101 protein-coding genes, 2 tRNA genes, 1 other RNA gene and 2 riboswitches (2 of these 106 only partly in view) are annotated in these 112,150 nt (G+C 69.6%); of the genes, 53 read left to right on the top strand and 51 right to left on the bottom strand.

Going from position 1 to position 112,150, the window contains the following annotated elements:
* Positions 1–757, bottom strand: partial view of a type IV pilus assembly protein FimV gene (locus tag KAK06_RS07370; protein WP_210801284.1) — the 5' end (the start) only. It extends 1,103 nt beyond the left edge of the window; only the first 757 of its 1,860 coding nucleotides appear in the window; it begins with the start codon at positions 755–757; its stop codon lies off the left edge, out of view.
* Between the two features lie 138 nt (positions 758–895).
* Between KAK06_RS07370 and KAK06_RS07365 the strand changes: the two genes are divergently transcribed.
* The 4 genes from KAK06_RS07365 (at position 896) to KAK06_RS07350 (ending at position 4,848) form a co-directional block, all read left to right on the top strand.
* Positions 896–1,675: an oxepin-CoA hydrolase, alternative type gene (locus tag KAK06_RS07365; RefSeq protein WP_210801283.1), complete on the top strand. Its 780-nt coding sequence runs from the start codon at positions 896–898 to the stop codon at positions 1,673–1,675.
* A gap of 73 nt (positions 1,676–1,748) precedes the next feature.
* Positions 1,749–2,453, top strand: a complete 705-nt coding sequence (locus KAK06_RS07360; protein ID WP_210801282.1) for a Crp/Fnr family transcriptional regulator — start codon at positions 1,749–1,751, stop codon at positions 2,451–2,453.
* Between the two features lie 46 nt (positions 2,454–2,499).
* Positions 2,500–3,588, top strand: coding sequence for a phosphotransferase (locus KAK06_RS07355; protein ID WP_375140880.1), 1,089 nt, complete (start codon positions 2,500–2,502; stop codon positions 3,586–3,588).
* Between the two features lie 39 nt (positions 3,589–3,627).
* The gene (locus KAK06_RS07350; protein ID WP_210801281.1) at positions 3,628–4,848 is read left to right on the top strand and encodes an acyl-CoA dehydrogenase family protein; all 1,221 of its coding nucleotides are present in this window, start codon (positions 3,628–3,630) and stop codon (positions 4,846–4,848) included.
* A gap of 24 nt (positions 4,849–4,872) precedes the next feature.
* On the opposite strand, the gene KAK06_RS07345 is transcribed toward KAK06_RS07350, so the two are convergent.
* Positions 4,873–5,550 carry a hypothetical protein gene (locus tag KAK06_RS07345; protein WP_210801280.1) on the bottom strand — a complete coding sequence of 226 codons (678 nt, stop codon included), beginning with the start codon at positions 5,548–5,550 and terminating at the stop codon, positions 4,873–4,875.
* A gap of 41 nt (positions 5,551–5,591) precedes the next feature.
* Here KAK06_RS07345 and KAK06_RS07340 point away from each other — a divergent pair, with 41 nt between their 5' ends.
* The 3 genes from KAK06_RS07340 to KAK06_RS07330 all read left to right on the top strand — a co-directional run bounded on the left by KAK06_RS07340 (position 5,592) and on the right by KAK06_RS07330 (position 8,638).
* Entirely contained in the window at positions 5,592–6,287 is a 696-nt protein-coding gene (locus KAK06_RS07340) for a glutathione S-transferase N-terminal domain-containing protein (protein ID WP_210801279.1), read from the top strand.
* Positions 6,288–6,314: 27 nt separating this feature from the next.
* A tRNA-Arg gene (locus tag KAK06_RS07335) sits at positions 6,315–6,391 on the top strand.
* A 129-nt stretch (positions 6,392–6,520) separates the two neighbouring features.
* Complete coding sequence (locus KAK06_RS07330; RefSeq protein ID WP_210801278.1) at positions 6,521–8,638, top strand: methyl-accepting chemotaxis protein; 2,118 nt, start codon at positions 6,521–6,523, stop codon at positions 8,636–8,638.
* A gap of 25 nt (positions 8,639–8,663) precedes the next feature.
* Here the strand turns inward: KAK06_RS07330 and KAK06_RS07325 are convergent.
* From KAK06_RS07325 to KAK06_RS07315, 3 genes are all read right to left on the bottom strand, one after another.
* Positions 8,664–8,740 (bottom strand) — tRNA-Pro (locus tag KAK06_RS07325).
* A gap of 36 nt (positions 8,741–8,776) precedes the next feature.
* A complete protein-coding gene (gene rraA, locus KAK06_RS07320; RefSeq protein ID WP_210801277.1) occupies positions 8,777–9,277 on the bottom strand; it encodes a ribonuclease E activity regulator RraA in 501 nt (166 codons plus the stop codon).
* A 43-nt stretch (positions 9,278–9,320) separates the two neighbouring features.
* Positions 9,321–10,577 (bottom strand): MFS transporter, encoded by a 1,257-nt coding sequence (locus KAK06_RS07315; RefSeq protein ID WP_210801276.1) that lies wholly within the window; start codon positions 10,575–10,577, stop codon positions 9,321–9,323.
* Between the two features lie 142 nt (positions 10,578–10,719).
* On the opposite strand from KAK06_RS07315, the gene KAK06_RS07310 reads away from it, so the two are divergent.
* From KAK06_RS07310 to KAK06_RS07290, 5 genes are all read left to right on the top strand, one after another.
* Positions 10,720–11,349 carry a hypothetical protein gene (locus tag KAK06_RS07310; protein ID WP_210801275.1) on the top strand — a complete coding sequence of 210 codons (630 nt, stop codon included), beginning with the start codon at positions 10,720–10,722 and terminating at the stop codon, positions 11,347–11,349.
* A gap of 63 nt (positions 11,350–11,412) precedes the next feature.
* Entirely contained in the window at positions 11,413–12,525 is a 1,113-nt protein-coding gene (gene nadA / locus KAK06_RS07305; protein WP_210801274.1) for a quinolinate synthase NadA, read from the top strand.
* Complete coding sequence (nadC, locus tag KAK06_RS07300; RefSeq protein ID WP_210801273.1) at positions 12,525–13,400, top strand: carboxylating nicotinate-nucleotide diphosphorylase; 876 nt, start codon at positions 12,525–12,527, stop codon at positions 13,398–13,400. The genes nadA and nadC overlap by 1 nt, the downstream gene beginning before the upstream one ends.
* A 70-nt stretch (positions 13,401–13,470) precedes the next feature.
* The gene (locus tag KAK06_RS07295) at positions 13,471–14,529 is read left to right on the top strand and encodes a hypothetical protein (RefSeq protein ID WP_210801272.1); all 1,059 of its coding nucleotides are present in this window, start codon (positions 13,471–13,473) and stop codon (positions 14,527–14,529) included.
* Between the two features lie 103 nt (positions 14,530–14,632).
* Entirely contained in the window at positions 14,633–14,917 is a 285-nt protein-coding gene (locus KAK06_RS07290; protein ID WP_210801271.1) for a late competence development ComFB family protein, read from the top strand.
* Positions 14,918–14,935: 18 nt separating this feature from the next.
* Here KAK06_RS07290 and KAK06_RS07285 read toward each other — a convergent pair whose 3' ends face one another.
* From KAK06_RS07285 to KAK06_RS07265, 6 genes are all read right to left on the bottom strand, one after another.
* On the bottom strand, positions 14,936–16,093 hold the full coding sequence (locus KAK06_RS07285) for an HD-GYP domain-containing protein (RefSeq protein WP_210801270.1): 1,158 nt from the start codon (positions 16,091–16,093) through the stop codon (positions 14,936–14,938).
* Between the two features lie 61 nt (positions 16,094–16,154).
* The gene (gene nadB / locus KAK06_RS07280) at positions 16,155–17,813 is read right to left on the bottom strand and encodes an L-aspartate oxidase (RefSeq protein WP_210801269.1); all 1,659 of its coding nucleotides are present in this window, start codon (positions 17,811–17,813) and stop codon (positions 16,155–16,157) included.
* A gap of 67 nt (positions 17,814–17,880) precedes the next feature.
* On the bottom strand, positions 17,881–20,472 hold the full coding sequence (clpB, locus tag KAK06_RS07275; protein WP_210801268.1) for an ATP-dependent chaperone ClpB: 2,592 nt from the start codon (positions 20,470–20,472) through the stop codon (positions 17,881–17,883).
* A gap of 83 nt (positions 20,473–20,555) precedes the next feature.
* Positions 20,556–21,038 (bottom strand): flavin reductase family protein, encoded by a 483-nt coding sequence (locus tag KAK06_RS07270; RefSeq protein ID WP_210801267.1) that lies wholly within the window; start codon positions 21,036–21,038, stop codon positions 20,556–20,558.
* A gap of 49 nt (positions 21,039–21,087) precedes the next feature.
* Positions 21,088–21,222, bottom strand: a complete 135-nt coding sequence (locus tag KAK06_RS24395) for a hypothetical protein (protein WP_259373606.1) — start codon at positions 21,220–21,222, stop codon at positions 21,088–21,090.
* On the bottom strand, positions 21,219–22,004 hold the full coding sequence (locus tag KAK06_RS07265; RefSeq protein ID WP_210801266.1) for a hypothetical protein: 786 nt from the start codon (positions 22,002–22,004) through the stop codon (positions 21,219–21,221). The genes KAK06_RS24395 and KAK06_RS07265 overlap by 4 nt, the downstream gene beginning before the upstream one ends.
* Positions 22,005–22,134: 130 nt before the next feature.
* On the opposite strand from KAK06_RS07265, the gene KAK06_RS07260 reads away from it, so the two are divergent.
* Positions 22,135–24,639, top strand: a complete 2,505-nt coding sequence (locus KAK06_RS07260; RefSeq protein WP_210801265.1) for an ATP-binding protein — start codon at positions 22,135–22,137, stop codon at positions 24,637–24,639.
* Here the strand turns inward: KAK06_RS07260 and KAK06_RS07255 are convergent.
* From KAK06_RS07255 to KAK06_RS07220, 8 genes are read right to left on the bottom strand one after another with little or no spacing between them, the layout of a single operon-like run.
* Positions 24,631–25,020, bottom strand: a complete 390-nt coding sequence (locus tag KAK06_RS07255) for a CrcB family protein (protein WP_210801264.1) — start codon at positions 25,018–25,020, stop codon at positions 24,631–24,633. The genes KAK06_RS07260 and KAK06_RS07255 overlap by 9 nt on opposite strands.
* Positions 25,017–25,493, bottom strand: coding sequence for a molybdenum cofactor biosynthesis protein MoaE (locus tag KAK06_RS07250; RefSeq protein WP_210801263.1), 477 nt, complete (start codon positions 25,491–25,493; stop codon positions 25,017–25,019). Before KAK06_RS07250 ends, KAK06_RS07255 begins: the two co-directional genes overlap by 4 nt.
* 2 nt (positions 25,494–25,495) lie before the next feature.
* Positions 25,496–25,747, bottom strand: coding sequence for a MoaD/ThiS family protein (locus tag KAK06_RS07245; protein ID WP_210801262.1), 252 nt, complete (start codon positions 25,745–25,747; stop codon positions 25,496–25,498).
* A gap of 8 nt (positions 25,748–25,755) precedes the next feature.
* Positions 25,756–27,012 carry a molybdopterin molybdotransferase MoeA gene (locus tag KAK06_RS07240; protein ID WP_210801261.1) on the bottom strand — a complete coding sequence of 419 codons (1,257 nt, stop codon included), beginning with the start codon at positions 27,010–27,012 and terminating at the stop codon, positions 25,756–25,758.
* Entirely contained in the window at positions 27,005–27,538 is a 534-nt protein-coding gene (mobB, locus tag KAK06_RS07235; protein WP_210801260.1) for a molybdopterin-guanine dinucleotide biosynthesis protein B, read from the bottom strand. Before mobB ends, KAK06_RS07240 begins: the two co-directional genes overlap by 8 nt.
* 17 nt (positions 27,539–27,555) lie before the next feature.
* Positions 27,556–28,983 (bottom strand): threonine synthase, encoded by a 1,428-nt coding sequence (thrC, locus tag KAK06_RS07230; RefSeq protein WP_210801259.1) that lies wholly within the window; start codon positions 28,981–28,983, stop codon positions 27,556–27,558.
* The gene (locus KAK06_RS07225; protein WP_210801258.1) at positions 28,983–30,293 is read right to left on the bottom strand and encodes a homoserine dehydrogenase; all 1,311 of its coding nucleotides are present in this window, start codon (positions 30,291–30,293) and stop codon (positions 28,983–28,985) included. The genes thrC and KAK06_RS07225 overlap by 1 nt, the downstream gene beginning before the upstream one ends.
* 44 nt (positions 30,294–30,337) lie before the next feature.
* A complete protein-coding gene (locus tag KAK06_RS07220; protein WP_210801257.1) occupies positions 30,338–31,570 on the bottom strand; it encodes a pyridoxal phosphate-dependent aminotransferase in 1,233 nt (410 codons plus the stop codon).
* A 135-nt stretch (positions 31,571–31,705) separates the two neighbouring features.
* Between KAK06_RS07220 and KAK06_RS07215 the strand changes: the two genes are divergently transcribed.
* The 6 genes from KAK06_RS07215 (at position 31,706) to KAK06_RS07190 (ending at position 37,960) form a co-directional block, all read left to right on the top strand.
* The gene (locus tag KAK06_RS07215; RefSeq protein ID WP_210801256.1) at positions 31,706–32,083 is read left to right on the top strand and encodes an Mth938-like domain-containing protein; all 378 of its coding nucleotides are present in this window, start codon (positions 31,706–31,708) and stop codon (positions 32,081–32,083) included.
* Positions 32,084–32,177: 94 nt separating this feature from the next.
* The gene (locus KAK06_RS07210; RefSeq protein ID WP_210801255.1) at positions 32,178–32,654 is read left to right on the top strand and encodes a peroxiredoxin; all 477 of its coding nucleotides are present in this window, start codon (positions 32,178–32,180) and stop codon (positions 32,652–32,654) included.
* 130 nt (positions 32,655–32,784) lie between these two features.
* A complete protein-coding gene (locus KAK06_RS07205) occupies positions 32,785–34,434 on the top strand; it encodes a PhoH family protein (RefSeq protein ID WP_210801254.1) in 1,650 nt (549 codons plus the stop codon).
* Positions 34,435–34,555: 121 nt separating this feature from the next.
* Positions 34,556–35,176: a C40 family peptidase gene (locus tag KAK06_RS07200; protein ID WP_210801253.1), complete on the top strand. Its 621-nt coding sequence runs from the start codon at positions 34,556–34,558 to the stop codon at positions 35,174–35,176.
* Positions 35,177–35,244: 68 nt separating this feature from the next.
* On the top strand, positions 35,245–36,366 hold the full coding sequence (gene moaA / locus KAK06_RS07195; RefSeq protein ID WP_210801252.1) for a GTP 3',8-cyclase MoaA: 1,122 nt from the start codon (positions 35,245–35,247) through the stop codon (positions 36,364–36,366).
* Positions 36,367–36,478: 112 nt separating this feature from the next.
* Positions 36,479–37,960, top strand: coding sequence for a hypothetical protein (locus KAK06_RS07190; RefSeq protein WP_210801251.1), 1,482 nt, complete (start codon positions 36,479–36,481; stop codon positions 37,958–37,960).
* Positions 37,961–37,981: 21 nt separating this feature from the next.
* Here the strand turns inward: KAK06_RS07190 and rnhA are convergent, their stop codons facing one another.
* Positions 37,982–38,416 (bottom strand): ribonuclease HI, encoded by a 435-nt coding sequence (gene rnhA / locus KAK06_RS07185; protein WP_210801250.1) that lies wholly within the window; start codon positions 38,414–38,416, stop codon positions 37,982–37,984.
* Positions 38,409–39,266: a class I SAM-dependent methyltransferase gene (locus KAK06_RS07180; RefSeq protein ID WP_210801249.1), complete on the bottom strand. Its 858-nt coding sequence runs from the start codon at positions 39,264–39,266 to the stop codon at positions 38,409–38,411. The genes rnhA and KAK06_RS07180 overlap by 8 nt, the downstream gene beginning before the upstream one ends.
* A 2-nt stretch (positions 39,267–39,268) precedes the next feature.
* Between KAK06_RS07180 and gloB the strand changes: the two genes are divergently transcribed.
* Together gloB and KAK06_RS07170 are read left to right on the top strand one after the other, a co-directional pair.
* Positions 39,269–40,033, top strand: a complete 765-nt coding sequence (gene gloB / locus KAK06_RS07175) for a hydroxyacylglutathione hydrolase (RefSeq protein WP_210801248.1) — start codon at positions 39,269–39,271, stop codon at positions 40,031–40,033.
* Positions 40,034–40,137: 104 nt separating this feature from the next.
* On the top strand, positions 40,138–41,631 hold the full coding sequence (locus tag KAK06_RS07170; RefSeq protein WP_375140879.1) for a transglycosylase SLT domain-containing protein: 1,494 nt from the start codon (positions 40,138–40,140) through the stop codon (positions 41,629–41,631).
* A gap of 5 nt (positions 41,632–41,636) precedes the next feature.
* Here KAK06_RS07170 and recR read toward each other — a convergent pair whose 3' ends face one another.
* Genes recR through dnaX form a run of 3 tightly spaced genes read right to left on the bottom strand, consistent with a single transcriptional unit; the run spans position 41,637 to position 44,498 of the window.
* Positions 41,637–42,227, bottom strand: coding sequence for a recombination mediator RecR (gene recR, locus KAK06_RS07165; RefSeq protein WP_210801246.1), 591 nt, complete (start codon positions 42,225–42,227; stop codon positions 41,637–41,639).
* 4 nt (positions 42,228–42,231) lie between these two features.
* A complete protein-coding gene (locus tag KAK06_RS07160) occupies positions 42,232–42,558 on the bottom strand; it encodes a YbaB/EbfC family nucleoid-associated protein (protein ID WP_210801245.1) in 327 nt (108 codons plus the stop codon).
* A gap of 50 nt (positions 42,559–42,608) precedes the next feature.
* On the bottom strand, positions 42,609–44,498 hold the full coding sequence (gene dnaX / locus KAK06_RS07155; RefSeq protein ID WP_210801244.1) for a DNA polymerase III subunit gamma/tau: 1,890 nt from the start codon (positions 44,496–44,498) through the stop codon (positions 42,609–42,611).
* Between the two features lie 130 nt (positions 44,499–44,628).
* On the opposite strand from dnaX, the gene KAK06_RS07150 reads away from it, so the two are divergent.
* Genes KAK06_RS07150 through KAK06_RS07135 form a run of 4 tightly spaced genes read left to right on the top strand, consistent with a single transcriptional unit; the run spans position 44,629 to position 49,015 of the window.
* Positions 44,629–45,525: a hypothetical protein gene (locus KAK06_RS07150; protein WP_210801243.1), complete on the top strand. Its 897-nt coding sequence runs from the start codon at positions 44,629–44,631 to the stop codon at positions 45,523–45,525.
* 48 nt (positions 45,526–45,573) lie between these two features.
* Positions 45,574–46,701: an AIR synthase-related protein gene (locus KAK06_RS07145; protein ID WP_210801242.1), complete on the top strand. Its 1,128-nt coding sequence runs from the start codon at positions 45,574–45,576 to the stop codon at positions 46,699–46,701.
* Positions 46,702–46,759: 58 nt separating this feature from the next.
* Positions 46,760–47,509 (top strand): Crp/Fnr family transcriptional regulator, encoded by a 750-nt coding sequence (locus KAK06_RS07140; RefSeq protein ID WP_210801241.1) that lies wholly within the window; start codon positions 46,760–46,762, stop codon positions 47,507–47,509.
* Positions 47,510–47,536: 27 nt separating this feature from the next.
* Positions 47,537–49,015 (top strand): sensor histidine kinase, encoded by a 1,479-nt coding sequence (locus KAK06_RS07135; protein ID WP_210801240.1) that lies wholly within the window; start codon positions 47,537–47,539, stop codon positions 49,013–49,015.
* 9 nt (positions 49,016–49,024) lie between these two features.
* Here the strand turns inward: KAK06_RS07135 and KAK06_RS07130 are convergent, their stop codons facing one another.
* Entirely contained in the window at positions 49,025–49,705 is a 681-nt protein-coding gene (locus KAK06_RS07130; protein WP_210801239.1) for a response regulator transcription factor, read from the bottom strand.
* Between the two features lie 54 nt (positions 49,706–49,759).
* Between KAK06_RS07130 and ffs the strand changes: the two genes are divergently transcribed.
* Positions 49,760–49,857: signal recognition particle sRNA small type (gene ffs, locus KAK06_RS07125), an RNA gene on the top strand.
* A gap of 44 nt (positions 49,858–49,901) precedes the next feature.
* Here the strand turns inward: ffs and KAK06_RS07120 are convergent.
* Genes KAK06_RS07120 through KAK06_RS07110 form a run of 3 tightly spaced genes read right to left on the bottom strand, consistent with a single transcriptional unit; the run spans position 49,902 to position 53,196 of the window.
* Complete coding sequence (locus KAK06_RS07120) at positions 49,902–50,687, bottom strand: enoyl-CoA hydratase (RefSeq protein ID WP_210801238.1); 786 nt, start codon at positions 50,685–50,687, stop codon at positions 49,902–49,904.
* A 17-nt stretch (positions 50,688–50,704) separates the two neighbouring features.
* Positions 50,705–52,354 carry an acyl-CoA synthetase gene (locus KAK06_RS07115; RefSeq protein ID WP_210801237.1) on the bottom strand — a complete coding sequence of 550 codons (1,650 nt, stop codon included), beginning with the start codon at positions 52,352–52,354 and terminating at the stop codon, positions 50,705–50,707.
* Between the two features lie 50 nt (positions 52,355–52,404).
* A complete protein-coding gene (locus KAK06_RS07110) occupies positions 52,405–53,196 on the bottom strand; it encodes a nitroreductase family protein (protein WP_210801236.1) in 792 nt (263 codons plus the stop codon).
* A 62-nt stretch (positions 53,197–53,258) separates the two neighbouring features.
* A riboswitch (glycine riboswitch) is annotated at positions 53,259–53,346 on the top strand.
* A 13-nt stretch (positions 53,347–53,359) separates the two neighbouring features.
* Positions 53,360–53,471, top strand: a riboswitch (glycine riboswitch).
* Between the two features lie 45 nt (positions 53,472–53,516).
* Between KAK06_RS07110 and gcvT the strand changes: the two genes are divergently transcribed.
* The 6 genes from gcvT (at position 53,517) to KAK06_RS07080 (ending at position 61,382) form a co-directional block, all read left to right on the top strand.
* Entirely contained in the window at positions 53,517–54,662 is a 1,146-nt protein-coding gene (gene gcvT, locus KAK06_RS07105) for a glycine cleavage system aminomethyltransferase GcvT (protein WP_210801235.1), read from the top strand.
* Positions 54,663–54,691: 29 nt separating this feature from the next.
* Complete coding sequence (gene gcvH, locus KAK06_RS07100) at positions 54,692–55,066, top strand: glycine cleavage system protein GcvH (RefSeq protein ID WP_210801234.1); 375 nt, start codon at positions 54,692–54,694, stop codon at positions 55,064–55,066.
* A gap of 45 nt (positions 55,067–55,111) precedes the next feature.
* Complete coding sequence (gene gcvP / locus KAK06_RS07095; RefSeq protein WP_210801233.1) at positions 55,112–58,006, top strand: aminomethyl-transferring glycine dehydrogenase; 2,895 nt, start codon at positions 55,112–55,114, stop codon at positions 58,004–58,006.
* Between the two features lie 79 nt (positions 58,007–58,085).
* Positions 58,086–59,477 carry an L-serine ammonia-lyase gene (locus KAK06_RS07090; protein WP_210801232.1) on the top strand — a complete coding sequence of 464 codons (1,392 nt, stop codon included), beginning with the start codon at positions 58,086–58,088 and terminating at the stop codon, positions 59,475–59,477.
* A 96-nt stretch (positions 59,478–59,573) separates the two neighbouring features.
* Complete coding sequence (locus tag KAK06_RS07085; RefSeq protein WP_210801231.1) at positions 59,574–60,392, top strand: hypothetical protein; 819 nt, start codon at positions 59,574–59,576, stop codon at positions 60,390–60,392.
* Positions 60,393–61,382, top strand: a complete 990-nt coding sequence (locus KAK06_RS07080; protein ID WP_210801230.1) for a toll/interleukin-1 receptor domain-containing protein — start codon at positions 60,393–60,395, stop codon at positions 61,380–61,382.
* 4 nt (positions 61,383–61,386) lie between these two features.
* Here the strand turns inward: KAK06_RS07080 and KAK06_RS07075 are convergent, their stop codons facing one another.
* The 4 genes from KAK06_RS07075 to KAK06_RS07060 form a co-directional block, all read right to left on the bottom strand.
* Entirely contained in the window at positions 61,387–64,539 is a 3,153-nt protein-coding gene (locus KAK06_RS07075; protein WP_210801229.1) for an efflux RND transporter permease subunit, read from the bottom strand.
* Positions 64,540–64,570: 31 nt separating this feature from the next.
* Positions 64,571–65,719, bottom strand: a complete 1,149-nt coding sequence (locus KAK06_RS07070) for an efflux RND transporter periplasmic adaptor subunit (protein WP_247652706.1) — start codon at positions 65,717–65,719, stop codon at positions 64,571–64,573.
* Between the two features lie 167 nt (positions 65,720–65,886).
* Positions 65,887–68,196 (bottom strand): methyl-accepting chemotaxis protein, encoded by a 2,310-nt coding sequence (locus tag KAK06_RS07065; protein WP_210801228.1) that lies wholly within the window; start codon positions 68,194–68,196, stop codon positions 65,887–65,889.
* 10 nt (positions 68,197–68,206) lie between these two features.
* Positions 68,207–70,261 carry a methyl-accepting chemotaxis protein gene (locus tag KAK06_RS07060; protein WP_210801227.1) on the bottom strand — a complete coding sequence of 685 codons (2,055 nt, stop codon included), beginning with the start codon at positions 70,259–70,261 and terminating at the stop codon, positions 68,207–68,209.
* A 319-nt stretch (positions 70,262–70,580) separates the two neighbouring features.
* On the opposite strand from KAK06_RS07060, the gene KAK06_RS07055 reads away from it, so the two are divergent.
* From KAK06_RS07055 to KAK06_RS07000, 11 genes are read left to right on the top strand one after another with little or no spacing between them, the layout of a single operon-like run.
* The gene (locus tag KAK06_RS07055) at positions 70,581–71,681 is read left to right on the top strand and encodes a methyl-accepting chemotaxis protein (RefSeq protein ID WP_210801226.1); all 1,101 of its coding nucleotides are present in this window, start codon (positions 70,581–70,583) and stop codon (positions 71,679–71,681) included.
* Positions 71,682–71,696: 15 nt separating this feature from the next.
* Complete coding sequence (locus KAK06_RS07050; protein WP_210801225.1) at positions 71,697–72,062, top strand: response regulator; 366 nt, start codon at positions 71,697–71,699, stop codon at positions 72,060–72,062.
* A 43-nt stretch (positions 72,063–72,105) separates the two neighbouring features.
* A complete protein-coding gene (locus tag KAK06_RS07045) occupies positions 72,106–72,471 on the top strand; it encodes a response regulator (RefSeq protein WP_210801224.1) in 366 nt (121 codons plus the stop codon).
* Positions 72,472–72,487: 16 nt separating this feature from the next.
* Positions 72,488–72,796 carry an STAS domain-containing protein gene (locus KAK06_RS07040; RefSeq protein ID WP_210801223.1) on the top strand — a complete coding sequence of 103 codons (309 nt, stop codon included), beginning with the start codon at positions 72,488–72,490 and terminating at the stop codon, positions 72,794–72,796.
* Entirely contained in the window at positions 72,793–75,033 is a 2,241-nt protein-coding gene (locus KAK06_RS07035) for a chemotaxis protein CheA (RefSeq protein WP_210801222.1), read from the top strand. The genes KAK06_RS07040 and KAK06_RS07035 overlap by 4 nt, the downstream gene beginning before the upstream one ends.
* Positions 75,033–77,606: a methyl-accepting chemotaxis protein gene (locus tag KAK06_RS07030; RefSeq protein WP_210801221.1), complete on the top strand. Its 2,574-nt coding sequence runs from the start codon at positions 75,033–75,035 to the stop codon at positions 77,604–77,606. Before KAK06_RS07035 ends, KAK06_RS07030 begins: the two co-directional genes overlap by 1 nt.
* A gap of 26 nt (positions 77,607–77,632) precedes the next feature.
* Positions 77,633–79,789 carry a methyl-accepting chemotaxis protein gene (locus tag KAK06_RS07020; RefSeq protein WP_247652705.1) on the top strand — a complete coding sequence of 719 codons (2,157 nt, stop codon included), beginning with the start codon at positions 77,633–77,635 and terminating at the stop codon, positions 79,787–79,789.
* 12 nt (positions 79,790–79,801) lie between these two features.
* Positions 79,802–80,335, top strand: coding sequence for a chemotaxis protein CheW (locus KAK06_RS07015; RefSeq protein WP_210801220.1), 534 nt, complete (start codon positions 79,802–79,804; stop codon positions 80,333–80,335).
* Positions 80,336–80,337: 2 nt separating this feature from the next.
* Positions 80,338–81,135, top strand: coding sequence for a CheR family methyltransferase (locus KAK06_RS07010; RefSeq protein WP_210801219.1), 798 nt, complete (start codon positions 80,338–80,340; stop codon positions 81,133–81,135).
* A 25-nt stretch (positions 81,136–81,160) separates the two neighbouring features.
* Positions 81,161–81,646: a chemotaxis protein CheD gene (locus tag KAK06_RS07005; RefSeq protein ID WP_210801218.1), complete on the top strand. Its 486-nt coding sequence runs from the start codon at positions 81,161–81,163 to the stop codon at positions 81,644–81,646.
* On the top strand, positions 81,643–82,791 hold the full coding sequence (locus KAK06_RS07000) for a protein-glutamate methylesterase/protein-glutamine glutaminase (RefSeq protein WP_210801217.1): 1,149 nt from the start codon (positions 81,643–81,645) through the stop codon (positions 82,789–82,791). The genes KAK06_RS07005 and KAK06_RS07000 overlap by 4 nt, the downstream gene beginning before the upstream one ends.
* Here the strand turns inward: KAK06_RS07000 and aroC are convergent.
* The gene (gene aroC / locus KAK06_RS06995; protein WP_210801216.1) at positions 82,737–83,837 is read right to left on the bottom strand and encodes a chorismate synthase; all 1,101 of its coding nucleotides are present in this window, start codon (positions 83,835–83,837) and stop codon (positions 82,737–82,739) included. The two genes, KAK06_RS07000 and aroC, sit on opposite strands and share 55 nt — an antisense overlap.
* 181 nt (positions 83,838–84,018) lie before the next feature.
* Between aroC and KAK06_RS06990 the strand changes: the two genes are divergently transcribed.
* The gene (locus KAK06_RS06990; protein WP_210801215.1) at positions 84,019–86,289 is read left to right on the top strand and encodes a putative bifunctional diguanylate cyclase/phosphodiesterase; all 2,271 of its coding nucleotides are present in this window, start codon (positions 84,019–84,021) and stop codon (positions 86,287–86,289) included.
* Here KAK06_RS06990 and KAK06_RS06985 read toward each other — a convergent pair whose 3' ends face one another.
* On the bottom strand, positions 86,290–86,760 hold the full coding sequence (locus KAK06_RS06985; protein ID WP_210801214.1) for a CBS domain-containing protein: 471 nt from the start codon (positions 86,758–86,760) through the stop codon (positions 86,290–86,292).
* 141 nt (positions 86,761–86,901) lie between these two features.
* Here KAK06_RS06985 and KAK06_RS06980 point away from each other — a divergent pair, with 141 nt between their 5' ends.
* From KAK06_RS06980 to KAK06_RS06955, 6 genes are all read left to right on the top strand, one after another.
* Complete coding sequence (locus KAK06_RS06980; protein ID WP_210801213.1) at positions 86,902–88,215, top strand: O-acetylhomoserine aminocarboxypropyltransferase; 1,314 nt, start codon at positions 86,902–86,904, stop codon at positions 88,213–88,215.
* Between the two features lies 1 nt (position 88,216).
* Positions 88,217–89,020 carry an alpha/beta fold hydrolase gene (locus KAK06_RS06975; RefSeq protein ID WP_210801212.1) on the top strand — a complete coding sequence of 268 codons (804 nt, stop codon included), beginning with the start codon at positions 88,217–88,219 and terminating at the stop codon, positions 89,018–89,020.
* Between the two features lie 267 nt (positions 89,021–89,287).
* The gene (locus tag KAK06_RS06970) at positions 89,288–89,662 is read left to right on the top strand and encodes a hypothetical protein (protein WP_210801211.1); all 375 of its coding nucleotides are present in this window, start codon (positions 89,288–89,290) and stop codon (positions 89,660–89,662) included.
* Positions 89,663–89,728: 66 nt separating this feature from the next.
* Positions 89,729–91,093, top strand: coding sequence for a sensor histidine kinase (locus KAK06_RS06965; protein ID WP_210801210.1), 1,365 nt, complete (start codon positions 89,729–89,731; stop codon positions 91,091–91,093).
* A 16-nt stretch (positions 91,094–91,109) separates the two neighbouring features.
* Positions 91,110–92,507: a sigma-54-dependent transcriptional regulator gene (locus tag KAK06_RS06960; protein WP_210801209.1), complete on the top strand. Its 1,398-nt coding sequence runs from the start codon at positions 91,110–91,112 to the stop codon at positions 92,505–92,507.
* Between the two features lie 93 nt (positions 92,508–92,600).
* The gene (locus KAK06_RS06955) at positions 92,601–92,930 is read left to right on the top strand and encodes an Mpo1-like protein (RefSeq protein WP_210801208.1); all 330 of its coding nucleotides are present in this window, start codon (positions 92,601–92,603) and stop codon (positions 92,928–92,930) included.
* Here KAK06_RS06955 and KAK06_RS06950 read toward each other — a convergent pair whose 3' ends face one another.
* Both KAK06_RS06950 and kbl read right to left on the bottom strand, forming a co-directional pair.
* Positions 92,931–93,881: an NAD-dependent epimerase/dehydratase family protein gene (locus KAK06_RS06950; protein ID WP_210801207.1), complete on the bottom strand. Its 951-nt coding sequence runs from the start codon at positions 93,879–93,881 to the stop codon at positions 92,931–92,933.
* On the bottom strand, positions 93,878–95,080 hold the full coding sequence (kbl, locus tag KAK06_RS06945) for a glycine C-acetyltransferase (RefSeq protein WP_210801206.1): 1,203 nt from the start codon (positions 95,078–95,080) through the stop codon (positions 93,878–93,880). Before kbl ends, KAK06_RS06950 begins: the two co-directional genes overlap by 4 nt.
* Before the next feature lie 99 nt (positions 95,081–95,179).
* On the opposite strand from kbl, the gene KAK06_RS06940 reads away from it, so the two are divergent.
* Complete coding sequence (locus tag KAK06_RS06940) at positions 95,180–95,761, top strand: helix-turn-helix domain-containing protein (protein ID WP_210801205.1); 582 nt, start codon at positions 95,180–95,182, stop codon at positions 95,759–95,761.
* A 9-nt stretch (positions 95,762–95,770) separates the two neighbouring features.
* Here the strand turns inward: KAK06_RS06940 and KAK06_RS06935 are convergent, their stop codons facing one another.
* Positions 95,771–97,003 (bottom strand): YihY family inner membrane protein, encoded by a 1,233-nt coding sequence (locus KAK06_RS06935; RefSeq protein WP_210801204.1) that lies wholly within the window; start codon positions 97,001–97,003, stop codon positions 95,771–95,773.
* 21 nt (positions 97,004–97,024) lie between these two features.
* On the opposite strand from KAK06_RS06935, the gene KAK06_RS06930 reads away from it, so the two are divergent.
* Together KAK06_RS06930 and KAK06_RS06925 are read left to right on the top strand one after the other, a co-directional pair.
* Positions 97,025–97,423 carry a DUF2069 domain-containing protein gene (locus tag KAK06_RS06930; protein ID WP_210801203.1) on the top strand — a complete coding sequence of 133 codons (399 nt, stop codon included), beginning with the start codon at positions 97,025–97,027 and terminating at the stop codon, positions 97,421–97,423.
* Complete coding sequence (locus KAK06_RS06925) at positions 97,420–98,826, top strand: FAD-binding oxidoreductase (protein WP_210801202.1); 1,407 nt, start codon at positions 97,420–97,422, stop codon at positions 98,824–98,826. Before KAK06_RS06930 ends, KAK06_RS06925 begins: the two co-directional genes overlap by 4 nt.
* Positions 98,827–98,835: 9 nt before the next feature.
* On the opposite strand, the gene KAK06_RS06920 is transcribed toward KAK06_RS06925, so the two are convergent.
* The 14 genes in view from KAK06_RS06920 to KAK06_RS06855 are tightly spaced (at most 25 nt apart) and all read right to left on the bottom strand, a layout consistent with a single transcriptional unit that may run on beyond the window.
* Positions 98,836–99,303, bottom strand: coding sequence for a DUF1178 family protein (locus KAK06_RS06920; RefSeq protein ID WP_210801201.1), 468 nt, complete (start codon positions 99,301–99,303; stop codon positions 98,836–98,838).
* Positions 99,300–99,905, bottom strand: a complete 606-nt coding sequence (locus tag KAK06_RS06915; RefSeq protein WP_210801200.1) for an NUDIX domain-containing protein — start codon at positions 99,903–99,905, stop codon at positions 99,300–99,302. Before KAK06_RS06915 ends, KAK06_RS06920 begins: the two co-directional genes overlap by 4 nt.
* Complete coding sequence (locus KAK06_RS06910) at positions 99,898–100,215, bottom strand: DUF2818 family protein (protein ID WP_210801199.1); 318 nt, start codon at positions 100,213–100,215, stop codon at positions 99,898–99,900. The genes KAK06_RS06915 and KAK06_RS06910 overlap by 8 nt, the downstream gene beginning before the upstream one ends.
* Before the next feature lie 4 nt (positions 100,216–100,219).
* Complete coding sequence (gene nuoN, locus KAK06_RS06905; protein WP_210801198.1) at positions 100,220–101,725, bottom strand: NADH-quinone oxidoreductase subunit NuoN; 1,506 nt, start codon at positions 101,723–101,725, stop codon at positions 100,220–100,222.
* 16 nt (positions 101,726–101,741) lie between these two features.
* Positions 101,742–103,217 (bottom strand): NADH-quinone oxidoreductase subunit M, encoded by a 1,476-nt coding sequence (locus KAK06_RS06900; RefSeq protein WP_210801197.1) that lies wholly within the window; start codon positions 103,215–103,217, stop codon positions 101,742–101,744.
* A 21-nt stretch (positions 103,218–103,238) separates the two neighbouring features.
* Positions 103,239–105,260, bottom strand: coding sequence for an NADH-quinone oxidoreductase subunit L (gene nuoL / locus KAK06_RS06895; protein WP_210801196.1), 2,022 nt, complete (start codon positions 105,258–105,260; stop codon positions 103,239–103,241).
* A 24-nt stretch (positions 105,261–105,284) separates the two neighbouring features.
* On the bottom strand, positions 105,285–105,599 hold the full coding sequence (gene nuoK / locus KAK06_RS06890) for an NADH-quinone oxidoreductase subunit NuoK (protein WP_210801195.1): 315 nt from the start codon (positions 105,597–105,599) through the stop codon (positions 105,285–105,287).
* Positions 105,596–106,234: an NADH-quinone oxidoreductase subunit J gene (locus KAK06_RS06885; protein ID WP_210801194.1), complete on the bottom strand. Its 639-nt coding sequence runs from the start codon at positions 106,232–106,234 to the stop codon at positions 105,596–105,598. Before KAK06_RS06885 ends, nuoK begins: the two co-directional genes overlap by 4 nt.
* Before the next feature lie 25 nt (positions 106,235–106,259).
* Positions 106,260–106,757 carry an NADH-quinone oxidoreductase subunit NuoI gene (gene nuoI / locus KAK06_RS06880; protein WP_210801193.1) on the bottom strand — a complete coding sequence of 166 codons (498 nt, stop codon included), beginning with the start codon at positions 106,755–106,757 and terminating at the stop codon, positions 106,260–106,262.
* Positions 106,758–106,772: 15 nt separating this feature from the next.
* Positions 106,773–107,834, bottom strand: coding sequence for an NADH-quinone oxidoreductase subunit NuoH (gene nuoH, locus KAK06_RS06875; protein WP_210801192.1), 1,062 nt, complete (start codon positions 107,832–107,834; stop codon positions 106,773–106,775).
* 14 nt (positions 107,835–107,848) lie between these two features.
* Positions 107,849–110,164 (bottom strand): NADH-quinone oxidoreductase subunit NuoG, encoded by a 2,316-nt coding sequence (nuoG, locus tag KAK06_RS06870; protein WP_210801191.1) that lies wholly within the window; start codon positions 110,162–110,164, stop codon positions 107,849–107,851.
* A gap of 14 nt (positions 110,165–110,178) precedes the next feature.
* Positions 110,179–111,525 (bottom strand): NADH-quinone oxidoreductase subunit NuoF, encoded by a 1,347-nt coding sequence (nuoF, locus tag KAK06_RS06865; protein WP_210801190.1) that lies wholly within the window; start codon positions 111,523–111,525, stop codon positions 110,179–110,181.
* Between the two features lie 2 nt (positions 111,526–111,527).
* Positions 111,528–112,025: an NADH-quinone oxidoreductase subunit NuoE gene (gene nuoE, locus KAK06_RS06860; RefSeq protein ID WP_210801189.1), complete on the bottom strand. Its 498-nt coding sequence runs from the start codon at positions 112,023–112,025 to the stop codon at positions 111,528–111,530.
* Positions 112,022–112,150: the 3' end of an NADH-quinone oxidoreductase subunit D gene (locus KAK06_RS06855; protein WP_210801188.1), read on the bottom strand. 1,125 nt of this gene lie beyond the right edge of the window; only the last 129 of its 1,254 coding nucleotides appear in the window; the start codon falls outside the window, past its right edge; its stop codon occupies positions 112,022–112,024. The genes nuoE and KAK06_RS06855 overlap by 4 nt, the downstream gene beginning before the upstream one ends.

Below are 112,150 nucleotides of genomic sequence, written 5' to 3'. Positions count from 1 at the left end.
CGCTGTCCAGGCCGTCGCCCGCGCCGGAGGCTGCCGAGGCGCTGCCGGCCGGCATGAACACCGGGTCCTCGATGTCCATGCGCAAACGCGGACCGCTGCCGACATCCAGCAGCAGACGCGCCACCTGGCGCTCGCCGGCTTCGGCAGGGGCCCGTGGGGTCGCCGCTGCGGCAGCGGGTGCCACCTTGGCAGCCGACTTTGCCAGCGACTTGACCACCGGGGCCTCGGCACGGCGCACGGGCGAGGACGGACGGTCGCGGCGCACCACGGAATCCGGGCTGCGACCGCTGCGCGGACGCGGCGACACCAGGTCCGACCCGGCCGCCAACGGCCGATCAGACAGGCTGGACGACGGCAGGGTCGGCGACGACAGAGCCATCAGCGGGGGATCCAACAGCGCGGTGAAGCGGCGCATGAAGCGTCGTTCGCACCCCGCGCTGACCGCCACCTCAACCACCGGCTCCAACAGCGGCACCGTGGTGGTGATGCGGGCATTCCACTCGGCCGGATTGGCCGTGGGCGTGACGCTCACACGCACCTGGCTGGAGACCAGCAGGTTGTCGCCCGCGGTGACTTCTGCGTGGATGCACTCGGCGTAGAGCTGTTCGCCCTGGTCCAGTCGGATGGGCACCAGCAGCGACAGCGGCTGGCCCAGAACGCCGGCAGGCGTGACCCGCCCGAAACCGACCGCGTGGGCACCAAGAGGCGCCACCGAGGCCGCCAGTGCGATGACGAGCGTCGCGCGGGGGAGAGCCATGCCGTGTGTGGGGATCGCTGTAAGGGATTGTTCGGAGCACTCTAACACGAGTGGCTCGCTATCCGTGCCCCAAGCGTGGGGGTGTGGCACCGATGCAAGAATGGTGTGTCTCTTGCCTGCGACCACGCTCCCACTGCCATGACCGCCACCGTCCACACGCAGCAGGTTGACCGCTGCAGCGTCCTCACGCTCAGCGACCCGGGCAGCCGCAACGCGCTGTCTCCCGTCCTCTACGCCGCGCTGGTGGAGGCGCTGGACACCGCCGCTGGCAACCCCGAGGTGCGCAGCATCGTCTTGACGGGCGAAGGCGGCCATTTCTGCGCGGGCGGTCACCTGCAGCGCCTGGAGCGGGCCCGTCAGGGCAGCCGCGCCCAGCAGGCCGAGGCGATCAATGCCTTGCACGGCCTGATCGAGACGCTGCGCGCCGTGCCCAAGCCGGTGATCGCGGCGGTCGAGGGCGCGGCGGCCGGCGCCGGCTTCTCGCTGGCCCTGGCCTGTGACCTGATGGTGGCCGCACAGGACGCGCGCTTCCTGCTGGCCTATGGCCGGGTCGGTCTGACCCCGGACGGCGGCGCCACCTGGTTCCTGAGCCGCAGCGTGCCGGCCCAGCAGGTGCGCGAATGGGTCTGGCTGGCCGAGCCGATTGCGGCCCAGCGCCTGCAGCACCATGGACTGATCAACCGGCTCAGTGCGCCCGGCGCGGCACTCGGCGATGCACTCGCCCTGGCCGAACAACTCGCGCGCATGGCGCCCAACGCCGTGGCTGGCGCCAAGTCACTGCTGAGCTCGGCCGACGAGCGCCCACTGCGTGCCCAGCTCGATGCCGAGCGCGACGCCTTCCTGGACCAGTTGTTCCATGACAATGCGGGGGAAGGCATCGCGGCCTTTCTGCAACGCCGCCCTGCTGCATTCAAGTAAGCGACGGCCGGCGGCCGCCCCGCGTTTTCACTGATCCACTGCGCGACCCGTGTTGTCGCGCCCGGGACAAGCCATGAACACCCCCGTTCTTACAATCGACGAGCGTCACAACATCGAAGCAGGTGCATGGTTTTCGTCACTCTCGCACGCGCTGCGCTCGGCCATCCTGGCCCGTGCCCACGTGCGTCGATTGAACGATGGCGCCATGTTGGCGGCACGCGGCACGCCGGCCGAAGACTGGATCGGCGTGGCCAAGGGTGCGGTGCGGGTGAGCTCGGTCTCGCTGTCGGGCAAGCAGGTCACGCTGACCTATGCCGAGCCGGGCACCTGGATCGGCGATGCCGCACTGTTCGACGGCCTGCCGCGCACCCACGATGCCTCGGCCCATGGCCCCACCACGCTGCTGATCGTGCGCAAGCCCGACTTCAAGGAGCTGCTGGCGCAGCATGTCGAGCTCTACGATGCGCTGCTGCGCTTGAACTGCCGGCGCCTGCGCCTGATGTTCAACCTGATCGAAGACCTCAACACCCGCCCTCTGGCCGCGCGCCTGGCCAAGCAGCTGCTGATCCTGGCCAAGAGCTACGGCATCTCGCAGGGCGAGGAAATCCGCATCGGTCTGCAGCTGGCGCAGGAAGACCTGGCGCAGTTGCTGGGCGCCTCGCGCCAGCGCGTCAACCAGGAGCTCAAGGAGCTCGAGCGCGAGGGCGCGCTGCGTGTGGAGCCCACGCGCCTGGTGGTGCTCTCGCGCGACAAGCTGCTGGCCGCCGCCGACCGCTGAACCACCCGGGGCTGCGTCGCCGCTTCCCCGGCGGAGACTGACCCCGATGGACCATTTCACTGGCACCCGCCCGGTGGCCGAGCGCCACCGCTTCGACACCGACGCCCTGGCGCGCCACCTGCAGGCCCACCTGCCGGGCTTCGAGGGCCCGCTCAGCGTGGAGCAGTTCAAGGGCGGGCAGTCCAACCCCACCTACCTGCTGGTCACGCCGCAGCGGCGCTACGTGATGCGCTCCAAGCCGGGCCCGGTGGCCAAGCTGCTGCCCTCGGCGCACGCGATCGAGCGCGAGTTTCGCGTCATGAGTGCGCTGGCCGACACGCCGGTGCCAGTGGCCCGCATGCACCTGCTGTGCGAGGACGAGTCCATCATCGGCCGCGCCTTCTACGTGATGGAGTATGTGCAGGGCCGCGTGCTGTGGGACCAGACGCTGCCGGGCATGACCCCAGACCAGCGGGCCCCCATCTACGACGAGATGAACCGCGTCATCGCCGCGCTGCACACGGTGGACGTGGCCGCGGTGGGTCTGGCCGACTATGGCAAGCCCGGCAACTACTTCGAGCGCCAGATCGGCCGCTGGAGCAAGCAGTACCTGGCCTCGGTCACCGGACCGAACCCAGCCATGGACCGCCTGCTCGAGTGGTTGCCGGCCCACATCCCGGCCGGTGCCCGTGACGAGCGCGAGATCGCCATCGTCCACGGCGACTACCGTCTCGACAACCTGATCTTCCACCCCGACGAACCGCGGGTGATCGCCGTGCTCGACTGGGAGCTGTCCACCATCGGCCACCCGCTGGCTGATTTCAGCTACCACTGCATGGCCTGGCACATCCCGCCGGGCACCTTCCGCGGCATTGGCGATGTCGACCACGCCGCGCTGGGCATTCCGCTGGAGACCGACTACGTGCGCCGCTACTGCGAGCGCACGGGCCGGGCTGACCCGCAGGCGCTGATGGCCGACTGGGATTTCTACCTCGCCTACAACCTGTTCCGCATTGCCGCCATCGCCCAGGGCATTGCCAAGCGGCACCAGGACGGCACCGCCTCCAGCGCCCAGGCCCAGGCCTATGGCGACGCCGCGCCAGCCCTGGCCGATCTGGCCTGGGGCTTTGCCCAACGCGCCGACGGCGGCCGCTGACCCCCTTCCCACCCCGCTTTCCGTCCCACAGGAGACACCATGGACTTCGGCTATTCGCCGCGCACGCAGCAACTCCGCGAGGCCGTCTCGGCCTTCATGGACGAGCACGTCTTTCCCAACGAGGCCCGCTACTGGGACGAGCTGCAGGCCAACACCCAGGCCGGCAAGCGCTGGACGCCACTGCCGGTGATCGAGGAACTCAAGGTCAAGGCCCGCGCCGCCGGCCTGTGGAACCTGTTCCTGCCCGAGAGCGATCTGGGCGCCGGCCTGACCAACCAGGAGTACGCGCCACTGGCCGAGCTGATGGGCCGCGTGCTGTGGTCCAGCGAGGTCTTCAACTGCTCGGCCCCGGACACGGGCAACATGGAAGTGTTGGTGCGCTACGGCACGGCCGAGCACAAGGAGCGCTGGCTCAAGCCGTTGCTGGCCGGCGAGATCCGCTCGGGCTTTGCGATGACCGAGCCAGCGGTGGCCTCCAGCGATGCCACCAACATCGAGGCCCGCATCGAGCGTGACGGCGACGAGTACGTGATCAACGGCCGCAAGTGGTGGACCAGTGGCGCAGGTGATCCGCGCTGCAAGGTGCTGATTTTCATGGGCAAGACCGACCCCGAGGCGCCGCGCCACTCGCAGCAGTCGATGATCCTGGTGCCGATGGACGCGCCCGGCGTCACGCCGATCCGTCCGCTGACCGTGATGGGCTACGACGACGCCCCGCACGGCCACATGGAGATTGACTTCAAGAACGTGCGCGTACCGGCCAGCAACATCCTGCTGGGCGAGGGCCGCGGCTTCGAGATCGCCCAGGGCCGCCTGGGCCCGGGCCGCATTCACCACTGCATGCGCCTGATCGGCCTGGCTGAGCGCGCGCTGGGCCTGATGTGCCAGCGCTCGCTGCAGCGCGTGGCCTTTGGCAAGCCGATCGCCCAGCAGACGGTCACCCAGGAGCGCATCGCCGAGGCCCGCTGCATGATCGAGCAGGCCCGCCTGCTGACGCTCAAGGCGGCCTGGATGATGGATGTGGCGGGCAACAAGACCGCCAAGGCCGAGATCGCGATGATCAAGGTGGTGGCGCCCAACATGGCCTGCCAGGTCATCGACTGGGCGATCCAGGCCCACGGCGGCGCCGGCATGTGCCAGGACTTCCCGCTGGCCTTCTACTACGCCCAGGCCCGCACGCTGCGCTTTGCCGACGGCCCGGACGAGGTGCACCGCAACGCGATCGCCAAGATCGAGCTGGGCAAGCACGCGGCGCGCTGAGGCCGCCGGACCTGCGTCAGCGGGTCAGGATGGGTCGTCCGCGGGCGCGGGCGGCTCGTCAAAGCCGGCCAGGCTGCGCCGGGCATCGGCCAGCGCCTGCTCGAACAGGGCCACCAGTTCAGCCAGCACCACCGGCTCGGCCTGGGCCAGGCCGGCACGCAGCGTCAGCACCGACTGCTGCAAGGTCATCACCAGCGGCGTCAAGGGGTCGCGCTGCATGGCCTGCGCCAGGCGCTCGCCGGTGGGACTGGCCAGCCAGGCTTGCAGGAAGGCGTCGACATTGCCAGCGGCGCCCAGCACATCGCGCAGCGGCCCCAGCTCGGTGCTGCCCAGCCGCGTGGACACGGCCAGCCAGCGCACCTCTTCCGGCAGCGCCTCGTCCAGGTGGGTGCGCACGGAGTCGGTGAACGACTGGTACAGCTCGGCCTCCAGCGCGGCCTGCAAGGCGCGCGGCAGCACGACGGCATGCGCCTCGGGCTCGACGGCCAATGTGGCGCGCAAACGCATCTCCTGCGGCCCCAGGTAAAGCCGGTGCGATGGCCCCCACTCCAGGCGCCAGTCGGCGGATTCAATGACGAAGCCGTCCTGGGTGCGCGCGGGCTTGAACTGCCAGCCCCGCAGCTGTGCCCAGGCCTCCAGCGCCGCCGGATCGGTCGGGCCGCCAGCGGCGGCCGGGCGCCTGCGCTTGATCCAGTCGAACATCACTGGGTTAGAGTGCCGGGGACACTGCCAAGGAGCACAAGATGATCGAAGTGTATTCGTGGGCCACGCCCAACGGTCACAAGGTGCACATCATGCTCGAGGAATGCGGCCTGCCCTACCGCGTGCACGCGGTGGATATCGGCGCCGGTGAGCAGTTCGACCCGGCCTTCCTGGCCATCAGCCCGAACAACAAGATCCCGGCCATCGTCGACCCCGACGGTCCTGACGGCGCGCCGATCTCGCTGTTCGAGTCCGGCGCCATCCTGCTTTACCTGGCCGGCAAGACCGGCCGCTTCCTGCCGGCAAGCACGCACGGCAAGTACGACGTGCTGCAGTGGCTGATGTTCCAGATGGGTGGCGTTGGCCCGATGCTGGGCCAGGCGCACCACTTCCGCATCTACGCCCCGGAGAAGATCAACTACGCCGTCGAGCGCTACACCAACGAGGCACGGCGCCTGTACAAGGTCATGAACGCGCGCTTGGCGCGTTCCACCTACCTGGGCGGCCACGACTACAGCATTGCCGACATCGCGGTCTACCCCTGGCTGCGATCCTGGAAAAACCAGGGCATCGCCTGGTCCGACTATCCGCACCTGAAAGGTTGGTTCGACGAAATCGGCCAGCGACCTGCCGTCCAGCGCGGCTGCGAGGTCCTGGCCGATCGCCGCAAGCCGATCGCCAATGACGAGCGCGCCCGCGAGGTGCTGTTTGGCGACCGCCAGCGACAGCAGCGCTGAAGCACCCCACTAGAATCCCGGCGGTCACTGCCCGTAGCTCAACTGGATAGAGCAGCTGCCTTCTAAGCAGCAGGTCGGGGGTTCGAGTCCCTCCGGGCAGGCCAGCCCAGCCAATCCGGCCAACTGGACGGCAGGAGCCGTTCTGCTCGGCCGATTCCCTGCGCGCGGCCGGCGTCAGACTCGCTGTCCACATGGCCGCATGTTGCGGTCGCGTGCCTCGCGAGGACCCCAACGTGCAACAGGCTGCCCGGCTGACGATCGACCCTTCTGTTTCTTCGCTGCCCATGGCGGCACCGGCGGGCCTGCTGGCGCTGGGTGGTCGGCTTTTTCAGCCGCTGGGCTTCCGGTGGCGCGCCTTGCTGGTGGCGCTGCTGATCCTGGTGCCACTGCTGGGTTTGCTGGCCTGGCAGGCGCGCGGCGAATACCTGCTGGACCTGGCCGGGCGAGAGGCCGCCGTGTCCGACCATGTGCGTGCCGCCCGCGGCGTGCTGGCCTGGGCCCACGCCCAGGAGCAGGCGGGCACCCTCGACCGCGCCCAGGCACAGGCGCTGGCGCGCCAGATCGTGGCCGGCATGCGCTACGGCGACAACGACTACTTCTGGATCAACGACATGGACGCGGTGATGGTGATGCACCCCACCAAGCCCGAGCTCGACGGCAAGGACATGTCCAGCTTCAAGGACCCCAACGGCCTGGCGGTGTTCACCCGCTTCGTCGAGGTGGTCCGGCAGCAGCAGGCCGGCCTGGTGGCCTACCAGTGGCCCAAGCCCGGCGCCGCCGAACCGCAGGACAAGCTCTCCTATGTGGCCGGCTTCCAGCCCTGGGGCTGGGTGATTGGCACCGGCGTCTACGTCGACGACGTGCTGAGCGCGGCCCGGCAGCGCTGGCAGCGCATGGCCTGGATCGTCGGCGGCGTGCTGCTGCTGGCGCTCACGGCCTTCGGCAGCTTCTACCAGGCCACGGCCGGCGGCCTGAGGGCTGCCGTCGCCGCCGCCCAGGCCGTGGGTGCTGGACAACTGGACCAGCGCATTGCGCAGCTGCCCGGGACCAGCGAGGAGGCCCGATTGCTGCAGGCACTGCGCCAGATGCAGGGCGATCTGCGCGAGCGCATCGAGCGTGAATCGGCCGTTGCCGCCGACAACCTGCGGGTGCGCCAGGCACTGGACAGCAGCGCCACCGCCGCGCTGATTGCCGACGCCCGGCACCAGGTGGTCTACGCCAACCAGGCGATGCGCGCCCTGGCGGCCCGCCATGCCGGCGCCTGCGGCCACCACGCACCGACGCTGGCCACGCTGGCGCAGGGCCAGGGTGACCTGGCCAGCCTGCAAGGTCAGTTGTTGAGCGGCGGCAGGCTGGACGACCTGGTCCGCTCCAGCGACCGCCTGCTGGACTGGGATAGTGCCCAGTTGCACACCAAGACCAGCCCGATCATCGACGCCGCAGGCCGCCGTTGCGGCACCGTGGTGGAGTGGCTCGACCGCAGCGAAGAAGCGCGCGCCGAGCGCCGCCTGACCGAGGTGGTCGAGGCGGCCGCGGCGGGCGATGTCAGCGTGCGCCTGGACGGCGCCACGGGCGGTGGTTTCACAGCCACCCTCTCTGGCCTCTTCAACCGCCTGCTCGACACCGTGTCGAGCACCCTGTCCGAGGTGATCGACGCCTCGGCGCAGCTACAGCAGTCGTCCATGCAGGTGGCTTCGACCGCGCAGTCGCTGGCCCAGTCGGCCGCACAGCAGGCTGCCAGCCTGGAGCAGACCACGGCCTCGCTGCAGGAGATGACGCAATCGATCCGCGGCAACTCGGACCGTGCCGGCACTGCCGAGGACGTGGCCTCGCGCGCCGCCCAGGATGCCTCGATCGGCGGCGACGCTGCTGCCCGCACGGCGCAGGCCATGCGCGTGATCGCCGGCAAGGTGGCCATCATCGACGACATCGCCTACCAGACCAATCTGCTGGCGTTGAACGCGGCGATCGAGGCCGCCCGCGCGGGCGAGCTGGGCAAGGGCTTTGCCGTCGTGGCGGCCGAGGTGCGCAAGCTGGCCGAACGCAGCCAGTCCTCGGCGCAGGAAATCGGTCAGTTGGCCAAGGCCTCGGTCGATACCGCCGAGCAGGCCGGCAGCCTGCTGCAGCAGATGCAACCGACGATCGGCGCCACCACCGAGCAGGTCCACGCCATTGCCCAGGCCAGTGCCGACCAGGCCCAGGCCGTGGCGCAAATCACCGGCACGATGGACCACCTCAACCAGGTGACCCAGCACAACGCCGCGGCCGCGGAAGAGCTGTCGGCCACTTCGGAGCAGATGCTCTCCCAGGCTGAAGCGCTGCAGGCGCTGATGGCCCGCTTCACGGTCTGAGGTGTCAGGAACCCGCGCGGCGGGTTGGTCGGGGCGAGAGGATTCGAACCTCCGACCCTCTGCTCCCAAAGCAGATGCGCTACCAGACTGCGCTACGCCCCGACGAAGTGGCGCATTGTAGCCGCGCGGCGTGCCCGTTCAGGGGCGCGTCGGCAGCACCACGATGCCGTCTTCGTCGGCCACCAGATACTCGCCGGGTCGGATCAGCAGGCCATCGATCTGCACGGGCACGTCACGCAGGCCCTGGTCCTTGCGGTCGGTGGGCATGGGCGTCAGCGCCAGCGCGACCACACCCACCTGAGCGGCGGCCAGCTCGGCCTTGTCGCGCACGGCGCCCCAGACCACCACGCCAGCCCAGCCGTTCTTCGCTGCCGCTTCGGCCAGCAGGCCGCCCACCATCGAGCGGCGCACCGTGCCCCCGGCATCGACCAGCAGCACGCGGCCCTGGCCCGGCGTGTTGACCGCCTCCTTGACGCGCGAGTTGTCGTCCAGGCACTGCACGGTGCTGAGCGTGCCGGCAAAGCGCGTGCGCGCGCCATAGTGGTGGAACACGGGCGGCAGCACGCGCAGCGCGCCGCTGCTGTCGGACTTGTGTGCGTCACACAGGTCACAGGTGGAGGGGGTGGTGTCGGCGTTCATGGGCGCCGATTCTGCCGCGCCTGCCCGACGCCGGGCTTGCAGCTCAGGCCGCCAGGGCCGCGCGCCGCCGCGCCACGCCCGCGCCCACCAGCCAGGCCGATCCCACGCCGCACAGCAGCGCCAGACCCGCGCCCCAGAACACGGCTGACGGCTGCTGGTGGTCCATCAGCGCGCCAAAGGCCGGGGCGGCCAGGGCAAAGCCGATGTCCAGCCCCGAGTACACCGTGCCATAGACACGCCCGGTGGCGCCGGGCGGCGCCGCACGCTTGATCAGCATGTCGCGCGACGGTCCGGCCAGGCCGGTGCCCAGTCCGGCCGAGGCGGCCACGATCATGGCCAGCGGTCCGGGCAGCAGACCGCTGGCCACCAGCCACAGCACACCGGCCGAGGCCAGCAGGCACAGCGCAATCAGGCGCTCCAGCCGCTCGGCCCTGCCCACCAGGAAGCCGCCCATCACCATGCCCACCGCCCCGAACAGCATGAAGCCGGTGACGATGAACGAGGTCAGCTCGAGCGACAGGCCGTAGAGCTGCTGCAGCGCCGGGCTGGCAAAGCTCTGGATGGCGCTGAGCGCGCAGGTGGTCCAGAAGAAGAAGCTGAAACACAGCCACACCGAGGGCAGGCGCAGAAAGGCCAGCGGATGCTCGCCCGGCGCGGCCGCGACCGCCTGCTTGCTGGCCGAGGCCAGCCCCGCGGCGCGGTCGTCGATGGCCGCACGTTGCCACCACAGCACCGCCAGCACCAGCAGCGCCCAGACACTGGCGCTGGCCGTGGCCACGCGCCACGAGCCGCTCAGCGCCGTCAGGCCGGTCAGGAACACCGGCGCCGCGGCCCAGCCCAGGTTGCCGGTGATGCCATGCACCGAGAACGCGTGGCCCAGATTCTTCGCTGAGACCCGCTTGTTCAGGATGGTGAAGTCGGCCGGATGGAAGGGCGCGTTGCCCAGACCGGCCAGCATCGCTGCCAGCATCAGGCCGCCATAGCCCGGGGCCAGCGCCGCCGCCACGCCAGCCGAGGCAAAGCTCAGCATCGCCAGCATCAGCACCGGCCGCGCGCCAAAGCGGTCGACCACGAAGCCGGCCAGCGCCTGGCCCACGCCCGAGATGACAAAAAAGGTGGATACCAGCAGGCCCAGCTCCGCATAGCTCAGCCCGAAGTCCCGGATGAACAAAGGGAACAGCGGCGGCAGCAACAGATGAAAGAAGTGTGAGGTTCCGTGAGCCAGTCCCACCAGGCCGATGGTGGTGGCGTCGTCGCGCAGCCGGGCGGGCGGCGCGGTGCTTGTGAGGGAGTCGGACATCGTGCCGGCATCTTAGCGACCCCCACCGGCACACGGTGACACAACCAGAGACAGCCCAGCGCAGCCCATGGCCTATGGTGGCACCATGCCTTCAACCCGCCTTGCTGAACGCACCGAACGCCCTCCGTTGTCACTGCGCATCGTGCCTGACCTGCCCGTGCGCCACGCGGGCACACTGGAGCTGGTCGACAGCGAATTCATGGCCACCGCCCTGGACTCGCGCTGGCAATCAGCCGGCCCGCTGCCCGACGAACGCCAGGACCTGCTGCTGCTCGACCCCGCGCTGCGATGGGCCCCGGCCATCATGCAGGCGCTGGCCGAGACCACCGGCGCACCGCTGGCGCGGGTGCGCGTGCTGTCGCCGGTGGCGCTGCGGGAAGTGGCGGTGATCGACGAGATCCGCCTGCCGCGCGAGGATGGCTTGCCCTGCATCGTGCGCCACCTGCACACCCGGCGGCTGGAGCCCGATCGGCCGTCGCCGGCCATGACCCGGGTCTGGCGCCGCACCCGGCTGGCGGTGATGCTGGCCGATCCGCAACAGGACGCCGAGGCCACCCGCTGGGTGCTGATGGTGGCGGCCCAGGTGCGCCGGCTGGGCGAGGAAGGGCCGCCCTGGACCATCCTGGGGTCGCCGTCGGTGCGCGACGTGGCCAGCCACCTGGCCGACAGCCCGCTGTGGATGCAGCGGCTGCGCTTTGAGCCGCCGCCAGCCCGCCACGGCGTGTCCGAGGCCTGGAACGCGGTGTTCAAGGCCTGGCAGCAGACGCGTTAGGCGCCGCGGCGGTACCATGCGGGGCTGATTTCGCCGGGCGGCGCGGCGCGCCGCCGAAGCCCCATGTCTGACACCGTTTACGAGTACACCCGACAGGACGCTCAGGGCCAGAGCTGCACGCTCAGCGCCTGGGCCAAGGTGCCCGCCCCGCTGACGCCCAGCCAGCGCGATGCGCTCAAGGCCCGCGCCCGCGAGTTGCTGGCAGCCCGCAACGCGGTGCTGGTGGCGCACTACTACGTCGAAGGCGAGCTGCAGGACCTGGCCCTGGAGACCGGCGGCATCGTCGCCGATTCGCTGGAGATGGCCCGCTTCGGCCGCGATCACGCCAGCCAGACCCTGGTGGTGGCCGGCGTGCGTTTCATGGGCGAGAGCGCCAAGATCCTGTCGCCCGGCAAGACCGTGCTGATGCCCGACCTGGACGCCACCTGCTCGCTCGACCTGGGCTGCCCGGCCGACGACTTTGCGGCGTTCTGCGATGCCCACCCCGACCGCACCGTGGTGGTCTACGCCAACACCAGCGCGGCGGTGAAGGCCCGCGCCGACTGGATGGTGACCAGCTCCTGTGCGCTGGGCATCGTCAACCACCTGAAGGACCAGGGCCAGAAGATCCTCTGGGCGCCCGACCGCCACCTGGGCCGCTACATCCAGCGCGAGACCGGCGCCGACATGCTGCTGTGGCAGGGCGACTGCATCGTCCACAACGAGTTCAAGGGCGTGGAGCTGCAGCTGCTGAAGGCCCAGCACCCGAATGCGATGGTGCTGGTGCACCCCGAATCGCCCGAGAGCGTGGTGGCGCTGGCCGATGTGGTGGGATCCACCTCGCAGATGCTGAGCGCGGTGATCAACGGCAGCGCGCAGGAGTACATCGTCGCCACCGACAACCTGATCATGCACCGCATGCGCCAGCTGGCCCCCGGCAAGACGCTGATCGAGGCCCCCACCGCCGGCAACAGCGCCACCTGCAAGAGCTGCGCGCACTGCCCCTGGATGGCCATGAACGGCCTGCAAGGGGTGGTCGACTGCCTGGAGAGCGGCAGCGGCGAGATCCACGTCGATCCCGTGATCGGCCAGAAGGCCCACGGCTGCATCGACCGCATGCTGGCCTACGTGGCCGCCCACCCGGCGGCGCTGGCGCCCAAGGTCCAGGGCATGGTCAAGGGCATTGGAGCCGCCTGATGCACTTCGACCACAACGAAACCCTGGAAGAGGCCCGGGCGCGCAATGTGCGCGATGCGCTGTTCGAGGACATCGGCCGCTGCGACTGGACCGGGCAGCTGGTGCCCGACGGCCGGCGCGTGCGCGCCCGCGTGACAGTGCGCGAGAACGCCATCCTGTGCGGCCGCGACTGGTTCGACGCCTGTGTCACCACGCTGGACCCGCAGGCCCGCGTGCAGTGGCACTACGCCGAAGGTGCGCGCATGAGCGCCGCCACGCCGGTGTGCGAGATCGAGTCCGACGCCCGCGCCCTGCTGTCGGCCGAGCGCCCGGCGCTGAACTTCCTGCAACTGCTGTCCGGCACCGCCACGATCACCCGTCGCCACGCCGACGCCATCGAGGGCGCCAGCCCCAACCCGCGCGGCTGCGTGGTGCTCGATACCCGCAAGACCCTGCCCGGCCTGCGTCAGGCCCAGAAGTACGCGGTGCGCGTGGGTGGCGGCGCCAACCAGCGCCTGGCGCTGTGGCACGGCATCCTGATCAAGGAAAACCACATCGCCGCGGCCGGCGGCATCCCGCAGGTGCTGGCCCAGGCCCGCGCCTTGAACGCCGGCGTGGACGTGCAGATCGAGGTGGAAAGCCTGGCCCAGTTGCAACTCGCGCTGGCGCATGGCGCCACCAGCGTGCTGCTCGACAACTTCAGCACCGACCAGATGCGCGAGGCCGTGGCCCTGACCCAGGGCCGTGCGCTGCTTGAGGCCTCGGGCGGCATCACGCTCGACGGCCTGCGCGAGATCGCGTCGACCGGCGTCGACCGCATCTCGATCGGCAAGCTCACCAAGGACGTGATGGCCACCGATTACTCGATGCGCGTGCTAGATTCGCTGACGGCCTGAGCCCCTGCGCGCTGCGCGATCCAACACAGGGGCACGGCCAGTCACACCCCATGTTCCAGGGAGGAACGCGATGACCAAGACACTGTGCGCCGGCCTGCTGCCGTTGACCCTGCTGCTGAGTTCGTATTCGGCCTGTGCAGCGGGCCCCTATTACGCCCAAGCCCTGCAAGTGCGCCATGATGCTCGGGGCTTCACGCCATGGGCCCTGAACGCCAATGGCCAGATTGCGGGTGCGGCCTGGGGTGCATTGCGCCAACGTGCGATGGTCAGCGGCGCCAATGGCCAGGACATGCTGGCGGTCCGCACGCCCCTTGATGGCGACCACGATGCCTGGGCGACCGGGATCACCGACAGCGGACGCGCTGTGGGCTGGCTGCGCTCCCTGTGGTCGGGTGACCAAGGGTTCTACACCGACCCCAAAGGAAGGAAATGGACCCCGGTCCTGGCGCCCACCTGGGCCACCAGGGCTGTTTTTGCTGGCGTCAACGGCAACGGTCTGGCCACCGGGTATGCCTCGCTGAAGGCATCGGGCCAGGCGCACGCCATCCTGGGCCCACTCGAGCAGGTGGCGCCAATCGACCTGGGGACGCTGGGCGGATCAAGCTCCTGGGGTTACGCCGTCGACAGCAGCGGCCGCGTGGTGGGCGAATCAGACACTGGCAACAGCAATTCACCGCGCCAGGCCTTCATCACCGGCCCGGGGGGTGCCGCCATGCAAGCGCTGGAGTCGACCCCCTCCTACCGCAGTGCAGCGCGGGCGATCAGCGACACCGGTTGGGTCGCGGGCTGGCGCCAGGCAGACGCCGCCGCGGTCTCGATGGCCTTTGTCCAGCACCCATCGATCGGTCTGCGCGTGCTGAGCCTGCCCAACGGCGGCACCGGCGAGGCCCTGGGGGTGGATGCGCAAGGCCACGTGGTCGGCTGGACGCGCAACGCCCAAGGTGACTGGACGGCCTTCGTGACAGAGGCGGAGGGGGGCACTGTGGTGGACCTCAACGCCGTCACCGTGGGGCTGCCGCGCCGGTCCAGGCTGGGCTGGGGCTTTGCGATCAACGCCCGCGGCCAGATCGCGGCGGCCGACACGGACGGCAAGGCCTACCTCCTGTGCCCGACGCCGGGCTGCCTCTGAGCGTTCCCGACGGGGCTTCTCTGATGCCAGCGCTCGCAGTTTTGGCGGGTCTTTGCGCGCTTTTTCACGCCTGCGCCGGGCTCAGTCGCGCCACACTGGGCGGATGGACATCACCTCGATCCACAACTGGTACGAACGCGCCGTCTTCAATGAAGTCATGGCGCAGGCGCAGGCCTTCCCGCACCTGCTGGGCAATGACGATGTGCTGGCCGATGTGGCCTGCGTGGCATTGAACCGGCTGCCGCCGCGCTACATCCGGCATGACGTCGACCTGGCCTTCTTCCAGACCGAGCGCGAGCGCACCGACAGCGAACGCGCGGTGGTCGAGTCGGTGGAGTTTGCGCTGGGCTTCGTGCAGGCGCGCAACGCGATGCGGGCGCGCAGCTGAGGTCGTGAACCGGCCGGGTCAGGCCGGAATCAGCCCGTAGACCCGCTCGGCAGGCACCCGGGGCAGCCCCTTGCGGTCCAGCACCGGGCCCGTGATCGCGTAGGCGGCGTCCGCCGAATTGCGGGCCAAGGTGGCGGCCACCGGCTGGCCCTGCGTGTTGGTGATCGTGGCGACGAGCGGCGTCGTGGCATTCGGGCCGCGGTGGGTGACCACCGCAATCTCACCGCTCTTCAGCTGCACCAGGTCGCCCGGCGGGTACAGGCCCAGCTGCTTGATGATGCCGGTGGCCATCGGGCCGCCCTTCTCCTCCTGGAACAGCTGCTTCGCAGCCACCTGGATCGGCAGCGCCTGGCGGATCGCCCGGGCGCTGATCTTGGCGGTGAACACATCGGCGGTGCGCAGCGCGTGGGCAAGCTCGCAGACCTGGGTCAGGCCGGCCGGGTAGCCGCCGCCGTCAGGCCGCTCGTGGTGCTCGCGCACCGCCTGCAGCCAGGCCTCGTCGGTCACGCCGGCCTTGCGCAGCAGGGCCTCGGAGGCCAGCGGATGGGCCCGGATCAACTCACGCTGGCGGGTGGTGGGCGGGTCGGTCTGCACGGCCATCTGGGCCTGCAGCTCCAGCGTCGAGACATTCATCGTCATGGCCGCGGCCACCAGCCGTCGCGCGGTGGGGGCGTCCCAGCCCAGGTGGCGCGACAACAGCAGGGCGACCACCGCCGAATGCTGCGCATGCTGCAAGGCGTAGAGCGCAAAGCGCGGATCGGGCGGGCGCACCACCATGAACAGCGCCACGTCCACATGCCGGTCGACCCGCTCGATCAGGCGCTCGGCCAGCCACAGTAGCGCGGCCTCCTGACCGGGCTGGCCGGCCAGCACCTGGCGCAGCAAGCCATCGAGCTGCCAGATCATCTCTTCCCAACGGTCGAACAGGGTCGGGGCGCGACGGGGTGCGTCAGCGGCGGGCTGCGCCTTCTGGCGCTGGGCGCGCACGGCATCGGCCACGGCCCGGTCCACCCAGGCGCCGCGGGCGACCAGGGCCTCCAGCTGGGACTCGCTGACCACCACATGCCCCTCGGCCAGCAGACGGCGCTCGTGGGGATCGAGCACATGGAAGGGCAAGGCCATGCCCACCACCAGCAGGTCAAGCACCTCGCTCAGCGGCTGTCGGATCACGCTCATCCACGGTCCTCGGTCAGGCCAGACCGCTGGCCCCGCCTGCGACCGGAGAGCGCCAACCCGGTCATCGGGTGCGGCGGCTGCGCGCCTCGCGGTACAGCACGGTCGGGAAGCTCATTGGCAGCGGTTGCGGAAAGTCCCGAATGTAGTGCAGACCGCGGCTCTCGTGGCGCATCAGCGCCGAACGCACGATCAGCTCGGCGCAGACCAGCAGGTTGCGCAGCTCCAGCAGGTCGCGGTTGACGCGGAAGTTGGCGTAGTACTCGTCCACCTCCTCGCGCAGGTTGCGGATGCGGTGCTGGGCCCGCTCCAGCCGGCGCGTGGTGCGCACGATGCCCACATAGTTCCACATCAGCAGGCGCAACTCGTCCCAGTTGTGCGAGATCACCACCTGCTCGTCGGCGTTCTCGACCAGGCTCTCATCCCAGGCCGGGACCTCAACATGCTCGGCCTGTGGTGAGGCCTGGATGGCCTCGGCGCAGGTCTTGCCGATCACCACGCACTCCAGCAGCGAATTGCTGGCCAGCCGGTTGGCGCCGTGCAGGCCGGTGTAGGTGGATTCGCCCACGGCGTACAGGCCCGGCAGATCGGTGCGCCCGTCGGTGTCGGTGACGATGCCGCCGCAGCTGTAGTGCGCCGCCGGCACCACCGGGATGGGCTGGCGGGTGATGTCGATGCCCAGGCTCAGGCAGCGCGCGTGGATGGTGGGGAAATGCTCGCGCACAAACGCCTCGCCCTTCTCGGCCACGATGGGTGAGACATCCAGCCAGACATGGTCCAGGCCGTGCTTCTTCATCTCGAAATCAATGGCCCGCGCCACGATGTCGCGCGGCGCCAGCTCGGCCCGCGGGTCGTGGTGGGGCATGAAGCGGCCGCCGCCGGCCGAGGCCGGCAGCTTCAGCTGGGCGCCTTCGCCGCGCAGCGCCTCGGTCAGCAAGAAGGTGCGGTCCTGCGGGTGGTACAGGCAGGTCGGGTGGAACTGGATGAATTCCATGTTGGCCACCCGGCAGCCGGCGCGCCAGGCCATGGCCACGCCGTCACCGGTGGCGGTGTCGGGGTTGCTGGTGTAACGGTAGACCTTGCCCAGGCCGCCGGTGGCCAGCACCACGGCGCTCGCCGCCAGGGCATCCACATGGCCGCTGACAATGTCCAGCGCATAGACGCCATGCACCCGCCGTGCCCGCGGGTCGTCGAAACGGCCCAGGTGGTGGTGGGTGATCAGGTCGACCGCCATCACCTGCTCGCGCAGCGTCACCCTGGGGTGAGCCCGGGCAGCAGCCAGCAGCGCGTCATGGATGGCCTTGCCGGTGGCATCGGCGGCGTGGGCGATGCGGCGCACGGCGTGGCCGCCTTCGCGGGTCAGGTGCAGACCCAGCGGTCCGTCGGGGTCGGGCGAGAAGGGCACGCCCTGCGCCACCAGCCACTCGATCGCGGCAGCGCTGTGCTCGGCGATGAAGCGGGCCGTGTTCTCGTCGACCAGGCCGGCGCCGGCGTCCTGGGTGTCGTGGACATGGCTGGCGATGCTGTCATCGCTGCCCAGCACGCCGACGATGCCGCCCTGCGCCCAGGGCGTGGCGCCCTCGCCCACAGTGCGCTTGGCCAGCACCACCACGTTCTGGCCCTGCTGGGCCAGGTGCAGCGCCACGGTCAGGCCGGCCAGGCCCGCACCGATGATCACCACCGGCAGCGCCTGGCCCGGTGCTGCTTGTCCTTGTTGCTTCATGCGTGCGGCCGCCGGTGCACGGCGGCCCTGTGAGGTCAGGCCCCATTCTAGGAGCCTGACGCCAGGCTCAATGCACCGTGCGGCCGAAGCTGAACCGGTCGCCGTCCACCACCACCGGGATGGTGTCCTTCGGACCGAAGCGGCCCTCCAGGATCAGCCGCGCCACCGGGTTCTCGATGCGCTGCTGGATGGCGCGCTTGAGCGGCCGGGCCCCGAACACCGGGTCGAAGCCGACCTTGGCGATCTCGGCCAGCGCCTCGGGCGAGACGTCCAGCGCCATCTCCATCTTGGCCAGGCGCGCTTCCAGCGCCTTGAGTTGGATGCGCGCGATCGACTCGATGTGCTGCTGGTCCAGCGCATGGAAGACCACGGTCTCGTCGATGCGGTTGAGGAACTCCGGGCGGAAGTGCTGCTTGACCTCACCCCACACCGCGTCGCGGATGTCATCCACCGGCTGGCCGGCCATCGACATGATCAGGTGGCTGCCCAGGTTGCTGGTCATCACGATCACGGTGTTCTTGAAGTCCACGGTGCGGCCCTGGCCGTCGGTCAGGCGACCATCGTCCAGCACCTGCAGCAGCACGTTGAAGACGTCCGGGTGGGCCTTCTCCACCTCGTCGAGCAGCACCACGCTGTAGGGTTTGCGGCGCACCGCCTCGGTGAGGTAGCCGCCCTCGTCGTAGCCCACATAGCCCGGCGGCGCGCCGATCAGGCGACTGACCGTGTGCTTCTCCATGAACTCGCTCATGTCGATGCGGATCATGTGGTCCTCGCTGTCGAACAGGAAGCCCGCCAGCGCCTTGCACAGCTCGGTCTTGCCCACGCCGGTGGGGCCCAGGAACAGGAAGCTGCCCAGCGGCCGGTTGGGGTCGGACAGACCGGCGCGGCTGCGGCGGATGGCGTCGCTGACCGCCACGATGGCCTCGTCCTGGCCCACCACGCGCTCGTGCAGCTTGCCTTCCATCTGCAGCAGCTTGTCGCGCTCGCCCTGCATCAGCTTGCTGACCGGGATGCCTGTGGCACGGCTGACCACCTCGGCGATCTCCTCGGCGCCCACCATGGTGCGCAGCAGCTGCGGCCCCTGCCCGCCGGCCTTCTTGCCGGCCTCCTTGGCCTGGGCTTCCTTGAGGCGCTTGTCCAGCTCGGGCAGCTTGCCGTACTGCAGCTCGGCCACCTTGTCGAAGTTGCCCTTGCGCTTGAGCTCCTCGATCTGGAACTTGATGCGGTCGATCTCTTCCTTGACCTGGGCGCTGCCCTGGGCCTGGGCCTTCTCGGCCTTCCAGATCTCGTCCAGATCGGCGTACTCGCGCTCGAGCTTGCTGATCTCTTCCTCGATCAGGCCCAGGCGCTTCTGCGAGGCCTCATCGGTCTCCTTGCGCACCGCCTCGCGCTCGATCTTCAGCTGGATCAGGCGGCGATCGAGCTTGTCCATGGCCTCGGGCTTGGAGTCGATCTCGATCTTGATCTTGGCCGCCGCCTCGTCGATCAGGTCGATCGCCTTGTCGGGCAGGAAGCGGTCGGTGATGTAGCGGTGGCTCAGCTCGGCCGCGGCCACGATCGCCGGGTCGGTGATCTCCACGCCGTGGTGCACCTCGTACTTCTCCTGCAGGCCGCGCAGGATGGCGATGGTCGCCTCGACCGTGGGTTCGTCGACCAGCACCTTCTGGAAGCGGCGCTCCAGCGCGGCGTCCTTCTCAACGTACTTGCGGTACTCGTCCAGCGTGGTGGCGCCGATGCAGTGCAGCTCGCCCCGCGCCAGCGCCGGCTTGAGCATGTTGCCGGCGTCCAGCGCGCCCTCAGCCTTGCCGGCGCCCACCATGGTGTGCAGCTCGTCAATGAACAGGATGATGCGGCCCTCGTCCTGGGCCACTTCCTTGAGCACCGCCTTCAGGCGCTCCTCGAACTCGCCGCGGAACTTGGCGCCGGCCAGCAGGCCGGCCATGTCCAGCACCAGGACGCGCTTGTCCTTGAGGGTGTCGGGCACCTCGCCGGCCACGATGCGCTGCGCCAGGCCTTCGACGATCGCCGTCTTGCCCACGCCGGGCTCGCCGATCAGCACCGGGTTGTTCTTGCTGCGGCGCTGCAGCACCTGGATGGCGCGGCGGATCTCGTCGTCGCGGCCGATCACCGGGTCGAGCTTGCCGATGCGGGCGCGCTCGGTCAGGTCCAGCGTGTATTTCTTCAGCGCCTCGCGCTGGCCCTCGGCCTCGGCCGAGTCCACCGTCTGGCCGCCGCGCACCGCGCTGATCGCCGCTTCCAGCGCCTTGCGCGTCAGACCGTGGCCGCGGACCACGCCGCCGATGTCGTTCTTGGCCTCGGCCAGCGCCAGCAGGAACATCTCGCTGGCAATGAAGGCGTCGCCGCGCTGCATCGCCTCCTTGTCGGCCTGCTGCAACAGCTGCACCAGGTCACGACCGGCCTGGGTCTGGCCGCCGCCCTGGACGCTGGGCAGGCCGCCCATCGCCACCTCCATGGCCTGCTTCAGCGCGGCGGTGTTGGCGCCGGCCCGGTCGAGCAGAGCCTTGGGGCCGTCGGGCTGGGCCAGCATGGCGGCCAGCACGTGGCTGGGTTCGATGTACGGGTTGTCGCGGGCCACGGCCAGGCTCTGGGCTTCGGCCAGGGCCTGCTGGAACGCGGTGGTGAGCTTGTCGAGACGCATGGAAATAACCTCCGATTGCGCATGGACATGAGGCATCCACCGGGCTTTTCAAGGGCCGGGGCGATCACCGCCCCTGTGTCAGGTCACAGAGTGCGCCCGAGGTGATGGTAATGCCCGCCCTGGAACACCAGCGGCGCCAGCGCGGCCTGTGACAGCGCCAGCACGCGGCCGACGAAGAGCACATGGTCGCCCAGCGCCAGTTCGCGCTCGGTGGCGCATTCCAGGGTGGCGCAGCAGCCGGCCAGCACCGGCGCGCCGCCGTGACCTGTGAGCCATTCGCCCTCGGCGAACCGGTCATGGATGGGGCTGGCAAAGCGGCGCGACAGCTCCAGCTGTGCCTCGGACAACACGTTGACCGCAAAGTGGCTGGCCTGGCGGAAGGCCGGCAGCGCCGGGCTGGTTTCGCGCAGCGCCCAGGTCACCAGCGCGGGCTCCAGCGACAGCGCCCCGAAGGAATTGACCGTCAGGCCCACGGGCTGGCCATCGGCCGAGCGGCAGGTGGTGATCGTCACGCCGGTGGCGTAGCGCCCCAGCGCGCCCCGCAGGGCCTTGGCATCGAAAGACATCAGGCCGCCATGGTAGGGCATGCGCCCTGCCCCGGCGGGCTGTCCGGGCTCAGGAACAACAGCGCAGCGCCAACTGCAGCACCGCACAGCCCAGCACAACGCCCAGCAGCAGCGGTCGCAGGGCCTGCAGTGCCTGCGGCCAGGTCCAGCGCCAGCCGGGTCGCGAGCCGAGCCAGTCGCTCAACGCGGGCGCATCCATCCGCCCACTCCGCGACCCGGATAGGTATGGATCCAGGCCACCGAACCGTCGGCCGAGGGGTAGGCCATCAGGTAGCCGTCAATACCGTCGTTGACGCTGAGGACGGCCACCTGATCTGGCGTGGTCGGCGCACAGGCGCTGAGGGTGCGGTCCAGCGGCACTGCTGCGCTGGCGGTGGAATAGGCGGCCCAGTTCTGCATCGAGAAGACGCGGGTGTCAAAGCGCCACTGGGCCAGGCCCATGGCCGCCACGCCATCGGACTCGGCGCCGTAGCGCCCGATGTAGGCCTTGCCCGGCAGCAGGTCGCAGGCACCGTGCGGCAGCGCGTCCCAATTGGCAGCGGGGCGGGCCTCGCCGTTCATCGCGGTTTGCGGCATCTGGGCCAGCAACTGCACCGCGCCGCGCTCGCGCACGGCCAGCATGGCCAGGCCGTTGGACAGGTTCAGCTGCTGCGCCAGGCCCGACAGCTGGCGCGTGGCCAGGCAGCTGAAGCTGCCCTGCTCCTGACCGTGAGACAGCGGATCGCCGCCATTGTTCATCAGCGTGAAGCTGCCTGCAGTGCCACTGGCGTCAAACACCAGGCGGCCGAGGATGGACTTGCCCACGTCCGACAGGCCGTCGGCGCTGCGCACCTGGCCCTGCAGCAGGAACACGAAACGCTGGTTGGCATAAGCCTTGCAGCCACCGGCCTGGGCTGCCGGCGCCGAGGCGATCAGCAATGCAGCCGTTGCCAGGGCGGTACGAAATCGGGGGCTGGTGTGTCGCATCTGTCCTCCAAACAGGGGTCCGGTGCGGTAGACGGATTGACGGGCACCGGACTGCCTTTGCATGCTCCTGCCCGAGCGACGGCCGGTCCATTCGCCGCGCCCCAAATCGCCTGAAAACTCCTGAAACCTGATGTCGATCCCCCTGGTGCTGCGCTTTTCAGGCTTTGAGTGGCATGGCGCCGAGCAGCGACTAGCGCGCGAGGGGCAGCCGCTGGAGCTGGGCAGTCGGGCCTTCGAGCTGCTGGGGCTTTTGGCCAGCCGGGCGGGTCAGGTAGTCAGCAAGGAGGAGGCGTTCGCGCATGTCTGGCCCGGCCGAGTGGTCGAGGAGAACAACCTGCAGGTCCAGGTGTCCACGCTGCGACGCCTGCTGGGCCGGGATGCGATCGCCACGGTGCCCGGCCGGGGATACCGCTTCACCTGGTCCGTGACAACGGTGGCAGCTGGTGCGCCGGCTGCGCTGGCGCCGCCGCCCATCCGTGGAGCAAGCGCGCCAGGTGCGCCGCCGCTGCTGTTCGGTCGCGACGACGACCTGAGCCAGTTGCATGCTGCGCTGGGGCGCCACCGCCTGGTCACCCTGGTCGGCGAGGGCGGCATCGGCAAGACCCGGCTGGCGCTGGCCCTGCTAGCGCAGGCGCGCGAGCAAGGCCGCGCCAACTGGGTGGACTTGAGCGGTCTGGCCGAAGCTGGCGGCCTGCCCGGCGCCGTCGCGGCCGGGCTGGCGCTGCGGCTGCCGGCCGGCAGCAGTGCGGACGAGGCCCTGCTGGCCGAGTGGCCCAGCGGGCCCCAGCTGCTGGTGCTGGACAACTGCGAGCACCTGGCGCCTGCCGTGGGCGCGCTGCTGGTCCGTCTGCTGGCTCACGATCCGGACCTGCGCGTTCTGGCCACCAGCCAGGTGCGGCTGAACCTGGCGGCCGAGCACCTGCACCGCCTGGCGCCGCTGGCCTGTCCCGAGGCCAGCGGCCTGGCCGCCGCCGAGCGCTCGCCCGCGGTGCAGCTGCTGGTGCAGCGGGTGCGCGAGCACCAGGGCTCGTTCACGCTGGAGCCCGGCAATGCCGACGCCCTGGGCGCGCTGTGCCGGCAGCTGGATGGCCTGGCCCTGGCGATCGAGCTGGCGGCCTCGCAGGTGGCTCGGCTGGGCCTCCCCGCGGTTTGCCAGCGCCTGGGCCAGCGCCTGCGGCTGCTGACCGGCGGTCCGCTCGATCGCCCCGAGCGCCACCGTACCCTGAGCGCCACACTGGATTGGAGCCACGGCCTGCTGGGCGACACCGAGCGCGGCGTCTTTCGCCGCCTGGCGGTGTTCCAGGGCGGCTTTGACCTGGCCGCTTGCCTGGCGGTGGTGGGCGATGCGCAGATCGACGACTGGTGCGTGACCGAAGCCTTGGCGTCTCTGGTCGACCACTGCCTAGTGGCACTGGCGCCCGGCGCCGGCAGCGACGGCGGCCCGCGCTACCGCCTGCTGGAGTCCACCCGCGCCTACGCCGCGTCACTGTGCACCGCGGCCGGCGAGCGCGTGGCCGTGGGCCTGCGCCATGCGCAATGGATGCACGGGCGCTTCGAGCAGGCTTTCGAGGAGCTGGGCACGCGCAGCGACACCGGCTGGCGCGAGGCCTTCGGGCCCGACCTGGACAACCTGCGCGCGGCACTGCATTTCTGCCTGGTCGAGCGCCAGGCGCCCGAGCTGGGCATCGGCCTGGCGGGCTGGAGCGCCGACCTGTGGCCGCTGCTGTCGCTGCTGGACGAGGGTCGGCGGCTGCTGGCACTGGCCCAGGCCCAGCTGACGCCGCAGACCGAGCCTCGCGCCGCCGCCGCGCTGTGGGACGGCACCGGCTACCTGTGGCAGGACGCCGACCCGCGCCGCGCGCTGGAGGCTCGGCTGCAGGCCGAGGCGCTGTGGCGCCAGGCCGGCGACCGGCGCTGGGTGCGCTCGGTGCTGGGCCAAGCCTGGAACCGACTGTACCTGGACCAATTGGCCGCGTCGGAGCAGGCGCTGAACGACACCGCGCTGGCGGTGGAGGCCAGCCTGCACCTGAAGGCCCTGCACCGCACCACCTTGGGCGCGCTGCGCCAGCGCCAGGACCGCCACGCCGAGGCCCTGGCCGCCTATGAGGAAGCGCTGGCGCTGCGCCGCCGCCAGGGCGACGCCCGCCGCGTGCTGATCATGCTGCTGAACCTGGGCGACCTGGCCTGCTCCAGCGGCGACACCGAAGCCGCGGTGCGCTGGGGCCGCGAGGCCGAGGCCGAGGCCCTGCGCCAGGACGACCCGGCCCTGCTGGGGGTGATCCTGGGCAACCTGTGCACCGCCCTGCTCTTCGCGGGCCGCCCCGACGAGGCCGAGGACTGCGCCCGCCGCGCCGCGCCGCTGCTGCGCCACAGCGATGGTCTGATCTACTTTGTCGACAGCCTGGCCTGGCTCACTGCCCAGCGCGGCCGCCTGCCGCAGGCGGCCCATCTGCTGGGCTGCGCCGATGCCGGCCTGGCCGCGCGTGGCGTGGTGCGCCAGCCGGCCGAGCAGCGGGTGGTGGATATCTTGCTGACCACGCTGAGTGCCGGCGCCGAGACCACGTCCATCAGCGCCTGGCGCCAAGCCGGTGCGACCTGGTCCGATGCCGAGGTGCTGGCCTGCGCCCTACCCTAGGATCCAACGCGCCAGGGCCCAGCCCGCCGCCGCAGCAGCCAGCGCGCCCAGCACATGCACCAGCGAGTGCACCAGCGCCAGCGCCCAATGGCCTTTGATCAGCAGCGTCAGCGACTCGGCCGAGAAGGCCGAAAAGGTGGTCAGCCCGCCCAGCAGCCCAGTCACCAGGCCCAGGCGCAGCAGCTCATTCGGGTGGCGGCCGAACCAGACGATGGACGCGCCAATCAGCAGCCCCCCCACCAGGTTCACCGCCAGCGTGCCGGCGGCGATCGGCCAGCCCAGCGGCGCCAGCGCCAGCGTACTCAGCCAGCGCAGCACCGAGCCCAGCGCGCCCCCCAAACCGATGGCCAGGGCGGTGGTCAGCGGTGCCGCGGCGTTCATCCGGCGTTGCTCGCCTGGATGCCCCAGCGCGCCAGCGCGGCGTCGTCGGCGACGCGGGCGTCCACCCAGCGCGCCCCCTCGGGCGTGGTTTCCTTCTTCCAGAACGGGGCCTGGGTCTTCAGGTAGTCCATCAGGAACTCGCAGGCCTGGAAGCTCTCGCCGCGGTGGGCCGAGCTGACCACCACCAGCACGATCTGATCGCCCACGTCCAGCGGACCGACACGGTGGATCACGCGCGCAGCGCGGATGTCGAAGCGGCGGTGGGCCTCGTCGATCATTGCCTCAATGGCGCGCTCGGTCATGCCCGGGTAGTGCTCCAGCTCCATCGCGCTGACGGCGCTGCCGTCACTGCGGTCGCGCACCGTGCCGATGAAGCTGCACACCGCGCCGACGCCACCGTCACCGGCGCGCAGCGCGGCGACCTCGGCGCCCAGATCGAAGTCCGCGGTCTGGATGCTGACGCGCTCGCCCATGCTCAGCCTCCGGTCACCGGGGGGAAGAAGGCCAGCTCGTCGCCCGCCTTCAGTGCAGCGCTTTCGTCGCACAGCGCCTGGTTCAGCGCGGCGCGCACCGCACGCCCACGGGCCAGCGCCGCCGCAAAGGGCTCGCCGCGGGCGATCAGCGCGTCGCGGGCCTGGGCCACGCTGGCGCCCTCGGGCAGCTCCAGGCTGGCCTCGGGGCCCAGGGCCTCGCGCAGCGAGGCGAAGAAACGCAGTCGAATCAGCATGGTGGTGATCATGCCCCGATCAGCGTGGCCAGCGGCAGGAAGCGCACCACGTCGCCAGGGGCGATGGCCTGTCCGGCCGGGTTGTCGATCAGGCCATCGGCCCAGACCGCGGAGGTCATCACGCCGGAGCTCTGGTTCGGGAACAGCTCCAGCTCGCCCGCAGGGGTGAGCCGGGCGCGCATGAACTCGCGGCGCTGGCGGTCGGGGCGCGGCCAGGCGAAGGCGGCACGCAGCGGCAGCGCCACCGGCAGCGCGCCCGAACCCCCTTGCAGCACGCGCAGCACCGGCGCCACCGCCAGCAGGAAGGTGATGAAGCTGGACACCGGGTTGCCCGGCAGGCCCATCAGCAGCGCCTCGCCACCATCGGGGCGGTGGATCGCGCCAAAAGCCAGCGGCTTGCCGGGCTTGGCGGCCATCTGCCACAGCTCGATGCGGCCCTCGGCGCGGGCGGCCGGGCGCAGATGGTCTTCCTCGCCCACCGAGACGCCGCCGCTGGTCAGGATCAGGTCATTGCCCTGGGCCGCCTGGCGCAGCGCGGCGCGCGTGGCGTCCAGCGTGTCGGGCACGATGCCCAGGTCGCTGACCGCGCAGCCAGCGGCTTCCAGCAGGCCACGCAGCGTGTGGCGGTTGGAGTTGTAGATCGCGCCGGGCGGCAGCGGCTGGCCCGGCAGCACCAGTTCATCGCCGGTGGAAAACAGCGCCACGCGCGGCCGGCGCACCACCGCCACCTCGGCCAGACCCACCGTAGCCAGCATGCCCAGGTGGGCCGGTCCCAGGCGCTGGCCGGCATGCAGCACCACTTGACCGACACGCACGTCCTCGCCGCGCTGGCGGATCCACTGGCCGGCCTGGGGCACGGTGTTGACGCGCACCTGGCCGCCGTCCAGCGCCTCGCACTGCTCCTGCATCACGATGCAGTCGGCGCCGGCCGGCACCTGGGCGCCCGTGAAGATGCGCGCCGCGGTGCCGGCCTGCAGCGGCTGGCCGGGGTGGCCGGCCGGAATGCGCTGGCTGACCGGCAGCACCGTACCGGCTGCCGGCACGTCGGCGGCGCGCAGGGCGTAGCCGTCCATCGAGGAGTTGTCGGCCGGTGGCACGTCCAGCGTGGACAGGATGTCCTGCGCCAGCACGCGGCCCAGCGCAGCAGCGCTGGACAGTGATTCGGTCTCGGTGAGGCGTCGCTCGGCGGCGGTGGCCACCAGGCGGGCCAGCACCTCGTCGAGTGTCATCAGCGGCGAGCGGGTCGGGGCGGGAGTGTCAGCCATGGTGGCCCTGGGTGTACTGGTAGCGCTCGCCACTGGCCAGCAGGTGGTCCAGCAGCGCCGCGGGGGTGTCCAGCCGGAAGACCGGCAGGCCGGTGGGCTCGGGCAGCGCGGCCGGGTCGTCGGTGGCGATGCCCACGATGAAGGGGTCGTTCGGGTACATCGCCGGACGGCCCAGTTCAGCACGCCAGACCTCGATCTTGGGCAGGTCGCCGTGCTTGAAGCCTTCCACCAGCGCCCAGTCACACGGGGCCAGTTCGGCCAGCAGCGCGTGCGGCTCGATCTCCACCGGCTGCGGAAACTCGCGGATCAGCGCCATGCGCCGCGCATTGGCCACCACCACCTCCAGCGCGCCGGCCTGGCGGTGGCGCCAGCTGTCCTTGCCCGGGTGGTCGATGTCGAAGCTGTCCTTGTGCGCGTGCTTGACCACCGAGACGCGCTGACCGGCGGCCTTCAGGCCAGCGATCAGTTGCTCGATCAGCGTGGTCTTGCCGCTGCCCGAATAGCCGGCCAGGCCGATGACCTTCATGGCCGCGTGCTCCAGGTTCAGTCGGCGCAGTGCGCCTGGATGAAGGCCTTCACCGCCGCGGTGTCGGGCTTCATCACGGTGAAGCGCTTGGGCAGCGCCTCGATGCCGTCCAGGCCGGCCGGGCGGCCGGGCTCGCGGCCCACCGCCTCGCGGATGGTCTCGGCGAACTTGGCCGGCAGCGCGGTCTCCAGCACGATCATCGGCACGCCGGGCTCGACATGCTCGGCCGCCACCTTGACGCCGTCAGCGGTGTGGGTGTCGATCAGGTCGCCGAAGCGCTCATCGGTGCCGCGGATCGTGGCCAGGCGGTCCGCATGGGTGCTGCGGCCCGACTGGAAACCGTAGCCGGCAATCGCCGAAAACTCGGCCGGGCTGACCGTGAAGGCGCCCTCGCGCGCGATGGCATCGCCAAACAGCGCCTTGGTGCGTGCGCCGTCGCGGCCCACCAGGTCGAAGACGAAGCGCTCGAAGTTCGACGCCTTGGAGATGTCCATCGACGGGCTGGAGGTCTCGTGCGTCTCGGCGCTGCCCCGCACGCGGTAGGTGCCGGTGCGGAAGAACTCGTCGAGCACGTCGTTCTCGTTGGTGGCCACCACCAGGTGCTTGATCGGCAGGCCCATCATGCGCGCCACATGTCCGGCGCAGACGTTGCCGAAGTTGCCCGAGGGCACGGTGAAGCTGACCTGCTCTGGCGTGGCCTGGACGCGACCAGAGGTCGCTTGAAAGTACCCGGCAAAGTAATACACCACCTGGGCCAGCAGGCGCGCCCAGTTGATCGAATTGACGGTGCCGATCTTGTACTGGCGCTTGAAGGCCAGGTCGTTGGAGACGTCCTTGACGATGTCCTGCGCATCGTCGAACACGCCTTCGACGGCGATGTTGTGGATGTTGGCGTCCTGCAGGCTGAACATCTGGGCCTGCTGGAAGGCGCTCATGCGGCCGTGCGGGCTGAGCATGAAGACGCGCACGCCGTGCTTGCCGCGCATCGCGTACTCGGCCGCGCTGCCGGTGTCGCCGCTGGTGGCGCCCAGGATGTTGAGCTGCTCGCCGCGCCGGCCCAGCTCGTACTCGAACAGGTGGCCCAGCAGCTGCATCGCCATGTCCTTGAAGGCCAGCGTGGGGCCGTTGGACAGGGCTTCGATCAGCAGGCCGCTGTCGCCCAGGCGGCGCACCGGCACGATGGCCTCGGTGCCAAAGACCGCCGGCGTGTAGGTCCTGGCGACCAGCGCCTTCAGGTCGGCGGCGGGGATGTCGTCGATGTAGAGCGACAGGATCTCGAAGGCCAGGTCGGCATAGGCCAGGCCGCGCCAGCGCGCCAGCGTAGCGGTATCCACCTGCGGGTAGGCCACCGGCAGGTACAGGCCGCCATCGGGCGCCAGGCCTTCCAGCAGGATCTCGCAGAAGCGGCGTTCGGTCTGGTCGCCGCGGGTGCTGACATAGCGCATCAGGCCAGCTCCTCCTTGCGCAGGCTGACGATCGGCGCCAGCACGCTGGACAGCGCCTGCATCGAGGCCAGCGCGGCGCGCATGCGGCCTTCCACGGTCTCGTGCGTCAGGATGATCAGGTCGGTCTGCTTCTCGCCCTCGGCCGACTCGCGCTGCAGCACGGCGTCGATCGAGATGTCGTTCTCGGCCAGGATGGTGGTGATGCGCGACAGCACGCCGGCCTCGTCGGCCACGCGCAGGCGCAGGTAAAAGGCAGTCTGGACCTGCTCGATCGGCAGGATCGGCGTGTCGGCCAGCGCGTCGGGCTGGAAGGCCAGGTGCGGCACGCGGTGGTCGGGGTCGGCGGTGGCCAGGCGGGTGATGTCCACCAGGTCGGCCACCACGGCCGAGGCGGTGGGCTCGGAGCCGGCGCCCTTGCCGTAGTACAGCGTGGTGCCCACGGCGTCGCCCTGCACGACCACGGCGTTCATCGCGCCCTCGACATTGGCGATCAGGCGCTTGGCCGGGATCAGCGTGGGGTGCACGCGCAGCTCGATGCCGCCCTCGCGCCGCTTGGTGATGCCCAGCAGCTTGATGCGGTAGCCCAGTTGCTCGGCGTAGCGGATGTCGGTGGCCGAGAGTTTGGTGATGCCTTCGACATGGGCCTTGTCGAACTGCACCGGAATGCCAAAGGCCAGCGCGCTCATCAGCGTGGCCTTGTGGGCGGCGTCAACACCTTCGATGTCAAAGGTGGGATCCGCTTCGGCGTAGCCCAGGCGTTGCGCTTCCTTGAGCACCACGTCGAAGTCCAGGCCCTTGTCGCGCATCTCGGACAGGATGAAGTTGGTGGTGCCGTTGATGATGCCGGCGATCCACTCGATGCGGTTGGCGGTCAGGCCCTCGCGCAGCGCCTTGATGATCGGGATGCCACCGGCCACCGCGGCCTCGAAGGCCACGGTCACGCCCTTGGCGCGGGCGGCGGCGAAGATCTCGCTGCCATGCACAGCCAGCAGCGCCTTGTTGGCGGTGACCACATGCTTGCCGGCCGCGATGGCTTCCAGCACCAGGGCCTTGGCGATGCCGTAGCCGCCGATCAGCTCAACGACGATGTCGATCGCCGGGTTGGCGATCACCTGGCGGGCGTCATTCACCACCTGAACGCCCTCGCCGACGATGCTGCGGGCGCGTTCCACATCGAGGTCAGCCACCATGGTGATCTCGATGCCGCGGCCCGCCCGGCGCAGGATCTCCTGCTGGTTGCGTTGCAGCACCTTGAAGGTGCCGGAGCCGACGGTGCCGATGCCCAGAAGGCCGACCTGGATGGGGTTCATGCGATGTCTCTCGGTGGGGTCGCGGTGAGCGGGAAATCAGAGGGTCAGACGGCGTGGCGCTTGCGGTAGCCGTCGAGGAAGCGGGCGATGCGACCGATGGCCTCGGTGAGGTCATCGGCGTTGGGCAGGAAGACCAGGCGGAAATGGTCGGGCGTGGGCCAGTTGAAACCGGTGCCCTGGACGATCAGCACCTTCTCGTCGGCCAGCAGCTCGTAGGCAAACTGCTGGTCGTCCTCGATCGGGTACATCTTCGGGTCCAGGCGCGGGAACATGTACAGCGCCGCCTGCGGCTTGACCACGCTGACACCTGGAATCTGCGTCAGCAGCTCATAGGCCAGGTCGCGCTGCTTGCACAGCCGGCCGCCCGGCGCCACCAGGTCCTTGATGCTCTGGTAGCCGCCCAGCGCTGTCTGGATCGCCATCTGGCCGGGCGTGTTGGCGCACAGGCGCATCGAGGCCAGCATGTTCAGGCCCTCGATGTAGTCCTGGGCGCGCTTCTTGTTGCCCGACACCACCATCCAGCCGGCGCGGTAGCCACACGACCGGTAGTTCTTGGACAAGCCATTGAAGGTCAGGAACAGCACGTCGTCGGCCAGCGAGGCGATGCTGGTGTGGCTGGCGCCGTCGTACAGCGTCTTGTCGTAGATCTCGTCGGCGAAGACGATCAGCTGGTGCTCGCGCGCGATGTCGACGATGCCCTGCAGGATCGCGTCCGGGTAGAGCGCGCCGGTCGGGTTGTTCGGGTTGATGACGATGATCGCCTTGGTGTGGGGCGTCACCTTCTTTCGGATGTCATCCAGGTCGGGCAGCCAGCCGCTGCCTTCGTCACAGTGGTAGTGCACCGGCGTGCCGCCCGACAGCGACACCACGGCGGTGTAGAGCGGGTAGTCGGGCGAGGGGATCAGCACCTCGTCGTGCTCGTCGAGCAGGGCGTTCATGCTCATCGAGATCAGCTCGGACGCGCCATTGCCCAGGTAGACGTCATCCACCGTCACACCGGCAATCTTCTTCTCCTGGCAGTAGTGCACCACCGCCTTGCGCGGTGCGAACAGGCCCTTGCTGTCGGTGTAGCCGGCCGCCACCTGCGAGGACAGGTTGCGGATCATGTCCTGCACGATCTCGTCGGGCGGCATCAGGCCGAAGGCAGCGACGTTGCCAATGTTCAGCTTGATGATCTTGTGGCCCTCTTCCTCCATCTGCCGGGCCTTGTCGAGCACCGGGCCGCGGATGTCGTAGCCGACGTTGGCCAGCTTGCTGGACTTGGCGATGCGCTTCAAACCGGGGCTCCTCAGCAGGGGCGTGCACCGCTTTGATGCACTGCAAAAACCTATAATTTAACCATAGGGTGCGCCCCATCGGCGTGCAGCGCCGGCACCTCTGCGACCTCTCATGCCACCGCGCGAGCTCCACCGATGAAATTCCAGCCCGATGCCCTGGACGGCGTCAACGTGATCGCCCGCCTTGAACCTGGCCGCCTGTGGGTACACCAGACTCCGTTCCAGAGCAGCCTGCTGGTGCCTTGGCGCGGCGAGGTGCAAGCCTGGCCGGCCCAGGAGCCGGGCGACCTGACCGCCGAACACTTTGCGCGCATCCTGGCCTGGTCGCCCGAGCTGGTGGTGTTCGGCAGCGGCGAGCGGCAGCGCTTCGTCCACCCGTCGCTCTATGCCGCACTGATCGAGCGCCGCATCGGTATCGAGACCATGGACACCGCTGCCGCCGCACGCACCTTCAATGTGCTGGTCACCGAGGGCCGCCGTGTGCTGGGCGCCTTCCTGTTGCCGCCGGCCTGAGCGCCCAGCGCCGCGCGGCAGAAAAGGGGGGCCAGGCCCCTTATAATCGCAGGCTAAGCCTCGCCGGGGCGCTCAGCTAGAAGACAAAATCCTCATGACGCCAGCCCTCAACAAAGCCCTTCCCGAGATCGAAGCCCTGGCCACGGGCGGTGTCAAGTTCACCGGCCACGCCTTTCTGGGCCAGACGGTGGTGCTGTATTTCTACCCCAAGGACAACACGCCCGGCTGCACCACTGAAGCCATGCAGTTCCGCGACCAGCACAAGGACTTCGTTAAGGCGGGTGCGGTGGTGTTCGGGGTGTCGCGCGACAACATGGCCTCGCACGAGAAGTTCAAGCAAACGCTGGAGCTGCCCTTCGAGCTGATCGCCGACACCGAGGAAAAGCTCTGCCACATGTTCGGCGTGGTCAAGAACAAGATCATGTACGGCAAGAAGGTCAAGGGCATCGAGCGCTCGACCTTCCTGATCGATGCCCAGGGCGTGCTGCGCGCCGAGTGGCGTGGCATCAAGGTGGCCGGCCATGTGGACGAAGTCCTCAAGGCCGTGAAGGAACTCAAGAAGACCGCCTGAAGCCCCTGCTGCCGGCCGTGGCCGGATGTGTATGATGGGGCCATGCCCGAGACGCTCGCGCTGACCTCCCCTGAAAAGCCGCCCGGTTGTCCGTGCGGCTTTTTTGTTGCCTGAACCGCTGTCGCCGTCCATGCCCCTGCCCAAGCCCCCCGTCACCCGAGCCACCATCCTTCCCCCCAGCGAATACGAGGCCCAGGCAGCGCCGAAGACGGCCCGCAGCGCCGCCCGCCCTGCGCCCGATCCCCAGGACGACCGTCCGGTCGCGCCGCTTGAACTCAAGCGTGACGCCGCCCCGCTGCCCGCCGCCCCGGCGCCGGTGCGTACGTCCAAGCCCCCTGCCGCCGCCAAGCCCGCCCCAGCCCCCAAGCGCCGCGCCGCGCCGCGGCGCACCGGCCCGGCCAAGCTGTTCGTGCTCGACACCAACGTGTTGATGCACGACCCGATGTCGATCTTCCGTTTCGACGAGCACGACATCTACCTGCCGATGATCACGCTGGAAGAGCTCGACGGCCACAAGAAGGGCATGTCCGAGGTCTCGCGCAACGTGCGCCAGGTCAGCCGCGAGCTCGATGCGCTGGCCGCCGACGGCAACCTGGCCCCCACCGACGGCATCCCGCTGGCCAAGACCGGCCACCGCGAGGCCCTGGGCCGGCTGTACTTCCAGACCACGCTGCTGGATGCCAAGTTGCCCGCCGGCCTGCCGCAGGGCAAGGCCGACAACCAGATCCTGGGCGTGGTGCAGTCGCTGCGCGAGCAGCACCCCGGCCGCGAGGTGGTGCTGGTGTCCAAGGACATCAACATGCGCATCAAGGCGCGGGCGATGGGCCTGGCCGCCGAGGACTACTTCAACGACAAGGCGCTGGACGACGGCGACCTGCTCTACACCGGTGTGCTGCAGCTGCCGCCCGACTTCTGGGACAAGCACGGCAAGACCATGGAGAGCTGGCAGCAAGGTGGCCACACCTTCTACCGCATCAGCGGCCCGCTGGTGCCGGCGCTGATGGTCAACCAGTTCGTCTACCTCGAGCAGCCCGGCGAGGCGCCGCTGTATGCGCGCGTGACCGAGCTGAGCGGCAAGACCGCGGTGCTCAAGACGCTGCGCGACTACACCCATGCCAAGAACGCCGCCTGGGGCGTCACGGCCCGCAACCGCGAGCAGAACTTTGCGCTGAACCTGCTGATGGACCCCGAGTGCGACTTCATCACGCTGACCGGCACCGCGGGAACGGGCAAGACGCTGATGACGCTGGCTGCCGGACTGTCGCAGGTGCTCGATGAGCGCCGCTACACCGAGATCATCGTCACCCGCGTGACGGTGCCGGTGGGCGAGGACATCGGCTTCCTGCCCGGCAACGAGGAAGAGAAGATGGGCCCCTGGATGGGCGCGCTCGATGACAACCTTGAGGTGCTCGCCAAGACCGACGCCACCGCGGGCGAATGGGGCCGCGCCGCCACCAACGACCTGGTGCGCAGCAAGATCAAGATCAAGAGCATGAACTTCATGCGCGGGCGCACCTTCCTGAACAAGTTCGTGCTGATCGACGAGGCGCAGAACCTGACGCCCAAGCAGATGAAGACCCTGATCACCCGCGCTGGCCCGGGCACCAAGATCGTCTGCCTGGGCAATCTGGCGCAGATCGACACGCCCTACCTGACCGAGGGCTCGTCGGGCCTGACCTTTGCCGTCGACCGTTTCAAGGGCTGGCCGCACGCCGGCCATGTCACGCTGGCGCGCGGCGAGCGTTCACGGCTGGCCGATTACGCGTCTGAAGTGCTCTGAGCCGGGCGGGATCAGGTGCATCCCTGATCTCGACAACCCGAAGACATTGACGCAAGTTCTTGTATTGCTTGGATTTTTCGTCTTGACACAAGGCTGACGCCTGCCTATGCTGCGCGGCGTGATGGATGTGATTCCCCGAGAGCGCCGCCGCGGCCCGTGCCTGTTGAGCGGCACCGCCCTGGCTCTGGCCCTGCTGTGCGGCAGCGCCTGGGCCAGCCCCGACGGTGCCAGCCCCAAGTCCGGCGACCCGGTGATGCGCCTGCTCGAAGAGCGCGGCGTGCTGTCGGCCGCTGGCACCGACAGCGCGCCCACGCTGCTGTCTCAGGTGCGCGACAAGGCCTCGGACCTGGTGCTCACCGCGATGAATTTCATCGGCGTACGCTACCGCCGCGGCGGCGGCACTGAAGACCAGGGCTTCGATTGCTCGGGCTTCACACGCTACGTTTTCGAGCACAGCGTGGGGCTGGTGCTGCCGCGCCGTGCCGCCGAACAGGCCGCGTCACCCGGTCTGGTTGCCATCCCGATGGAGGACCTCAAACCCGGCGATCTGGTGTTTTTCAACACCATGCGCCGCGCGTTCTCCCATGTGGGCATCTACGTGGGCGACGGCAAGTTCATCCACTCGCCACGCACCGGCGAGCAGGTGCGTGTGGAGGACATGCGCATCGCCTACTGGGCCCAGCGCTTCAACGGTGCGCGCCGCGCGCCGCAGACCACCGAACCGCTGCGTCCTGCCCAGTGAACATGTCCCTGGCCGGGCCGGGCCTGCTTGGGCACGGGTCGGCTTTCAGCCGTTAGCATGCGCAGGCCATGGGTGAAAAAGTCATAGCCTTGTCGGACCTGCGCGCGCTGGCCGACATCCCAGATATCCCCGCCGACGCGCCCGCACCGGACGGTCTGTTGTCCGACGCGCTGGGCCGGCCGCTGCGCGACCTGCGCATTTCGGTCACCGACCGGTGCAACTTCCGCTGCAGCTACTGCATGCCCAAGGAGGTCTTCGACCGGGACTACCGCTTCCTGCCGCAATCCTCGCTGCTGAGCTTCGAGGAGATCACGCGCCTGGCTGCGGTGTTCGCGCTGCATGGCGTGACCAAGCTGCGCCTGACCGGTGGCGAGCCACTGATGCGCAAACACCTGGACGACCTGGTGCGCATGCTGGCCGCGCTGCGCACCCCGTCTGGTGAGCCGCTGGAGCTGACGCTGACCACCAACGGCTCGCTGCTGGCCCGTCATGCGCCGGCGCTGCGCGCGGCGGGGCTGACACGCGTCACGGTGAGTCTGGACGCCCTGGACGATGCCATCTTCCAGCGCATGAACGACGTCGGCTTTCCGGTTGGCGAGGTGCTGGCCGGCATCGATGCCGCGCTGGCCGCCGGCTTCGGCCCGGTCAAGGTCAACATGGTGGTCAAGCGTGGCACCAACGAGCACGAGATCGTGCCTCTGGCCCGCCATATGCGTGACCACTACGGCCCCCAGGTGGTGCTGCGCTTCATCGAGTACATGGACGTCGGCGCCACCAACGGCTGGCGCATGGACGAGGTGCTGCCCAGCCAGGCCGTGCAGGCCTTGCTGGCCGAGGTCTGGCCGCTGGTGCCGCTGCCAGCGCGCTCGCCGGGCGAGACCGCCCAGCGCCTGGCCTACGCCGATGGTCGCGGTGAGGTGGGTTTCATCTCCAGCGTGACCCAGGCCTTCTGCGGCGAGTGCAACCGGGCCCGGCTGTCCACCGAGGGCAAGCTGTTCACCTGCCTGTTCGCCAGCCGCGGCCACGACCTGCGGGCGCTGCTGCGCGGCGGTGCCAGCGATGCCCAGCTGGCCGCAGCCGTCTCGGGCCTGTGGAGCCGACGCAAGGACCGTTACTCCGAGCTGCGCTCGGCCTCCTCGGCGCCGGACGAGCCCCGTCAGCGCATCGAGATGCACTACATCGGCGGCTGAGCCGAGACCCAGGGGTGACCACAATCTAGGGGGACGGGTTGTCCAGGGTGTTTCATGAAGTTGCTACAAAGGTAACATACAGTAACACCCCGAACAGCAACCGGAGAACCCCGTGAGCAGCACCCAGGACATCTATCTCTACAAGTGGTGGTCCAACGAGGACCAGTCGGTCACCATCGACGGTGACATCCGCAGCGTGACCATGGGCCGCGGCAACGACACGGTGACCATCACCGGCAGCGCCGCCTGCATCAACACCTGTGAGGGCGATGACCGGATCCAGGTGGGCGGCCATGTGCAGTCGATCACCGACCTCTTCGGCAGCAACCGGATCACGGTGGGAGGCAACGCCGGCAGCATCACGCTGGGCTCAGGCCATGATGTGATCGACGTGGCGGGCGCGATCAGTTGCCTGAACACCGGCTGCGGCAACGACACCGTGAGCGTTGGCGGCGACCTGGGCACCGGCCTGCTGGGTTGGGGCACGAACACGCTGGACGTGGGCGGCAACGCCGGCACGGTCATTGGCGGCATTGACCAGGACACGGTCAGCGTCGCTGGCAACCTGTGCCTGGCCGACCTGTGCTGGGGCGACAACACGCTGGAGGTGGGCGGCAATGCCGGCACCGTGCTGTCGGGCTGGGGCAACGATCAGGTCAGCATCGACGGCAACCTGTCGCTGGCCTGCCTGGGCGACGGCACCAACCACATCACCGTGGGCGGCGACGCCTGCCACATCAACTCGGGCTGCGGCAATGACCGCTATGTCGTCTTTGGCGACCTGGGCCTGGGCTGCGCGAGCAACGGCAACAACTGCATCAACGTCGGCGGCAGCGCCGGCACGGTGCTGGCCGGCTGGGGCAACGATGGCCTGAACGTGGTCGAGAACCTGTGCCTGGCCAACCTGGGCGACGGCGCCAACATCGTCAAGATCGGTGGCAATGCCGAGCACCTGTACGTGGGCTGCGGCGACGACCTGCTGCTGGTCAAGGGCAGCGTGGGCGACATGCTGCTGGGCAATGGTCTGAACCAGCTCTACGTGGGCGACAACGTCAACTGTGCCGTCACCGGCGGCTGCGGCACCGACCGCGTGTTTGTCGATGGCAACGCCAACATCGCCAACCTGGGCTGGGGCCATGATCAGCTGCATGTGGGTGGCTCGCTGCAATCGGCCTGGCTGGGCGACGGCAACGACCGCGCGTGGGTGGGCGGCACGCTCAGCTGCGTGCTCGACACCGGCTGCGGTGACGACGCTGCCAGCGTCGGCCGCAACCAGGGCGGCGTACAACTGGGTCTGGGCAACGACAACCTCACGCTGGGCAGCTTCTCCAACTGCAGCTGGGTGGACGGCTGCTGGGGCCATGACACGCTGACGCTGGTCGGCCCGGCCTCGCAGTACCAGATCACGGGCTGGAATCCGAGCTGCGTGGCCACCATCACCGACTTGTCGACCGGCGCCAAGATGACCGCCTACGGCATCGAGTCCTTCCAGTTCACGGGATCGCAGCAGGCCGACAGCTTCGACCTGAGCTTCCTCACGACGATCAACACGCACGCCTGCTTCCAGGCCTTCAACCCGCCGCCGGGGCCCTGATCCGGCCACTGGGCGCGTGCGTCAGCGCGCCTGTTCCACCCCCCGGTTGGCGAGCGCATCGGCTCGCTCGTTGCCGGGGTCGCCCGCGTGGCCCTTGACCCAGTGCCAGGACACGCGGTGCCCGGCGACCAGCTCGTCCAGGCGGCGCCAGAGTTCCTCGTTCTTCACCGGCTTGCCATCCGCGGTGCGCCAGCCACGACGCTTCCAATTGTGGATCCAGGTGGTGATGCCGTTCTTGACGTACTCGCTGTCGGTGTAGATCGCCACCGCACAGGGCCGCTTGAGTGTGGACAGGGCCTCGATGACCGCTGTCAACTCCATGCGGTTGTTGGTGGTCTGGCGTTCGCCGCCGAAAAGCTCCTTCTCGTGGCTGCCGGCGCGCAGCCAGGCGCCCCAGCCGCCGGGGCCCGGGTTGCCTTTGCAGGCACCGTCGGTGTAGATCGTCACATCAGTCATGGGGAGCGATTGTCTCGTGCGCCGAGCGCGCACCGCGCCAGTGTCGGTTGGCCGCCACCGCCGGCCCGGCCGCCAGGCGCAGCCGACGCCTCGGCGACAGCCCGACCAGGCGCATGCCACGCACCCGCTTGACCGCCTGCAGCAGGTACACCGCCCCCAGCACCGGCCACCAGCGCTCACCCACACCTTCCATCCAGCGCCAGCGCTGCAGCCAGGCCTGGCTGCGGCAGGGCATGCGGTAGCAACCGAATCGGCCGCGCTCGGGCTCGAGGTGCACCAGGCGCATCCAGTCGCGCAGGCGCCAGTAGCCAATCGCCTCGCCGGTGTCGGGCAGGAACAGCGGTCCGCTGCCCACGCTGGCATTGCGGGCCAGATGGCCCAGACGCTGACGCAGCATCCACAGGCTGGCCGGGTTGAACCCGGACACGATCAGCCGCCCCTCGGGCCGCAGCACCCGTGCCGCCTCGGCCAGCGCCAGGTGCGGATCATCGACCAGCTCCAGCGTGTGCGGCAGCAGCACCAGGTCCAGCGACTCGTCCGGAAACGGCAACGCCTCGGGCTGACAGCGCAGCGTGGCGCCGCCGGTGGGCCGCACGCTGGCGAGGTTGTCGGCTGTCGGCTCCAGGGGGACGGCCGCGGTTGCCTCGTCCAGCTCGCAGGCCAGCCAGCGGTGCGGCATGCGGTTGTTGCGCAGGCCGTCCATCTCGGGCAGGCCCAGCTGCAGCGCATGGAACCCGAAGGAGTCAGCCACCGCCTCGTCCAGCAGGGTCTGCTCCCAGGCCAGCATGCAGCGGCCGGCAGGGGTGTCCAACCACCCCCCCAAATCTATAATCGCGTGTTCGCCAGCCATCGATGGAACTGCTCGCCCTCCCCGCCTTCGCCGACAACTACGTCTGGATGCTGATCCAGGGCACGCAAGCCCTGGTGGTGGATCCGGGCGACGCGTCGCCGGTGTTGCAAGCCCTTGCGCAGCGCGGGCTGACCCTCGGCGGCATTCTAGTGACCCACCACCACGGCGACCACGTCGATGGCCTGGACGCGCTTCGCCCGCATCTGCAGGGCCCGATCTGGGGCCCTGAGGACCGCTGCCTGACCGGCCAGGTGCAGCCGGTGCACGACGGCGACACCCTGCAGTTCGCAGACCTGCCGGTGACGGTGATCGGCGTACCCGGCCACACCAGCACCCACCTGGCTTTTGCCGTGGCGGCAGAACCACCGCTGCTGTTCTGCGGCGACACATTGTTCTCCGCCGGCTGCGGGCGGCTCTTCGAGGGCACGGCCGTGCAGATGCATGCCTCGCTGCAGCGGCTGCTGAGCTTGCCCGCCGGCACGCTGGTCTGCTGCGCCCACGAATACACGCTGGCCAACCTGCGTTTCGCGCTGGCCGCCGATCCCGACAACACCGCGCTGCAGACCCATCTGCGCTGGGTGGAATCAACACGTGCCGACGGCCTCCCCAGCCTGCCCACCACGCTGGCGCTCGAGTGCCAGATCAACCCCTTCCTGCGCTGCGACCAGCCGGCGCTGGTGGCCAGTGCGATGGCGCACGGTGCGGCCAGCGACCGCCCCGTTGACGTGTTTGCGGCGCTGCGCGCCTGGAAAAACGACTTCCGATGACCCTTCACCAACTGTTTCCGTCCCTGCTTGGCTGCTGCATCGCCCTGCTGGCGGCCGGCTGCGCGACCCCATCTGCCGGCTTGACCGGCCCGGTTGTACGGCCCGTGTCCGCGGCGCCGGAGCCGGCCCCGCGCCTGACGCTGCAGCCTCCTGGCAGCGCCATGGTGCTCGATGCCTCCCCCGCCAACCCGCCCAGCGTGCCACCGGCTGCCGCCGAGTCCAGCCCGGTGCGCGCGGCCGAAGCGCCCGCCACGGGGCCGATCGTCGACCCGGTCCACCCGGACCGCGTGGTCGACATGGATGACAGCGCGGCGCGCAGCGACCTGTGGAGTCGCGTGCGCAAGGGCTTTGCCATGCCCGAGCTGTCCGATGACTGGGTGCGCCGCGCCGAGCAGCACTACGGCGGCAAGCCCGACTACATGCGCCGCATGACCGAGCGCGGCGGCCGCTACCTGTTCCACATCGTTGAGGAGGTGGAGCGCCGCGGCATGCCCTCTGAGCTGGCCCTGCTGCCCTTCGTCGAGAGCGCCTTCAATCCCCAGGCCCTGTCCACCGCGCGCGCCTCGGGCATGTGGCAGTTCATGCCAATGACCGGCAAGGACTATGCGCTCAAGCAGAACATCTTCCGCGACGACCGCCGGGATGTGCTGGCCTCCACGCGCGCCGCGCTGGACTACCTCGGCCGGCTCAACAACATGTTCGGCGACTGGCACCTCGCGCTGGCCGCCTACAACTGGGGCGAGGGCAATGTGCAGCGCGCCATCGCCCGCAACCAGAAGGCCGGCCTGCCCACCGACTACAGCAGCCTGCGCATGCCTGACGAGACGCGCTACTACGTGCCCAAGCTGCAGGCCATCAAGAACCTGATCGCCGCGCCCGAGAACTACGGCCTGGCGCTGCCCGAGCTGAAGAACCACCCGTACTTCGTGAGCGTGCCGATCCAGCGCGACATCGACGTCGACCTGGCCGCCCGCCTGGCCGGCATCTCGGTCGAGGAGTTTCGCCAGCTCAACCCGCAGATGAACAAGCCGGTGATCCTGGCTGCGGGCACTGAGCAGGTGCTGCTGCCTTTCGACAACGCCGGCCGTTTCGTTGGCAACCTCAAGGCCCACCATGGCCCGCTGGCCAGTTGGACGGCCTGGGTGGCCCCCAAGACCTTGCGCCCGGCCGATGCCGCCCGGCAAGTGGGCATGAGCGAGTCCGAGCTGCGCGACATCAACCGCATCCCGCCGCGCATGCTGGTCAAGGCCGGCTCGACGCTGCTGGTGCCGCGCACCGCCGGCCGCAACGCCGATGTGTCAGAACACCTGGCGGACAACGCCACGATCGCGCTGGCGCCCGACCTGCCGCCGATGCGCCGCCTGACGCTGCGTGCCGGCAAGCGCGGCGACAGCGTGGCGGCGGTGGCCAAGCGCTACCGCACCTCGCCGGCGATGGTGGCGCAGTGGAACAAGGTGTCGACCAACGCGGTGTTCAAGCCGGGCAGCAGCTACATCGTGATGGTGCCGCAGGCCACCAAGCGCGCGGCGCCGGGCGCCCGTCAGAAGGCCCCGGCCAACACGCGCCGCCCGACGGCGCCCAACCGCACCCGCCGCTGATCCGCTCAGCGGCGGTCGACCAGCGCATGGGCGATCGTCGACAGGTCGACATACTCCAGCTCGCTGCCCGCCGGCACCCCGCGCGCCAGGCGCGTGACCTTCAGGCCGCGGGCGCGCAGTGATTCGCCCAGCACATGCGAGGTGGCCTCGCCCTCGGCGGTGAAACTGGTGGCCAGGATGACCTCTTCCACCTCGCCATCCAGCGCACGGCTCAGCAGACCGTCGGCGCGCAGTTGCTCGGGGCCCTGGCCGTCGATCGGGCTGATGCGGCCCATCAGCACATAGTAGTAGCCGTGGTAGCTGCCCGTGCGCTCCAGGGCGGCCTGGTCAGCCGGTGACTCGACCACGCACAGCTGGCGGCGATCTCGGCCGGTGTCGCGGCAGACCGCGCACACCGGCGCCTCGCTGAAGGTGTGGCAGCGCTGGCAATGCTGGACCGACGCCACGGCGCGCTCCAGCGCCTGGGCCAGCACGCCAGCGCCCAGCCGGTCGTGCTGCAGCAGGTGGTAGGCCATGCGCTGGGCTGACTTCTGGCCGACGCCCGGCAGCCGCCGCAGCGCCTCGACCAGGGTCTCCAGGGCTCCGGGATCGGCCACCGCGTCAGAACGGCATCTTCATGCCGGGGGGCAGCGGCAGGCCGGCGGTCAGCTTGCCCATGCGTTCCTGGCTGGTGGCCTCGGCGCGGCGCACCGCATCATTGAAGGCCGCCGCCACCAGGTCCTCGAGCATGTCCTTGTCGTCGGCCAGCAGGCTGGGATCGATGCTGACGCGGCGCACATCGTTGCGGCAGGTCATCACCACCTTCACCAGGCCAGCGCCGGACTGGCCCTCGACCTCGACCTGGGCCAGTTCCTCCTGGGCCTTCTTCAGGTTGTCCTGCATCTGCTGGGCCTGCTTCATCAGGCCGGCCAATTGACCCTTCATCATCGCGATTTTTCCTTTCGTGGATCGTCAGGCGCCAAGGCGACGCCCGTTGTTCAGTGCGGTCGCACCGTGCCGGGCACGATGCGCGCGCCGGCAAATTGCTGAAGTGCCGCCACCACCAGCGGGTCGGCACGGAAGGCGGCCTCGGCGTCGGCCTGGCGCTGGCGCGCGGCCTCGGCATCGCGCAGCGCGGGGGAGTCCTGGGCCACGCCGGCCTCGGTGGCCAGCACCTGGCTCTCATGGCCGGGCAGCTGGCGCAGCGCGGCCTGCAGCTTGTCCAGCAGCGGCGGGTTGCGCAGGCTGTCGCGTTCGACGCGCAGCGTCCAGCGCGGTCCGTCGGCGGACACCAGTTCAGCCTGCATGGCCAGCTCGCGCGCCAGCGCACTGACCAGCCCCGCCTGGTTGAGTGCGGCCACCGCATCGGCCCAGGCATCGCCCAGCGGCGTGCGGCGCAGGACCACGGCCGGCGCGGGCGCGACCGCCCCAGCCAACTCGATCGGTTCGGCGGCGGCCTCGACCGCCAACGGCGCGGCCGTATCCAGCGCATCCTGTGCGTCGACCGGCGGCGCCTCGTCCATCCAGGGCGGTGGACCATCATCGTCCATCGGCTCGGGCGGACGCGCGGCAGCACGGGCGCGGGCCTTTTCGGCCGCTTCCTGGGCCAGGCGGGCGGCGGCGCTGGTGGGCGCGGGCGCGGACACCGCTGGGGCTGCAGGTGTGGGCGCAGGCAACGGCGGCGCCACCGCAGCGGCCATCGCCGCTGCGCCGGTCGCGCCCGATGCGCCTGCGCTGCGCTCACCCGAACCCGCGTGGCCGCCGGCCGGTCCTCCCAGGCCGCCCGCCCCGGCTGGCGGGAAGGCCAGGAAGCGCAGCAGCACCATCACCAGGCCGGCATGCTCGTCCGGCGCCAGGCCCAGCTCGGCCCGGCCCTGCAGGCAGATGCTGTAAAGCAGCTGGGTCTCGTCGGGGGCCAGCGCGGACGCCAGACGGCGCGCGGGCTCGGTGTCGGGATCGGACGCGTCCAGCGCGCCGGGCACCGCCTGTTCCACCGCCATCTGCTGCAGCAGGCGCGCCATTTCTTCCAGCGTGGCGCTGGCCGACAGACCCTGGCGGCGCAGGCCTTCGCACTCGTCGAGCACAGCGCGGCCGTCGCGACCAGCCAGTGCCGCCACCAGGCGCTGCGCATGGCGGCGATCCACGCTGCCCAGCATGGCGCGCACGCCGCCCTCTTCCAGGCGGCCGCCGCCATAGGCAATGGCCTGGTCGGTGAGCGAGAGCGCATCGCGCATCGAGCCCCGCGCCGCGCGCGACAACAGGCGCAGCGCGCCCGGCTCGGCGGGGATCTGCTCGGCGGTCAGCACCTTCTCCAGGTACTCGGCCACGGTGGGCGGCGCCATCGGCCGCAGGTTGAACTGCAGGCAGCGGCTCAACACCGTGGGCAGCATCTTCTCGGGGTCGGTGGTGGCCAGCACGAACTTGAGGTACTCGGGCGGCTCCTCCAGCGTCTTGAGCAGCGCGTTGAAGGCGTCCTTGGTCAGTTGGTGCGCCTCGTCGATCATGAAGACCTTGAAGCGGCCGACCGAGGGCTTGTAGGCCGCGCGCTCGATCAACTCGCGGATTTCGTCGATGCTGCGGTTGGAAGCGGCGTCGAGCTCGATGTAGTCGATGTAGCGGTCGGCATCGATCTCGCGGCAGGCGCTGCACACGCCGCAGGGGCGCGCGGTGATGCCGCCCTGGCCGTCGGCGCCCTGGCAGTTCAGGCTCTTGGCCAGGATGCGCGAGACCGTGGTCTTGCCAATGCCGCGCGTGCCGGTGAACAGGTAGGCGTGGTGCAGGCGCTGCTGCTCAAGGGCGTGCGTCAGCGCACGCACCACATGGTCCTGGCCAACCATGTCCTCGAAGCTGCGGGGGCGGTACTTGCGGGCCAGGACGACGTAACTCATGCCACGGATTCTAGGCGGCCCCCCGCCCCCCGGGGCGAAGGGGGTGGCGCTGGCGTCCCTGGGGGTTGGGACGGGCGGCAGCGCGGCCGACGATGACGACCTCTTCACCCCGTCCTGACAAGGAGCCCCCATGCCCGTCGTCCACACCCGCTACGTCACCTACACCGCCGCCGGCCGCCGCCGCCATCCGGGCAGCTCGGCCGCCGACATCACGGCACCCTTTGACAATACCGTCAGCAGCTCGCCCTACACCGACTGGGCGCCACCCACAGCCAACTGGACCGACGGTGATGGTGTGGTGCACAGCGCCAACTTCGCCTTCTGGTCGGTCACCGGCAGCGCCAACGGGGCCTACGTCTCCACCAACCCGGCGCTCAGCGTGCCAGTGGGCGACACGCCGATCGGCGTGACCGCCTGGTACCTGCCCACCGGCGGCGATGGCATCGGCGAGCCGGGCACCTACATCGACGCCTTCGATGTCGACGTCGGCGATTTCTTCGACGACGACTTCGTCAGCGTCGCGCCCGACACCGACCTGAGCTTCAATGCCAACGAAGACGGCCTGGTGCCCACCCGCGCGCCCGAGCAGATCACCGCCTTCGCGGCCATCGGCCCGCGCCTGCTGCAGAGCTGGCAGTTGCTGGTCGTGAGCCCGGCGGGGGCCGACAGCGTCAATGGCGCCGTGCTGTCCACCGCCGCCAAGAGCATGGCCGTGGCCTTTGCGTTCTACCAGCGCCCGCGCGGCGGCAGCACCGTGCCCAAGCTGGACGGTCGCGTCTACGAAGCCGGCGTGCGTATCCTCTTCGGCGTGACCGCCGACGGCGGCGGGCTGACCGACAAGGGCCCGGTGCCGCCGTGGGAGCCGCTGGTGCGCGAACTGGCCAATGCGATGGCGTTGGCCTACGCCGGCCGCCAGGGTGGCGCGGAAACGCGCCTGGCCGTGGTCAGCGCGGCGGCCAAGCAGCTGGGCGCCACGGCCGCCAAGCTCAGCCGGGCGATGGTCGAGGAGGCCAAGCAGGGCCTCTGAGGCCAGGCGTCGGTCGGGGGGCGGAGGTCCCTGCGGGATAATCCCGCCATGAGTGCTTCCGCCCCCACCGATCCCGCCGCGCCGCTCAGCTACGAGCAGGCTGGCGTCAACTACGACCTGATCGATCCGCTGAAGGTCGCCGCGCAGCGCGCGGCGGCCGCCACCGCCGGCCACCTGGCCGGCCACGGCTTCACCGAGGTGCCGGCCTCGCGCGGCGAGTCGGCCTATGTGGTCGACGTCGGCCCGTTCTACCTGGCCAGCATCGTCGAATGCCTGGGCTCCAAGGCCCTGGTCGCCGATGAAATGAAGGCCCTGACCGGCCGCAGCTACTACGACGGCATCGCCCAGGACACGATCGCGATGGCGGTCAACGACCTGATCACCGTAGGCGCCACGCCGCTGGTGGTGCAGGCCTACTGGGCCGCCGGTGGCAGTGACTGGTTCGCTGACGGCCAGCGCGCCCAGGCCCTGGTGGCCGGCTGGAAGGCCGCCTGCGACCGCTGCGGCGTGGCCTGGGGCGGTGGTGAGACACCAGCGCTGGCTGGCATCGTCGAGTCGGGCCGCATTGACCTGGCGGCCTCGTGCACCGGCATCATCAACCCCAAGAGCCGGCTCAGCGTGGGCGACCAGCTGGGCGCCGGCGACGCCATCGTGCTGCTGGCCTCCAGCGGCATCCACGCCAACGGCCTGAGCCTGGCGCGCAAGCTGGTCGAGCGCCTGCCGCAGGGCTACCTTACCGAGGTGGCGCCCGGCCTGAGCTATGGCGAGGCGCTGCTGGCCCCGACCGTGCTGTACAGCCCGGTGACCGAGGCCCTGGCCCGGGCCGGGGTGACGGTGCATTACAGCGCCAACATCACCGGCCACGGCTGGCGCAAGCTGCTGCGCCACCCCGCCGAGCTGACCTACCGCGTCCACACCGTGCCTGAGGTGCCGCCGGTGCTGCGCTTTATTCAGCAGCACGCCGGCCACGATGACCGCGAGGCCTACTCCACGCTGAACATGGGCGCCGGATTCGCGCTGTTCGTGCCGCACGCGCAGGCCGAGCAGACGGTGGCCATCGCCCGCGCCCAGGGTGTCGAGGCGGTGCTGGCGGGCCAGGTGGAAGCCGGCGCCAAGCAGTTGCTGATCGAGCCGCTGAACATTCGCTTCGCCAGCGACGATCTGCAACTGCGGTGAGTCCTCATTTTCTGATCTGAAAGCTCAGATATGATTCTCCCTGATCAGAGGGAGATGAATGGGCGAGCATGGACAGCCGTGGCAGGCACCCGAGGTCGCAACCGGCGCCAAGGCGGATCCGGCGGGACCGACGTGGCCGAACCGCGGCCAGGAGACGGTCAGTCTGGCGCAGCTGCTGCGCCGACTGCCTCTGTTCGCCAGCCTCGATGAGCCGGCGGCCGCCGAGCTCGCCCGCCATTGCAGCAAGCGCCGCATCCGCCGTGGCGAGCTGATCCAGATGCAAGGCGCGCGCACGTCCGAGCTGGGCGTGCTGCTGTCGGGCCGTGCGCACAGTTTCCGCACCGATCCCCGCGGCCGCGAGGTCATCATCGACCTGATCCGCGTCGGTGACCCGCTGGGCGATCTGGCACTGATTGACGGCCAGCCTCATTCCAGCAGCGTACGCAGCGAAGAAGAATGCGATCTGCTGGTGGTCCCCGGCCCGGTCTTTGCGGTCACCCTGGCCACGCGTCCCCTGGTGGCACAGGTGCTGCTGATGCAGCTGTCACAGCGCGTGCGCACCGCCTATCGGCGCGTGGCCTCGCTGGCTCACCAGGACGTTGGCGAACGCCTGCTGCAGCGCCTGATGGACCTCTCGGTGCCCGATGGCGACGAGTGGGTGCTGCGCGAGCGCATCGCCCGGCAGGATCTGGCCAAGATGATCGGCGCCTCGCGCGAGATGGTCAGCCGCACCATGAAAGAACTCGAGACGACGCGTACCATCCGCTACCGTGCCGATGGCTCGATCGTGTTGCGCAGGCTGACCTGAGCGGCCCGGCCGCCACGGCCAGCGCCCATGCTCTCGCTGATTTCCGTCCCCTCGCTGTTCGTCGCCTCGTCCATCACCCAGGGCCTGCTGGGGGTGAGTTGCTGGCTGCTGCTGCGCCAGCGCCATGCCAGCGACCGCCTGCGGCCCTGGGCCTTTGCCGCGGTGGCCAACGGCGGCTGGATGCTGCTGCTGGGCCTGCGCGGCATCGTGCCGGACTGGGCGGGTTTCGCACTCGCGAACACGCTGGCCTTTGCCGGCATGCTGCTGACCCATCTCGCCTTGCGGCGCGAGGCCGGTGACATGCCTCAGGTCGGCCCACTGGGTGCGCTGTGGCTGCTGTTGAGCGTGAGCTACCTGTTGGTCGATCTGGTGGCCGGCACCAGCGCGCGCTTCGTCCTGGCCGCCAGCGTGCTGGCCGCCGGCTTCTTCATCAATGCCCGCCTGGCCTGGCGCGCGGCCGCGCTGCTGCCCTCGCGCAGTGGCCGCTGGCTGGCCGGCCTGCTGGGAGGCTGGGCGACGGTGGCCCTGGCGCGGGTGGCCTGGGCCCTGTGGGACCCGCCATCGGCCAACGTGGCGGCACTGAACCCGGCCAACCTGGCCACCTGGATCATGTGCTACGCCCTGGGCCTGTTCGGCAACGTCGCCTACCTGGGCATGGTGCTCGACCGCGTGCGCTCCAGCGAGGCCCGCGCCCAGGCCGCCGAGTACGCCGAGCGGGCCCGCCGCGAATCGGCCGAGCAGCATGCCGGCCAGCTGACCGAGGCCCTGACCCAGCTCGACGCCCTGGCCCGTGAGCGCGAGCAGTTGCTGGGCGTGCTGGCCCACGAGATCCGCCAGCCCTTGCACCGCGCCACCGGCGCCCTGCTATCGGCCGGCGCCGCGCTGCGGGGCCCACGGGCCGACGTACAGGCCATCGCCGAGCGCCTGGACGCCGCCGAGACCGTGCTGGGCGAGCTGCGCTCGGTGCTGGACAACACACTGGCCGCGGCCCAGATCCTCACCCGGCGCGAGCAGGTCACGCTGCAGGACGTGGACCTGGATCTGCTGATCGAGCTGGTGATGGGCGATCTGGCGCCCGACCAGCGCCAGCGCGTGGTGGTGGAGCGCCTGACCCGCCTGCGCACGCTGGAGGTGGAGCCCGGCCTGGTGCGCCTGGCGCTGCGCAATCTGCTGCGCAACGCCTTCGTCCACGGCGGCGACGGTCAGTCCCTGGTGCAACTGCGCATCGAGGAGAGTCACTCGCCCTATGGCATGGCCCTGTCGGTGTGCGACCACGGCCATGGCCTGAGCGCCTCGCACTGGGCCCACCTGGACGATCCAGCCACCCACCACAAGCCCTTTCCCAGCCAGCGCGGCCAGGGCCTGGGGCTGAGCGTGGTGCGGCAGATCATGTCGGTGCACGGCGGCCAGCTGGTGCTGCGCCCGGTCCAGCCCAGCGGGCTGGAAGCCACGATGCTCTTCCCCTGGCCCGACACCCGCACCAGCCCACGCCAGCGCCTGGCCTGAGGCCCCGCCTCAGGCGCGTCGCAGCTCGGCCTTGAACAGGTAACCCTGGCGCGAACGCGACTGCAACGGCACCAGGGCCGGCGTGGCGCGCTCGATGCGCCGGCGCAGGCGGTAGATCGTGGCGTGCAGCGCGTTGGGATCCTCGCTGTCCAGGCCCAGGCGGCGCGTCAGCTCGTCGCGGCCCACGGTCTGGCCGGGGTGTTCCAGCAGGCTCTCCATCACCTGCAGGTCGGTGGGGCTGAGCTCGATCAGCGCGCCATCGGGGGCGCGCAGCGTGGCATGGGCGGCATCGAGTACCCACACTTCCTGCTGCGAGCCCCCTCGGCCGCTGCGGCGGTAGATCGCGCGGATGCCGGTCAGGATCTGCTCGAAGGTGGCGGGCTTGACCAGCAGCATGTCGGCGCCGGCCTCGATGACCTGCCCAAAGACATCGCTGCCCAGCTTGCCCGACACCACCAGGATGCCGGCGTTGGTGCGCTTGCGCAGAAGGCGCAGCAGGTCCAGGCCGTCAATGCCGGGCAGCATCAGGTCGACCACGTAGAACTCGTGCTCGAAGGCGCCGTCGCTGGTCAGCAGGTCGTCGCTGTCGGCAAAACTGCTGACCGACACACCCAGCCCGCTCAGGAATTCGGCCAGGTAACCGCTGAAGTCCGCATCGTCGTCGACCAGGGCGAGGGAGTTGGGCAGCATGGTTGACAGTGTAGTGTCCGCCACCAGACGCCCAGCTCGCCTACAATAGCGAGTGACGGGCCTCCTCGCATGGAAGCGCGGCCAACCGGGTCAGGTGGGGAACCAAGCAGCCCTAACCGTTGTGACCAGTGCCGGGGTTCAGGCTCGTCACCCTTTTCCCGTCAGCCGCCGTGCGCCTTGTGCGCCGGCGGCTGATTCATTTCCAGGCCGGTGCACGCTTCTCGATGAAGGCCTGCACGCCTTCCAGCGCCGAGTCGTCCATCATGTTGCAGGCCATGGTCTGGCCGGCGTCGACATAAGCCGCCTCGATGCCGGACTCCAGTTGGCGGTAGAACAGCTGCTTGCCCATCGCCACCGCCACCCGCGGCTTGGCCACGATGCTGGCCACCAGCGCCTCGACCGCCTCGTCCAGCGCCTCGGGCGCGGCCACACGGTTGACCAGGCCCTTGCTGCGCGCCTCGTCGGCCGAGATGAACTCGCCGGTCACCAGCATCTCGTAGGCCGCCTTGCGGCCCAGGTTGCGGCTCAGCGCCACCGCCGGCGTGGAGCAGAACAGGCCCAGGTTGACGCCGCTGACCGCAAAGCGCGCGGTGCTGGCGGCCACCGCCAGGTCGCACATCGCCACCAGCTGGCAGCCGGCCGCGGTGGCAATGCCCTGCACCTGGGCCACCACCGGCACCGGCAGCTTCTGGATCGCCATCATCACCTTGGCGCACTGGGCGAACAGGCGGCGGTAGTAGGCCTCGGAGGGGTCGGCGCGCATCTCCTTCAGGTCATGGCCGGCGCAGAAGGCCTTGCCCGCGGCGGCCAGCACGACCACGCGCACGGTGTCGTCACGGGCGATGGCGTCCAGCTCGGTCTGCAGCGCGGCCAGCATGGCCTCGGACAGCGAATTGAAGGCCTGCGGCCGGTTCAGCGTCAGCGTCAGCACGCCGCGCGCATCCTGGCGGCGCAGCAGCAGCGGGTCCTCGGTGGTCAGCATGGGGGTCTCCTGTCGGGTCATTCAAAGGCCTGCGCCGACTTCGCACGGTCGCGCAGCATGAACTTCTGGATCTTGCCGGTGCTGGTCTTGGGGATCGGCTCGAAGCGGATCTCGCGCGGCACCTTGTAGCCGGCCAGCAGGCCCTTGCAGTGGGCCACCAGCTCCTCGGCCGTGACCTGCGCACCCGCGGCCAGCTCGATGAAGGCCACCGGCGTCTCGCCCCATTTCGGGTCGGGCTTGGCCACCACCGCGCAGGCGGCCACCGCCGGGTGGCGGTACAGCGCGTCCTCCACCTCGATCGAGCTGATGTTCTCGCCGCCCGAGATGATGATGTCCTTGCTGCGGTCCTTGATCTTGACGTAGCGGTCGCTCTCCAGCACCGCCAGGTCGCCGGTGTGGAACCAGCCGCCCTCGAAGGCCTTGTCGGTGGCCGAGGGGTTCTTCAGGTAGCCCTTCATCGCGATGTTGCCGCGGAACATGATCTCGCCCATGGTCTGGCCATCGGCCGGCACCTCGGTCATGGTCTCGGGGTCCATCACCGTCATGCCCTCTTGCAGCGCGTAGCGCACGCCCTGGCGACCGTTCAGGCGGGTCTGTTCGGACAGACTCTCTCCGGCCCAGTGGGGGCGCTTGACTGCCACCGAGGCCGGGCCGTAGACCTCGGTCAGGCCGTAGACGTGGGTGATGTCAAAGCCCAGCCTGGCCATGCCCTCGATCATCGCCGCCGGCGGCGCCGCGCCGGCCACCATGCCGCGCACGCGCTGGGTGATGCCGTCGCGCAGCGCCGGGTCGGCGCTGATCAGCAGGTTGTGCACGATGGGGGCGGCGCAGTAGTGGTCCACACGGTGCTCGCGCATCGCCGCCAGGATGTTCGCCGCATCCACCCGGCGCAGACACACGTGGGTGCCGCCCAGCATCGCCACGGTCCAGGGGAAGCACCAGCCATTGCAGTGGAACATCGGCAGCGTCCACAGGTAGACCGGGAAGTGCGGCATGGTCCAGGTGGCCGCGTTGCACACTGCGTTGAGGTAGGCGCCGCGGTGGTGGGTGACCACGCCCTTGGGATCACCCGTGGTGCCGCTGGTGTAGCTCACCGCGATCGCATCCCACTCGTCGGCCGGGCCGTCCAGCCGGGCCAGCGGCGCATGGGCGGCCAGCAGGGCCTCGTACTCGTGGCTGCCCACGCGTTCGGCACGGCCGGTGTGCTCGCTGTCGGCCACGTCGATCACCACCGGGTCGCGGCCATGCTTCTCACGCAGCAGGCGCAGGGCTTCGTACATCACCGGGCCGAACTCGGTGTCGGTGATCACCACCTGGGCCTCGCAGTGGTTCATCTGCCAGGCCAGCAGTGACGCGTCAAGCCGCGTGTTCAGGGTGTTGAGCACCGCGTTCAGCGCGGGCACCGCGTAGTGCACCTCCACCATCTCCGGCGTGTTGGGCAGCATCACGGTGACGGTGCTGCCGCGGCCCACGCCCAGGGACTTCAGCGCCGCGGCCAGACGGGCGCTGCGCTCGCGCACCTGGGCCCAGGTGTAGCGGCGCGCGCCGTGGATCACCGCCGGCAGGTCGGCAAAGACCTCGGCGCTGCGCTCCAAGAAGCTGACCGGCGACAGCGGCACGTGGTTGGCGGGGTTGCGGTCAAGGTGCAGGTCGTAGATCGAGCTCATGAAAATGCTCCCAGGGGTTCTCCGGACTGTAGCGCCGCCGGCCCGGCCGGTCAGGCCAGGAAGCCGTTGCGGCGCAACGCGCGCTCGATGTCGGCGCTGAATTCGGCAAAGACGTCCGGGTCGTACTTGATCGGGCTGGTGTAGTAGTGGGCCAGCGAATCGATGCCCAGCGCCTGCCATTGCTCGGCCATGTGCGGCACGGCCAGGTAGCGGGCCTTGCCGCGCTCGTCGCGGTCGCGGAAATCACGCTCGATGCTGGCGGCGTCCGGGCGCTGGTAGCGCTCGTCATGGATCCAGGCACTCGCCGGCAGGCGGTCGCGCTGGGCCGGCGCCTCGTCGGGCCAGCCCACCACCAGCGTGGTCACCGGCAGCACGTGGTCGGGGCAGTCCAGCAGCGCGGCGATGGCCGCCATCGAGAACAGCGTGGTGCCCATGTAGCAGATGCCCAGGCCGCGGCTCTCCAGCGCCAGCGCGGCGGTCTGGGCGATGATCATCGCGTCGAAGCTGGCCACGTGCCAGCTGACCAGGTCGGAGAACCCCAGCCGCGCACCGCGCTGGGCCAGCCAGGTGCGGGTGCGGTGGGTGTCGGCGCAAAAGGTCAGCAGCAGCGGCGCCTGCAGGATCATGTCCTGCTCCCCATGCAGCGTGTGCAACTGGCGACGCAGGCCCTCGTCCCGGGTCTTGATGACCGAGACCATGTTCAGGTTGCCGCTGGACGAACTGCCCTGCAGCGCGTCGATCAGGCTGGCGTCGACCAGCGCATCGTCCACCGGGTCCTGGCGGAAGCTGCGGATCGACCGGTGTGCCTGCAGCAGGCGATGGACAGCGTCAGCGTCGGTCATGTCAGCGGGCTGGCTAATGGGGATTCGCCCATGATGCCTCAGCGGCCGCGCGCTGCTACACTGGCCCCTTGTCAGGAGAGAGCCCCACCCGGGGCCGCCGAAGGCGCAGGGCCCACCCGAACGCTCAGGCAAAAGGACTGGCAAGGCGCGTGGCCCCGGCCATGCGCTCCTCACTGGAGAGAGGCGGACCCTGGAGTCCGTCCACCGAAGGGGCAAGCCCGGCCGTGTGAAGCGGCGGGGTCAATCTCTCAGGTAAAGCGGACAGCGGGGGCATTTCGAACGGCCAGACCTTCCCGAACTGCCCCTTGGACACCGCCCTGATGAGCACGCCTGACACCCCTTTGCTGACCACCCCCCTCAACGACCTGCACCTGGAACTGGGCGCCCGCATGGTGCCCTTTGCCGGCTACAGCATGCCGGTGCAGTACCCCGCCGGGCTGATGGCCGAGCACCGCCAGTGCCGCTCGGCCGCCGCGTTGTTCGATGTCTCGCACATGGGTCAACTGCGCCTGGTGGGCGCCGACGCGGCAGCCGCGCTGGAAACCCTGGTGCCGGTGGACATCGTCGACCTCCCGGTGGGCAAGCAGCGCTATGCGCTGTTCACCAATGAACAAGGTGGCCTGCTCGACGACCTGATGGTCACCCGCCCCGCGCTGGACGCGCGCGCGGCCTTTGGCGACCTGTTCGTGGTGGTCAACGCCGGCTGCAAGGCCCAGGACATCGCCCACCTGCAGGCCGGCATCGGCCAGCGCTGCCAGGTCATCCCGATGCCCGAGCGCGCGCTGCTGGCGCTGCAAGGCCCGCAGGCGGTGACCGCGCTGGCCCGGCTGAACCCCGATGTGTCCAGCCTCACCTTCATGACCGGTGGCCGCTTTGCGCTCGATGGCCTGGATTGCTTCGTCACCCGCTCGGGCTACACCGGCGAAGATGGTTTCGAGATCTCGGTGCACCAGGACCAGGCCGTGGCGCTGGCCCGTGCGCTGCTGGCGCAGCCCGAGGTGCAGCCCGCCGGCCTGGGCGCGCGCGACACACTGCGCCTGGAAGCCGGCCTGTGCCTCTATGGCCACGACATCGACACCGCCACCACCCCGGTAGAGGCCGCACTCACCTGGGCCATCCAGAAGGTGCGCCGCGCCGGTGGCGCGCGGGCTGGTGGCTATCCCGGCGCCGCGGTGATCGACGCCCAGTTGGCCGCTGGCGCCGCGCGCAAGCGCGTCGGCCTGCTCGGCCAGGAGCGCGCCCCGGTGCGCGAGGGCACGGCCCTCTTCGCCGCTGACGGCACCGCCCTGGGCACCGTCACCAGCGGCACGCTGGGCCCCACCGTCGGCCAGCCGGTAGCCATGGCCTACCTGCCCGCCGCCTACGCCGCCGTCGGCACGGCCGTCTTCGCCGAAGTGCGCGGCAAGCGCCTGCCGATGACCGTGACCGCCATGCCCTTCACCCCCAACCGCTACTACCGCGGCTGAATCCTCTTCCCCCCACAGGAGCCAACCCCATGACGACCAAGTTCACCGCCGACCACGAGTGGATCAACATCGAGGACCATGAGGCCGCCGTCGTCGGCATCACGCTGCACGCGCAGGACGCGCTGGGCGACGTGGTCTTCGTCGACCTGCCCGAGGTGGGCAAGACCTACGCCAAGGGCGACGTGGCCGGCGTGGTCGAGTCGGTCAAGGCCGCGGCCGACATCTACATGCCGGTCACCGGCGAAATCGTCGCCGTCAATGAAGACCTGCGCAACGACCCCTCGCTGGCCAACAGCGACCCGCTGGGCACGGGTTGGTTCTTCACCGTCAAGGTCACCGACATGGCCCAGTTCGACGAGCTGATGGACCCGCCGGCCTACGACGCGCTGCTCAAGACCCTGTGATCCCCGGCGCCTCGGCGCCTGACCCTGACCACCCGCCTGCCGCCCATGCCCACCGCCCTGCCCCTGGCCGCGCTCGAAACCGACCGCGAGTTCGCCCCCCGCCACATCGGCCCCGGCGCCGCTGATGAACCGCTGATGCTGGCCGCCATTGGCGCCGCCTCGCGCGAGGCGCTGATGCGCACGATCGTGCCCGAGAGCATCCGCCGCCCGGCGCCGATGGACCTGCCCGCCCCGGTGGGCGAGGCCCAGGCCCTGGCCGAGCTGCGCGCGATCGCGGCGAAGAACCAGGTCTTCAAGAGCTTCATCGGCCAGGGCTACCACGGCACCCTTGTGCCGGGCGTGGTGCTGCGCAACATCCTTGAGAACCCGGCCTGGTACACCGCCTACACGCCCTACCAGGCCGAGATCTCGCAGGGCCGCATGGAGGCGCTGGTGAACTTCCAGACCATGGTCTGCGACCTCACCGGCATGGCCATCGCCAACGCCAGCATGCTGGATGAAGCCACGGCTGCCGCCGAGGCCATGACCCTGGCCAAGCGCTCGGTCAGGAGCAAGAGCGACACGATCATCGTCGCCGGCGACTGCCATCCGCAAACCATCGAGGTCATCCGCACCCGCGCCGAACCGCTGGGCATCCAGGTGCTGGTGGGCATGGCGCCGCAGCTGATGGCCGAGCACGACTACTTCGCGGTGATCGCGCAGTACCCGTCCACCACCGGCCTGATCCACGACCTCAAGCCCTTCGTGGAGCAGGCCCACGCCAAGCAGGCTGCCTTCATCGTGGCGGCCGACCTGCTGGCGCTGACGCTGCTGGTGCCGCCCGGCGAGTTCGGCGCCGACATCGTGCTGGGCAACACCCAGCGCTTCGGCGTGCCCATGGGCGCTGGCGGCCCCCACGCCGCCTACCTGGCCTGCCGCGACGAGTACAAGCGCTCGATGCCTGGCCGCCTGGTCGGTGTCTCGATCGACGCCCACGGCGCCCCCGCCTACCGCCTGGCGCTGCAGACCCGCGAGCAGCACATCCGCCGCGAGAAGGCCACCTCCAACATCTGCACCGCACAGGTGCTTCTGGCGGTGATGGCCAGCATGTACGCGGTCTACCACGGCCCCGAGGGCCTGACCCGCATCGCCCGCCGCGTGGCGCGCTACACCGCCATCCTCTCGGCCGGCCTGCAGCAGATGGGCGTCAAGGTGCTGACGCCGCACGCCTTCGATACCATCGCGGTCGAGACGGCTGAGCGCACCGACGCCGTGCTGGCCGCCGCCCGCGCCGAGCGCGCCAACCTGCGCCGCCTGTCCGATCGCATCGTCGGCATCGCGCTGGACGAAACCACCACCCGCGCCGACCTGGCCGCGCTGTGGCGCTGGCTGGCACCCGCGGGCGCCACGCTTCCCACGGTCGAGGCGCTGGCCAACGACTGCGACAGCCTGATCCCGGCCGCACTGCAGCGCCAATCGGCCTTCCTGACCCACCCGGTCTTCCACCGCCACCACTCCGAGACCGCGATGCTGCGCTACCTGCGCAGCCTGGCCGACAAGGACCTGGCGCTGGACCGCAGCATGATTCCGCTGGGCTCGTGCACGATGAAGCTCAACGCGACCAGCGAGATGATCCCCATCACCTGGCCCGAGTTCGCCGAGCCCCACCCCTTTGCACCCGCCGATCAGCTGCAGGGCTACGCCGAGCTGAATGCACAGCTGTGCGGCTGGCTCAGCCAGGCCACCGGCTACGCCGGCATCAGCCTGCAACCCAACGCCGGCTCGCAGGGCGAGTACGCCGGCCTGCTGGCCATCCGCGGCTGGCACGCCTCGCGCGGTGATGCGCAGCGCACGGTCTGCCTGATCCCCGAAAGCGCCCACGGCACCAACCCGGCGTCGGCGCAGATGGCCGGCATGAGCGTGGTGGTGGTCAAGTGCGACCCCAACGGCAGCGTCGACCTGGACGACCTGCAGGCCAAGTGCGAGGCGAACGCCGACAAGCTGGCCTGCATCATGATCACCTACCCCTCCACCTACGGCGTCTTCGAGCCGCGGGTGAAGGAGCTGTGCGCCATGGTCCACCGCTTCGGCGGCCGGGTCTATGTGGACGGCGCCAACATGAACGCGCTGGTCGGCCTGGCCGCGCCCGGCGAGTTCGGCGGCGACGTCAGCCACCTGAACCTGCACAAGACCTTCTGCATCCCGCACGGCGGCGGTGGCCCGGGCGTCGGCCCGGTCTGCGTGGTCGAGGACCTGGTGCCTTTCCTGCCGGGCCATGCCACGGCCGGACAGACGCGTGAGGGCGGCGTCGGCGCCGTCAGCGCGGCCGCGCTGGGCAACGCGGCGGTGTTGCCGATCAGCTGGATGTACATCCGCATGATGGGCGCCCAGGGCCTGAAGGACGCCACCGAGGTGGCCATCCTGAACGCCAACTACGTGGCCGCGCGCCTGGCGCCGCACTACGACATCCACTTCAGCGGCGGCCACGGCGGCATCGCCGGTGGCGGCGTGGCGCACGAGTGCATCCTGGACCTGCGCCCGCTGAAGGACAGCTCCGGCGTCAGCGCCGAGGACGTGGCCAAGCGCCTGATCGACTACGGCTTCCACGCCCCTACGCTGAGCTTCCCGGTCGCCGGCACGCTGATGGTGGAGCCCACCGAGAGCGAGAGCAAGGCCGAACTGGACCGTTTCTGCGACGCGATGATCGCCATCCGCGACGAGATCCGCCAGGTCGAGGCCGGTGCCTGGCCGCGCGAGGACAACCCGCTGAAGAACGCGCCCCACACCGCCGCCAGCCTGCTGGCCGCCGACTGGACGCACCCCTACACCCGCGAGCAGGCCGCGTACCCGGTGGCCAGCCTGCGCGCCGGCAAGTACTGGTCGCCGGTGGGCCGGGTTGACAACGTCTGGGGCGACCGCAACCTCAGCTGCAGCTGCCCGCCGATGTCCGACTACGCCTGACGCCGGGCCACGGACCCCGCCGCACAGAAAGGCCGGCACGACCGGCCCCGGTTCCCTTCCGCGTCACAGGAGACACGCGATGGCGGTTTCGGTCTTCGACCTTTTCAAGATCGGCATCGGGCCCAGCAGCTCGCACACGGTGGGGCCGATGCGGGCCGCGCGCCTGTTCACGCTGCGCCTGGCCCACGAGGGCCTGCTGGCCCGCACCGCGCGCGTGCACTGTGGCCTGTACGGCTCGCTGGGCGCCACCGGCAAGGGCCACGGCAGCGACACCGCGGTGCTGCTGGGCCTGGCCGGGCATGAGCCCGACACGGTCGATGTGGACCAGGTGCCGGCGCTGCTGGCAGCGATCCGTGCCGGCGGCCGTTTGGCGCTGAACGGTGAACATGCGGTGGCCTTCGACGAGGCGCGCGACCTGGCCTTCTTCCGCCGCGAGAGCCTGCCCTTCCACGCCAACGGCATGCGCCTGACGGCCTTCGACGCCAGCGGCGCCGAGCTGTGCCAGCGCGTGTACTACTCGGTGGGCGGCGGCTTCGTGGTCAGCGAGGAGGTGGCCGCCGACGGCAGCCGCCAGAAGAGCATCGCGCCCGACGCCACCGTGCTGCCGCTGCCCTTCACCAGCGGCGAGCAGTTGCTGGCACTGTGCCGGGAGCACGGCCTGTCGATCGCCCAGCTGATGCGCCGCAACGAGCGCCACTGGCGCAGCGATGCCGAGATCGACGCCGGCCTGCTGCGCATCTGGGCGGTGATGCAGGCCTGTGTGGAGCGCGGCTGCCGCGCTGAAGGCACGTTGCCCGGCGGCTTCAAGGTCAAGCGCCGCGCCAAGGCGCTGCGCGAGGCGCTGACCGCCAAGCCCGAGGAGGCCCTGCGCGACCCGCTGCAGGTGCTGGACTGGGTCAATCTGTACGCGCTGGCGGTCAACGAGGAGAACGCCGCCGGCGGTCGCGTGGTCACCGCACCCACCAACGGCGCGGCGGGCATCGTGCCGGCGGTGCTGCATTACTACACCCGCTTCGTGCCGGGGGCCACCCAGGCGGGCGTGGTCGATTTCCTGCTGACCGCCGCCGCGATCGGCATCCTCTACAAGGAAAACGCCAGCATCTCCGGCGCCGAGGTCGGCTGCCAAGGCGAGGTGGGTGTGGCCTGCTCGATGGCCGCCGGCGCGCTGTGCGCGGTGATGGGCGGCTCGCCCGAGCAGGCCGAGAACGCCGCCGAAATCGGCATGGAGCACCACCTGGGCCTGACCTGCGACCCGGTGGGCGGCCTGGTGCAGATCCCCTGCATCGAGCGCAACGCCATCGCCTCGGTCAAGGCCATCAATGCCGCGCGCATGGCGCTGCGGGGCGACGGCAGTCACTTGGTCAGCCTGGACAAGGTCATCAAGACGATGCGCGAAACCGGCGCCGACATGATGACCAAGTACAAGGAAACCGCGCGCGGCGGCCTGGCCGTCAACATCGTCGAGTGCTGAGCGCACCGCACCACCCCAGCACAAGGGGTGGTGCGTCACCGCGTTGGCGGCTACAAGGGCGGTGCGCCGGACAGGTGTCCGGCCCAGGGAGGACCGATGCCTGCGTGCCACTGCCCCACTCGACTGGGCCTGTGCAGCGCCCTGCTGCTGGCGCTGATCTGCCCATCCGCGCCGGCCCAGGCGCCCGCCGATCCCGCATTGCGCTTTGCGCAGATCAGGCAGGCCGCGGTGGCGGCGGATCCGGCGCTGGCCCAGCCCGCCCGGCCCGGCCTGCCTGGCGACCCGACGCCGCTGCTCGATTGCCTGTCGGCCGGCCTGGACCTGGGCGTCGACGACAAGGACCCGGAGGGCGGCGTGATCCAGATCGCGATGGAGGTCGAGCAGCTCGGCCAGTCGCTGCGCGCCCTGGCCGTGCCGCCCGCGGTGTGGCAGCCGCTGCTGGACACCATGCAGCGCGGGGCGATCGATGCGCTGACCCGCCTGGCGCAGCGCGGTGGGTCCGCCGCGGCCGACCAGGCCCTGAACCAGCGCCACACACAGCTGAAGGAGCAGCTGGAACAGGCGGTGATCCGCCACCAGCGGCAGCGCCGCGGCCCGCCGGTGGTGCTGCAAGAGGGCTGCGGCGCGGGCGAGCTGCCGGTGGAGCTCAGCACCCGACCACCCGGCGGCCAGGTCAGCTACATCACCCTGTTCCGCCACCGGCTGTGCGAGGTCCAGCGCATCGTGCCCACCGACCGCCAGCGCTGCCGCGGCTGGGTGGATGCGGTGAAGAAGCAGGAATTCCTCAGCGGCCAGTACGCTTACCAGGTGCGCTGGCCCGATGGTCAGCGCAGCAGCGGCGTCTTCGACACCCGGCCGGCCGCCATGGCCGATGGCCAGGGTGAAGACGTGGTGCGCATCCAGCTGCGCCGCTGAATGCCCAGCCCACCTCCCGCCTCCGTCTGGACCCGCGCGGCGCTGCGCTGGCGCCACCTGGAACCGCCCGGCTGGGTACTGCTGTCGCTGGCTGTGGTGGCGCTGGGCCTGTGGCGCGGTGGCACGGTGCCCCCCTGGCCCGGCGGCAGCGGGCCGCTGACCGCCGTCCTGGCGGTGGCCGGCGCGTTGGCGCTGGGCCGCTGGCGGGCGCAGCGGCGTCTGGCCGACGGGCGGGCGCTGCTGATCGGCGCCGCGGTGCTGATGCTGGTCGCGACCGGCGTGTTCCTGGCGCTGCTGTCGCGCTATACCTTCACCATCCCCAGCACCGGCGAGGTGGCGGTCAAGGGCTTCGTCTGCACGCCCGAGGCACGGCTGATCTACCCACTGACCTGCCCCGATGACGACCTGGACGCGCTGCGCTCGGCTGAGTACGAGGCCACGCGCATCTGGCAGGCCTGGAGCGTGGACCTGGTGCGCCTGGGCCTGCTGCTGTCCTGGTTCCTGGCCTGGACCGCCGCCTGCTGGCTGGCCACAGGGCTGGCTCGCCCCGGCTTCCAGTCCTTGATCCGCCACGCACCCGCCACGGCTGACGGGCAGCAGCCCTACCTGTTCGTCAGCTACGCCCACGCCGACCTGGCCGCGCTGCTGCCCATCCTGGACCGACTGCACGCCGCAGGCCAGCCGCTGTGGTTCGACAAGGGTCTGGAAGGCGCCAGCGATTGGGACACCAGCCTGGCGCTGCAGGTGCAGGGCTGCCAGGCGCTGCTGCTGTTCCTGTCGCCAGCCAGCGTGGCATCCCCCTGGGTGCAGCGCGAGGTGCGCTACGCCGATGACCTGGGCAAGCCGGTGTTCGCGGTGCGCATCGGCGACACTGCGCTGACACCGGCACTGGCCTTGCGGCTGGGCCGCAACCAGGTGATCGAAGGCAGCCCGGACGAGATCGCCATGCAGGTCCTGCAACGCTTCAGCCCGCCATCTGCAGCGGGCTGAGCGCTCAGGGCCGGCGCTCGCGCACCAGGTAGCTGTAGATCACTGGCACCACCACCAGCGTCAGCAGGGTCGAGGTGATCACGCCGCCAATGATGGCGCGGCCCATCGAGGCCTGGAACTCGCCGCCCTCATTCAGGGCCAGCGCCAGCGGGAGCATGCCGAACACCATCGCCGCCGTGGTCATGACGATCGGGCGCATCCGCGTCTGGCCAGCCTCGAGCAGCGCCTCCAGGATATTGGCGCCGCGCTGGCGCGCGTGGTTGGCAAAGTCCACCAGCAGGATCGCGTTCTTGGTCACCAGGCCCATCAGCATGATCAGGCCGATCAGCGAGAACAGGTTGATGGTGGAGCGGGTGATCCACAGCGCCAGCATCACCCCGATCAGCGACAGCGGCAGCGAGGCCATGATCGCCAGCGGCTGGATGAAGCTGCCGAACTGGCTGGCCAGCACGATGTAGATGAAGATCACCGCCAGGCCCAGCGCGCCGAAGATGGCGCCGAACACCTCGTCCTGGTCCTTGGTCTGGCCGCCCACATCGAACCGGTAGCCCGGGGGCAGCGAGGTCTGCTCGACCAGCTTCTTCACATCGGCGCCCACGTCGCCGGCGGCACGGCCCGAGCCATGGTCGATGCCGGCGTAGATGCCCTGGCGCCGCTGCAGGTCCTGGCGCTTGATCAGCTGCGGATTGGTGACCGCGCTGATCGTGGCCACGCGGTCCAGCGCCACCGGCGTGCCGTCCTTGGCATAGGCCACCGGCAGTTGGCGCAGCTGGTCGATGTCGCGGCGCTGGTCCTGCGGCAGGCGCAGCTGCACTTCGACCTGCTGGCCGTCGGGTGTGGTCCACCAGGTAGACACGTCACCGTTGACATAGGCACGCATCGAGCTGGCCAGCGTCTGTGCCGACAGGCCCAGCTCTCGGGCGGCATCGGGCTTCAGCCGCACCGCATAGGCCGGAACGCCGGGCTTGACCGAGTTTTCCAGGTCGGCGATGCCCTTGATCTTGCGGATCTTCTCGGTCAGCTGGGTGGTGATCTGATCCAGCACCTCCGGGTCGGGGCCCAGCACACCCACATAGATCGGCCGGTCCCAGCCCAGCGCCACGTCCACCCCCGGCACGCTGGCAAAAGCGGCGCGGATCGCGTCCTCGACCTCCTTCTGGCTGCGCTCGCGCTGCTTGCGCGGCTTCAGGTTCACGCCGATCGTGCCGGCCGAGCGACCCTGCTCGCCGCCAATGTTGGTGTTGACCGTCACCACCTCGGGGAAGGTCGAGACGATGGTCTCGAGCTGGCGGAACTTCTCGTCCGAGCGCTCCAGGCTGGAGCCCACCGGCAGCTTGACGTTGATCTGGATGAAGCCGTCGTCGGTCTGCGGGATCATCTCGGCGCCGATCAGGCCGGCGGCGGGTATCGCCAGCGCACTGACGAAGCTGAAGGCGGCGATCCACAGCACCACGCCACGCGGGCTCAGCGTCGCTGCGCGCCAACGGCGGGCCTCCTGCGGCTGGCGCCGGCCGTCGGGGCCGAACGGACGGCCGTAGACCGGCAACGGCAGGCGGTAGCGGCGCGGGCCCATGGCCCAACGGATCAGGGCCTCGTAGACCGCATGCAGCCGGTCCATGCCAAGGTCCACCGCGGCCAGCGCATGGCGCACCCCCGGCAGGCGGCTGATGCGGTCACCCGGAGGATCCTTCCAGACCGCCGACAGCATCGGGTCCAGCGTGAAGCTGACGAACAGGCTGACCAGCACCGCGGCGACGATGGTGATGCCGAAGGGATAGAAGAACTTGCCGACGATGCCATGCATGAAGGCCACCGGCGTGAACACCGCGCAGATCGCAAAGGTGGTGGCCAGCACCGCCAGACCGATCTCGTCCGTGCCCTCGCGGGCGGCGGTGTGGTGGTCCTTGCCCATCTTCACGTGCCGCACGATGTTCTCGCGCACGACAATGGCGTCATCGATCAGCAGGCCGATGCACAGGCTCAGCGCCATCATCGTCATGAAGTTCAGCGTGAAGCCGAAGGCGTACACCGCCAGGAAGCTGGCAATCACCGAGATCGGCAGCGTCAGGCCGGTGATCACCGTGCTGCGCCAGCTGTGCAGGAACAGGAAGACGATGCCCACGGTCAGCAGCGCGCCCTCGATCAAGGTGCGTTTGACACCGTCGAGCGAGTCCTTGGTCCAGTCGCTGCGCGCCCAGATCAGCTTCATCTCCAGGCCCGGCGGCAGCGTGCCCTTGATCTCCTCATAGGCGGCCTTGACCGCCTCGCCGGTGGCCACCAGGTTGGCGTCCTGCTGTTTGATGATGTTGAAGGTCACGGCCTGCTTGCCGTTGATGCGCGACAGCGACTCGGCCTCCTGCTCGCGCTCCACCACCTGACCCAGGTCGGCCACGGTGACCACGCCGGCCGCGCCGGAGGACACCACCACCTCGCCGAACTCCTTGGGCGTGCGGATGCGGCCCTCGATGCGCACGATGGCATCGATGCGCTCGCCGCTGAGCAGGCCCACCGGCTGATCGGCATTGGCCCGCTGCAGCGCCGCGGACACGTCGGCCGGCGTCAGCGCATGGGCGCGCAGGCGCTGCGGGTCCAGGTCGATGCGCACCTGGCGCACCACCAGGCCGCCGATCTGCACGCGCGCCACGCCGTCCACCCGCTCGAATCGGCGGCGCAGTGTCTGGTCGGCCAGCAGCGACAGCTCGCGCGCACTGCGGTCGCTGGCCATCAGCGCGACGATGACCGTGGGCTGCTGGTTGTCGCCATCGAAGCGGGCGATCAGCGGCTGCTTCACATCGCGCGGGAAGCCCGCCTGCACCTGGGCCACCTTGTCGCGCACGTCCTGCACCGCGCGGCTCATGTCGGCGTCGACATTGAAGCGCAGGTAGCTTTCGCTGCGGCCCTCGAAGCTGTTCGAGGTGATCTGCTTGATGCCAGCGATGCCGTTGAGCGCCTGCTCCAGCGGCTGGGTCACCTCGGTTTCCACCGCCGGCGGCGAGGCGCCTGGGTAGGCCACCTGCACGAAGACCATCGGCGGCGAGACGTCGGGCATCTGCTCCACGCCCAGGCGGTTGTAGGCGAACAGGCCCAGCACGCAGATGGCCACCATCACCATCGTGGCGAAGACGGGGTTGTTGATCGAGACGCGGGTCATCCACATGGCTGGAGCCTCCGGGACATGGGATGAGGGATCAACGCGACGCGGCGGCGGCCGGTGCGCTGGCCGTGGCGTCACCGACGCGGGCCGCCCGGCCCTCGCGCAGGTTCTCGAAGCTGCCGGCCAGCACCACCTGGCCGGCGCTGAGGCCCTGCAACACCTCGACCGCGCCGCTGGATGGATCGCGCCGGCCGGTCACCACGGTGCGGCGGACCAGCTGATCCTTCTCCAGCGTCCAGACGTACTCCTGCCCCGAAGCCGTGCCCACCGCCGTGGCCGGCACCGACAGCGCCGGCTGCTCGGCCGGCAGTTCCACCCGGGCCAGCGCGAACTGGCCGGCGCGCCAGCGCTCGTCGGGGTTGGACAGCGCCACCGTGACCTGGATCGAGCGCGCGCCGGCATCCACCGACGGCGCGATGCGTGCCAGTTGGCCGTCCACCGTGCGGGCATCGCCCTCGATCAGCAGGCGCACCGTCATGCCGGGCTTGAGCCGCGCAACATCGCGCGTGCCCACGCTGCCCGCCATTTCCAGCGTGCGCAGGTCCACCAGCGTCAGCACCGGCTGCTCGGCCGCCACCTTTTCACCGGGCAGCGCATGGCGCTTGGCGACGATGCCGTCGATCGGCGCCACCAGCGCTGCCTCGCGCAGCGCGATGCGGGCCGATTCGACCTGGGCCTGAGCGGCGCCCAGCTGGGCGCGCGCGGTATCGAGCGCGGCGCGCGAGTTGTCCAGCGCGATTGGCGAAATGAACTGCTGGTCGGCCAGCCGTTGGTTCGAGGCATGGGTGCGCTCGGCCTGGGCCACCGTGGCCTGGGCCGAGGCCACACCGGCCTGGCGCTCCTGCAGGCGGGCCGTCAGGTCGGCCAGGTCCACCGTGCCCAGCGCCTGGCCGCGCTTGACGCGGCTGCCCTCGGCCACCGACAGCGACAGCAACGTGCCAGCTGCCTTGGCCTTGACCGTGGCCGTGTTGGGCGAGACCAGCGGCCCCGAAAAGGTGATCACCTGGGCCAGCGAGCGCATCTGCGCGGTGGCCACTTCCTTGGGCGAGAAAACCAGCGGCGGCGGCGGTGGCTCCTTCTTGTCGGCCGCCTGGGCACTCTGCTGGCCCTTCCACCACAGGCCGGCCCCTGCCAGCACCACCAGCGCCACGGCGCCCACCAACCATGTCTTGCCTGACCGCATCCTCGTCCCCTGTGCCCGGTCGACCATCGACCGCGTGATCGCCCTCGTGAGGCGTGGCGCAGTGTAGAGGCAGCGCCGGCTTCTGGCGCGGTGCCCGACGAACAGCCTTTCCGGCCGACGAAATGCAGCCCGCGCCGACGAAGCGGGGAACCCGAGCGGGCCCTCGCTCAGGCGTGGGCTTCGGCGTTCAGCAGGGGGCCGGGCGGTGCCGTGGCAGCGGCCGAGGTCGCCGCCGCTTCAGCGCTGAGCCCCTGGCGGTAGACGCCCACACCCAGGAAGGCACCGTCGCCCAGATCCACCACCCAGGCACTCTTGCGTCCAGCGCCCGTCAGATCGGCCAGCGTGAACTCGTATTCCACCCAGCCGCCGCCCTGCTCGGCCTTCGCGCGGCCGCCGTACAGCAGGGTTTCGGCCGCGCCGGGCGGCAGGCCGGGAATGTCCAGCACACAACGGCCTACCCGGCCGGGATCGTTGCCGCAGGCCAGGTAGCGGCCCTCGGCGTCGAAGGCAAACACATACAGGTCGCGGTCCAGGAAGGGGCCATCGGGTCGGTGGAACTCCTCGGCGGCCTTGCCCCAGCCCACCTCGGCCACACGCTGCCGGGCCGCCTCGCACAGCGCACGCGCCTCGTCGGCCGTGCCCTGGCGCAGGCGGAACGCGGCCACCGAGGACTGCAGGGCCTCGGACTGCTTGACCATCGCCCGCGAGGCATCTTCCGTGGCCAGCACGCTGCGCGCGTACGCCTCGCCCAGGGCCTGCAAGGCCTGCACCTCGCCATTGACCTCGGCCAGGGCATCGGCCTGGCGCTCGGCGGCCTGGCCGATGTCGTGGACGCGCCGGGCCATCGAGCCAATGCCCTGACCCATGCCCTCCAGCGCCTGGCCGATGCCGGTGATGCGGCTGGCCGAGTGGTCGGCACCGTCGACGATCAGCTCGATCGTCTCGCGCACCTCGCCGGCCGCTTCGGCGCAGCGCAGTGCCAACTGGCGGATCTCGGCTGCCACGACCGAGAAGCCGCGACCGCTTTCTCCGGCCCGCGCCGCCTCGACCGAGGCATTGAGTGCCACCAGGTTGGTCTGGAAGGCGATGTCGTCGATGACCCCGTTGATCTCGGCCACCCGGCGTGAACTCTCCTGCAGCGCCGTCGCGGTGGCGATCGCCTGCTGCATGGCTTCGCCGCTGTCGCCGGCGCGCTCTTCCAGGCGCCGGCACATCAGGCCCAGGTCGGCGACAGCCTCGGCGGTGACGCGCACCTCGTCGCCAAGGCGCCCGACATCGCTCACCGACCGCGTCAGGCGCTCGTTCTGCAACTCGTTGCGCGCGGCCAGCGACAAGGCCTCCTCGGCCACCTGGGCGCCGCCTTCGCGCACCCGCACCGCGGTCGTGCGGATCTCGGCCACCATGGCCGACATGCGCTGGCCCATGCGGTCGACGCGGCGACCCAGCGCGGTCAGTTCATCCTGGCCCGGCACGTGGGCGCTGTAGCCCAGGTCGCCATCGGCGATGGCGCGGATCGCACTGCCCAAGGCCGCGAAGGAGCGCAGCAGACCGGAACGCAGCAGCAGCACGGTGACCAGGACCACGCCCAACCAGAGCAGGGCCACCAGGACGCTGACCATCAAGCGCCAGCGAGCATCGCCCAGAGCGGCCCGCGAATCGTCCAGTTGGGCCTCCAGCAGCGCCACCTCGGTCACGCCGAGCTGCTGCAGCACCTGGCGCCCGCGGCCGGGCAGGTCCACCTGTCCGGCCGCGCCATCGGGATCCTGCAGGGCCGCATCGGCGTCACGCAGGTAGGCGCGCAGGGTCTGGCGGGCCTGGGCCCAGGCGGGCGACTGCATGCCTTGGGCGCCCAGCAACACGTCGATGCGCTGGTCGATCGATTCGGTATCGCGCTCCAGCATCTGCAGCTGGGCCCGCAGTGCCGAGCGCTCGCCATCGGTCATGTCCGGCAACTGACCCGGTGTCAGCCGCGGTGCGACCTGGCTGACCGCGTCCTGCAGGGCCGGAAGAAGGTTGGTCGACAGCGCCAGCCGCAGGGCCTCCCCGGCACTGTCGGATTCCAGCGTGCCGGTGTCGCGTGCCACCCGCAGCGCCAGGCGCTGCAGGTCGGCCAGCAGGGCGGCACGCAGCTCCGGCGTCAATTGGGCCGGGCGCTGTGCCAGGCGCGTGCGCAGCGGCGCCCAGCCCATGGCGGCGTCGGGGCTTGGCAGCGCAGCGAGGACGGCGTCCACCGCGGCCAGGTCAGCCAGTTCGACCGGAGCATCCAGGCCCTGCTGAACCCGCAGCAGCATCTCCGTGGCTGACAGGCCGTCGAGCCGGCTGGCCAGCCGGTCGATCTCGATCGTGCGGTGGTGCAGCGCCAGCCCCAGCAGCAGCAGCAGGGGCAGCCCCAGCACCAGCAACATCAGTCCCAGCTTGGCATACAGGCCCAGCCGCTGCGTCCGCGCGACGCCCCACTCCCAGACAGACGACAGCATGCCGCGCCCCTCAACCGAAGACGAAGTGCTGCATCGAGCGCTTCAGGTGATCACCCTGCTCACGCAGGCCGGCCGAGGCCTGGGCCAGCTGCTCGACCATCCGGGCATTGCCCCCCGCCGATTCCTCGACCTGGCGGGTGATTCCCACCACCTCGCTGGACTGGTCGCGCCCGGCCTGGGTCAGCCGGACAATGTCGCCCATGATGGCGCTGACCTCGCCAACCCGCTCGTCGGTCTTGCGCACGCTCTCGCCCACGCGCTCGGTCAGCAGGTTGCCCTGGGCGATCTCGTCCACCGAGGCCTTGACGATCTCGGCAATCTTGTGCGCCGCCGACTCGCTGCGGCGCGCCAGTTGCCGCACTTCCTGCGCGACCACCGCAAAGCCCTTGCCGGCCGCGCCCGCCCGAGCCGCCTCGACCGAGGCATTGAGCGACAGCAGCCGGGTCTGGTGGGCCACCGACTCGACCAGCATCACGACGCGACCGATCTCACGGCTCTTGGCCTGCAGTCCCCCCATGCACGCGGCCAGTTCCTGTGCCGCTCGCCGGCTTCGGTGGGCATCGACACGCACCTCGCGCATGTGCTCGGCAATGCGGTCCACCTCGCCGCCGGCCCGGTTCATGGCCTCCATCGAGGCTCGGGCGCGCTGGCCCACATCCTCGATCGAACGCTGGATGTCGCCGGTGCGGCCATTCAGGCCGGCATTGCCCACCGCCACCTCGCGCGAGGCGAAGGACACCGCCGCCACCCCCTGGGTGACGGCCTCGAAGAGGGTGGACATGCGGTGCGTGGAGGTGGCCAGGGCCGTCAGCGCCTGACCGACCTCGTCGGTGCCTCGGGCTTCGGGCTTCTCGCTGAGATCCCCCTTGGCCAGGGCGTCGACCCGCGAACACAGCTCGCCCAGGCCGCCGCCCACCACCTTGACCACGCAGACCAGCAGGTAGGCCATGACGGACAGGCAGGCGAGTGCGCTCAGCGCCAGGCGCAACAGCGCCGCGCGGGTCTGGGCCAGGCGCTGCTGCTGGATGCGCTCGGCCAGGTCCATCAATTGCTCCTGCAGGCCGCGCGCCAGGGCCTGGCTGCTGCGCGCCTGCCGCAGGAAGCCGGCCACGTCCATGCCCATGGCACGGACGACCTCGGCCTCGGAGCCGGCGGTCTGGGCCACGCCTGCCAGTCGGCGGGCCAGCGCGCCAAAGCCGGTCAGTTGGTCGATCGAGCGGCGCAGATTGGCCGCATCGGTCAGACCATCGTCGCTGAGCGCGTCGAGGTGACTGCGCAGCACGTCAATTTCGCGCTGCATCACCACCGTGCTCTCCAGCAGGCGCAGGCCGTGGGCGGGGCGGCCCTCCTCGGTGAAAACACGCACGCCGGGCCGCTCGCTGCGCCGCAGATGGTGGCCGACCAGCGGCATCGCGTCGAGCGCACCCGCGTTCAGCGCGAAGGCGACATGCTGGTCATGCAGCGCCTTGCCCCCGTCCTGCAGCACGGTCGTGCGGAACAGATCCAGTCCGGCCTGGATGTCCATCAGCGCCAGGTACTTGGCCGGCGCCTGACCCACGGCCGCCGGACGCGCGTCGGCGACCAGTGCCTGCAGGGCGCGCGGATCATCGCGCAGCACGTGTATGGCCTCGCGCAGTCGCTCGGCGGTGGCCGGCTCGCTGGCCAGTTGCACACGCAGATCGGCGCCCGCGGCCAGCGCGGCCTTCAGGGCCCCGTCCACCTGGGCGGCGGTGGCGGGATCGCGGTCGGCATCGAACATCGCGGCCCCCAGCTGCCCCAGGGCCAGCTGTTCATTGGCCACTGCGCGGTAAATCTTCAGGGCAGCGACCGAGCGCTGCAGCTCGCGCCACTCGGTCCATCCCGCCAGCGTCAGCTGCGTCAGCAGGAAAGCCAGCGGGACCGCCAGGGATACGAGCAAGAGCATGATCTTGCTGCGAAACCGCAGGTTCTGTAGCAGCCGAACTCCCGGTCCCCACAGGCCGTGGTAGCGCAGCAGATGCAGCTGTTCGACGCTGCCGTCACTGCGGCGTCGGCGCAGGCCCAGAAGTTGTCGGAAGTCGATCATGCGAGTCGCGCGTGGGGCATGGAAAAGCCTGCCCGTGCGCCAGCGACGCACGGACGGGGACCGATGGACGCATCCTAGGCAGGCGCCGCCCCACCCATGGACCGAAGAACAGACGGTTTCCCGCGCTGATTGGCAGATCGCAGGGCCGCGCTGCCCTACACACTCGGCGCCATTGGTCGATTCAGTGTCGGGCCTCAGGCGCCCTGCACATCCATCGGAGCCCTCACGCATGCACCTTCCAAGCTCGCCGAGTGATGACGCCGTCGACGGCTCACGCCCGTCGCTCCGCGCCGCCGCGTGGCACTCCTGGCTGCCCGGAATGGCGCTGGCCACCGCCCTGGCACTGGGCGCCGCCCTGGGTACCCAGCAGGCCACTCCGCTGGCGCTGGGCGCCGGCGCCTGCCTGGCCATTGGCTGGTTCTGGCAGCGCCGGGCGACGAAGCCCCCGACGGTTGCCGTCCCCGCCGCTGCGCCCCCGGCAGCGCCTGCCACGTCCGCCAACGGCCTGACGCGCCAGATCGTGCCGGTGTGGCGCCGCAATGTCGACGGCGCGCGGCTGCACGCCGAACACAGCATGTCGGCGCTGGTCGAGAGCTTCGCCGCGATTGCCGCGCAGCTCGACCAGGCCCTGCAGACCGGCGGCCAGGCGCCGCGCCTGGACACCGCCTCGATCGACCAGTTGCTCGACAGCCACCGCGACGAGCTTGAGACCCTGCTGGCCTCCACCCGCGCCATCACCCAGCTGAAGGACGAGTTGCTGGGTGGGCTGTCCGAGCTGGGCGGCACGCTGGACCAGATGACCGAGCTGAGCAAGGAAGTCCAGACCATCAGCCGCGCCACCCACCTGCTGGCGCTGAACGCCTCGGTCGAGGCCCAACGCGCCGGCAGCGGCGCCGGCGCCAACGCCGGGCAGGGCTTTGCGGTCGTCGCCCAGGAAGTGCGCCAGTTGGCCGACCAGTCGCGCCAGGCCGGTGCGGCACTGGGTCGCCACCTGGCTCAGCTGCAATCCAAGGTCCAGGGCCTGCGCCGCCATGGTCAGTCGGTGGACACCACCGAGGACGAGCTGCGCCTGCAGGCCGAACAAGGCGCCCGCGCGGTGCTGCAGGCCCTGCTGGTGGGCATCGAGGATGTCGCCCGCTCGCAGCGCACGCTGCACGAGGCTGGCCACCAGGTCCAGCAGGAGGTCGAGCAGATCCTCGTCAACCTGCAGGCCCAGGATCGCCTGAGCCAGATGCTGGTCTCGGTCACCGACGACATGCAGCGCCTGCACACCTGGCTGGAGGGCGAGCCCGACGAGGCCGCGCAATCGGCCAACCGCTGGCTGGAACGCCTGGAATCCACCTACACGATGGAGGAGATGCGCTCCTCCCACCACGCCACGGCCAAGGTCGACGCCAAGTCCGAGGTCGAGTTCTTCTGATCGATGGAGCACACCATGAACAAGACCGTGATGGTCGTCGACGACTCCGGCAGCTTCCGCACCGTGGTCAAGCTGGCCCTGCAAAAAGCGGGCTACGACGTGGTCGAGGCCAGCGATGGCCGCGACGCGCTGGCCAAGCTGACCGGCCGCAAGCTCAACCTGGTGGTCTGCGACATCAACATGCCCCAGATGGACGGCATCAGCTTCGTCAAGCAGCTCAAGGCCAGTCCGCTGCACAAGTTCACCCCGGTGGTGATGCTGACCACCGAGACCCAGCAGTCCAAGAAGGACGAGGCACGGGCCGCGGGGGCCAAGGGTTGGTTGGCCAAGCCCTTCCAGACGGCCCAGTTGCTCGATGCCGTGAACAAGCTCTGCATCTGATGCCATCCATCCCCACATCCCATTCTTTCCAGGAGATCTAGACATGAGCAAGACCATCATGGTGGTGGACGATTCGGGCAGCTTCCGCACCGTCGTCAAGCTGGCGCTGCAAAAGGCCGGCTACGCGGTTGTCGAGGCCTGCGACGGCAAGGACGCCGTGGCCAAGCTCAATGGCCAGAAGCTCAACCTGATCGTCTGCGACGTCAACATGCCGCAGATGGACGGCCTGAGCTTCCTGCGCCACCTCAAGACCATGGCGCAGTACAAGTTCACCCCGGTGATCATGCTGACCACCGAGTCGCAGGAATCCAAGAAGGCCGAGGGCAAGGCGGCAGGCGCGCGCGCCTGGATCACCAAGCCCTTCCAGCCCTCGCAACTGGTCGACGCCGTCGGCCGCCTGTGCGTCTGAACACCGGGAGCGCGCGATGAGCGAGCCGATGGCGGTGCAGCTTGAAGGTGGCCTGGGCGTGGTCGATGCCGCGCGCCAGCGCGAGCAATTGATCGCGCTGCTGGACAGCCAACCAGGTGACCTGCGCCTGGACCTGGCCCGGGTGGACGAAGCGGACACCTCGGGCGTGCAGTTGCTGCTGGCCACCGACCGCAGCCTGCGCGAGCGTGGCCACCGCCTGCACCTGGTGCAGCTGTCGCCCGCCGTCGAGCAGGCGCTGCGCACCTACGGGCTTGACGCTGCCCTGACCCCCTACCCCGCCGCGGACGCTGGAGAGCCTGCATGAGCCGTGACGACGACGAGATTCTGGCGGTTGCGCGCGAGGGCTTCCTCGATGAGGCGGGCGACATGCTGCGCCAGTTCGAGCAGGCGCTGCTGGTGATGGAAGAACACCCGCAGGACAGCGAAAACCTGAACGCCGCCTTCCGCGCCGCCCACACCATCAAGGGCACGGCCGGCCTGTTCGGCTTTGAAGCCGTGGTGGCCTTCACGCACGAGGCCGAGACCCTGCTGGAGCACCTGCGCTCGGGCACGCTGGCGGTGGACGAACATGTCACGCAACTGCTGCTGCGCAGCCGCGACCAGATGGAGGCCTTGCTCGACGAGGTCCGCACCGGCGCCCGCGATGCTGCCGTGGCCGAGGTCAGCCGCACCCTGGGCGCCGAGCTGCGCGCCGCGGCGCAGGCGGCGGGCGGCCAGCCGGTGGAGGTGGTCGCCGAGGCACCAGCGCTACAGACCGCCGATGCGGTGGCCGCGGGTCCCTGGCTGCTGTCGCTGCGCTTCGGTCCGGATGCCTTGCGCAACGGTCTGGATCCGCTCGCCTTCCTGCGCTACCTGGAGTCGCTGGGCCGCGTGGCCGGCATCCGGCTGCTGACCGAGCACATCCCGTCGCTGGCTGCCTTGGACCCGGAGTCCTGCCACATCGGCGTCGAACTGCGCTTTGACAGCGCCGCCAGCCGGCAGGACATCGAGCAGGTGTTCGAGTTCTGTGCTGACGACTGCGACATCGCCATCCTGGAGCCGCAAGCCGACGCCTCACAGCGCCTGGCGCTGCTGGAGCGCCGTGCGCCACAGGACGAAGCCCTGCACCTGCTGCTGAGCCAGACCTGGCAGTCCTTCGGCTTCGCGCTGGCGCCCGCGCAGGAGGCCGTGCAGGGGGCCGCACCGCCACCCACGATCGATCCCGTCGCCACGCCGGTCGCACCCAGCCCGGTCGCTGCGACGCCCGCACCTGCCGCACCGGTGGCCGCGGCCGCCGCACCGGCCCGCCGCCCCGGCGACGACACCCGATTCATCCGCGTGCGTGCCGACAAGCTCGATCACCTGATCGACCTGATCGGCGAGCTCGTCATCGCCAGCTCGGGCGCTCAGCTGGTCGCCCAGCAGGAGGCCTCCGCCGCCTTCATGGAGGCGGCGCTGCGCATCGAAGGTCTGGTCGAGGAAGCCCGCGACGGCGCCCTGGGCCTGCGCATGGTGCCGGTGGGCGACACCTTCTCGCGCTTCCAGCGCGTGGTGCGCGACCTGGGCAAGCAACTGGGCAAGGATGTCGAGCTGGTGATCACCGGCGGCGACACCGAGCTCGACAAGTCCATGGTCGAGGTCATTGCCGACCCGCTGATGCACCTGGTGCGCAACAGCATGGACCACGGCCTGGAAACCCCCGAAGGCCGCCAGGCCGCGGGCAAGCCGGCCGCCGGCAAGCTGCGCCTGAACGCCTACCACGAGGCCGGCGCCATCGTGATCGAGGTGGGCGACGACGGCCGCGGTCTGAACCGCGAACGCATCCTGGCCAAGGCGATCGAGCGCGGCCTGGTGCCGGCGCACGCCGATCTGGCCGACGAGGATGTCGACCAGCTGATCTTCCTGCCCGGCTTCTCCACCGCCGAGCAGGTGACCAATGTCTCGGGCCGCGGTGTCGGCATGGACGTGGTCAAGCGCAACATCGAGTCGCTGCGCGGCCAGATCCGCGTCTACAGCCGCCCCGGAAAGGGCGCCACGATGCAGATCCGCCTGCCGCTGACGCTGGCGATGATCGACGGCTTTCTCACCCAGGTCGGCGGCGTCTGCTATGTGCTGCCGTTGGAAATCGTTTCGGAGTGCATTGATGTGCCCGAGGCCTGCAGCCGCGACGCCCACCGTGTCTCGGGCTGCTTCGATCTGCGCGGCGAGGTCCTGCCCTGGCTGGACGTGGCCGCCTTCTACCGCCACGCCCCTGCGCCGCAAACACCCAATGGTCGCCGAAGCCTGGTCATCGTGCGCGACGGCATGAAGCGCGTCGGCCTGATCGTCGATCGCCTGATGGGCGAGCACCAGACCGTGCTCAAGCCCCTGTCGCCGATCTTCCGCCACCTGCGCGCCATCGCCGGCTCCACCATCCTGGGCTCGGGCGAAGTCGCCCTGGTCCTGGATGTGCCGGCGCTGGTCTCCAGCGCCGTCCTGCACACCACCCGCTCTTTCACCCCCCCGCCCCACCTGGCCGTCTCGTCGAGCGGCCTGCAGCCTGCCTTGTCCGGAGACGCCTGATGAAGAACCTGCTTGCCCGCCTGCTGCTGTGGCAGAAATTTGCCATCCTGGGCGTTTTGGCCCTGGTGCTGTGCGCCGTGCCGCTGGCGATGCTGTTGCGCACCGAGTTCGCCACACTGAGCTCCACGCGGCTGGAGCTGGCCGGTGTGGAGCCGATTCGCCACACCCATGCCCTGCTGAGATCGCTGGAGCTGCGCCGCATCGCCATGGTCCAGCAGGCCAGCACCGACGAAGCGGTGCGCCGGCTGGCGCCGTCGGGTGACGGCGGCTTCGCCACCGCCTACGCCGCGGCCGAAAAAACCGTCACCGGCATCAGTGACGACGAGGTGCGCGAGCACTGGGGGGCCATCTCCAAGGCCAGCCAGGCGCTGGCAGCCATGGGTAGCGTCGATGCGGCCAAGCTCGACGCCGCACTCGCGCAGTTCGACCTCATGCTGCAAAACGGCCGCGACCTGCAGGAGCATGTCGCCGACCACTTCGGCCTGACCCTGGATCCGGCCGCCGACGGCTACTTCCTGCAAGCGGCCGCCGTCATGGATGCCGCCCTGACCACCGACGCCCTGAGCGAACTGCACGCGGACAGCCAGCGGCTGCTGGCCGGCGCCGGTGGCGATGTCGAAGGCCTGACCGAGGCCGCCTCCACGCTGCGCGCGCTGAACAACGTGCAGCGTCACTACACCACGCAGATCGAGAAGATTCTGGCGGCCGATCCGGCCCTGGAGAGCTCGGTCGGCGCGCTGGCCAAGAAGGCCGAGCAGGCCCAGCAGGCTGCCGTCAAGCTGGCCGCGGCCGTGCTGCGCCCCAGCGCCAGTCAGAGTGGCAATGCGGTCGATGCCCACCAGGTCTTCCTGCCCGCGCTGCAGGCCCAACACCAGTTGGTGGACCAACTGCATGCGTCCTTGCAAGCCAGCCTGCAAAGCCGCGAATCGGCACAGCTCAACGAGATCGTGATGCTGACTGCCGTGGTGGCCACGCTGGCCCTGTCGGGCCTGGGCTTCTCGGTGCTGATCGTGCGCTCGGTCACCCTGCCGATCGCTGACGCCGTGGTGGCCGCACAGGCTGTGGGTGCCGGCGACCTGGATCACCCGATTGCGCTGGACAACGGCCGCAGCGAGGCCTCGCGGCTGCTGCAGTCCCTGTCGCGCATGCAAACCGAACTGAAACAGCGCATCGAGCGCGACGCTCGCATCGCCTCCGAGAACCTGCGCGTGCGCCAGGCGCTGGACACCAGCAGCACCAACATGATGATTGCCGACGCTGGCGGTCAGATCGTCTACATGAACCGTGCGGTGCAGCAGATGCTGCAGCGCCGCGAAGGCGCGCTGCGCAGCGCCCTGCCCGGCTTCAGCGCCAGCCAGGTGATGGGCCAGAGCTTTGACATCTTCCAGCGCCACCCGGGAGAGGCGCAGATCGGCCTGACGCAGATGAGCACCGAGCACCGCTCGACGATGGAGGTGGCCGGCCTGAGCTTCGCGCTGACCGCCAACCCGATCAACGACGCCCACGGCCTGCGCATCGGCACGGTGGTCGAGTGGACCGACCGCACCGACGAGGTGGCGGCCGAGCGCGAGATCGGCGCGATCGTCGAAGGCGCCGGCCGTGGCGACTTTGCCGCCCGGGTGGACACCGACGGCAAGCAGCCCTTCTTTGCCACGCTGGGCGGCCTGTTCAACAACCTGCTCGAGACGGTCAGCCAGACGATCATCGAAGTCCGCGCGGCGGCCGAACAACTGACCTCGGCCTCGGCCCAGGTCTCGTCGACCTCGCAGATGCTGTCGCAGTCGGCCTCCGAACAGGCCGCCAGCCTGGAAGAGACCACCGCCTCGCTGCAGGAGATGTCGTCGTCGGTGCAGCAGAACTCCGACAACGCCAACCAGACCGATGGCATGGCCACCAAGGCAGCCCGCGAGGCCACCGAGGGTGGTGAAGCGGTCGTGCGCACCGCCGCCGCGATGCGCCAGATCGCCACGCGCATCTCCATCATCGACGACATCGCCTACCAGACCAACCTGCTGGCGCTGAACGCCGCCATTGAAGCCGCCCGTGCCGGCGAACATGGCAAGGGTTTCGCCGTGGTGGCGGCCGAAGTGCGCAAGCTTGCCGAGCGCAGCCAGGTCGCGGCGCAGGAAATCGGCACGCTGGCCACCGACTCGGTGCAGCAGGCCGAGAAGGCCGGGGCCCTGCTGGCCGAGATGGTGCCCTCGATCAACCGCACCAGCGAGCTGGTGCAGGAAATCGCCGCCGCCAGCGCCGAGCAGGCCGGTGGGGTGAGCCAGATCACCGCCGCGATGGACCACCTCAATGGCGCCACGCAGCAGAACGCCTCGTCGGCCGAGCAGCTGTCGGCCACGGCCGAGGAGCTCTCGGCCCAGGCCTCCCAATTGCAGGAGCTGATGGCCTTCTTCCAGGTTGCCGGTGACGCGGTGGGCACCCAGGCGGTCAGCCGTCCCGCTGCACGCAGCCCGTCCGCCAGCGCGTCGCGGCCGCGGGCGAACAACCCCCGCCTGCGCGCGCCCGCTGCACCAGCGCCCCTGGGCGAATCGGTGGATGAAGGCTCCTTCGCCCCCTTCTGAGGCCGGCCCCCCGCCTGCTTGACGTCATGCGCAACAACCAACCTGTCACCCAAGTCGAATACCTGATGTCGGAGGGCGAGACCATCGTCTCGCGCACCGACCCGCAAGGTCGCATCACCTACGTCAACCAGGACTTTGTCCGGGCGAGCGGCTTCACCGAGCAGGAACTGCTGGGGCAGCCGCACAACCTGGTGCGTCACCCCGACATGCCGCCAGCGGCCTTCGAGGACCTGTGGCGCACGCTCAAGGACGGCCAGCCCTGGTCAGGCCTGGTCAAGAACCGCCGCAAGAACGGCGACTTCTACTGGGTCCAGGCCAACGTGACGCCGCTTCACGACGGGGGCCGGCTGAGTGGCTACCTGTCAGTGCGCACCCGCCCTGAGCGGGCCCGCGTCGAGATGGCCGAGGCCCTGTACCGCCGGCTGCGCGAGGAGTCCGGCCATGGCATCGAGCTGCGCCAGGGCCGCGTGATCGCCGGCCGCCTGGCGGCCTGGGGTGACCGCTTCAGCCGTGGCCTGGACACCCTGGGGCTGATTGGCAAGGCCGGTCTGCTGGGCCTGTCGATGCTGACCAGCGGTGCGCTGGGCGGTGTGGCCTGGGCCACCAATTCCTGGCCCATGGCCCAGGTCTGTGCCGGCGTGCTGGCGGTCTCCGGCGTGGCCTGCTGGCGCTATGCGCGTCGCCTCTCGAGCTCGCTGGCCGTGACCGCGCACCAGATGCAGGCCTTCGGCCAGGGCCGCTTCGACGGCGCCATCGATGTGCACGGCCACGACCAGTTGGCAACCATGCTGATGTCGCTCAAGCAGGTGCAGACGCGCCTGGGCTTCGAGTACGCCGACGCCCGCAAGCAGGCCGAGGAAGCCTCGCGCGTGCGCCAGGCTCTGGATGAGGCCGCCACACCCACCCGCATCGCCAACGCCGAGGGCACGATCATCTTCATCAACAAGGCGCTGGACCGCATCCTGCGCCGCGACCTGACGGCCTTCCGCGCCTCGCTGGGCCCGCAGTTCAATCCGGACACCATCGTCGGCGCCTCGGTCGGCGTGTTCTACGTCAAGCCGGACGAGGCGCTGGCGCGGCTGCGCAGCCTCAAGCAGCCCACCACCACCCGCATGATGCTGGGCGGGCGCACCTATGACGTGATCACCTCGCCGATCTTCGACCCCGACGGCCGCCAGGTCGGCTCGGTCGGCCAGTGGAACGACATGACCGAGCAGCTGGCGGCCGAGGCCGAGATCAGCCAGCTGGCCTCGCTGGCGGTGGAGGGCAACTTCACGCTGCGCATCGGCACCGAGGACAAGAGCGGCTTCTACAGGGAGCTGGCCGAGCGCTTCAACGGCCTGGTCCAGACCGTCAGCCGCACCATCGTCGAGGTGCGCCGCTCGGCCCAGCAGCTGGGTTCGGCAGCGGGCCAGGTGTCGTCCACCTCGCAGGTGCTGTCGCAGTCGGCCTCGGAACAGGCGGCCAGCCTGGAGGAAACCACCGCCTCGCTGCAAGAGATGGCCTCGTCGGTACGGCAAAACGCCAACAACGCCACCTTGACCGACCAGATGGCCAACCAGGCGGCCCAGGAGGCTGCGCGCGGCGGCGAGTCGGTGGCGCAGACGGTGGAGGCGATGAAGGTCATCGCCCGCAAGATCTCGATCGTCGACGACATCGCCTACCAGACCAATCTGCTGGCGCTCAATGCGGCCATCGAGGCGGCCCGTGCCGGCGAGCATGGCAAGGGCTTTGCCGTGGTGGCGGCCGAGGTGCGCAAGCTGGCGGAACGCAGCCAGATCGCCGCCCAGGAGATCGGCACGCTGGCCACCGAATCGGTCGGCCAGGCGGAGCAGGCCGGCCAGTTGCTGGCCAGCATGCTGCCGGCGATCAGCCGCACCAGCGCGCTGGTCCAGGAGATCGCCGCCGCCAGTGCCGAGCAGGCGGGTGGCGTCAACCAGGTCTCCACCGCCATGGACCACATCAGCCAGGGCACCCAGCAAAACGCGTCGCTGTCCGAGGAGCTGTCGGCCACGGCCGAAGAACTGTCGGCCCAGGCCACCCAGCTGCAGGAGCTGATGGCCAGCTTCCAGCTGGCCGAGGATGCCGCCCCGCAGGCCAAGCCGACGCGCCGGGATGGGCCTGCCGCGCGCGCCCGACCGCGCCGCACGGCCGCCGAGTCCGACGCTTTCGCCCCCTTCTGACGGAGAGCCACCATGCATGCCATCCCGTCCGGCGACACCGGCCTCCCGGCCGACCTGCAGGGCGCCTCGTCCCAGTTCCTGCGCTTCGCGCTGGGTGACGGCATCTTCGCCGTGCCGATCGATGCGGTGCGCGAGATCCTCGAGCTGGGCCCCTCGACGCCACTGCCGCTGATGCCCGCCTTCGTGCGCGGCGTGATGAACCTGCGCGGCGCGGTGGTCCCGGTGATCGACCTGGCCGCCCGACTGGCGCTGCCCCCGGCCGTGCCGGGCCGGCGCAGCTGCATCATCGTCGTCGAGGTGCCGCCGTCGGAACTGTCCGAGCACGGCGCCCAGGTCATCGGCCTGATGGTCGATGCGGTGCACGAGGTGCTGGACGCCGACGCCCAGGAGCTGGAGGAACCGCCAGCGCTGGGCAACCGCATCGATCCGCGCTTCATCGCCGGCATCGCCCGCCACCGCGGTGACATGGTGCCGGTGCTGGCGCTGCCGCGCACGCTGGCGCTGGACGAACTGGCGGACCTGATCGGCCAGCCGCTGGCCGCCTGAGCATGTCCGACAGTCTGTCCAAGGAGTCTTTTCTGGCCGTGGTGGGCCTGTTCGAGAGCGTCTCGGGCATCCGCCTGTCCGAGGCCAAGCGCCCGCTGGTCGAAGGCCGGCTGCACAAGCTGGCGCAGCGCCTGGGCGTACGCCGGCTGGACGACTACGTGCGCCAGTTGCTCGAGCAGCGCGACCCGGCCGAGATCGTGCGCGTGGTGGACAAGCTCACCACCAACGAGACCTATTTCTTCCGCGAGCCCCAGCACTTCGAGTTCCTGGCGCGGCTGGCCGAGGACCACGGTGGTCACGAGACCTTTCGGGTCTGGAGCGCTGCCAGTTCCTCAGGTGAGGAGGCCTACAGCATCGCCATGCTGCTGGCCGAGAAGCTCGGGCCCACGGGCTGGGAGGTGATCGGTACCGACCTGTCCACGGTGATGGTCGAGACCGCGCGGCGCGCCGTCTACCCAATGGAGCGTGCTCGGCACGTGCCCCGCGAATACCTGAAGCGCCACTGCCTGCGCGGCCATGGCGACCAGGAAGGGCGCTTGCTGATCTCGCGCGCGCTGCGGCAGAACGTGCGCTTCGACAACGCCAACCTGATGGAGACGCTGCCGTCGCTGGGCAGCTTTGACGTCATCTTCCTGCGCAACGTCCTGATCTATTTCGACAACCCGGCCAAGGAGGCGATCGTCAACCGCGTCGCCCCCTTGCTCAAGCCCCAGGGCTACCTCTTCACAGGCCATGCGGAATCACTCAGCAATCTCGCCACCCAGCTCCGGCCGGTTCGCACCGCGGTCTACGCCCGCTAGCGCGCTGCCCCCGGGCCGCGGCGGCATGGTCGCCGAGGCCGGTCAGAAGCTGTTCCTGATGCCAGGACAGTGGTACTTCGGCGGCAAGGCCTCGGAGCTGCGCACGCTGCTGGGCTCCTGCGTGGCCGTGACGCTGTGGCATCCGGCCAAGCGTTGGGGCGGCATGTGCCATTTCCTGCTGCCCGAGCGCAAGGGCCCGACCGATGGCGTGCTGGACGGCCGCTACGGCACCGAGGCGATCGACCTGCTGGTGATGCGGCTGCGCGAGCTGGGCACGCGGCCCGAGGAGTATGTGGCCCACCTGTACGGCGGTGCCGACACCATGCCCGACCAGACGGGCGTCAAGCTCAACGTGGGCGAGCGCAACATCGAGCAGGGCTGGACCCAGATCGACAAGCACGGCTTCCAGCTCGAAGGGGTCGACGTTGGCGACCATGTGCCGCGCACCGTGACGCTGGCGCTGGGCAGTGGCTCGGTCGAGGTGCGGCGCGGCGGCCGGCGGCAGCCATGACCGCGCCCCGCGCCCCCCGCATCCGGGTCCTGATCGTCGACGACTCGGCGGTCGTGCGCAAGCACCTGTCCGAACGCCTGGAAGCCGCGGGTATCGAAGTGGTGGCCACCGCCTCCGACCCGCTGTTCGCCTGGCCCAAGCTGCGCTCGCTGCAGCCCGACGTGCTGGTGCTGGACGTGGAGATGCCCCGCATGGACGGCATCAGCTTCCTCAAGGAGGTGATGGCTGAACAGCCCACGCCGGTGGTGATGTGCTCCACCCTGACCGAGGCCGGCTGCGCCGTCACGCTGCAGGCCCTGGCGGCCGGTGCGGTGGGCTTCGTGACCAAACCCAAGGCCGGCCTGAAATCCTTCCTGGAAGACCCGAGCAACGACCTGGTGGACACCGTGCGCAGCGCGGCGCGTGCCAACCTGGGTGCCCTGGGCGCGCTGCCGCAGGTGGCGCGGACCACCCCGCTGGCACTGCCACCCGGCGGCCCGGCGACGGCGCCGCCCCCAGGCGCGCCGGGCATCCCGGGCGGTCGGGTCATCGCAATGGGCCTGTCCACCGGCGGCGTGCAGTCGATCGAGGTGGTGCTGCGCGCCCTGCCCGTGCAGACGCCGGGCATCGTCATCGTCCAGCACATGCCCGCGGGGTTCACGGCCTCCCTGGCCGCGCGGCTGAACAGCCTGTGCGACATCGAGGTGGCCGAAGCCCGCCATGGCGAGCGCGTGCTGCCCGGTCGCGCGCTGATCGCCCCGGGCGGCCGCCACATGCGCCTGCGCCGCCAAGGCAGCCAGTTCGCCGTGGAAGTGGTCGACGGTCCGTTGATCAACCACCATCGGCCCTCGGTCGATGTGTTGTTCCGCTCAGTGGCCCAACAGGCCGGCGCAGCAGCGATCGGGGTGATCATGACCGGCATGGGCGATGACGGCGCCCGCGGTCTGCGCGACATGCACGATGCCGGCGCCCTCACCGCCGCCCAGGACCAGGCCAGCAGCGTGGTGTTCGGCATGCCCAAGGAGGCCATCCGCCTGGGCGCGGCCGACGCGGTGCTGCCGCTGCCCGAGATCGCGCCCTGGCTGCTGCAGCAGGCCCGCGTGGCGCCGGGTCAGCGCGTGGCGCGGGCGATATCGGGCGTCAGCACCGACACATCGCCGCACTGAGCGCGCCGCCGCAGCGCGTGGTCCATCAGGACCAGCGCCAGCAGCGCCTCGGCAATCGGCGTGGCGCGGATGCCCACGCAGGGATCGTGGCGGCCGTGGGTCTCGACCACCGCCGGCTGCCCCGCCAAATCAATCGAGCGGCGCGGCAGGCGGATCGAGCTGGTGGGCTTGATCGCCACGTTGACCGTGATGTCCTGGCCGCTGGAGATGCCACCCAGGATGCCGCCGGCGTGGTTGCTCAGGAAGCCCTCGGGCGTCAGCTCATCACCATGCTCGCTGCCGCGCTGACGCACGCAGTCGAAGCCGGCACCGATCTCGACGCCCTTGACCGCATTCAGGCCCATCATGGCGTGGGCGATGTCGGCGTCCAGACGGTCGAACAGCGGCTCGCCCAGGCCCACCGGCACGCCCTGGGCCTCCACATAGAGCCGGGCGCCGACCGAATCGCCCGACTTGCGCAGCGCGTCCATGTAGGCCTCCAGTTCATCGATGCCCTGGGCGGTGGCCGCGAAGAAGGGGTTGCGGTCGACCTGGGTCCAGTCGTCGCGGGCGATCTCGCGCTCGCCGATCGCCGTCAGGCAGCCGCGGAAGGTGGTGCCATAGGCCTGGTGCAGCCACTTGCGGGCGACGGCGCCAGCAGCCACCGTGGGCGCCGTCAGGCGCGCCGAGCTGCGGCCGCCGCCGCGCGGGTCACGGATGCCGTAGCGGTGCCAGTAGGTGTAGTCGGCGTGGCCGGGGCGGAAGGTCTCGGTGATGTTGCCATAGTCCTTGCTGCGCTGGTCGGTGTTGCGGATCAGCAGGCAGATCGGCGTGCCGGTGGTGTGGCCCTGGTAAACACCGGAGAGGATCTCCACCGCATCGGCTTCATTGCGCTGCGTGACATGGCGGCTGGTGCCCGGGCGGCGGCGGTCCAGCTCGGGCTGAATGTCAGCCTCGCTGAGCGCCATGCCCGGCGGGCAGCCGTCGATCACGCAGCCGATGGCCGGGCCGTGGCTTTCGCCGAAGTTGGTGACGCGAAAGAGTTCGCCGAGGGTGCTGCCGGACATCGCGCGCGGACCGGCCAGGGGCGGTCGGGGTTCGTGTGAAGGACCGCCGATTTTACGGGCCAGCGCCGCGGACAGCCTCCCGATTGAACAAGGCAGCTTTTCGCCCGGGACTCCGCGCATCGCGCCGGGCCGCCTCGGGGCACAGTGAGGCCTGAAACCCTGTCCGTTCTGCACCCGCCCGATGCCGCCCCCTCACCGTCTCACCCCCCTGCGCCAGCTGCCCCGCTGGCTGGCGCTGGGGGCCGCCTGCACCAGCGCACCGGCCTGGGCCCAGGCGTCGGACGGCGCCGGCTCGGGCCTGATCGGACTGGGCCTGCTGGCGCTGGGCGCCGTTGCTGGCTGGGGCTGGGCGCGGCGCCCGGTGCGGTCGGCGAATCTGCATGGCGAGCAGTTGATGTGCCAGGCCATGCTGGAGCAGGGCCCGCAGTTCATCGGCCTGATGGATGGCAGCGGCCGGCTGCTGAAGGTCAACGCCGCCGGCCGAACCTGGCTGGATGGCCAGGAACAGACAAGTCGGCCGCTGTGGGAACTGCCCGGCTGGCGCGAGCCGGCGGCCCAGGCGCAGCGCCTGCAGAGGGCGGTTCGCACCGCGCTAGACGGCCAAGCGGTGCGGCAGGAGCTGCGGCTGGACAGCCCCGGCCAGGGCCGGCGCGAGGTCGAGATCCAGGTCCGGCGCATTCACGTCGGCGCCGAGCCGGCCCACCTGCTCATCGAGGCGCGCGACATCACCATGCGTCGCCAGGCCGAGGACAAGCTGATGCTGGCCGCCGCGGTCTTCGACCAGGCCCGTGAAGGCATCATGATCACCGACCCGCGCGGCGTGATCGTGTCGGTGAACCCCGCCTTCAGCCAGATCACCGGCTATGACGCGCATGAGGTCCAGGGCCACTACCCGGCGATGCTGACCACCGCGCTGGAGGACCCGCACCTGCACCGCCGCATCCGCCGTCAGCTGCTGCGCAGCGGCCACTGGCAGGGCGAGTTGCGCAGCCTGCGCAAGGACGGCGAGCTCTACACCGCCTGGGTGTCGATGAGCCGGCGGGTCGACGGCGAAGGCCGCACCACGCACCTGATCTGCATCATCAACGACATCACGCGCACCCGGGAGACCGAGCAGCGCATGCAGCGCCAGGCGCACTACGACGCGCTGACCGACCTGCCCAACCGCCACCTGCTGCTGGAGCGCGCCGACGCGGCCGTGGCCCAGGCGCGGCGCCAGGGCCAGTCGGTGGCGATGCTGGTGATGGACCTGAACCGCTTCCGCGACATCAACGACAACTTCAGCCACACCGCCGGTGACGCGGTGCTGCTGGAGATGTCGCTGCGCCTGCGCAATGCGCTGCGCGAGGGCGACACCGTGGCGCGCCTGGGTGGCGATGAATTTGCCGTCCTGCTGCCCGACACCGACGCCAACGGCGCCGCCCATGTGGCCGGCAAGCTGCTGGAGCAGGTGGCCCAGCCCTTCATGGTGATGGGCCACGAGCTGAGCATGACGCTGTCGGTGGGCATTGCGGTCTACCCGGCCGATGGCCCGGACGTCGAAGCCCTGGTGCGCTGCGCCGACACCGCGATGTACCGCGCCAAGCAGGAGGGTCCGGGCCGCGTCGCCTTCTTCGCCGAGGGCATGCAGCAGCGCTCGGTGCGCCAGCTGCAGCTGGAATCGGCGCTGCGCCGCGCGGTGGAGCGCGACGAGCTGCTGCTGCACTACCAGCCGCAGCTGGCGGTGGACACCGGCGAGGTCAGCGGCATCGAAGCCCTGGTACGCTGGAAGCATCCCGAGCTGGGCATGGTCTCGCCCGGCGAGTTCATTCCGCTGGCCGAAAGCAGCGGCCAGATCCTGGCCATCGGCGAGTGGGTCATGCGCACCGCCGCCCACCAGGTCAAGGCCTGGACGGCCGCCGGCCTGCCGCCGATCACCGTGGCGGTCAACCTGTCGGCCCTGCAGTTCCGCGACCCCACGCTGCCAGACCGGGTGAAGGCCATTCTTGACGAGGCGGACATCCCCGCCTCCTGCCTGGAGCTGGAGCTGACCGAGAGCGTGGCCACCGGCAACCCGGCCGCCGCGATGGCGATGATGGAGCGCCTGCACGCGCTGGGCGTGCGCCTGTCGATCGACGACTTCGGCACCGGCTACTCGTCGCTGAACTACCTCAAGCGCTTCCCGATCCACACACTGAAGATCGACCAGAGCTTCGTGCGCGACATCTCGACCGACGCCGACGACCGGGCGATCGTGCAGGCCATCATCCAGCTGGCCCGGGCGCTGCACCTGAGCACCATCGCCGAAGGCGTGGAGAACGACGAGCAGGCGCGCTTCCTGCGCGCCCACGGCTGCGACATGGTCCAGGGCTACCGCTATTGCCGCCCGATCGACGCCGACGCGGCCTTTGCGTGGATGATGGCGCGTCAGCCGGCGACGGCCGGCACGCCGGCCGACACCGCTGCGGCCTGATCAGTTGCCGGGAACGGCGTTGCCCGCCGCGCCCTCCTCGACCGGCCAGTCGCGGATATAGGCCTTGAGCATGCGGTTCTCGAAGTCCTGCGCCTCAACCACGGTCTTGGCGACGTCGTAGAACGAGATCACCCCCATCAGCGTGCGCTCGTTGAGCACCGGCATGTAGCGGGCGTGGCGGCCCAGCATCATGCGGCGGACCTCGTCGATCTCGGTGTCGGGCGAGCAGGTCAGCGGGTGGCTGTCCATGACGCCGCTGATCGTGGTGGCACCGATCTGGCCGCCGTTCTTGACGATCGCCAGGATCACCTCCCGAAAGGTCAGCATCCCCACCAGGTTGCCGTGGTCCATCACCACCAGCGAGCCGATGTCGTGCATGGCCATGGTGTTGACCGCGTCGGCCAGCGGCTGGTCTGGCGTGACGGTGAACAGCGTGTTGCCTTTGACTCGCAGGATGTCGCTGACCTTCATTCGGGCTTCTCCTTCCGACCGTGTGATGCCTCGGCGCCGCCCGGGTTCGATGGCTCCCGCGCCCGGTGACGGCGTGCGCTCAACATAGCACACAATGCGTGTCATTCAAGCTCTGGCTGCCCCTCAATCAGCCTCCTCTTCATGCCCGGCGCGACAGATCCCGGTTTCGACACCCTGGCCCTGCATGCAGGCGCCGCCCCGGACCCCGCCACCGGCGCGCGGGCGGTGCCGATCCACCTCAGCACCTCCTTCGTCTTCCAGGACAGTGCGCACGCGGCGTCTCTGTTCAACATGGAACGGCCGGGGCATGTGTACAGCCGCATCTCCAACCCCACGACCGCGGTCTTCGAGGAGCGCATGTCGGCGCTCGAGGGCGGCGTCGGCGCCATCGCCACCGCCAGCGGGCAGGCGGCGCTGCACCTGGCGGTGAGCACCATCGCCGGCGCCGGCAGCCACATCGTGGCCAGCGCCGCGCTGTACGGCGGCTCGCACAACCTGCTGCACTACACACTCAGCCGCTTCGGCATCGACACCACGTTCGTGCCGCCGCACGACCTGGACGCCTGGCGCGCCGCGATCCGCCCCAACACCCGGCTGCTGTTCGGCGAGACGCTGGGCAACCCGGGCCTGGACGTGCTGGACATCCCGGCCGTCAGTGCCATCGCCCATGAACGGTATCTGCCGCTGCTGGTCGATGCCACCTTCACCCCGCCCTGGCTGCTCAAGCCCTTCGACCACGGCGCCGACCTGCTGTTCCACTCGGCCACCAAGTTCCTGGGCGGTCACGGCACGGTGGTGGGCGGCGTGCTGGTCGACTCGGGCCGCTTCAACTGGGTTGACGCCCACGCCGCCACCGGCCATTTCGCCGAGCTGTGCGAGCCCTACGAGGGCTTCCACGGCATGGTCTTTTCTGAGGAAAGCACGGTTGGCGCCTTCCTGCTGCGCGCCCGCCGCGAGGGCCTGCGCGATTTCGGTGCCTGCATGAGCCCGCACACCGCCTGGCTGATCCTGCAGGGCATCGAGACCCTGCCGCTGCGCATGGCCCGCCATGTCGAGAACACCCGGCTCGTCACCGCGTTCCTGGCGGCACATCCGATGGTCGAGCGCGTGGCCTACCCGGGCCTGCCCAGCCACCGCGACCACGCGCTGGCCCAGCGCCTGCTGCCGCGCGGCGCCGGTGCAGTGTTCAGCTTTGACCTCAAGGGCAGCCGTGCCCAGGGTGTGGCCTTCATCGAGGCGCTGAAGATCTTCTCGCACCTGGCCAATGTGGGCGACTGCCGCTCGCTGGTGATCCACCCCGCCTCGACCACCCATTTCCGCATGGACGACGCCGCGCTGCGCCAGGCCGGCATCACGCCCGGCACGATCCGCCTGTCGATCGGCCTGGAGGATGCCGCCGATCTGATCGATGACCTGACCCGCGCCTTGAAGGCGGCCGAGAAAGCGGGGGCCTGACATGGAATGGACCGTCCACGGCCGCCGCGCCTATGCCTACACCGGCGGCAAGCCGTTCAACCCCACCCTGCCCTGCGTCGTCTTTCTGCACGGCGCGCTGAACGACCACAGCGTCTGGAATCTGCTGGCGCGCTGGTGCGCCCACCATGGCTTCGGCGCGCTGGCGCTGGACCAGCCGGGCCACATGCGCTCGGAGGGCCCCTTGCTGCCCGACATCGAATCGCTGGCCGACTGGACGGTGGCGGTGCTGGACGCCGCCGGCGTCGCCCAGGCGGCCCTGGTGGGTCACAGCATGGGCTCGCTGATCGCCCTGGAGGCGGCTGCGCGGCATCCGCAGCGGGTGTCGCGGCTGGTGATGGTGGGCACGGCCTACCCGATGGCAGTGTCCAAGGCCCTGCTGGACGCCGCCGAGCAGCGTCCGCAGGCCGGCATGGACATGGTCAATGCCTTTTCGCTGTCGACCTGGGCGGCCAAGCCCAGCTACCCCGGGCCCGGCATGTGGCTGCATGGCGGTGGCCGCCAGTTGATGGCCCAGGTGCAGGCCCACGGGCCGCAGGGCGCCAACGTCTTCCGGCATGACTTCGGACTGTGCAACGCCTACGCCCATGGCCACGAGGCGGCCGACGCGGTGCGCTGCCCGGCGCACCTGGTGCTGGGCCAGGCCGACCAGATGACGCCGCCCAAGCTCACCCGCGAGCTGGCGCAGCGCCTGCGCGCCACGGTGCACCGCGTGCCCGGCGGGCACTCGATCATGACCGAGCAGCCGGACGCCTTGCTGGCCGCGCTGCAGGCCGCGCTGGCCTGATCGGTGCCAGTCCCCTGGGAGACCGGGGGATTTCACGCTGGTGGGTGGGGGAATTGCCCCACCCGGGCCTGATCAGAGGTGGCCACTCAGTCTTTGCCTCTGGATAAATCCATATAAATCAATGAGTTATTGAAAGTGTGCATCTTGCACACTTGCTGGCACGTCCGTTGCGAATCATGGATCGTCCCGGTCGCCGAGGTCCTGCCCACCAAAGCGCCGGGGCATTTCTCCCAGTCCCAACCATCCCTTACCACACTGGAGCAAGCCATGACCCGTCGTATCACCACCCTGCTGGGCCTCGCCATCGCCTCGCTGACCGTCGCCACCGCCGCCCAGGCCGAACTGCGCGTCAAGTGCGAAGTCCGCAGCGACCGTTCGACCGCCTCGGTCGACGGCAAGGGTGTCGCCAGCGGCAACTACTACGCCGTGCTGACCTCGGGCGCCAACAGCGCCACCTCGACCGCCCAGCCCGCCATCCAGCGTGAAGTCGAGATCGACTTCTCCAGCCGTCCGCGCGACATCAACAAGGGCGCCACCGCGCTGGCGGCCGACTTCATCGTCGGCGGCCAGGCCACCGGCGCGCTGTACACCGAAGCCGGCGCGCTGGTCGCGACCAAGACCGTCAACTGCCGCGTCCGCTGATCGCTCAGGCCACCGGGTCCGGGCACAATCGGCTGCGGCCTGCCCCCGCTGCCGATGCCCGCCCCGATGCCTGACGTCCTGTCCCCCTCGATGACCACGGTGGGCCGCCCTGCGGCCATCACCCGCTGGTTCATGATCGCCGGCTCGATCGGCGTGGGTCTGTTCGCCATCGGCATGGCGGTCCTGCTCGATGCCTTCATCGAGTCACGCCTGTTGCACCGCGACGCCGAACTGAGCGGCGACTTTGTCCAGAGCATTGCCGACACCCAGAAGGTCGCCGAGATCTTCCGCCAGCCCGAGCGCGCCAACGACCCTGCGTTTGTCGAATTCCTGGCACACATCGCGGCGATGCCCGATGTGCTGCGCATCAATGTCTACACGCGCGAGCAGCGCGTGTTGTGGTCCAGCAGTCCGGACCTGATCGGCCAGACCTTCGGCCACAACGATGAGCTTGACGAGGCGCTGACCGGCGAACTCGTCGCCAACTTCGATGCCCACTCCGACAAATCGGAGCATGTGCTGCTGGGCTCGCCCCGTGAGTTTGTCGAAAACTACGTCCCGGTGCACGCGGCCCACAACGGCCCGATCGTCGGCGTGATCGAGCTGTACCGGCGCCCGGTGGCGCTGACCCAGGCCCTGGCCGAAGGCCAGGGCCGCATCTGGGGCGCTGCGTTGCTGGGAGGCTCCCTGCTGATCCTGTCACTGCTGTGGTTCGTGCGCCGTATCGAGCGGGCGCTGGGTGATCAGCAGCGCAGGCTGATCGACAACGAGGCCTTGGCCATGGTGGGCGAGCTCTCGGCCGCCGTGGCCCACAACATCCGCAACCCGCTGGGCTCCATCCGCAGCGCGGCCGAGCTGACCCGCGAGCTGGGACCGACCATGCCGCTGGACCATGAAGAGGTGATCCGCCACGTCGACCGCATCGAGCACCTGGTGCGCACGCTGCTGACCAGCGCCGGGGATCCGACGGGTCGGCCGCACCGCTGCGCCGTGCGGCCGGTGCTAGAAGCCGCGCGCGGACGCATCGCGGCCGACCTGGCCGCCCAGCACAAGCAGTTCAGCCATGAGTGGCCCGAGCAGCTGGGCGAGGTGGCGCTGGACGATATCCTGCTGACCCAGTCGCTGGCCTCCATCCTGGCCAACGCGGCCGAGGCCACGCGGGCCGGCGACCAGGTCAGCCTGCGTGCCAGCCAGTCGGCCGGCGAGCTGCGCATCGTGATCGAGGACAGCGGCAGCGGCCTGCCCGCTGCCTCGCGCGACAAGCTGCTGCAGCCCTTTTTCACCACCAAGCCACGCGGCCTGGGCCTGGGATTGCCGCTGGCCCGTCGAGCGATGGAGCGCGCCGGCGGCAGCCTGACGATAGAGCCCGCCATGCCGCATGGCACGCGCGTCACGCTGAGCCTGCCGCTGCTGCCCGCCAGCGCCGCTTGATCGCACAACCACCACCATGCCTGAACGCGCCGGCCATGCCGTCCTGATCATCGATGACGAGGTGGCGCTCGCGCGCAACCTGGCCACCTTCCTGTCGCGCCAGGGTTGGGACACCCGGGTGGCCGAAACGGCCGAGGAAGGCCTGCTCGTGTACCCCGAGTTCCGGCCCGACCTGGTGCTGTTGGACCACAACCTGCCTGGCATGGACGGACTGCAGGCCCTGGGCCGCTTCAAGGCTCTGGACCCCGACTGCCGGGTGGTCATGATGACCGGCTTCGGCAGCGTCGACCTGGCGGTGAATGCGCTCAAGAGCGGCGCGCTGGACTACCTGTCCAAGCCGCTGGCCCTGGGCGAGGTGCGCTTGCTGATCGAGCGCCTGCTGAGCCAGGACCGGCTGCAGCGCACCGTGCACTACTACGCCGGGCGCGAGGCGGCCGGCAGCGGCCTGGACAAGATCGTCGGCGACTCGCTGGCGATGCACCAGCTGCGCCAGCGCATCCGCCAGATGCTGGCCTCGGAAAGCCAGCTGGAAGACGCCGATGGCCCGGCCGTGCTGATCCACGGCGAGACCGGCACCGGCAAGGAACTGGTCGCCCGCGCACTGCATTTCGACGGCCCGCGCCGTGACGGGCCGTTTGTCGAGCTCAACTGCGGTGCGCTGCCCGCCCACCTGGTCGAGGCTGAGCTCTTCGGCTATGAGAAAGGCGCCTTCACCGATGCCCGCCAGCGCAAGGCCGGCCTGGTCGAGACGGCCGAAGGCGGCACGCTGTTCCTGGACGAGATCGGCGAGGCCGACGCCGCCACCCAGGTCAAGCTGCTCAAGCTGCTCGAGGACAAGCGCTTCCGGCGCCTGGGGGGCTTGCGCGACCAGGCCGTGAATGTGCGCATCGTCAGCGCCACCCACCAGTCGCTGGAGAAGATGGTGGCCGAGGGGCGCTTTCGCGCCGACCTGTACTACCGCCTGCGCATTGTCGAGTTGCAGGTGCCACCGCTGCGCGAGCGGGGCGAGGACGTGATCGTGCTGGCCCGGCATTTCCTGGCGCACCATGCGCAGCGCTACCGCCGCGGCGACATGCGCCTGAGCGACGGTGCCGAGCAGCGCCTGCGCGCCCACCGCTTTCCGGGCAATGTGCGCGAGCTGCGCAACCTGATGGAGCAGGCGGTGCTGCTGGCCACCGGCGAGCGCATCACCGAGCTGGAACTGGCGGGCCTGCGCACCGTGGCCCCAGCCAGCGCCGACGCGCCGCTGGATGCCGGCAGCGACCTGAACCTGGAGCGGGCCGAGCGTCGGCTGATCGAGGAGGCGCTGCGTCGCAGCGACGGCAACGTCACCCAGGCCGCCCGCTTGCTGGGGGTGAGCCGCGACACCCTGCGCTACCGGCTGGAGCGCCTGGGTCTGCGCGCCGCCGGCTGACGCCTGCGCGACACCGCGCCGGGGCAAGCCCGGATGGCCGGCCGCGCCCGGCCGCGCTGCAATCGGGCCCATCCCGATTCACGGAGCCACCGCATGAGCACCGCCGCCACCTCACCCGACCTGGGCGCGATCCGCAGCTTCGCCGAGTTTTACCCGCTCTACCTGGGCGAGCACGCCCACCGCACCTGCCGCCGGCTGCACTTCCTGGGCAGCTCACTGGCCCTGGTCTGCCTGGCCATGCTGCTGTGGACCGGCCGCCCGCAGTACCTGCTCTATGGCCTGCTGTGCGGCTATGGTTGCGCCTGGATCGGCCACTTCGTTTTCGAGAAGAACAAGCCGGCCAGCTTCAAGCGCCCGCTCTACAGCTTCATGGGCGACTGGGTCATGTACAAGGACATCTGGACCGGCCGCATCCCCTTGTGATCAGCGGTACTGCGGCGCCAGGTTGGCCAGCATGTCTGCCGTCATCGCCGCCAGGTCGACCTGCGGCTGCCAGCCCCAGTCGGCGCGGGCGGCCGAGTCGTCGATCGAGCGTGGCCAGCTGTCGGCAATGGCCTGGCGGAAATCCGGCGCGTAGTCGATCGTGAAGCCCGGGTGCTGGCGGGCGATCTCGGCGGCCAGCTCGGCTGGGGTGAAGGACACGCCGGCCAGGTTGTAGCCGTGGCGCTCGCGCAGCGCGTCGGCCGGTGCGTCCATCAGCGCCAGCGTGGCCCGGATGGCGTCAGGCATGTACATCATCGGCAAGGCGCTCTCGGGGCCCAGAAAGCTGGTGTAGTGATTGGCCTTGAGCGCCTCGTGGAAGATCTCCACCGCGTAGTCGGTGGTGCCGCCGCCCGGCGGCGTCTTCCAGCTGATCAGGCCGGGGTAGCGCAGGCTGCGCACGTCCACACCATGCATGCGGTGGTACCAGGCGCACCAGCCCTCGCCCGCCAACTTGGAGATGCCGTAGACGGTGGTGGGCTCCATCACGGTCTTCTGCGGCGTCTGGTCGCGCGGCGTGGTGGGCCCGAAGGCGGCGATCGAGCTGGGCCAGAAGACCTTGTCGAGCTTGGTGGTGCGGGCCAGCTCCAGCACGTTCAGCAGGCCCTTCATGTTCAGGTCCCAGGCCCAGGTGGGGTGCTGCTCGCCGCGCGCTGACAGGGCCGCGGCCAGCAGGTAGACCTGGGTGATCGCGTGGCGCTCGGCGACCTGGGCCAGCGCGCCGGCGTCGGTCACGTCCAGCGCTTCATGGGCCAGGCCGGGCACGCGGCCACGCGGTGACAGGTCACTGGTCACCACGGCGCTGTGGCCATGGCGGGCCACCAAGGCCTCGGCCAGCTCGGTGCCGATCTGGCCGTTGGCGCCGATGATCAGGATCCTGGGCGCGCTGCTCACTTCAGAATCCCCAGTTCGCGGCCGGCCTGGGTGAAGGCCGCCACCGCCCGCTCCAGGTCTTCCCGGCTGTGCGCGGCGCTGAGCTGCACGCGGATGCGCGCCTGGCCCTTGGGCACCACCGGAAAGAAAAAACCCACCACGTACACGCCCAGCTCCAGCAGGCGCGCCGCCAGGCGCTGCGCCAGCACCGCGTCGTAGACCATGATCGGCACGATCGGGTGGGTGCCGGGCTTGATCTCGAAGCCGGCGGCGCTGATCGCCTGGCGGAACCACAGCGCGTTGTCGGCCACGCGGTCGCGCAACGCGGTCGAGCTCTCCAGCAGGTCCAGCACCGCCAGCGAGCCGCCCACGATGGCCGGCGCCAGCGTGTTCGAGAACAGGTAGGGCCGCGAGCGCTGCCGCAGCAGCTCGATCACCTCGCGCTTCGCTGCGGTGAAGCCCCCCGAGGCGCCGCCCAAGGCCTTGCCGAAGGTGCCGGTGACGATGTCGACGCGGCCGAAGATGCCGCGCAGCTCATGCGTGCCGCGCCCGGTGGCGCCGACAAAGCCGCTGGCATGGCTCTCGTCGATGCCCAGCATCGCATCGAAGCGGTCGCACAGCGCGCGGATCTCGTCCAGACGGGCGATCGTGCCGTCCATCGAGAACACGCCGTCGGTGAACACCAGGATGAAGCGGGCGCCGCCGTCGCGAGCTTCCTTCAGGCAGCGCGCCAGGTCGGCCATGTCGTCATGGGCGTAGCGCCAACGCTGCGCCTTGCACAGGCGGATGCCGTCGATGATCGAGGCGTGGTTCAGGCTGTCGCTGATGATCGCGTCGGCCTCGCCCAGCAGCGGCTCGAACAGACCGCCGTTGGCGTCAAAGGCAGCGGCATACAGGATGGCGTCCTCGCAGCCCACAAAGCGGGCGATGCGCTGCTCCAGTTCCTTGTGCCGGTCCTGGGTGCCGCAGATGAAGCGCACCGAGCTGAGGCCGTAGCCGTGGCTGTCCAGCGCCGCGTGGGCGCCTGCGATGGCCGCCGGGTGGCTGGAGAGGCCCAGGTAGTTGTTGGCGCACAGGTTGATCAGCGTGCGGCCGTCGGTGGTGCGCACATGGGCGCCCTGGGGCGTGGCAATGATGCGCTCGCGCTTGAAGAGACCCGCCTGGTCGAGCTGATCCAGCTCCTGGCGGACGTGGGCGAGAAAGGCGTCGGGGGAGCTCATCGGTGGCGTCCTGTCGGTGTTCACTGAGACTGCTGATTGTTCGATATATCGAATTTTTGTGCAGTATCATGTGAAGCGTTCGATCCGTCAAGGACTGTGATGGCCCGCCCTGCCCCTTCCCCCGAACCGCCCCGCGTGGGCCAGGCCCTGGCGCAGCTGCGCCATGCGCGCAAGTTGTCGCTCGATGACCTGTCGCGCCAGGCCGGCGTGTCCAAGTCGATGCTTTCGCAGATCGAGCGCAACCAGGCCAACCCCACCGTGGCCGTGGTCTGGCGCCTGGCCAACGCGCTGGGCGTGCCTCTGACCGAGCTGCTCACGCCGGGCGATGCGCCCGAGCCGCCAACGATCGCCGCGGTACCCGCGCATGCCGTGCCCACGCTGCGCAGCCCGGACGGCCAATGCGAGCTGCGCATCCTGGGCCCGATTGAGCTGGCCGGCCAGTTCGAGTGGTATGAACTGACGATCCAGTCGGGCGGCATGCTGGACTCCCAGCCGCACGAGCCCGGCAGCCGCGAGCACCTCAGCGTGCTGAGCGGCCAGGTGGAAGTGCATGCCGGCGAGGCGCGCCAGCGCCTGGCCCCGGGCGAAACCGCCCGCTACGCGGTGGACCAGCCCCATGCACTGCGCAACCCCGGCCGCGGCGAGGCGCGCGCGCTGCTGGTGGTGGTCCACCCGGCCTGAGCCAGGCCCTCAGGCGAGCAGCTCGGCCAGCGTCATGCGCTCCAGACCGGCGCGCTCACGGAACACCGCCACCCGCTCATCCGGCCGCAGCAGCAGGCGATCGATCAGCGGCGCCGCCGGCGTGAGCGTCGGATCGCAGAGCAGCACATAGCGCTGCTCGCCGCCCTCCTCCAGCCGGCCCACCCAGTCGGGCTCGAACAACTCATCGAGCTCGGGCTCGATCTGCAGCGGATCGATGCGCAGCATGCCAGCCAGCGCGCTGAGCGTGAGCCCGGCCTGCCCGGCCGCCCGCGCGGCGGCCAGTTCGCGCAGCACCGCCAGCGCAATCACAAAGCGGTGCCCCGGCGTGTCCGACTGGCGCACCACCCGCATCTGCAGGCTGGGCGCATAGGCGGCGATCACCGCACCCATCAACACGATCACCCAGCCGGTGAACATCCACAGCAGGAAGATCGGCGCGGTGGCAAAGGCGCCGTAAATCGTGGCGTAGGTGGCCACCTTGGACACATACCAGGCCAGCAGCGACTTGGCCAGCTCGAAACCGATGGTCACGAAGGCGCCGCCCGCCAAGGCATGACGCCAGCGCACATGGGTGTTGGGCACGTAGTGGAACAGCCCGGCCATGGCCGCCCACAGCAGCAGGAACTGGACCCCATCCAGCACCAACCCGACACCGCCGGGCAGGCCCTCGACCAGGCCCTTCGAGGCTGACAGCGCATAACTGGTCAGCGACAGGCTGACCCCCAGCACCAGCGGGCCCAGCGTCAGGGCCGCCCAGTAGACCAGCACCCGCTGGGCGATCGGTCGCGGTGTGCGCACGCGCCAGATCGCGTTGAGCGTGCGGTCGATCGTCAGCATCAGCAGCAGCGCGCTGACCAGCAAGAAGATCAGGCCGGCGGCCCCCACGCGGCTGGCCTTGCTGGCGAACTGGGTCAGCGCCGTCAGCACCGGCCGCGCGATGTTGTCCGGCACCAGGCTCTGCAGGAAGTACTTCTGCAGCGCCACCTGGAACTGGCTGAAGATCGGGAAGGCGGTGAACACCGCCAGCATCACCGTCAGCAAGGGCACCAGCGCGATCAGTGTGGTGAAGGTCAGGCTGCCGGCGGTCAGGCCCAAGCGGTCCTCGCGAAAGCGCAGGCGCAAGGTGCGCAGGGTGTCGAACCAGGGCCAGGTGCGCAGCGACTCCAGCAGCAGGGCCAGGGTCACCCGCTCGGCGCGGGGGCTCGTTTCGAGGGCATTCATCGGCCGCTATGATGCCAGCCCATGTCGACCTCGCCGCCGCCGCTGACACTGGAAGCCGACGCCGTGACCCGGATCACGCGCTGGGTGGCCGTGGGCGCGCTGCTGGCGCTGATTGCGCTGTGCCTGGCCTGGGAGCTGTGGCTGGCACCCACCGGACGCCGCACACTGGTGATCAAGGTGCTGCCGCTGCTGTTGCCGCTGGCCGGGCTGCTCAAGCACCGGCTCTACACCTACCGCTGGGTCAGCCTGCTGGTCTGGCTGTACTGCGCCGAAGGGCTGGTGCGGGCCACCAGCGAGCCGGCGCCGGGCGCCACGCTGGCGATGATCGAGATCGCGCTGTGTCTGGTGCTGTTCGCCGCCTGCGCGGTGCAGGTGCGCTGGCGGCTGCAGCGCGCCAAGGCCGCCGCCGCGCTGGGATGAGCCTGCTGCTGGACGCACTGCGCGCCGCCGTGGGTCCGGCCCATGTGCTGCGGGACGGCGACCTGTCGGCCTATGAAGTGGATTGGCGCAAGCGCTACCACGGCCGTGCGCTGGCCGTGGTGCGGCCGGGCAGCACGGCCGAGGTGGCCGCAGTGGTGCGGCTGTGCCGCGAGCACGCCACCAGCCTGGTGCCGCAGGGCGGCAACACCGGCCTGGTGGGCGGCGGCGTGCCCGATGACAGTGGCCGGCAGGTGCTGCTGAGCCTGGGTCGCATGCAGCGCATCCGGCAGCTCGATGCCGACAACCTGACTGTCACAGTCGAGGCTGGCTGCGTATTGCAGGCCTTGCAGCAGACCGCCGCCGATGCCGGCCTGCTGTTCCCGCTGAGCCTGGCGGCAGAGGGCAGTTGCACCATCGGCGGCAACCTGGCCAGCAATGCCGGCGGCACCCAGGTGCTGCGCTACGGCAATGCGCGCGAGCTGTGCCTGGGCCTGGAGGTGGTGACCCCCCAGGGCGAGGTCTGGGATGGCCTGTCGGGCCTGCGCAAGGACAACACCGGCTACGACCTGCGCGACCTGTTCATCGGCAGCGAGGGCACGCTGGGTGTGATCACCGCCGCCACGCTGAAGCTGCACCCGCGCCCTGGCGCCACGATGACCGCGCTGGCCGCCTGCCCGTCGATCGAGGCCTGCGTGGCCCTGCTGCGCCGGGCGCGCCAGCGGCTGGACGCCGGCCTGACCGGCTTCGAGCTGATGGAGCGCTTCGCGCTGGCGCTGGTGGCACAGCACTTTCCCAGCCTGCCGCAGCCGCTGCCCGCGGCGCCCTGGACCGTGCTCCTGGAGCTGGCGGCCCCCTCTGAGGCCCAGGCCCGGGACAGCCTGGAGGCGGTGCTGGGCGAGGCTCTGGACAGCGGCGAGGCGCACGACGCGGTGGTCGCAGAAAGCCTGGCCCAGTCACACGCGCTGTGGCACCTGCGCGAGAGCATTCCGCTGGCCCAGGCCGAGGAAGGCCTGAACATCAAGAACGACATCGCGCTGCCGGTGTCGGCCATCCCCGGATTCGTGACCGAGATGGGCGACACCTTGCGCGCGCTCGTGCCGGGCATCCGTCTGGTCACCTTCGGCCACCTGGGCGACGGCAACCTGCACTACAACCTGCAGGCCCCGCAGGGCGTGCCTGCCGCCGATTTTCTGGCGCAGCACGAGGCCGTGCTGAACCAGCGGGTCTATGACGCGGTGATGGCCTGCGGCGGCTCGTTCTCGGCCGAGCATGGCATTGGTGCGCTCAAGTGCAGCGAGCTGGCGCGGCGCAAGTCGCCGGTGGCCTTGGGCATGATGCGGGCCATCAAACAGGCCCTGGACCCGCAAGGCCTGATGAATCCCGGGCGGCTGCTGCAGCCCTGAGCCTGCGACTCAGTGGGTGGGGCCGCTGGGTCCGGGCGCCAGCGGCAGGGCGAACACCTCGATGCCCTCGTCGCGCAGCGCCTCGCGCTCTTCCGGCGTGGCCTGGCCGCGGATGCCGCGGACCTCGGTCTCACCATAGTGGATGCGGCGAGCCTCTTCCGGAAAGCGCTGGCCCACGTCTTCGGTGCGCTGCACCAGGTCGTGCACCACGGCCTGCAGGGCAGACTGCAACTGGGCCGCCAGCGCCGCTTGGGAGGGGCGTCCGGGCTCGGCCGGCGGTCGTGGCTCAGCGGCCGGCGTGGGCTGCGCACCCGAGATGTTCAGCCGCGGGGCGCTGGGCAGGCGGGTGATGCTGGCGCTGGCGCACAAGGGGCAGCTCAGCAGACCACGCTCAAGCTGGTCCCGGTAGTCGTCCTCCGACGCGAACCAGCCTTCAAAACCGTGCTCGTGCTCGCAGCGCAGGTTCAGGACCTTCATGTCCCCGATGATCGGTCAGAAGCCAGATCCTGTGCAGGCTGCCATGCCAAATCCCACAGCCCGGCGCGCCATTTCTGCAACCACAGCAGACCGACCAGGGTCTTGGCGTCGGTGAGTTCGCCGCGGGCGGCCAGGCGCTCGAGTTCGGCCTCGTCGACCAGGCAGACGTCGAGGAACTCGCCGGCATCCAGCTGCTGTTCGCCCAGTTCCAACCCGCGCGCGAACCAGACCTCGATCAGCTCGTTCGAGTAGGCCGGCGCGTTGTGCATGAGTGCGGCGCAGGCCCATTCGCGGGCGCGATAGCCGGTTTCTTCCAGCAGTTCGCGCTGGGCGCAGCGCCAGCGGGGCTCACCGGGATCGATCTTGCCGGCGGGAAACTCCAGCAGCACGGTCTGCAGCGGGTAGCGGCACTGCCGCTCCATGACCAGGCGGCCGTCATCGGTGATCGGAACAATCATCACCGCGCCGGGGTGGACGATGTACTCGCGCGTGGCCTCAGTGCCGTCGGGCAGACGGGCGACGTCGCAGCGCACGTCCAGGAATCGGCCCTGCCAGACCTGCGCAGGCCGCAGCGGGCGCTCGATCAGGTGCTCGTCACTCATGCGCCGCTGCCGGCGCGCCGCGGCGCAGGTAGCGCCAGACGAAACCCGGCGAGGCCAGGGTCAGCATCAGGCAGGTCCAGGCGGCGTAGAACTCCCAGCCCTGCGGCGCCCGCTGGCCCAGCGAGGACTCAAGGGCGCTGCCCAGCAGCAGGGTCAGGCCGCCGGCCACCGCCAACTCCAGCAGGCGCCAGCCAAAGGCCTTGGGCGCGCGCCGCGGTCCGACCACGAACAGGCGTTCATTGACAAAGGGCAGGTTCGCGGCCAGCAGCGCGGCCAGCACCACCAGCCAAGTGGCTGCCCCGGCACTCATCGTGTCAGCCCTGCAAGGCGGCGACGATGACGTCGCGGCACAGCGCCATCAGGCCCTGCGGCAGCAGGCCCAGCACCAGCGCAGCAGCGCCATTGAGGGCCAGCAGCGCCGACACCCCGGAGCCCGCGGTCAGCGCGGCACCGGACTCGGCCGGCTCGTCGAAGTACATGACCTTGACGATGCGCAGGTAGTAGAAGGCCGCCACCAGCGACAGCAGCACCGCGACGATGGCCAGCGTGATGTAGGTGCTGTCACCGGTGGTGACCAGCGCCTGCAGCACCGCGAACTTGGCGTAGAAGCCCACCATCGGCGGCACGCCAGCCAGCGAGAACATGAAGACGGTCATCACCCCGGCGATCCACGGCGCCCGCTTGGCCAGGCCAGACAGATCGCTGATCTCCTCGCTCTCGAAACCCTGGCGAGCCAGCAGCATGATCAGGCCGAAGCTGCCCAGCGTGGTCAGCACATAGGTGACCACATAGAACAGCGCCGAGCTGTAGCCGTTGGCGGCCGAGGTGGTGTTGGCGGCCACCACGGTGGGCGTCAGGCCCAGCAGCATGAAGCCCAGCTGGGCGATGGCCGAGTAGGCCAGCATGCGCTTGAGGTTGGTCTGCGCGATGGCGGCCAGGTTGCCGATCAGCATCGACAGCACCGACAGCACCATCAGCATCTGCTGCCAGTCGTGTCCCAGCGTGGACAGGCCCTCGACCAGGATGCGGAAGGCGATCGCGAAGGCGGCGAACTTGGGCACGCCGCCGATCATCAGCGTCACTGCGGTGGGCGCGCCCTGGTAGACGTCGGGCACCCACATGTGGAACGGCACCACACCCAGCTTGAAGGCCAGGCCAGCCACCAGGAACACCACGCCCAGCGTCAGCACGACCGGGTTGATCTGGCCGTCGGCCACCACCGCGTAGACCTCGGGCAGGTCCAGCTTGCCGGTGGCGCCGTACAGCATGGACATGCCGTAGAGCAGGAAACCGCTGGCCAGCGCACCGAGCACGAAGTACTTCATCGCGGCTTCGGTGGACACGCCATGGTCGCGGCGCAGCGCGGCCATCGCGTACAGCGACAGGCTCATCAGCTCCAGGCCCACATAGATGACCAGGAAGTTGTTGGCCGAGATCATCACCGACACGCCCAGCAGCACGAACATCGAGAGCGTGAAGAACTCGCCCTTGAGCAGCTCGCGCTCGCCCAGGTAGGGGCGTGCATAGGCCAAGGTGGCCATCAGCGCCAGCGAGGCGCAGGTGGCCAGCAGGTGGCCCAGCGGGTCGGACACCACCAGACCCTGCATGCCGTAGACCGAGGCCGCGGCGCCGCTGGCGCCCAGGCCGGCCTGCATCGCGCTGGCGTGCATCAGGGCGACCACAGCCAGCGTCAGCTGGGTGAGCCAGAAGGTGAGGCCGCGCTTCGGGTCGGTGACGTAGAGGTCGATCAGCGCGATCGCGCAGGCGGCGACCAGCAGCACGATCTCGGGAGAGACAACAAGCCAGTTCATAGGATTCATGGTGTGGGCCTCGTCGTCACTGCAGCTTGGACTGGGCGACGTGCTTGATCAGCGCGTCCACCGAGGTGTGCATCACATCGGTGAAGGGCTTCGGATACAGGCCCATGGCCAGCACGGCGGCGGCCAGCAGCGCCATCATCGAGAACTCGCGGGCGTTGATGTCGGTGAGTTCGCGCACATGGTCGTTGGCGATGTCACCGAAGTAGACCCGCTTGTACATCCACAGCGTGTAGGCGGCGCCGAAGATCAGCGCGGTGGCGGCCAGCGCGCCGATCCAGAAGTTGTACTGGACGGCACCCAGGATCACCATCCACTCGCCGACAAAGCCCGCGGTACCCGGCAGGCCGCAGTTGGCCATCGAGAACAGCAGCGCGAAGGCGGCAAACTTGGGCATGGTGTTGACCACGCCGCCATAGGCCGCAATGTCACGCGAGTGCACACGGTCGTAGAGCACCCCGATCGACAGGAACATCGCACCGGAGACGAAGCCGTGCGAGATCATCTGCACCAGGCCGCCGGAGATGCCCAGTTCATTGAAGATGAAGAAGCCCAGCGTCACGAAACCCATGTGGGCGATCGACGAATAGGCGACCAGCTTCTTCATGTCGGTCTGCACCATCGCCACCAGGCCGATGTAGATCACCGCGATCAGCGACAGCGCGATGATGAACCAGGCGTACTCGCGCGAGGCATCGGGGGCGATCGGCATGGAGAAACGCAGGAAGCCGTAGGCGCCCAGCTTCAGCATGATCGCCGCCAACACCACCGAGCCGCCGGTGGGCGCCTCGACGTGGGCGTCGGGCAGCCAGGTGTGCACCGGCCACATCGGCACCTTCACCGAGAAGGCCGCGAAGAAGGCAAAGAACAGCAGCGCCTGGGCGTTCAGCGGCAGCGGCAGCTTGTGCCACTCGAGGATCTCGAAGCTGCCACCCGACTTGGCGTACAGGTAGATCAGCGCGATCAGCATCAGCAGCGAACCGAGCAGCGTGTAGAGGAAGAACTTGAAGGCCGCGTAGACCCGCCGCGGACCGCCCCAGACGCCGATGATGATGTACATCGGGATCAGCGTGGCCTCGAAGAAGACGTAGAACAGCAGGCCGTCCACCGCCGAGAACACGCCCACCATCAGGCCCGACAGGATCAGGAAGGCGCCCAGGTACTGGTGGGCACGCTCGGTGATCACCTCCCAGGCCGCCATCACGACGATGATCGTGATGAAGGCGGTCAGCAGCACGAACCACACCGAGATGCCGTCGACACCCAGGTGGTAGCGCACATTGAAGCGCTCGATCCAGGCCAGGTTCTCCTCGAACTGCAGCGCTGCAGTGCCGAGGTCAAAGCCGGTGACCAGCGGAATCGTGACAACAAAGCTCAGGACGGCACCGGCCAGCGCGATCCAGCGGGCAGTGCCCGCGTTCTCGTCACGGCCCAGTGCCAGCAGCAGGACGCCGAAGGCGATCGGCAGCCAGATGGCAACGCTCAACAGACCCATTTGTAGTTCTCCGCCCTCTTGTCAACGGCCGGTGAGGCCGGGGAAGTAGGGCCACAGTTGCCAGGTCATCAGACCGAACACGCCCAGCGCCATCACCAGCGCATACCACGACAGATAGCCCGTCTGGACCAGGCGGGTGACGCGCGCGAAGGCGCCCACCGCGTTGGCCGAGCCGTTGACCACCGCCCCATCGATCAGGGTCTGGTCGCCCCCCTTCCACAGCCCGATGCCCAGGCCGCGGGCCGCACGGGCCAGGATGTTCTCGTTGATCCAGTCCATGTAGTACTTGTTCTCAAGCACGGTGATCACCGGCTTCAGCGCCTTGGCGATGGCCGCCGGGATGCCCGGGGCGACCATGTAGAAGACGTAGGCCGTGACCACGCCACCCAGCGCCAGCCAGAACGGCAGCGTGCCGAAGGCGTGCAGGGCCATCGCGGTGGCGCCGTGGAACTCGTGGGCCAGTTCGGTCATGGCGTGGTGCGCTTCGTGGTTGACGAAGATCGCATCCTTCAGGAAGTCGCCATACAGCATCGGCTGGATCGTCAGGAAGCCGATCACCACCGAGGGAATGGCCAGCAACAGCAGCGGCGCGGTGACCACCCAGGGCGACTCGTGCGGCTCATGGTGCTCACCGTGGTCGTCATGGTGATCATGCTCGCCCGGGAAGGGCTTGTGGTGGAAGTGCTCCTTGCCGTGGAAGACCAGGAAGTACATCCGGAACGAATAGAACGCCGTGACGAAGACGCCCGCGACCACCGCCATGTAGGCGAAGCCGGCGCCCGGCAGATGGCTGGCGTGCACCGCCTCGATGATCGAGTCCTTCGAGTAGAAGCCGGCGAAGAACGGCGTGCCGATCAGCGCCAGCGAGCCCAGCAGCGAGGTGATCCAGGTGATGGGCATGTACTTGCGCAGGCCGCCCATGTTGCGGATGTCCTGGTCATGGTGCATGCCGATGATCACCGAGCCGGCCGCCAGGAACAGCAGCGCCTTGAAGAAGGCGTGCGTCATCAGGTGGAAGACCGCCACGTTGTAGGCCGACACGCCCAGCGCCACCGTCATGTAGCCCAGCTGCGACAGCGTGGAGTAGGCCACGACGCGCTTGATGTCGTTCTGGATGATGCCCAGGAAGCCCATGAACAGCGCGGTGATCGCGCCGATCACCAGCACCACATTCAGCGCGATGTCCGACAGCTCGAACAGCGGCGACATGCGGGTCACCATGAAGATGCCGGCCGTCACCATGGTGGCCGCGTGGATCAGCGCGGAGATCGGCGTCGGGCCTTCCATCGAGTCAGGCAGCCACACATGCAGCGGGAACTGCGCCGACTTGCCCATCGCACCGATGAACAGGCAGATGCAGGCCACGGCCAGCAGCGGCCAGTCGGTGCCGGGGAAGGTCTTGCCGGCCAGCTCGCCCGACTTGGCAAAGACCTCGGCATAGTTCAGCGAGCCGGTGTAGGCCAGCAGCAGGCCGATGCCCAGGATGAAGCCGAAGTCACCGACCCGGTTGACCAGGAAGGCCTTCATGTTGGCAAAGATGGCGGTGGGCTTCTTGAACCAGAAGCCGATCAGCAGGTACGACACCAGGCCCACCGCTTCCCAGCCGAAGAACAGCTGCAGGAAGTTGTTGCTCATGACCAGCATGAGCATCGAGAAGGTGAACAGCGAGATGTACGAGAAGAAGCGCTGGTAGCCCGGGTCCTCTTCCATGTAGCCGATGGTGTAGATGTGCACCATCAGCGACACGAAGGTCACCACGCACATCATCATCGCGGTCAGGCCATCGACGAGGAAGCCGACCTCCATCTTCAGCGGGCCCACCGACATCCACTCGTAGAGGGTGGCATTGAAGCGGGCACCATCGACCGCCACCGACTGCAGCACCATGGCCGAGCAGATGAAGGCGACGAGAACGCCGAGGATGGTGATCAGGTGCGCGCCACGGCGGCCGACCACCTTGCCGGCCAGGCCGGCGACGATGGAGCCCACCAGCGGCGCCAGCGGCACCGTGAGCAGCAGGTTCTGGGACAGTTGTGCAGACATGGTCTTCGGGGCTCCTCTTGGCGGTCAGCCCTTCAGAGTGTCGAGCTCGTCGACGGCAATCGTGGCCCGGTTGCGGAACAGCACGACCAGGATGGCCAGGCCGATCGCCGACTCGGCCGCCGCGACGGTGAGAATGAAGAACACGAAGACCTGGCCATGCATGTCACCCAGGAAGTGGGAGAAGGCCACGAAGTTCATGTTCACCGCCAGCAGCATCAGCTCGATCGCCATCAGCAGCACGATCAGGTTGCGGCGGTTCATGAAGATGCCCACCACCGACAGCGCGAACAGGCAGCCGCCCAGCGTCAGGTAGTGGTACAGGGTGATGCCGGCGCTCATGCCTGGCCTCCTTCCGGGGTCTTGGGCACCGAGGGCGCCTCGATCGTCGGCGCGAGCTTGACCAGGCGGACCCGGTCGGCCGGGCGCACGCGCACCTGCTGGCTCGGGTCCTGACCCTTGGCGTCCTTGCGCTTGCGCAGCGTCAGCGCGATGGCGGCGATCATGCCCACCAGCAGCAGCACCGCGGCCACCTGCAGCGGGTAGAGGTACTCGGTATAGAGCACCACGCCCAGGGCCTTGGTGTTGCCCATGGCCAGCACCTCGGGCGCCATGGGCTTGGCTTCGGGCAGGTTGAAGCCGGCCTTCATGACCAGTGCCACTTCGATCGCGATCAGCACGCCCACCAGGGCCGCCAGCGGGAAGTGCGACCAGAAGCCGGCGCGCAGGCTGTCGGTGTTGATGTCGAGCATCATCACGACGAACAGGAACAGCACCATCACGGCGCCGACATACACCAGCACCAGCGTGATCGAGAGGAACTCGGCCTTCAGCAGCATCCAGATGCAGGCGGCATTGAAGAAGGTGAGCACCAGGTAGAGCGCCGCGTGGACCGTGCTGCGCGAGGTGATGACCAGAAAGGCCGACACCAGCAGCACCGCGGAAAACAGGTAGAACAGGGCAGACGTTGCGTTCATTCTTGTCAGCGCGTGGGTGACCGCATCAGCGGTACTTGGCGTCGGCCTCCTTGTTGGCGGCGATCTGCTTCTCGTAGCGGTCGCCCACGGCCAGCAGCATGTCCTTGGTGAAGTACAGGTCGCCCCGCTTCTCACCGTGGTATTCGAAGATGTGGGTCTCGACGATCGAGTCGACCGGGCAGGACTCTTCGCAGAAGCCGCAGAAGATGCATTTGGTCAGGTCGATGTCATAGCGCGTGGTACGGCGGGTGCCGTCGGCGCGCTCGCCGGCCTCGATGGTGATGGCCATCGCCGGGCAGACCGCTTCGCACAGCTTGCAGGCGATGCAGCGTTCTTCGCCGTTCTCGTAGCGACGCAGTGCATGCAGGCCGCGGAAGCGCGGCGACAGCGGTGTCTTTTCCTCGGGGAACTGCACGGTGATCGTGCGCGAGAAGAAGTGGCGACCGGTTAGCGCCAGGCCCTTCCAAAGCTCGGTCAGCAGGAACGAGCCGAGGAAGCCCTTGAGGGAGTTGTTGGTGCTCATGTGTTGGCCCTCCCCTTACTTCCAGATGTTGAAGGGCGACTGGATCCACAGACCCACGACGACCAGCCACACCAGGGTGATGGGGATGAAGATCTTCCAGCCCAGACGCATGATCTGGTCATAGCGGTAGCGCGGGAACGAGGCGCGCACCCACAGGAACATGGTGACGACGAGGAAGACCTTGATGCCCAGCCAGATCCAGCCGGGGATGAAGCCCAGCCAGGTCACCGGCGCGTCCCAGCCGCCCAGGAAGAACAGCACGGTCAGCATCGAGACCAGGATCATGTTGGCGTACTCCGCGAGGAAGAACATCGCGAAGGACATGCCCGAGTACTCGATCATGTGACCGGCCACGATCTCGGACTCGCCTTCCACCACGTCGAAGGGGTGGCGGTTGGTCTCGGCCAGGCCGGAGATGAAATAGACGAAGAAGATCGGCAGCAGCGGCAGCCAGTTCCAGGACAGGAAGTTCAGGCCCATCGAGGCGAACGTGCCCTTCTGCTGGCCGGCCACCACATCGCCCAGGTTCAGGCTGCCCGAAACCATCAGCACGATGACCAGCGCAAAGCCCATGGCGATCTCGTAGGACACCATCTGCGCCGAGGCGCGCAGCGCGCCCAGGAAGGCGTACTTCGAGTTGGACGCCCAGCCGGCGATGATCACGCCGTAGACCTCCATCGAGGTGATCGCCATCAGGAACAGCAGACCGGCGTTGACATCGGCCACCACCGCCTCGGGGCCGACCGGGATCACCGCCCAGGCGGCCAGCGCCGGCATGATGGTCATGATCGGGCCCAGGAAGAACAGACCCTTGTTGGCGGCCGTCGGGCGGATGATCTCCTTGAAGATCAGCTTGACCGCGTCAGCGATCGGCGTGAGCAGACCCATCGGGCCGACCCGGTTGGGACCGGGGCGGACCTGGGTGCGGCCGATGGCCTTGCGCTCCCACAGCGTGAGGTAGGCGACGCAGCCCATCAGCGGCGCGACCAGGACGATGATCTTGATCAGCGACCAGACCACGGCCCAGGCCGGGGCGCCCAGCGTGGCGAGACCCGATTGGTAGATGTTGTCGATCATGGTGTGTCTCGTCCTCAGGCCTTCTCGACGGCGATCGCGCCGAACATCGCGCCCAGGGTGGCGGTGGCCGGGTGGCCGGCGGCCACACGCACGGTGTTGGCAGCCAGGCCGGCGTCCTCGATGGCGGCCAGCACGGCGCTGGCGCTGCCCTGGCTGACACGCACCTTGTCACCCGCCTGCAGACCCAGCTGAGCCCACAGCGCGCTGGGCAGGCCGACCAGCGCAGCCTCCTTGGCGTCGGCGGTGGCCTGCAGTGCAGGGGCGCGGCGGACGATGGCGTCGGTGGCGTAGATCGGCACATTGGCCACGCGTTGCAGACCGGCCAGCGGGCCGACCGGCTGCGCCACCGCCGTGCTGGCGTTGGACAGGCGGGCGGCGATGCCACTGCCGTCGCCCAGCGCTTCGGCGCGGACCTCTTCGACCGACTCCTGCGCAAAGCCCGACAGGCCCAGCAGGCTGCCCAGCACGCGCAGCACCTTCCAGGCCGGGCGGCTCTCGCCCAGCGCCGGCACCACGCCCTGGAAGGTCTGCAGACGGCCTTCGGCGTTGACGTAGCTGCCGGCAGTCTCGGTGAACGGGGCGATCGGCAGCAGCACGTCGGCGTTGTCAACGCGGGCGTCCTTGAACGGGGTCAGCGCCACCACCAGGCCCGAGGCGTTCAGCGCGGCGGTGGCCGCGGCGCCATCAGCGGCGTCCAGCGCCGGCTCGGTGTTCAGCAGCAGCAGCGCCTTCATCGGCCGGCTCAGCATCTGGCCAGCGTTCAGGCCGCCCTGCTGGGGCTGCGCGCCGACCAGCTGGGCACCGACCGAGTTGCCGGCCTCGCCCAGCACGCCGACGGTGGCGCCAGTCTGCGCGGCGATGAAGTTGGCCAGCGACAGCAGCTGGCTGGCCTGCGGGTGCTGCACCGCGGCATTGCCCAGCAGCACGGCCTTGCGCTCGCCCGACAGCAGCGCCTGAGCGACGGCTTCCGCAGCGGCATCGACCAGCGCGGTGGCCGGTGCGGCCACGCCCTTGGCGGAGGCCACATAGCCGGCCACGTTGGCCAGCGACTGCACCCAATCCGACGGGGCGGCGGTGATGCGCGCCGCCACCGGGATGGCCCAGTCGCCGTGTACGGCGTTCAGGCTCAGCAGTTGACCGCCATGGCGTACAGCCTGGCGCAGGCGCTGGGCCAGCAACGGATGGTCCTTGCGCAGGAAGGAGCCGATCACGAAAGCCCTCTCCAGCGTGGACAGCGAAGCGATCGACGTGCCCAGCCAGCGCGCGCCGCTGGCGGCGGTGAAGTCAGCGTGGCGGGTGCGATGGTCGATGTTGTCCGAGCCCAGGCCACGCACCAGCTTGGCCAGCAGGTGCAGCTCTTCATTGCTGCTGGTGGCCGCGCCGATCGCACCGATGCCGGCGGCACCGAACTGGCCTTGCACGCTCTTGAGGCCATCGACCACGTACTGCAGCGCGGTGTTCCAGTCAACCTCCAGCCACTGCCCGTCCTGCTTGATCATCGGACGCTTCAGGCGCTGTTCGCCATTCAACGCCTCGTAGGAGAAGCGGTCACGGTCGCTGATCCAGCACTCGTTGACGGCCTCGTTCTCGAGCGGAACAACGCGCATCACCTGGCCGTTCTTGACCTGGACCACGAGGTTGGCGCCCACGCTGTCGTGCGGGCTGACGCTCTTGCGGCGCGACAGCTCCCAGGTGCGGGCGCTGTAGCGGAAGGGCTTGCTGGTCAGCGCGCCCACCGGGCAGACGTCAATCATGTTGCCCGACAGCTCGGAATCGACCGAGTTGCCGACGAAGGTGGTGATCTCGGCGTGCTCACCGCGGTTGAGCATGCCCAGCTCCATCACCCCGGCGATCTCCTGGCCGAAGCGCACACAGCGGGTGCAGTGGATGCAGCGGCTCATCTCCTCCATGGAGATCAGCGGGCCCACGTTCTTGTGGAACACCACGCGCTTTTCTTCCTGGTAGCGCGAGGCAGTGCCGCCATAGCCCACGGCCAGGTCCTGCAGCTGGCATTCGCCGCCCTGGTCGCAGATCGGGCAGTCCAGCGGGTGGTTGATCAGCAGGAACTCCATCACCGACTTCTGGGCCTTGACGGCCTTGTCGGAGCGGGTGCGCACGATCATGCCCTGCGTCACCGGCGTGGCGCAGGCCGGCATCGGCTTGGGCGCTTTCTCCACATCCACCAGGCACATGCGGCAGCTGGCGGCGATCGAGAGCTTCTTGTGGTAGCAGAAGTGCGGGATGTAGGTACCCGCCGCCTCGGCCGCATGCATGACCATGCTGCCTTCGGTGACCTGGACCTTCTTGCCGTCGAGTTCAATATCAAGCATCTTGTGCGTCCCGCTTAGTTGGACACCGGGACCATGCAGGTCTTGTGTTCGACGTGGTAGACGAATTCGTCGCGGAAGTGCTTGAGCATGCCGCGCACCGGCATGGCCGCCGCGTCGCCCAGCGCGCAGATGGTGCGGCCCATGATGTTTTCGGCCACGTTGTCCAGCAGGGCCAGGTCGTCGGCACGGCCTTCGCCGTGCTCGATGCGGTTGACCAGGCGCCACAGCCAGCCGGTGCCTTCGCGGCAGGGGGTGCACTGGCCGCAGGACTCGTGCTGGTAGAAGTAGGACAGGCGCAGCAGGCTCTTGACCATGCAGCGCGTCTCGTCCATCACGATGACCGCGCCCGAGCCCAGCATCGAGCCGGCCTTGGCGATGGAGTCATAGTCCATCGTGCAGTCCATCATCACCGCCGCCGGCAGCACCGGGGCCGACGAGCCGCCGGGGATCACTGCCTTGAGCTTCTTGCCACCCTTGACGCCGCCAGCCAGCTCCAGCAGCTGGGCGAACGAGGTGCCCATCGGGATCTCGTAGTTGCCGGGCCGCTCGACGTCACCCACCATCGAGAAGATCTTGGTGCCGCCGTTGTTGGGCTTGCCGCACTCCAGGTAGGCCTGGCCGCCGTTGCGGATGATCCAGGGCACCGCCGCGAAGGTCTCGGTGTTGTTGATCGTGGTGGGCTTGCCGTACAGGCCGAAGCTGGCCGGGAACGGCGGCTTGAAGCGCGGCTGGCCCTTCTTGCCTTCCAGCGATTCGAGCAGCGCGGTTTCCTCGCCGCAGATGTAGGCGCCGAAGCCGTGGTGGGCGTGCAGCTGGAAGCTGAAGGCCGAGCCCAGGATGTTGTCCCCCAGGTAGCCACCGGCGCGGGCCTGCTCCAGGGCGGCTTCGAAGCGTTCATAGACCTCGAAGATCTCGCCGTGGATGTAGTTGTAGCCCACGCTGATGCCCATCGCGTAGGCGGCGATGGCCATGCCCTCGATCACGCTGTGCGGGTTGTAGCGCAGGATGTCGCGGTCCTTGCAGGTGCCCGGCTCGCCCTCGTCGGAGTTGCACACCAGGTACTTCTGGCCCGGATAGGCGCGCGGCATGAAGCTCCACTTCAGGCCGGTGGGGAAGCCCGCGCCGCCACGGCCACGCAGGCCGGAGGCCTTGACCTCGGCGATCACCTGGTCGGGCGTCATCGGCTCGTTGCCGTCGGCGCCCAGAATCTTGCGCAGCGCCTGGTAGCCGCCGCGGGCCAGGTAGTCCTGCAGACCCCAGTTGCGGCCATTCAGCTCAGCGTAGATCTGCGGATTGATGTGCCGGCCATGGAAGCAGGTCTCGAGGCCCTGGGCCTGGAAGCGCGAAAGATCAAGCGCCATGCTCAGGCCCCCTTCCCTTCGGCGGCCTGGATCGTGGCGACCAGGTCGTCGAGCTTGTCGTTGCTCATGTAGCTCAGCATCTGACGGTCGTTGACCAGCATCACCGGCGCATCGGCGCAGGCGCCCAGGCATTCACACTTGGCCACGGTGAACAGGCCATCAGCGGTGGTGCCGCCGTCTTCCACGCCCAGCGCCTTGCACAGGTGCTCCAGCGCGTTCTGGCCGTTGCGCAGCTGGCACGGCAGGTTGGTGCAGACGTTGAGCTTGTACTTGCCAGTGGGTTGCTGGTTGTACATGTTGTAGAAGGTGGTCACCTCGCGCACGGCGATCGGTGCCATGCCCAGGTAGGCGGCGATCTCGGCCTCGGCCTCGGCCGACACCCAGCCCTGCTCCTGCTGCACGATCGACAGGCAGGCCATCACGGCCGATTGCGCCTGCTCCTTCGGGTACTTGGCCACCTCGCGGGCGAAGCGGGCCTTCGTGGCTTCAGACAGACTCATCGATCGATCTCACCAAACACGATGTCCATGGTGCCAATGATCGCGACGGCGTCGGCAATCATGTGGCCACGCGCCATTTCGTCCAGGGCTGCGAGGTGCGCAAAACCGGGCGGACGGATCTTCAG

It is taken from the genome of Ideonella aquatica (assembly GCF_018069755.1).
Taxonomy (GTDB): domain Bacteria; phylum Pseudomonadota; class Gammaproteobacteria; order Burkholderiales; family Burkholderiaceae_C; genus Ideonella; species Ideonella aquatica.
This window is presented reverse-complemented; position numbering and strand designations above follow the sequence as displayed.

What these genes read in the sequence shown, in the direction of transcription:
- KAK06_RS07365 (WP_210801283.1), top strand. Translation starts at nt 896, where the DNA reads ATGACCGCCACCGTCCACACGCAGCAGGTTGACCGCTGCAGCGTCCTC.
- KAK06_RS07360 (WP_210801282.1), top strand. Translation starts at nt 1,749, where the DNA reads ATGAACACCCCCGTTCTTACAATCGACGAGCGTCACAACATCGAAGCA.
- KAK06_RS07355 (WP_375140880.1), top strand. Translation starts at nt 2,500, where the DNA reads ATGGACCATTTCACTGGCACCCGCCCGGTGGCCGAGCGCCACCGCTTC.
- KAK06_RS07350 (WP_210801281.1), top strand. Translation starts at nt 3,628, where the DNA reads ATGGACTTCGGCTATTCGCCGCGCACGCAGCAACTCCGCGAGGCCGTC.
- KAK06_RS07345 (WP_210801280.1), bottom strand. Translation starts at nt 5,550, where the DNA reads ATGTTCGACTGGATCAAGCGCAGGCGCCCGGCCGCCGCTGGCGGCCCG.
- KAK06_RS07340 (WP_210801279.1), top strand. Translation starts at nt 5,592, where the DNA reads ATGATCGAAGTGTATTCGTGGGCCACGCCCAACGGTCACAAGGTGCAC.
- rraA (WP_210801277.1), bottom strand. Translation starts at nt 9,277, where the DNA reads ATGAACGCCGACACCACCCCCTCCACCTGTGACCTGTGTGACGCACAC.
- KAK06_RS07315 (WP_210801276.1), bottom strand. Translation starts at nt 10,577, where the DNA reads ATGTCCGACTCCCTCACAAGCACCGCGCCGCCCGCCCGGCTGCGCGAC.
- nadA (WP_210801274.1), top strand. Translation starts at nt 11,413, where the DNA reads ATGTCTGACACCGTTTACGAGTACACCCGACAGGACGCTCAGGGCCAG.
- nadC (WP_210801273.1), top strand. Translation starts at nt 12,525, where the DNA reads ATGCACTTCGACCACAACGAAACCCTGGAAGAGGCCCGGGCGCGCAAT.
- KAK06_RS07295 (WP_210801272.1), top strand. Translation starts at nt 13,471, where the DNA reads ATGACCAAGACACTGTGCGCCGGCCTGCTGCCGTTGACCCTGCTGCTG.
- KAK06_RS07290 (WP_210801271.1), top strand. Translation starts at nt 14,633, where the DNA reads ATGGACATCACCTCGATCCACAACTGGTACGAACGCGCCGTCTTCAAT.
- KAK06_RS07285 (WP_210801270.1), bottom strand. Translation starts at nt 16,093, where the DNA reads ATGAGCGTGATCCGACAGCCGCTGAGCGAGGTGCTTGACCTGCTGGTG.
- nadB (WP_210801269.1), bottom strand. Translation starts at nt 17,813, where the DNA reads ATGAAGCAACAAGGACAAGCAGCACCGGGCCAGGCGCTGCCGGTGGTG.
- clpB (WP_210801268.1), bottom strand. Translation starts at nt 20,472, where the DNA reads ATGCGTCTCGACAAGCTCACCACCGCGTTCCAGCAGGCCCTGGCCGAA.
- KAK06_RS07270 (WP_210801267.1), bottom strand. Translation starts at nt 21,038, where the DNA reads ATGTCTTTCGATGCCAAGGCCCTGCGGGGCGCGCTGGGGCGCTACGCC.
- KAK06_RS07265 (WP_210801266.1), bottom strand. Translation starts at nt 22,004, where the DNA reads ATGCGACACACCAGCCCCCGATTTCGTACCGCCCTGGCAACGGCTGCA.
- KAK06_RS07260 (WP_210801265.1), top strand. Translation starts at nt 22,135, where the DNA reads ATGTCGATCCCCCTGGTGCTGCGCTTTTCAGGCTTTGAGTGGCATGGC.
- KAK06_RS07255 (WP_210801264.1), bottom strand. Translation starts at nt 25,020, where the DNA reads ATGAACGCCGCGGCACCGCTGACCACCGCCCTGGCCATCGGTTTGGGG.
- KAK06_RS07250 (WP_210801263.1), bottom strand. Translation starts at nt 25,493, where the DNA reads ATGGGCGAGCGCGTCAGCATCCAGACCGCGGACTTCGATCTGGGCGCC.
- KAK06_RS07245 (WP_210801262.1), bottom strand. Translation starts at nt 25,747, where the DNA reads ATGCTGATTCGACTGCGTTTCTTCGCCTCGCTGCGCGAGGCCCTGGGC.
- KAK06_RS07240 (WP_210801261.1), bottom strand. Translation starts at nt 27,012, where the DNA reads ATGGCTGACACTCCCGCCCCGACCCGCTCGCCGCTGATGACACTCGAC.
- mobB (WP_210801260.1), bottom strand. Translation starts at nt 27,538, where the DNA reads ATGAAGGTCATCGGCCTGGCCGGCTATTCGGGCAGCGGCAAGACCACG.
- thrC (WP_210801259.1), bottom strand. Translation starts at nt 28,983, where the DNA reads ATGCGCTATGTCAGCACCCGCGGCGACCAGACCGAACGCCGCTTCTGC.
- KAK06_RS07225 (WP_210801258.1), bottom strand. Translation starts at nt 30,293, where the DNA reads ATGAACCCCATCCAGGTCGGCCTTCTGGGCATCGGCACCGTCGGCTCC.
- KAK06_RS07215 (WP_210801256.1), top strand. Translation starts at nt 31,706, where the DNA reads ATGAAATTCCAGCCCGATGCCCTGGACGGCGTCAACGTGATCGCCCGC.
- KAK06_RS07210 (WP_210801255.1), top strand. Translation starts at nt 32,178, where the DNA reads ATGACGCCAGCCCTCAACAAAGCCCTTCCCGAGATCGAAGCCCTGGCC.
- KAK06_RS07205 (WP_210801254.1), top strand. Translation starts at nt 32,785, where the DNA reads ATGCCCCTGCCCAAGCCCCCCGTCACCCGAGCCACCATCCTTCCCCCC.
- KAK06_RS07200 (WP_210801253.1), top strand. Translation starts at nt 34,556, where the DNA reads ATGGATGTGATTCCCCGAGAGCGCCGCCGCGGCCCGTGCCTGTTGAGC.
- moaA (WP_210801252.1), top strand. Translation starts at nt 35,245, where the DNA reads ATGGGTGAAAAAGTCATAGCCTTGTCGGACCTGCGCGCGCTGGCCGAC.
- rnhA (WP_210801250.1), bottom strand. Translation starts at nt 38,416, where the DNA reads ATGACTGATGTGACGATCTACACCGACGGTGCCTGCAAAGGCAACCCG.
- KAK06_RS07180 (WP_210801249.1), bottom strand. Translation starts at nt 39,266, where the DNA reads ATGGCTGGCGAACACGCGATTATAGATTTGGGGGGGTGGTTGGACACC.
- gloB (WP_210801248.1), top strand. Translation starts at nt 39,269, where the DNA reads ATGGAACTGCTCGCCCTCCCCGCCTTCGCCGACAACTACGTCTGGATG.
- KAK06_RS07160 (WP_210801245.1), bottom strand. Translation starts at nt 42,558, where the DNA reads ATGATGAAGGGTCAATTGGCCGGCCTGATGAAGCAGGCCCAGCAGATG.
- dnaX (WP_210801244.1), bottom strand. Translation starts at nt 44,498, where the DNA reads ATGAGTTACGTCGTCCTGGCCCGCAAGTACCGCCCCCGCAGCTTCGAG.
- KAK06_RS07150 (WP_210801243.1), top strand. Translation starts at nt 44,629, where the DNA reads ATGCCCGTCGTCCACACCCGCTACGTCACCTACACCGCCGCCGGCCGC.
- KAK06_RS07145 (WP_210801242.1), top strand. Translation starts at nt 45,574, where the DNA reads ATGAGTGCTTCCGCCCCCACCGATCCCGCCGCGCCGCTCAGCTACGAG.
- KAK06_RS07140 (WP_210801241.1), top strand. Translation starts at nt 46,760, where the DNA reads ATGGGCGAGCATGGACAGCCGTGGCAGGCACCCGAGGTCGCAACCGGC.
- KAK06_RS07135 (WP_210801240.1), top strand. Translation starts at nt 47,537, where the DNA reads ATGCTCTCGCTGATTTCCGTCCCCTCGCTGTTCGTCGCCTCGTCCATC.
- KAK06_RS07130 (WP_210801239.1), bottom strand. Translation starts at nt 49,705, where the DNA reads ATGCTGCCCAACTCCCTCGCCCTGGTCGACGACGATGCGGACTTCAGC.
- KAK06_RS07120 (WP_210801238.1), bottom strand. Translation starts at nt 50,687, where the DNA reads ATGCTGACCACCGAGGACCCGCTGCTGCTGCGCCGCCAGGATGCGCGC.
- KAK06_RS07115 (WP_210801237.1), bottom strand. Translation starts at nt 52,354, where the DNA reads ATGAGCTCGATCTACGACCTGCACCTTGACCGCAACCCCGCCAACCAC.
- KAK06_RS07110 (WP_210801236.1), bottom strand. Translation starts at nt 53,196, where the DNA reads ATGACCGACGCTGACGCTGTCCATCGCCTGCTGCAGGCACACCGGTCG.
- gcvT (WP_210801235.1), top strand. Translation starts at nt 53,517, where the DNA reads ATGAGCACGCCTGACACCCCTTTGCTGACCACCCCCCTCAACGACCTG.
- gcvH (WP_210801234.1), top strand. Translation starts at nt 54,692, where the DNA reads ATGACGACCAAGTTCACCGCCGACCACGAGTGGATCAACATCGAGGAC.
- gcvP (WP_210801233.1), top strand. Translation starts at nt 55,112, where the DNA reads ATGCCCACCGCCCTGCCCCTGGCCGCGCTCGAAACCGACCGCGAGTTC.
- KAK06_RS07090 (WP_210801232.1), top strand. Translation starts at nt 58,086, where the DNA reads ATGGCGGTTTCGGTCTTCGACCTTTTCAAGATCGGCATCGGGCCCAGC.
- KAK06_RS07085 (WP_210801231.1), top strand. Translation starts at nt 59,574, where the DNA reads ATGCCTGCGTGCCACTGCCCCACTCGACTGGGCCTGTGCAGCGCCCTG.
- KAK06_RS07080 (WP_210801230.1), top strand. Translation starts at nt 60,393, where the DNA reads ATGCCCAGCCCACCTCCCGCCTCCGTCTGGACCCGCGCGGCGCTGCGC.
- KAK06_RS07075 (WP_210801229.1), bottom strand. Translation starts at nt 64,539, where the DNA reads ATGTGGATGACCCGCGTCTCGATCAACAACCCCGTCTTCGCCACGATG.
- KAK06_RS07070 (WP_247652706.1), bottom strand. Translation starts at nt 65,719, where the DNA reads ATGCGGTCAGGCAAGACATGGTTGGTGGGCGCCGTGGCGCTGGTGGTG.
- KAK06_RS07065 (WP_210801228.1), bottom strand. Translation starts at nt 68,196, where the DNA reads ATGCTGTCGTCTGTCTGGGAGTGGGGCGTCGCGCGGACGCAGCGGCTG.
- KAK06_RS07060 (WP_210801227.1), bottom strand. Translation starts at nt 70,261, where the DNA reads ATGATCGACTTCCGACAACTTCTGGGCCTGCGCCGACGCCGCAGTGAC.
- KAK06_RS07055 (WP_210801226.1), top strand. Translation starts at nt 70,581, where the DNA reads ATGGCGCTGGCCACCGCCCTGGCACTGGGCGCCGCCCTGGGTACCCAG.
- KAK06_RS07050 (WP_210801225.1), top strand. Translation starts at nt 71,697, where the DNA reads ATGAACAAGACCGTGATGGTCGTCGACGACTCCGGCAGCTTCCGCACC.
- KAK06_RS07045 (WP_210801224.1), top strand. Translation starts at nt 72,106, where the DNA reads ATGAGCAAGACCATCATGGTGGTGGACGATTCGGGCAGCTTCCGCACC.
- KAK06_RS07040 (WP_210801223.1), top strand. Translation starts at nt 72,488, where the DNA reads ATGAGCGAGCCGATGGCGGTGCAGCTTGAAGGTGGCCTGGGCGTGGTC.
- KAK06_RS07035 (WP_210801222.1), top strand. Translation starts at nt 72,793, where the DNA reads ATGAGCCGTGACGACGACGAGATTCTGGCGGTTGCGCGCGAGGGCTTC.
- KAK06_RS07030 (WP_210801221.1), top strand. Translation starts at nt 75,033, where the DNA reads ATGAAGAACCTGCTTGCCCGCCTGCTGCTGTGGCAGAAATTTGCCATC.
- KAK06_RS07020 (WP_247652705.1), top strand. Translation starts at nt 77,633, where the DNA reads ATGCGCAACAACCAACCTGTCACCCAAGTCGAATACCTGATGTCGGAG.
- KAK06_RS07015 (WP_210801220.1), top strand. Translation starts at nt 79,802, where the DNA reads ATGCATGCCATCCCGTCCGGCGACACCGGCCTCCCGGCCGACCTGCAG.
- KAK06_RS07010 (WP_210801219.1), top strand. Translation starts at nt 80,338, where the DNA reads ATGTCCGACAGTCTGTCCAAGGAGTCTTTTCTGGCCGTGGTGGGCCTG.
- KAK06_RS07005 (WP_210801218.1), top strand. Translation starts at nt 81,161, where the DNA reads ATGGTCGCCGAGGCCGGTCAGAAGCTGTTCCTGATGCCAGGACAGTGG.
- KAK06_RS07000 (WP_210801217.1), top strand. Translation starts at nt 81,643, where the DNA reads ATGACCGCGCCCCGCGCCCCCCGCATCCGGGTCCTGATCGTCGACGAC.
- aroC (WP_210801216.1), bottom strand. Translation starts at nt 83,837, where the DNA reads ATGTCCGGCAGCACCCTCGGCGAACTCTTTCGCGTCACCAACTTCGGC.
- KAK06_RS06990 (WP_210801215.1), top strand. Translation starts at nt 84,019, where the DNA reads ATGCCGCCCCCTCACCGTCTCACCCCCCTGCGCCAGCTGCCCCGCTGG.
- KAK06_RS06985 (WP_210801214.1), bottom strand. Translation starts at nt 86,760, where the DNA reads ATGAAGGTCAGCGACATCCTGCGAGTCAAAGGCAACACGCTGTTCACC.
- KAK06_RS06980 (WP_210801213.1), top strand. Translation starts at nt 86,902, where the DNA reads ATGCCCGGCGCGACAGATCCCGGTTTCGACACCCTGGCCCTGCATGCA.
- KAK06_RS06975 (WP_210801212.1), top strand. Translation starts at nt 88,217, where the DNA reads ATGGAATGGACCGTCCACGGCCGCCGCGCCTATGCCTACACCGGCGGC.
- KAK06_RS06970 (WP_210801211.1), top strand. Translation starts at nt 89,288, where the DNA reads ATGACCCGTCGTATCACCACCCTGCTGGGCCTCGCCATCGCCTCGCTG.
- KAK06_RS06965 (WP_210801210.1), top strand. Translation starts at nt 89,729, where the DNA reads ATGCCTGACGTCCTGTCCCCCTCGATGACCACGGTGGGCCGCCCTGCG.
- KAK06_RS06960 (WP_210801209.1), top strand. Translation starts at nt 91,110, where the DNA reads ATGCCTGAACGCGCCGGCCATGCCGTCCTGATCATCGATGACGAGGTG.
- KAK06_RS06955 (WP_210801208.1), top strand. Translation starts at nt 92,601, where the DNA reads ATGAGCACCGCCGCCACCTCACCCGACCTGGGCGCGATCCGCAGCTTC.
- kbl (WP_210801206.1), bottom strand. Translation starts at nt 95,080, where the DNA reads ATGAGCTCCCCCGACGCCTTTCTCGCCCACGTCCGCCAGGAGCTGGAT.
- KAK06_RS06940 (WP_210801205.1), top strand. Translation starts at nt 95,180, where the DNA reads ATGGCCCGCCCTGCCCCTTCCCCCGAACCGCCCCGCGTGGGCCAGGCC.
- KAK06_RS06935 (WP_210801204.1), bottom strand. Translation starts at nt 97,003, where the DNA reads ATGAATGCCCTCGAAACGAGCCCCCGCGCCGAGCGGGTGACCCTGGCC.
- KAK06_RS06930 (WP_210801203.1), top strand. Translation starts at nt 97,025, where the DNA reads ATGTCGACCTCGCCGCCGCCGCTGACACTGGAAGCCGACGCCGTGACC.
- KAK06_RS06925 (WP_210801202.1), top strand. Translation starts at nt 97,420, where the DNA reads ATGAGCCTGCTGCTGGACGCACTGCGCGCCGCCGTGGGTCCGGCCCAT.
- KAK06_RS06920 (WP_210801201.1), bottom strand. Translation starts at nt 99,303, where the DNA reads ATGAAGGTCCTGAACCTGCGCTGCGAGCACGAGCACGGTTTTGAAGGC.
- KAK06_RS06915 (WP_210801200.1), bottom strand. Translation starts at nt 99,905, where the DNA reads ATGAGTGACGAGCACCTGATCGAGCGCCCGCTGCGGCCTGCGCAGGTC.
- KAK06_RS06910 (WP_210801199.1), bottom strand. Translation starts at nt 100,215, where the DNA reads ATGAGTGCCGGGGCAGCCACTTGGCTGGTGGTGCTGGCCGCGCTGCTG.
- nuoN (WP_210801198.1), bottom strand. Translation starts at nt 101,725, where the DNA reads ATGAATCCTATGAACTGGCTTGTTGTCTCTCCCGAGATCGTGCTGCTG.
- KAK06_RS06900 (WP_210801197.1), bottom strand. Translation starts at nt 103,217, where the DNA reads ATGGGTCTGTTGAGCGTTGCCATCTGGCTGCCGATCGCCTTCGGCGTC.
- nuoL (WP_210801196.1), bottom strand. Translation starts at nt 105,260, where the DNA reads ATGTCTGCACAACTGTCCCAGAACCTGCTGCTCACGGTGCCGCTGGCG.
- nuoK (WP_210801195.1), bottom strand. Translation starts at nt 105,599, where the DNA reads ATGAGCGCCGGCATCACCCTGTACCACTACCTGACGCTGGGCGGCTGC.
- KAK06_RS06885 (WP_210801194.1), bottom strand. Translation starts at nt 106,234, where the DNA reads ATGAACGCAACGTCTGCCCTGTTCTACCTGTTTTCCGCGGTGCTGCTG.
- nuoI (WP_210801193.1), bottom strand. Translation starts at nt 106,757, where the DNA reads ATGAGCACCAACAACTCCCTCAAGGGCTTCCTCGGCTCGTTCCTGCTG.
- nuoH (WP_210801192.1), bottom strand. Translation starts at nt 107,834, where the DNA reads ATGATCGACAACATCTACCAATCGGGTCTCGCCACGCTGGGCGCCCCG.
- nuoG (WP_210801191.1), bottom strand. Translation starts at nt 110,164, where the DNA reads ATGCTTGATATTGAACTCGACGGCAAGAAGGTCCAGGTCACCGAAGGC.
- nuoF (WP_210801190.1), bottom strand. Translation starts at nt 111,525, where the DNA reads ATGGCGCTTGATCTTTCGCGCTTCCAGGCCCAGGGCCTCGAGACCTGC.
- nuoE (WP_210801189.1), bottom strand. Translation starts at nt 112,025, where the DNA reads ATGAGTCTGTCTGAAGCCACGAAGGCCCGCTTCGCCCGCGAGGTGGCC.